This is a genomic window from Bacteroides sp. D2 (assembly GCF_025147085.1).
Lineage (GTDB): Bacteria > Bacteroidota > Bacteroidia > Bacteroidales > Bacteroidaceae > Bacteroides.
The window spans coordinates 4,037,008-4,152,350 of the sequence record NZ_CP102261.1; the positions used below are offsets into that span (position 1 = coordinate 4,037,008).

The 115,343-nt window shown below is 40.6% G+C and carries 80 protein-coding genes and 1 pseudogene (1 of these 81 running past the window's edge); 46 read left to right on the forward strand and 35 right to left on the reverse strand.

All coding sequences use genetic code 11. From position 1 onward, the window contains the following. Positions 1-103, forward strand: the 3' end of a protein-coding gene (gene hisB / locus NQ505_RS14310; protein ID WP_004296905.1) for a bifunctional histidinol-phosphatase/imidazoleglycerol-phosphate dehydratase HisB. 1,022 nt of this gene lie to the left of the window's left edge; the window shows 103 of its 1,125 coding nt (coding positions 1,023-1,125); its start codon lies off the left edge, out of view; it ends in the stop codon at positions 101-103. Positions 104-132: 29 nt separating this feature from the next. Beyond that, entirely contained in the window at positions 133-693 is a 561-nt protein-coding gene (locus tag NQ505_RS14315; RefSeq protein ID WP_032852123.1) for a dual specificity protein phosphatase family protein, read from the forward strand. Between the two features lie 117 nt (positions 694-810). On the opposite strand, the gene NQ505_RS14320 is transcribed toward NQ505_RS14315, so the two are convergent. Continuing rightward, complete coding sequence (locus NQ505_RS14320; RefSeq protein ID WP_004325548.1) at positions 811-2,736, reverse strand: NAD(+) synthase; 1,926 nt, start codon at positions 2,734-2,736, stop codon at positions 811-813. Between the two features lie 646 nt (positions 2,737-3,382). Between NQ505_RS14320 and NQ505_RS14325 the strand changes: the two genes are divergently transcribed. The 12 genes from NQ505_RS14325 to NQ505_RS14380 all read left to right on the forward strand — a co-directional run bounded on the left by NQ505_RS14325 (position 3,383) and on the right by NQ505_RS14380 (position 20,067). Next, positions 3,383-6,316: a SusC/RagA family TonB-linked outer membrane protein gene (locus NQ505_RS14325; protein WP_009000905.1), complete on the forward strand. Its 2,934-nt coding sequence runs from the start codon at positions 3,383-3,385 to the stop codon at positions 6,314-6,316. A gap of 12 nt (positions 6,317-6,328) precedes the next feature. Continuing rightward, positions 6,329-7,849, forward strand: a complete 1,521-nt coding sequence (locus tag NQ505_RS14330; protein WP_004296900.1) for a RagB/SusD family nutrient uptake outer membrane protein — start codon at positions 6,329-6,331, stop codon at positions 7,847-7,849. A gap of 25 nt (positions 7,850-7,874) precedes the next feature. After that, the gene (locus tag NQ505_RS14335) at positions 7,875-8,765 is read left to right on the forward strand and encodes a DUF4984 domain-containing protein (RefSeq protein ID WP_004296899.1); all 891 of its coding nucleotides are present in this window, start codon (positions 7,875-7,877) and stop codon (positions 8,763-8,765) included. A 19-nt stretch (positions 8,766-8,784) separates the two neighbouring features. Next, positions 8,785-10,347, forward strand: coding sequence for a DUF5003 domain-containing protein (locus NQ505_RS14340; protein WP_004296898.1), 1,563 nt, complete (start codon positions 8,785-8,787; stop codon positions 10,345-10,347). A gap of 17 nt (positions 10,348-10,364) precedes the next feature. Further along, on the forward strand, positions 10,365-13,019 hold the full coding sequence (locus tag NQ505_RS14345) for a DUF4458 domain-containing protein (RefSeq protein WP_004296897.1): 2,655 nt from the start codon (positions 10,365-10,367) through the stop codon (positions 13,017-13,019). A gap of 30 nt (positions 13,020-13,049) precedes the next feature. Further along, positions 13,050-14,759, forward strand: coding sequence for a BACON domain-containing protein (locus NQ505_RS14350; protein ID WP_009000907.1), 1,710 nt, complete (start codon positions 13,050-13,052; stop codon positions 14,757-14,759). Between the two features lie 10 nt (positions 14,760-14,769). Further along, positions 14,770-16,839: a S8 family peptidase gene (locus NQ505_RS14355; RefSeq protein ID WP_008648327.1), complete on the forward strand. Its 2,070-nt coding sequence runs from the start codon at positions 14,770-14,772 to the stop codon at positions 16,837-16,839. 8 nt (positions 16,840-16,847) lie between these two features. After that, positions 16,848-17,606: a DUF1573 domain-containing protein gene (locus NQ505_RS14360; RefSeq protein ID WP_004297329.1), complete on the forward strand. Its 759-nt coding sequence runs from the start codon at positions 16,848-16,850 to the stop codon at positions 17,604-17,606. Positions 17,607-17,627: 21 nt separating this feature from the next. Next, positions 17,628-18,122 carry a lipocalin family protein gene (locus tag NQ505_RS14365; RefSeq protein ID WP_224440799.1) on the forward strand — a complete coding sequence of 165 codons (495 nt, stop codon included), beginning with the start codon at positions 17,628-17,630 and terminating at the stop codon, positions 18,120-18,122. 203 nt (positions 18,123-18,325) lie between these two features. Then, positions 18,326-18,754: a Fur family transcriptional regulator gene (locus NQ505_RS14370; RefSeq protein ID WP_004297332.1), complete on the forward strand. Its 429-nt coding sequence runs from the start codon at positions 18,326-18,328 to the stop codon at positions 18,752-18,754. A 22-nt stretch (positions 18,755-18,776) separates the two neighbouring features. Continuing rightward, entirely contained in the window at positions 18,777-19,337 is a 561-nt protein-coding gene (locus tag NQ505_RS14375) for an NADH peroxidase (protein ID WP_004297333.1), read from the forward strand. A 94-nt stretch (positions 19,338-19,431) separates the two neighbouring features. Further along, entirely contained in the window at positions 19,432-20,067 is a 636-nt protein-coding gene (locus NQ505_RS14380) for a SagB/ThcOx family dehydrogenase (RefSeq protein WP_004306006.1), read from the forward strand. A 109-nt stretch (positions 20,068-20,176) separates the two neighbouring features. Here the strand turns inward: NQ505_RS14380 and NQ505_RS14385 are convergent, their stop codons facing one another. Next, complete coding sequence (locus NQ505_RS14385) at positions 20,177-20,641, reverse strand: thioredoxin domain-containing protein (protein WP_004306007.1); 465 nt, start codon at positions 20,639-20,641, stop codon at positions 20,177-20,179. 17 nt (positions 20,642-20,658) lie between these two features. Then, a complete protein-coding gene (trxA, locus tag NQ505_RS14390; protein WP_004306008.1) occupies positions 20,659-20,958 on the reverse strand; it encodes a thioredoxin in 300 nt (99 codons plus the stop codon). 168 nt (positions 20,959-21,126) lie between these two features. Here trxA and NQ505_RS14395 point away from each other — a divergent pair, with 168 nt between their 5' ends. Both NQ505_RS14395 and NQ505_RS14400 read left to right on the forward strand, forming a co-directional pair. Continuing rightward, positions 21,127-22,254, forward strand: coding sequence for a glycosyltransferase family protein (locus NQ505_RS14395; RefSeq protein ID WP_004297338.1), 1,128 nt, complete (start codon positions 21,127-21,129; stop codon positions 22,252-22,254). Beyond that, a complete protein-coding gene (locus tag NQ505_RS14400; protein ID WP_004297339.1) occupies positions 22,251-22,433 on the forward strand; it encodes a type II toxin-antitoxin system HicB family antitoxin in 183 nt (60 codons plus the stop codon). Before NQ505_RS14395 ends, NQ505_RS14400 begins: the two co-directional genes overlap by 4 nt. An 86-nt stretch (positions 22,434-22,519) precedes the next feature. Here NQ505_RS14400 and NQ505_RS14405 read toward each other — a convergent pair whose 3' ends face one another. The 3 genes from NQ505_RS14405 to NQ505_RS14415 are packed head-to-tail and all read right to left on the reverse strand — an operon-like array spanning position 22,520 to position 28,113. Continuing rightward, positions 22,520-24,676, reverse strand: coding sequence for a S46 family peptidase (locus NQ505_RS14405; RefSeq protein ID WP_004325553.1), 2,157 nt, complete (start codon positions 24,674-24,676; stop codon positions 22,520-22,522). Then, positions 24,677-26,836, reverse strand: coding sequence for a S46 family peptidase (locus NQ505_RS14410; RefSeq protein WP_004306012.1), 2,160 nt, complete (start codon positions 26,834-26,836; stop codon positions 24,677-24,679). It abuts the gene before it with no gap. A 32-nt stretch (positions 26,837-26,868) separates the two neighbouring features. Further along, positions 26,869-28,113: an anaerobic sulfatase-maturation protein gene (locus tag NQ505_RS14415; RefSeq protein ID WP_004297342.1), complete on the reverse strand. Its 1,245-nt coding sequence runs from the start codon at positions 28,111-28,113 to the stop codon at positions 26,869-26,871. A gap of 157 nt (positions 28,114-28,270) precedes the next feature. On the opposite strand from NQ505_RS14415, the gene NQ505_RS14420 reads away from it, so the two are divergent. From NQ505_RS14420 to NQ505_RS14430, 3 genes are all read left to right on the forward strand, one after another. Beyond that, on the forward strand, positions 28,271-29,005 hold the full coding sequence (locus tag NQ505_RS14420; RefSeq protein ID WP_004306014.1) for a DUF4369 domain-containing protein: 735 nt from the start codon (positions 28,271-28,273) through the stop codon (positions 29,003-29,005). Positions 29,006-29,047: 42 nt separating this feature from the next. After that, positions 29,048-30,802: a hypothetical protein gene (locus tag NQ505_RS14425; protein WP_032848791.1), complete on the forward strand. Its 1,755-nt coding sequence runs from the start codon at positions 29,048-29,050 to the stop codon at positions 30,800-30,802. A gap of 165 nt (positions 30,803-30,967) precedes the next feature. Then, the gene (locus NQ505_RS14430; protein WP_004306016.1) at positions 30,968-31,444 is read left to right on the forward strand and encodes a hypothetical protein; all 477 of its coding nucleotides are present in this window, start codon (positions 30,968-30,970) and stop codon (positions 31,442-31,444) included. A gap of 98 nt (positions 31,445-31,542) precedes the next feature. Here the strand turns inward: NQ505_RS14430 and NQ505_RS14435 are convergent, their stop codons facing one another. Next, on the reverse strand, positions 31,543-32,301 hold the full coding sequence (locus NQ505_RS14435) for a lysophospholipid acyltransferase family protein (RefSeq protein ID WP_004297350.1): 759 nt from the start codon (positions 32,299-32,301) through the stop codon (positions 31,543-31,545). 120 nt (positions 32,302-32,421) lie between these two features. On the opposite strand from NQ505_RS14435, the gene NQ505_RS14440 reads away from it, so the two are divergent. From NQ505_RS14440 to NQ505_RS26260, 3 genes and pseudogenes are all read left to right on the forward strand, one after another. Continuing rightward, the gene (locus NQ505_RS14440) at positions 32,422-33,675 is read left to right on the forward strand and encodes an exonuclease SbcCD subunit D (protein ID WP_032853869.1); all 1,254 of its coding nucleotides are present in this window, start codon (positions 32,422-32,424) and stop codon (positions 33,673-33,675) included. Next, the gene (locus NQ505_RS14445; protein ID WP_004325556.1) at positions 33,672-36,539 is read left to right on the forward strand and encodes an AAA family ATPase; all 2,868 of its coding nucleotides are present in this window, start codon (positions 33,672-33,674) and stop codon (positions 36,537-36,539) included. The genes NQ505_RS14440 and NQ505_RS14445 overlap by 4 nt, the downstream gene beginning before the upstream one ends. Before the next feature lie 509 nt (positions 36,540-37,048). After that, positions 37,049-37,093, forward strand: a pseudogene (locus NQ505_RS26260) (hypothetical protein); the annotation flags it as partial. Between the two features lie 72 nt (positions 37,094-37,165). Here the strand turns inward: NQ505_RS26260 and NQ505_RS14455 are convergent. From NQ505_RS14455 to NQ505_RS14470, 4 genes are all read right to left on the reverse strand, one after another. Then, on the reverse strand, positions 37,166-37,678 hold the full coding sequence (locus NQ505_RS14455; RefSeq protein WP_004297355.1) for an RNA polymerase sigma factor: 513 nt from the start codon (positions 37,676-37,678) through the stop codon (positions 37,166-37,168). Between the two features lie 68 nt (positions 37,679-37,746). Continuing rightward, complete coding sequence (locus tag NQ505_RS14460; RefSeq protein ID WP_004297356.1) at positions 37,747-38,655, reverse strand: vitamin B12 dependent-methionine synthase activation domain-containing protein; 909 nt, start codon at positions 38,653-38,655, stop codon at positions 37,747-37,749. A gap of 25 nt (positions 38,656-38,680) precedes the next feature. Further along, positions 38,681-40,018, reverse strand: coding sequence for a dihydroorotase (locus NQ505_RS14465; protein ID WP_004325557.1), 1,338 nt, complete (start codon positions 40,016-40,018; stop codon positions 38,681-38,683). Next, positions 40,015-40,758 (reverse strand): polyprenol monophosphomannose synthase, encoded by a 744-nt coding sequence (locus NQ505_RS14470; RefSeq protein WP_004306020.1) that lies wholly within the window; start codon positions 40,756-40,758, stop codon positions 40,015-40,017. Before NQ505_RS14470 ends, NQ505_RS14465 begins: the two co-directional genes overlap by 4 nt. Positions 40,759-40,944: 186 nt before the next feature. On the opposite strand from NQ505_RS14470, the gene mfd reads away from it, so the two are divergent. The 3 genes from mfd to NQ505_RS14485 all read left to right on the forward strand — a co-directional run bounded on the left by mfd (position 40,945) and on the right by NQ505_RS14485 (position 44,914). Next, positions 40,945-44,307: a transcription-repair coupling factor gene (mfd, locus tag NQ505_RS14475; RefSeq protein ID WP_004319506.1), complete on the forward strand. Its 3,363-nt coding sequence runs from the start codon at positions 40,945-40,947 to the stop codon at positions 44,305-44,307. A gap of 110 nt (positions 44,308-44,417) precedes the next feature. Next, a complete protein-coding gene (locus tag NQ505_RS14480; RefSeq protein ID WP_004297361.1) occupies positions 44,418-44,630 on the forward strand; it encodes a hypothetical protein in 213 nt (70 codons plus the stop codon). Next, positions 44,618-44,914: a type II toxin-antitoxin system RelE/ParE family toxin gene (locus tag NQ505_RS14485; RefSeq protein WP_004297362.1), complete on the forward strand. Its 297-nt coding sequence runs from the start codon at positions 44,618-44,620 to the stop codon at positions 44,912-44,914. Before NQ505_RS14480 ends, NQ505_RS14485 begins: the two co-directional genes overlap by 13 nt. A gap of 4 nt (positions 44,915-44,918) precedes the next feature. On the opposite strand, the gene NQ505_RS14490 is transcribed toward NQ505_RS14485, so the two are convergent. From NQ505_RS14490 to NQ505_RS14525, 8 genes are all read right to left on the reverse strand, one after another. Next, a complete protein-coding gene (locus NQ505_RS14490) occupies positions 44,919-46,778 on the reverse strand; it encodes a YgiQ family radical SAM protein (protein ID WP_004325559.1) in 1,860 nt (619 codons plus the stop codon). Positions 46,779-46,884: 106 nt separating this feature from the next. After that, on the reverse strand, positions 46,885-47,109 hold the full coding sequence (locus NQ505_RS14495) for a sulfurtransferase TusA family protein (protein ID WP_004306023.1): 225 nt from the start codon (positions 47,107-47,109) through the stop codon (positions 46,885-46,887). After that, on the reverse strand, positions 47,109-47,426 hold the full coding sequence (locus NQ505_RS14500; protein WP_004325560.1) for a hypothetical protein: 318 nt from the start codon (positions 47,424-47,426) through the stop codon (positions 47,109-47,111). The genes NQ505_RS14495 and NQ505_RS14500 overlap by 1 nt, the downstream gene beginning before the upstream one ends. Before the next feature lie 79 nt (positions 47,427-47,505). Beyond that, entirely contained in the window at positions 47,506-50,415 is a 2,910-nt protein-coding gene (locus tag NQ505_RS14505) for a xanthan lyase (protein ID WP_004325561.1), read from the reverse strand. Between the two features lie 194 nt (positions 50,416-50,609). Further along, positions 50,610-52,601: a glucosamine-6-phosphate deaminase gene (locus NQ505_RS14510; RefSeq protein WP_004297369.1), complete on the reverse strand. Its 1,992-nt coding sequence runs from the start codon at positions 52,599-52,601 to the stop codon at positions 50,610-50,612. Between the two features lie 148 nt (positions 52,602-52,749). Beyond that, on the reverse strand, positions 52,750-53,526 hold the full coding sequence (locus NQ505_RS14515) for an amidohydrolase (protein WP_009000910.1): 777 nt from the start codon (positions 53,524-53,526) through the stop codon (positions 52,750-52,752). 87 nt (positions 53,527-53,613) lie between these two features. Then, positions 53,614-54,168: a 1-acyl-sn-glycerol-3-phosphate acyltransferase gene (locus tag NQ505_RS14520; protein WP_004325563.1), complete on the reverse strand. Its 555-nt coding sequence runs from the start codon at positions 54,166-54,168 to the stop codon at positions 53,614-53,616. Between the two features lie 7 nt (positions 54,169-54,175). Further along, positions 54,176-54,445, reverse strand: coding sequence for a hypothetical protein (locus NQ505_RS14525; RefSeq protein WP_004306027.1), 270 nt, complete (start codon positions 54,443-54,445; stop codon positions 54,176-54,178). 366 nt (positions 54,446-54,811) lie between these two features. On the opposite strand from NQ505_RS14525, the gene NQ505_RS14530 reads away from it, so the two are divergent. Beyond that, the gene (locus NQ505_RS14530; RefSeq protein ID WP_009000911.1) at positions 54,812-56,227 is read left to right on the forward strand and encodes a family 43 glycosylhydrolase; all 1,416 of its coding nucleotides are present in this window, start codon (positions 54,812-54,814) and stop codon (positions 56,225-56,227) included. A gap of 26 nt (positions 56,228-56,253) precedes the next feature. Next, a complete protein-coding gene (locus NQ505_RS14535; RefSeq protein ID WP_009000912.1) occupies positions 56,254-58,338 on the forward strand; it encodes a DUF5695 domain-containing protein in 2,085 nt (694 codons plus the stop codon). Positions 58,339-58,424: 86 nt separating this feature from the next. Here the strand turns inward: NQ505_RS14535 and NQ505_RS14540 are convergent, their stop codons facing one another. The 3 genes from NQ505_RS14540 to NQ505_RS14550 are packed head-to-tail and all read right to left on the reverse strand — an operon-like array spanning position 58,425 to position 63,214. Continuing rightward, entirely contained in the window at positions 58,425-60,182 is a 1,758-nt protein-coding gene (locus tag NQ505_RS14540) for a family 43 glycosylhydrolase (RefSeq protein ID WP_009000913.1), read from the reverse strand. Positions 60,183-60,224: 42 nt separating this feature from the next. Then, entirely contained in the window at positions 60,225-61,706 is a 1,482-nt protein-coding gene (locus NQ505_RS14545; RefSeq protein WP_009000914.1) for a family 43 glycosylhydrolase, read from the reverse strand. 47 nt (positions 61,707-61,753) lie between these two features. Beyond that, positions 61,754-63,214 (reverse strand): sugar-binding protein, encoded by a 1,461-nt coding sequence (locus NQ505_RS14550; RefSeq protein WP_009000915.1) that lies wholly within the window; start codon positions 63,212-63,214, stop codon positions 61,754-61,756. Positions 63,215-63,502: 288 nt separating this feature from the next. Between NQ505_RS14550 and NQ505_RS14555 the strand changes: the two genes are divergently transcribed. The 8 genes from NQ505_RS14555 to NQ505_RS14590 all read left to right on the forward strand — a co-directional run bounded on the left by NQ505_RS14555 (position 63,503) and on the right by NQ505_RS14590 (position 80,949). Continuing rightward, entirely contained in the window at positions 63,503-67,588 is a 4,086-nt protein-coding gene (locus NQ505_RS14555; RefSeq protein WP_009000916.1) for a two-component regulator propeller domain-containing protein, read from the forward strand. 290 nt (positions 67,589-67,878) lie between these two features. Continuing rightward, a complete protein-coding gene (locus tag NQ505_RS14560; RefSeq protein ID WP_009000917.1) occupies positions 67,879-69,165 on the forward strand; it encodes a GLUG motif-containing protein in 1,287 nt (428 codons plus the stop codon). Between the two features lie 9 nt (positions 69,166-69,174). Continuing rightward, positions 69,175-72,024 carry a hypothetical protein gene (locus tag NQ505_RS14565; RefSeq protein WP_232293055.1) on the forward strand — a complete coding sequence of 950 codons (2,850 nt, stop codon included), beginning with the start codon at positions 69,175-69,177 and terminating at the stop codon, positions 72,022-72,024. 196 nt (positions 72,025-72,220) lie between these two features. Continuing rightward, the gene (locus tag NQ505_RS14570) at positions 72,221-75,196 is read left to right on the forward strand and encodes a SusC/RagA family TonB-linked outer membrane protein (protein WP_009000919.1); all 2,976 of its coding nucleotides are present in this window, start codon (positions 72,221-72,223) and stop codon (positions 75,194-75,196) included. Positions 75,197-75,208: 12 nt separating this feature from the next. Continuing rightward, entirely contained in the window at positions 75,209-76,822 is a 1,614-nt protein-coding gene (locus NQ505_RS14575; RefSeq protein ID WP_009000920.1) for a RagB/SusD family nutrient uptake outer membrane protein, read from the forward strand. Positions 76,823-76,834: 12 nt separating this feature from the next. Continuing rightward, positions 76,835-77,701, forward strand: coding sequence for a hypothetical protein (locus NQ505_RS14580; RefSeq protein WP_009000921.1), 867 nt, complete (start codon positions 76,835-76,837; stop codon positions 77,699-77,701). After that, positions 77,691-78,761 (forward strand): DUF5007 domain-containing protein, encoded by a 1,071-nt coding sequence (locus NQ505_RS14585; RefSeq protein WP_004306045.1) that lies wholly within the window; start codon positions 77,691-77,693, stop codon positions 78,759-78,761. Before NQ505_RS14580 ends, NQ505_RS14585 begins: the two co-directional genes overlap by 11 nt. Before the next feature lie 19 nt (positions 78,762-78,780). Beyond that, positions 78,781-80,949 carry a SusC/RagA family TonB-linked outer membrane protein gene (locus NQ505_RS14590; RefSeq protein WP_009000922.1) on the forward strand — a complete coding sequence of 723 codons (2,169 nt, stop codon included), beginning with the start codon at positions 78,781-78,783 and terminating at the stop codon, positions 80,947-80,949. Positions 80,950-80,964: 15 nt separating this feature from the next. Here the strand turns inward: NQ505_RS14590 and NQ505_RS14595 are convergent, their stop codons facing one another. Next, positions 80,965-82,194, reverse strand: coding sequence for an IS4 family transposase (locus tag NQ505_RS14595; protein WP_008997892.1), 1,230 nt, complete (start codon positions 82,192-82,194; stop codon positions 80,965-80,967). 131 nt (positions 82,195-82,325) lie between these two features. Here NQ505_RS14595 and NQ505_RS14600 point away from each other — a divergent pair, with 131 nt between their 5' ends. The 8 genes from NQ505_RS14600 to NQ505_RS14635 all read left to right on the forward strand — a co-directional run bounded on the left by NQ505_RS14600 (position 82,326) and on the right by NQ505_RS14635 (position 94,984). Further along, positions 82,326-83,438, forward strand: a complete 1,113-nt coding sequence (locus NQ505_RS14600; RefSeq protein WP_008999083.1) for a TonB-dependent receptor — start codon at positions 82,326-82,328, stop codon at positions 83,436-83,438. Between the two features lie 19 nt (positions 83,439-83,457). Further along, complete coding sequence (locus NQ505_RS14605) at positions 83,458-84,978, forward strand: RagB/SusD family nutrient uptake outer membrane protein (protein ID WP_004306048.1); 1,521 nt, start codon at positions 83,458-83,460, stop codon at positions 84,976-84,978. 24 nt (positions 84,979-85,002) lie between these two features. Next, positions 85,003-85,803, forward strand: a complete 801-nt coding sequence (locus tag NQ505_RS14610; RefSeq protein WP_008999084.1) for a hypothetical protein — start codon at positions 85,003-85,005, stop codon at positions 85,801-85,803. Beyond that, positions 85,796-87,631 carry a DUF5008 domain-containing protein gene (locus tag NQ505_RS14615; RefSeq protein ID WP_008999085.1) on the forward strand — a complete coding sequence of 612 codons (1,836 nt, stop codon included), beginning with the start codon at positions 85,796-85,798 and terminating at the stop codon, positions 87,629-87,631. Before NQ505_RS14610 ends, NQ505_RS14615 begins: the two co-directional genes overlap by 8 nt. Before the next feature lie 12 nt (positions 87,632-87,643). Continuing rightward, a complete protein-coding gene (locus NQ505_RS14620; protein ID WP_004306053.1) occupies positions 87,644-89,569 on the forward strand; it encodes a hypothetical protein in 1,926 nt (641 codons plus the stop codon). Positions 89,570-89,606: 37 nt separating this feature from the next. Next, positions 89,607-92,042 (forward strand): M60 family peptidase N-terminal accessory domain-containing protein, encoded by a 2,436-nt coding sequence (locus NQ505_RS14625; RefSeq protein WP_008999086.1) that lies wholly within the window; start codon positions 89,607-89,609, stop codon positions 92,040-92,042. Positions 92,043-92,047: 5 nt separating this feature from the next. Next, positions 92,048-94,147, forward strand: coding sequence for an alkaline phosphatase family protein (locus tag NQ505_RS14630; protein ID WP_008999087.1), 2,100 nt, complete (start codon positions 92,048-92,050; stop codon positions 94,145-94,147). A gap of 144 nt (positions 94,148-94,291) precedes the next feature. Beyond that, on the forward strand, positions 94,292-94,984 hold the full coding sequence (locus NQ505_RS14635) for a hypothetical protein (protein ID WP_229086340.1): 693 nt from the start codon (positions 94,292-94,294) through the stop codon (positions 94,982-94,984). A 331-nt stretch (positions 94,985-95,315) separates the two neighbouring features. Here NQ505_RS14635 and NQ505_RS14640 read toward each other — a convergent pair whose 3' ends face one another. After that, positions 95,316-95,954 (reverse strand): HU family DNA-binding protein, encoded by a 639-nt coding sequence (locus NQ505_RS14640; protein WP_008999089.1) that lies wholly within the window; start codon positions 95,952-95,954, stop codon positions 95,316-95,318. 77 nt (positions 95,955-96,031) lie between these two features. Next, on the reverse strand, positions 96,032-97,225 hold the full coding sequence (locus NQ505_RS14645) for an ISAs1-like element ISBaov2 family transposase (protein WP_004296414.1): 1,194 nt from the start codon (positions 97,223-97,225) through the stop codon (positions 96,032-96,034). Between the two features lie 415 nt (positions 97,226-97,640). On the opposite strand from NQ505_RS14645, the gene NQ505_RS14650 reads away from it, so the two are divergent. After that, the gene (locus NQ505_RS14650) at positions 97,641-98,942 is read left to right on the forward strand and encodes a VapE domain-containing protein (RefSeq protein WP_008999092.1); all 1,302 of its coding nucleotides are present in this window, start codon (positions 97,641-97,643) and stop codon (positions 98,940-98,942) included. 186 nt (positions 98,943-99,128) lie between these two features. Then, positions 99,129-100,697, forward strand: a complete 1,569-nt coding sequence (locus tag NQ505_RS14655; protein ID WP_008999093.1) for an ATP-binding protein — start codon at positions 99,129-99,131, stop codon at positions 100,695-100,697. Positions 100,698-100,924: 227 nt separating this feature from the next. Here the strand turns inward: NQ505_RS14655 and NQ505_RS14660 are convergent, their stop codons facing one another. The 3 genes from NQ505_RS14660 to NQ505_RS14670 form a co-directional block, all read right to left on the reverse strand. Beyond that, positions 100,925-103,423 (reverse strand): sugar-binding domain-containing protein, encoded by a 2,499-nt coding sequence (locus tag NQ505_RS14660; protein WP_008999094.1) that lies wholly within the window; start codon positions 103,421-103,423, stop codon positions 100,925-100,927. A 41-nt stretch (positions 103,424-103,464) separates the two neighbouring features. Then, positions 103,465-103,644, reverse strand: a complete 180-nt coding sequence (locus NQ505_RS14665) for a hypothetical protein (protein ID WP_008999095.1) — start codon at positions 103,642-103,644, stop codon at positions 103,465-103,467. A gap of 262 nt (positions 103,645-103,906) precedes the next feature. Next, complete coding sequence (locus NQ505_RS14670; protein ID WP_004293712.1) at positions 103,907-104,632, reverse strand: toxin-antitoxin system YwqK family antitoxin; 726 nt, start codon at positions 104,630-104,632, stop codon at positions 103,907-103,909. A gap of 245 nt (positions 104,633-104,877) precedes the next feature. On the opposite strand from NQ505_RS14670, the gene erm(F) reads away from it, so the two are divergent. After that, complete coding sequence (erm(F), locus tag NQ505_RS14675) at positions 104,878-105,678, forward strand: 23S rRNA (adenine(2058)-N(6))-methyltransferase Erm(F) (RefSeq protein ID WP_004295323.1); 801 nt, start codon at positions 104,878-104,880, stop codon at positions 105,676-105,678. 327 nt (positions 105,679-106,005) lie between these two features. On the opposite strand, the gene NQ505_RS14680 is transcribed toward erm(F), so the two are convergent. From NQ505_RS14680 to NQ505_RS14710, 7 genes are all read right to left on the reverse strand, one after another. Beyond that, positions 106,006-107,226 carry an IS91 family transposase gene (locus NQ505_RS14680; RefSeq protein WP_007662653.1) on the reverse strand — a complete coding sequence of 407 codons (1,221 nt, stop codon included), beginning with the start codon at positions 107,224-107,226 and terminating at the stop codon, positions 106,006-106,008. A gap of 205 nt (positions 107,227-107,431) precedes the next feature. Beyond that, entirely contained in the window at positions 107,432-108,799 is a 1,368-nt protein-coding gene (mobV, locus tag NQ505_RS14685; protein ID WP_008999098.1) for a MobV family relaxase, read from the reverse strand. Between the two features lie 592 nt (positions 108,800-109,391). Beyond that, positions 109,392-109,784, reverse strand: coding sequence for a hypothetical protein (locus NQ505_RS14690; protein WP_004293707.1), 393 nt, complete (start codon positions 109,782-109,784; stop codon positions 109,392-109,394). Positions 109,785-109,801: 17 nt separating this feature from the next. Further along, the gene (locus NQ505_RS14695) at positions 109,802-111,034 is read right to left on the reverse strand and encodes a site-specific integrase (RefSeq protein ID WP_004293706.1); all 1,233 of its coding nucleotides are present in this window, start codon (positions 111,032-111,034) and stop codon (positions 109,802-109,804) included. A gap of 729 nt (positions 111,035-111,763) precedes the next feature. Then, entirely contained in the window at positions 111,764-112,075 is a 312-nt protein-coding gene (locus NQ505_RS14700; protein ID WP_008999100.1) for a hypothetical protein, read from the reverse strand. A gap of 57 nt (positions 112,076-112,132) precedes the next feature. After that, the gene (locus tag NQ505_RS14705; protein WP_008999101.1) at positions 112,133-112,813 is read right to left on the reverse strand and encodes a hypothetical protein; all 681 of its coding nucleotides are present in this window, start codon (positions 112,811-112,813) and stop codon (positions 112,133-112,135) included. 1,057 nt (positions 112,814-113,870) lie between these two features. After that, complete coding sequence (locus NQ505_RS14710; RefSeq protein ID WP_232293005.1) at positions 113,871-115,328, reverse strand: O-antigen ligase family protein; 1,458 nt, start codon at positions 115,326-115,328, stop codon at positions 113,871-113,873. Positions 115,329-115,343 lie beyond the last annotated feature (15 nt).

Consider the following 115,343-nt stretch of genomic DNA (forward strand, 5'->3'; position numbering starts at 1 on the left):
TAAGATAGAAGGAATTTTTAAAGCCCTTGCCCGTGCTTTGAAAATGGCAATTAAAAGAGATATCTATCATTTTGAACTTCCATCTAGTAAGGGTGTGCTTTAATGTTTTTTAGAATCATATCCATATTGCTTATGCAAAAGCAAATCCCACTATGCTTATTGGCGATAGTCTTATCCGTCTCTCTTTTCGGTCAAAATCTGAAAGCGGATAAGATTATTCTGTCTGATAGTGATTTGACAAATTTGTATCAAATAGATTCGGGCGTATATCGTTCGGAGCAACCTTCAAAAGAGGGCTTTAAAGCTTTAGAAAAGTATGGTATTGGAGAAGTACTTAATCTACGAAACAGACATAGTGATGATGACGAAGCAAAAGGAACAAGTATAAAACTTCACCGGGTAAAAACTAAAGCACATTCGATTAGTGAAAAGCAATTGATACAGGCATTACGCATTATTAAAAATCGTAAAGCGCCTATTGTTTTCCATTGTCACCACGGCTCTGACCGTACAGGGGCTGTTTGTGCGTTTTATCGTATCATTTTTCAGAATGTTTCAAAAGAAGATGCAATCCATGAAATGACTGAAGGAGGCTATGGCTTTCATCGAATTTATAAGAATATTATTAGAAGAATCAAGGAAGCAAATGTGGAGCAAATAAGAAAAGAAGTAATGGAAGGTGGAGAGTTATAATATGCCATATCTTTACCATCGCTCTGTCACAGCTGTGCCACCGTATTGTCACAACCATGCCATCATGCTGGCACAGTTGTGCCAATGCGGTGGCACAAGCCTATTGATAGGACGTCCTTACAAGGCCTCTATTTCTTTAAGCCACATGGCTGAACTGGCATCGCTCGGCATTCTCCAATCTCCTCTCGGGCTGATAGAAATACTTCCTACTTTAGGACCGTCCGGCAAGCAAGAACGCTTGAACTGTTGATTAAAGAAACGACGGAAGAAGGTAGAAAGCCATTTCTTGATGGTTTTTTCATCATACATATCTTTGAATGCAATATTTGCCAGATAGAATATCTTGGAAGGCCGGAAACCGAAACGTAAGAAATAATATAGGAAGAAGTCATGTAGTTCATAAGGACCCACCAAATCTTCTGTTTTCTGTTTAATTTCTCCGTTTTCATCTGCCGGAATCAGTTCCGGACTGATGGGAGTATCTACAATATCGAGTAAAGTCGCTTTCGAATTTTCATCCATGCCATTTACTGCCACCCATTGTACCAAGTATTTTACGAGAGTTTTAGGGACACTCGCATTCACTCCATACATGGACATATGATCGCCATTATATGTTGCCCATCCTAGTGCAAGTTCTGATAAATCTCCTGTACCAATAACCATTCCCCAAGTCTGGTTCGCCACATCCATCAATATTTGTGTACGTTCGCGTGCTTGAGAATTTTCGTATGTGACATCGTGTACATTAATATTATGGTCTATATCCTTAAAATGTTGAATGCAAGCATCTTTGATACTGATTTCGCGAATAGAGATACCCAGCGATTTCATTAGATCGATGGCATTATGATAAGTACGGTCGGTCGTTCCGAATCCTGGCATCGTAATGCCGAGAATATCCTTTCTGGACAATCCCAACTTATCAAAAGTCTTCACACATACAAGTAATGCCAATGTTGAATCCAACCCGCCAGAGATACCGATTACAGCAGTTTTAGCTCCTGTATGGATAAGCCTTTGTGCCAATCCCGCTACCTGTATGGAGAACACTTCTTCACAATGCTCATTTAGCTCTATTCCTTGCGGTACAAAAGGATGAGAATTAAACTTCCGGGTTAAGGTTAGCTCTTTGCTGTTGACAAATTCAGTCGCAATAGAAACCGCCTTTTTATCCCCTAAGTTTGCTTGATTAGCTGCAAAGGTTGTATTTATCCTGCGTTCTGCCCGGATACGTTCCACATCAATTTCGCTGATAATCAGCTGTTCTTTCATGCTGAAACGTTCGCTGTGTGCAAGCAGTGAACCGTTTTCATAAATGAACCCGTTACCGGCAAATACTACATCGGTAGTAGATTCTCCAAAGCCACAAGACGAGAATACATATCCGGCAATACAACGTGCAGATTGTTGGCTGATGAGAGAACAAAGATAATTATTCTTTCCAATACCTTCATTATCAGCAGACATATTGAAAAGAATTTCTGCACCTTGCAGTGCTAATGAAGAACTCGGAGGTATAGTAGACCAAAGGTCCTCGCATATCTCGATGCCAAAAGTCGTATCTGAAGTCTCAAAAAGCAGATTAGAACCTATCGGAACGATTTGTCCACAGAGACGTACATTATTTGTTGTCAACTGAAGCGCCGAGGTAAACCAACGTTGTTCGTAGAATTCTTTATAATTCGGGAGATAGGTTTTAGCGGTAACTCCTAACACTTTTCCTTTTTGAATCACTGCAGCTGCATTAATCACTGTCGAGTTGACCACCACAGGCATGCCAACAATAGAAATAATGTCTAATTGGCGGGTGTTATTCAGGATTTGCATCAGTCCCATTTCTGCTTCTTCCAGTAAAAGTTGTTGTCCGAATAAGTCACCGCAAGTATATCCGGTAATACTCATTTCCGGAAAAATAATGATCTGCACTCCTTTTCCTTCGGCTACTGCAATCAGACTTTCTATCTTCTCTACATTGAATTTGCAGTCGGCCACTTTTACGTGTGGCACAGCTGCGGCTACTTTTACAAATCCGTAGTTCATCTTATACCTTATTTATATATAATGGGTGCAAAAATAGGAAATAGTTTTGAATAATTATCTTTTCTGTGTTGAATCCTCTCAATAAGCTATTTGGTATGAGTTACGATATTGTTGTTTAAACAATTAAAACAGCTATTAAAATGAACGTTAATATTTAATTATCCTTGAAATATACTATGGATTTACTTCTTTAATGGACTATATGTACTTAAATATGTAGCAAAAAGACATTAGTGGAAATATGGTATAAAATATGCGACATATAGTTTCATTTATTTAAATATAATATATATCTTTGTAGACAAAATAAAACGATATTGAAGTACACCTAAACAGAACAAGTGATATTAGTGTTTAATTTATAACTTAAGAGAGCAGATGGTCAAACCTTTAATTCACACAGCAACAACACGAAAAGTCTATTTGGATATTTGGCGCAATATTAAGAATTTGCCAAGTTAGTCTATTCCTATTCTATATTTATAGATAATAATAGCCTATCCCGGGTCGGTGCAGAATATGCTTAAAACCGATTTTGGGGGAAGGGGTGTATTGTTATTTCCTACGCAAAGATAAGCGTATTCCTCATTGTAGATAAATCTATAAAAATAAATCAATTTCATTAATTTTAATTCAAGTATCAAAGATGAGAAAATCAATTCTCTTGTTTGTACTCTTTACTCTGACAAGTATCCCCCTGTTGCTTTTTGCGCAGGGTGGATATCAGGTAACGGGACACATTATTTCGGCGGAAGATAATCAGCCGATGATTGGTGTGTCTGTTCTGGAGAAGGGTACAACAAACGGAGTAATTACCGATATCAATGGTAATTACAGTATCACAGTGACGAAGTCTCCTGCTACTTTGCAGTTCTCTTATGTCGGTATGAAAACGATAGATAAGCAGGTGACTGCTTCTACTCGTATAAATTTGACAATGGAAAACGATGCACAGATGGTGGAAGAAGTGGTAGTTGTCGCGTATGGTGTACGTAAGAAAGGAACAATCGCAGGTTCTGTATCTACGGTAAAAGCTGAAAAGATGGAAGATGTTCCTGCTCCGAGTTTCGACCAGGCACTGCAAGGACAGGCGCCAGGATTAATGGTGCTTTCTGATTCTGGTGAACCCAGTAAGGCAGCCACTTTTCGTATTCGCGGAACAAATTCAATTAATTCGGGAAAAGATCCTCTTTTTATATTGGATGGAGTAGCTATTTCAAGTTCGGATTTCAATACAATTAGTCCTAATGATATTGAAAGTATTTCAGTATTAAAAGATGCTTCTTCTACTTCTATTTATGGGGCACGTGCTTCCAATGGTGTGGTCGTTATTACATCCAAGCGCGGGCGTATGGGGGAAGCGGCTAAGGTTACTTTCCGTACACAGCTCGGATTTTCTCAACTAGCCTCAAAAGATTGGGATCAGATGAATACGGATGAACGCATTCAATTTGAGAAAGAAGTTGGACTGGATAAAGGACAAGATTATGAAAAGTTGAGTAAGACAAATATCAACTGGCTGGATAAAGTGTACAATGATACTGCCCCTTTGCAGAATTACGAGTTATCTGTAAACGGAGGCACGGAGAAATTGAATTATTATGTTTCAGGAAGTTATTACGATCAAGATGGCATTGCAGTAGGGTCTACATTCGAACGTGTCGGTTTTCGCGCCAATGTAGAGGCAAAAGCTAATAAATGGTTGAAGATAGGAACAAATTCAATGTTTGCCTATCAGGAAGTTGAACAGAGTGATGATGGAGAGTATGCGTTATGGGCTCCTATTTCCGCGTCTTTTTTTATGTTGCCTTACTGGAACCCTTATAAGGAAGATGGAAGTCTGGCACTTCAGGATGACGGGAGTTGGAAGGGAACGACAGAAAATCCGTTGGCATGGATGGCAAATAATCCGTTGTCGAATAAGAAATACAAACTTTTATCCACTTTTTATGCCGAGGTTACTCCGGTAAAGAATCTGACAATCCGTTCACAGCTAAGTGCTGATTATGGTCATACTACCTCTTTTTATCAAAGTTTCCCCAGTTACAAGCCAAATAATAATTATGGAGGTGCGCAGCGTAGCTCGTTTGATATGCTTAACCTGATGATTACAAATACGGCAAACTACCGTTTTATGTTGAATGATGTTCATTCATTCAATTTTATGGTTGGTCAGGAAGGTGAAAACTATCATTATGAAGGTTTCCAGTTAACTACTCGGGGACAGACAAATGATATTTTGACAAACTTAGCTTCAGGCTCAACTGCTTCATCATGGTCAGATCCTGTCACAGAATATTCTTTTCTCTCTTTCTTTGCCCGGGGCGAATACAATTATGATGACCGTTACTATGCTGATTTCTCGATTCGTGGGGATGGATCTTCACGTTTTGGTACCGATAACCATTGGGGAGCTTTCTGGTCAGTCGGTTTTATGTGGAACCTTCGTAAGGAGAAGTTCATGCAAAAATATGATTGGCTTACTAATGCGCAAATTGCGGTTAATACAGGTACATCCGGTAATTCTTCTATTAATAACTATGAGCATCTGGCTTTAGTTTCCGGTGGATATAAGTATGATAACGAATCAGGTATTGCAATTTCCCAGTTAGGAAATGAAGAATTGAGTTGGGAGTCTACATGGGCTACTAATGTGGCGTTGCATTTAGGTTTTATTGATCGTATCAATTTGGATGTGGAGTTTTATAATAAGAAAACGACCAATATGTTGATGGCGGTTCCTATTTCTTATACATCTACCGGTTTTGGGACCCGTTGGGATAATGTGGGAGCCATGCGGAATCGTGGTGTAGAAATTAATGTCGGCGCAGATGTACTCCGCATCAAAGACTTTAAATGGAATGTGAATGCCAATGTATCCTATAATAAAAATGAAATAACCGAGCTCTATAATGGGGTGACAGAATATGTAGCTTCCGATACCGGTAGAATGGTTGCGGTAGGTCATCCGTTAGGAGAATTTTATCTGAACCGTTATGCGGGAGTTAATCCGATTAATGGAGATGCTTTATGGTATACCAAAGACGGTGAAATTACTATGGAATATAATGAAAGCGACAAGGTGATGCTGGGCAAAACACATGAAGCTCCCTGGCAAGGTGGTTTTGGTACTACACTTTCCTGGAAGGGATTTTCACTTTCCGCACAGTTCACATGGGTGGCTGATCGCTGGATGCTTAATAACGACAGAGTCTTTCAGGAGAGTAACGGACTGTTCAGTGCCTATAACCAGTCAAAACGTATGCTTTACGACCGATGGAAAAAACCGGGAGATGTGACTGATATTCCCCGTTATGGAGTAACTCCCCAACTGGATTCACGATTCCTTGAAGATGCATCTTTCCTGCGTCTAAAGAATTTGATGCTCAGCTATACGTTCCCACAGAAATGGTTGAAGCGGACTAGCTTTTTGAATAGTGCCCGTATTTATGCGCAGGGACAGAATTTGTTGACATTTACAAATTTCACGGGTATGGATCCGGAGTCTACGTCCAATGTGTACAAGGCCCAATATCCGATGTCACGTCAGTTCACATTCGGACTGGAAGTTTCATTCTAAAATAAATCAGTGATGATAAGAAAAATAAAATTATATATAGCTTTGGTTGCGGTATTGCTTTCGGCATCTTCCTGTCTTGACAAATATCCGCAAGATGCTATTCCGCAAGATGATGCTATTAAGACAGTGAGCGATGTGCGTCAAGCTTTGATCGGTATTTATGCGCAGTTTAAAAACAGCAGCCTATATAGCGGTTACTTGACCTTGTTACCTGATATTCAGACAGATCAGGTTTACGCTGTTAAAGGATATACGAATGTCTATGGTGATGTATGGCGTAATGAGATATTAGCTATCAATAAACAGGTGGAATATGTGTATGGTGGTTTGTATGCCGTTATCGGACGTTGTAATTTCGTTCTTGATAACATGGCTGCCGTAGAAGCGGCTACTTCCGATGACGAACAACTGGATAAGTTGGATAACTACAAGGGACATATTTATTTTGCCCGTGCGCTGGCTTATTCGGAACTGCTGAAGTGTTTCTGTAAAGCTTATGACAGTGATGAAGAGGCTGCCAATGAACTGGGAGTTGTATTACAGTCCAGTTACGTTAATCCGGGACCTGTAAAACGTGCTTCTTTAAAAGATTCCTATCAGTTTGTTTTGGATGATTTGGCTAAAGCTGCTGAATATCTGGCTGCGGATGATGATGATACTGCGGTTATCTATAATTCTGCATATTTCACGGTTGGTACAGTCAATGCTTTGTATGCTCGTATGTACCTGTATATGCAGAAGTGGGAGAAGGCCGTTGAGTATGCCACTAAAGTGATAGATAGTAAGAAGTATGCATTAGCTGATGCTACAAAGAACAGTTATTCGGTTACTTACAATGATTTTGCGTATATGTGGCAGTATGATAATTCTACTGAAATCATCTGGAAAGTAATGTTTGAGGTAAATTCCTATGGAGGCGCATTGGGTACCGTATTCCTCAATTATGATTATACATCTTATAAACCGGATTATGTACCGGCTAAATGGGTATTGGATGCCTATGCTAATGCTGATTTACGCTACAATGCCTATTTTGGTTCGGTAACAACCGGCTTCTCCCATGCGTTAACCTGGCCGCTTTTGATCAAATATATGGGTAATCAGGATTTTATAAGCCAAAGAGTATTATGTGTTTCCATGCCGAAGCCGTTTCGGTTGGCAGAGCAATATTTAATTCGTGCAGAGGCTTATTGCCGGATGGGAACAGCTTATTATGGAAAAGCCGGAATTGATATTTCTACTTTACGTATGGCTCGTTATTCTTCCTACGGTGGTTCTACCACACTAACAGAAGAGAACTGGTTTAAGACTGTCAGTGAAGAACGTATGAAAGAACTCTTTATGGAAGGTTTCCGCCTTAATGACTTGAAACGTTGGCATGAGGGATTTGAACGTAAAGAACAAACCTCGACTGTCTCTCCGGGCAATACGCTGAAGTTAGAGAAAGACGATCCGCGTTTTGTATGGCCTATCCCGCAACATGAGTTGGATGCTCCAGGTGTGGATTTAATGCCTAATGAAAGCAATAAATAATGTATAAAGATAATATAGAGAAACAATGAAACTATTAATAACAGGGATCGTAGCACTGATAACGCTGGCTGTCGGATTCTGGGGATGTAATGATCTCTCCCGAACGACTTACAGCGGTTCCGACTACGTGATGTTCTCCGATACATTATCTATGTATCCGGTGCAGGACAGCGAGAAATGGTTTGAAATTCCGGTAGTAGCTACAAATATATGCGATTATGACCGTTCTTTTGGCGTAGAAGTAGACGATAAGGCTAGTAATGCAATTGAAAAAAAGCAATATGTGGTTGAATCAAATACGGTAACCATTAAAGCAGGGGAACGGGTAGCAAAGTTTCGGATGAAGGGTATTTATGAGAACATTGATAAAACGGATTCTTTGTCGGTTACGTTCAATTTGCTTGCCAAAGATGAAAATGTATGGGATTTGTACGGTACCCGTACTCGTGTTCAAATGCAAAAAGCATGTCCTTTCGAACTTAGTACATTTGAAGGCTATTGTCTATTGACTTCCTCTTTCTTTAGTGCATATATGACGAATACGGAACATCGGTTATTACAAGCGGAAAGAGACAAGACTGAAGATAATACTATAATATTACATGATTTCTTCTATAAGAATTATGATCTTAAAATTAAGTATGATCCTTCCGATCCGTTGAAACCATTTGTAGAGTTTGATGATCAAATTATAGGTAGTACGGCAGAAGCCTTCGGAACCATTTACGGTAATGGAAAGCTGATGTGTACTCAGCCTGTTGCGTACGATTCTTATTATAATGTATGCCAGAAATTTGTATTCTTATATAGCACTATTTATGTGGTGGGTAAAGGTACGGTAGGTACTTATGTGAATATTCTGGAGTGGATTAGTGATGAAGAAGCGGAGCAGTATAAAAAAGAGGAAGGACTCTAAACTATAATCGGAAATAAATATGAAAGATATAATAAAATATTATTTGCAATTGATTGTGTTGATGTTCTGTCTCTTCACGTCTGCTTGTAGTGATGATGATGAGACTGTAACACCTGTGTTTCCGGATTTGCAGAAAATAGAATGTGCAGTCGGAGATACCAAGACACTGACTTTTGAAGCTACTGATAACTGGATATTGATTTCGTCGTCGTTGTGGTGCTATTTTGAACAAGATGGTGAACAGACCTTCACTTGTTCAGGTGGTGTTGGCGAACAGACTGTCACCATTCATATTAGTGATGATGCTACGGAACTGATGAAATCCTATAAGGCGGAGTTGACAATGACGATGGCGGGAAGTCGGCAGGTAATAGCAGAAGTGACACGTCCGTCTACAGGTTATGAGTTGCATGCATTCGATGCTGAACAAACTATAGAATATACAGCGGAAAATCCTTATGTGCAAGATTATGGTGGTAAAGCATACTTTTGGGTTAGCTCAAACGCTGATTGGATTGTAGAAAGTTCGGAGAGCTTAGATTTAAGTAAAACGAATATTTCTGGAGAAGCAGGTAATAATGTGAAAATTACTCCGCTTTTGAAACAAGGTACTGAAAATCGTAAAACAGCTTGGACACAGGAACTTATTTTTAAGAATAGGAAAGGGGAAGTAATTTCAAAATTACCGGTTCATTACGATGGAATTCCTGCCGATAAAATAGAATTTAGCAATGATAATATTTATTCGAATAAGATTAAAGCTTCTGTAGATGGCGAATCATATACATTTAAGAATCAGTCTTATGAGGCTGAAGGAGTACCTTTAACAGTCATCGCCAGAAATGATGAGTATACTTATGTTTGTGTAGAATATACATCAACTATGGGACCAGAGACAGGTTGGAATGAAGAATGGAGTTTTAAGTTACTTACAGGCTTTAAAAATTGGTTGTGGATAGAGGATGATAGTGAAGGGAATTTGATGATCGCAGCAAAAAGTAATGATGGTGCTTCTCGTAGCGCATATTTGATGGTATTTCCAAATTTGGTATATGCTGAAGTCGAAAATGATTTTGAAAATAAAGTATTTTCGAAGGAAGGCATTGTAGGAGAATATAGTAATTATATTGGAGCACTTATAGAACAAGATGCATTTGTTGCTACTTCAGGACTTTCAATTATGGACTCATATACATTTAGACCGTTATATGATGGTGCTGGAAATGCAATACAGGCAGAACCCTATGCTGGCGAAATGACAGAGAATGAATTGATTGAAAAGTATGGTACTTCTAATGTTTATACAGTCTATTCGTTCACTTTAGGAATGTCTTATACTCAAATATTTGTTTTACCTAATGGATATACTGGATCTAACTTGCAAGCTACTACTATATTGAACGGAAAAAATACTGCATGGTCTGGAATTAGCTTAGAACCAGGACAGAATTCATCTGGACAAATGGGAATCAATATTTATGGTATGAATTCAGAAGCAAATGGAGATGAAATGTGTATAACGATTAAGAATGGAACAGAGCCATATGCTGTATTATTAATTGAGACACGCTATAGTGACTGATAGAGAAATATATTAATATGAAAACGAAGATATTATTTATAAGAATGTTTGTCCTTTCCTGTATGCTGTTTACTTTAGGGTTTACAGTAGGAAGTTGCTCTGACGACGACGATGCTGTACTTCAGGCAGGATATGGATATGCTCAGTTCAAACTCTATAAGAGCTGTTTGGCAGAAACGAAAGTGACACGTGCTAGTACGAATGAACTGAACTATTTGCGTGATGCGCAAAAAATGAAGATTGTGCTCATCAACCAGGAAGACGGTACTGAAGTTGTGCAGACTGTAGGTCTTGAGGCAATGGGAGACGATAGTGAATTTGGTCTGCGAAGTGAAAAACTTCAGTTGATGGCAGGTACTTATCAGATTGTCGGGTTCTATCTATATAAGGCAGATGGGACTACACAGGATTTGAAACAAATTCTTTCCGGAGAACCGGATGAAAAGACGATTATTACTGTAATCAATGGCGGATTAGCTGTACAAGATATACATGTGAAAGTAGTTAAGCGGGGTATGGTGAAATTTACTGTGACCAAGAATTTTCTACCATCCACTCGTGCTGCATTAGGAGAGGATTATCTTTTCTCTGATATCAAGTATATTAATGTAACAGTGCAGGAGCAATTTACGAAAAAAGATACGACTTTTTCTAATGTTGCCGTAGAATATACAGAGAAACTGGATGGCAATGGAACGAAAATTTCCGTAGCCGTCAGTGATTCAATTTTTCGACTTTCTGCGGGTAAGTATAAAGTCAAGAATTATACGACTATAAAGAAGAATAAAGGTTCTTTGGAATATGGAGAGGTGAATGGGGCTGATTTTGAAGTTTCGGATAATGTGACTACAGAAGTTAAGATTCCGGTTAATTTCAGCAAAACTACTGGTAGTATCAAAGATTATCTTGTTTTGAAAGAAATTTGGGAAGCCTTGGGAGGTCCGGCAATACCTGAAAAGAACCAAAAAGGATGGCGTTATTCAGGTGTTACATATCCTTTAGGAACTAACTGGAACTTTGATAAGGATATTGATTTATGGGGCGATCAACCAGGTGTCGAATTGGATGCCAAAGGACGTGTCGTGGGACTTTCTATCGGAGCATTTGCTCCTGAAGGCGATATTCCCGAATCCTTAGGAGACTTGACGGAACTTAGAACTCTGTCATTAGGTAACCATTCCGATCAGGTAGGTGATAATATCATTGAGGAAACAATGGGACTTGAACTGACGGAAGCGCAGAAGAATTCTGTACGGAGCGATTTCTATAATAAGTTTGTAAAGAATGATATTGCATTGTACTTTTCTGAACCTATACAAGCTGCCTTGAAATGGCAGAAAGAGGGAATACCTACAACTTTCTCACCATCTGTTGTAAACGATAAGGCGAGTCGTCCTTCTTTAAAAGATGTACCGGCTAACCGATTGACCAATGGAATACATAAAATTCCAGTTACCATTGGAAATCTAAAGAACTTGCAATACTTATATATTGCCAACGGTAAATTTGAGGGATTTGAAGAAGGGACTGATCTTGGCAAATTGGAAAACTTGACAGACCTTGAAATTTACAATTGTCCGTCTATGAAGAAACTTCCGGAAGAGCTGCAACAATTACCCAACCTTCAATCATTCAATTTAGCGAGCAATCCGAATTTGGGAGATTTTCATGAGGATTTAGGTGAGTTTGTGGCTAGCGAAAATATAAGCAAAACGTTACAGATCTTCTATTTAACTTTCAATAACCTGACTGTTTTACCGGATATGTCGATGGTGAAAAAACTAGGTAAACTGGATTGTGCGTACAACAAAATTAAAACGATTGAGAAAGCATTTGGTAGAGATGTGAACTTGGTGCAATTATCAATGGACCATAATCTGATTGAAGAATTGCCACGTGATGAAAACGGTAGCTTCTGTGGATATGCCGATGTGGAGTCATTCTCTTTTGCTTATAATAAATTGAAAAAGTTCCCGAATATATTTAGCTCACAATCTGTATATGTTATGTCTTCGGTTAATTTTTCATTCAATGAGATAGATGGATTTGAAGGTGAAGAAGACGGCACATTCAAGGGCGTGAATGCCAATACGATTGCCATAGGCGGTAATAAACTGAAGAAATTCCCGACTATACTATTCAAAACCAATTCACAAGTGTCTGCTTTAGGATTGAATGGTAACGGTATAGAAGAGATTCCGAAGGGTACATTTAGTGCTTCAAAATATTCGTATATGATGAAAACGCTTGACTTGACTTATAATAAGCTGTCAAAGTTACCGGATGATTTTAATGGTAGAAATATGCCTTTCCTTTATGGAGTGGATGTAAGTAACAATCGTTTTACGGAAGTTCCTACCGGACCGATGGATGCAGCTACATTAACAGTGTATGCTGTCCGTAGTCAGCGCGATGAGAATGGTAACCGTTTGTTAAGAAAATGGCCGTCTAATATATCTTTATGTCCAAGTTTGCGACAGTTCTGCATAGGTGGAAATGATTTGCGAAAGATTACTGATACGATTTCATCGTATATTATAGTCTTTGAGATAAAGGATAATCCGAATATCTCTCTTAATCTTTCCAATGTCTGCAATATGATTAAGGCGGGAGCATATCTACTTATTTATGACCCGGAGCAGGATATTCGCGGATGTGATTATGTGAAATAAGAAACGGATAAATAATAAAAAAGAATCTATATGAAACCATTGTTTAAAATATATTTATACCTCTTTGCAGGTTTGCTCTTTATTGCAGCTTGTAATGATTCGGATGAAGAGGGGATTACTGGTTTCACCATTGATACCCAAGAAGTCACATTAGGTGCTATAGGAGGAATGGAGCCGGTTAAAGTGGCTTCAGGCACCAAATGGGTAGCAAAGGTAAACCAACCTTGGGTGAAGGTGATGCCTGCTAACGGTGTAGGAAGTACTAATTGCGAAATTGTAGTAGATTCTACACTTTCTAATGATGTGCGGCACGCTGTCGTGACATTTGTGCCGGAAGGACAACCGAAACAGGAATTGAAGATACATCAGACCGGATATGGAAAAATGATCGGACTGGATAAATATGAAGTCGAAGTTGCCAACATGGCCAACGATGATAAAAGGTATTTTGATATATCCGTGACTACGAATGTAAAGTTCAAAGTGGAGTATTCACAGGCGATAGGATCTTGGGTTACTACTAATAATAGAACACCTGATGTTTCTTTGGATTATGGAGCTCGTCCCCGTACTCTTAAAATGCGATTCAAATGGGACATGAATACTGACCCGCAAGAGAGAATAGCTTCTATAAAATTCCTTCCGGTAAACGCGGAAGATGAATTGGAAAAAGAAGTGACATTGACTGTAAAGCAGGAAGCTGCACCTGAAATAACAGATGATAGACGAGGTGATTCTATTGCTATTGTCATTGCAAGTACAAAGATGCGCTCAATGATGAATTGGGATGCCAGCGAACGTCTTGACTACTGGTTAGGGGTGACAGTTTGGGAAAGAACAGATAAAGACGTAACACCCGAAAAAATTGGACGTGTACGTTCTGTTGAATTCAGATTGCTGAATACAAAAGAAGTGTTGCCTGTTGAAATCGGTAAAATTAAGTATCTGGAGACATTGGTTATCTATGGCAATACGAACACTAGTTTACTTCCTTCTCCTTATCGTATAGGAAATGCATTGGCTGAATTAAAGTATCTGAAAAATCTGACAATAAGTGCATTGGGCATTACAACTATTGATAAAAATGAATTAAAAGAACCTTGCAAGGTTTTAAGGACTTTGGATGTAAGCGGCAATAATTTTACGAGTATTCCGTATGATTTGACTCCTACTAATTATCCGGAACTACTTAACTTAAGTTTAACGGGGAATCGTCGATATAGTTCAATTACTGATTTGAGTACTGAAACGCGCGACAATCCAGGGTTACGTATAGATGCTTCTTCTTCTTCATTTAAGAATTTATTGAAGTGGGAAAAGCTGAAATCTTTATCATTATCTTATAATTTGATTTATGGTAAACTCCCAACATTTATTAATAGCTATAATGGTAGTCCTGAATATGGTGTATCTACTTACACAGATGAGGATATCCAGCAAAACGATACATTAATGAGTGCCAGCGAGGAGGTGAAAGCAAAACTAAAAACAATTCCGAATATTCTGCCTAATGCCGAACATTTCTCTATTAACTTGAATTTCTTGACTGGTGATGATTTGCCGGATTGGTTACTCTATCATCCACGTTTTGCGCGTTTTGATCCATTTACCTTGATTTATACGCAAGATTCAGGTAAAGATAAGAGTGGCAATATTCCTGGTTTTAAGAATGAACCGTCAAATTTGGAATGGTTCTATGAACGTTATCCGAAAGCCAGACCTACATTAACAGATAATTGATTTTTTGATTATGAAAAGAATATATTTAATTCTAATAGCCGCTGTAGCGATCACTTTTGCATCTTGTTCCGATCAGGATATGGATGCTGTGAAACCTGATACAGGACAGGGAGCTCCTATCATAGATTTACCCGAAGGAGCTACTCAGGGTAAAATTTTGGTAAAATTTAAACCGGAAGCGGCATCCTTTTTGGATGCTGCTACTACCCGCTCTATCGGAGGTGCTTTGACCCGTTCGGGAATTTCGGATATGGATGCAGTTCTGCAGCGAATCGGTATTTCTGAACTGGAACGTATTTTTCCGGTGGACAGTCGTACGGAAGAACGTACTCGCAAAGCGGGATTGAATCTTTGGTATATTATCCATTTTGCTGAAGATACGGATTTGGAGCAGGTAGCCAAGGACTTGTCACAAGTGGCGGATGTAGCAAAAGTCCAGTTCACTCGTGCTATTCAGCGTTCTTATGATCCGAATGTACGGGCAACTGTGCTCACCAAGCAGGCAATGACCCGTGTGGTGCATACAACTCGTGCTGTGAATACCGATGCGAACGATCCTTTTTTTAATCTACAATGGGGATGTAAGAATGATGGTTCTATTCTTCAGAATGGAGAAAAAAATGATAAAGGAGATAATGTAGTACCTGCTGTAATGGGTGTTGATGTAAATTGTGGGGAAGCCTGGAAGCTTTGTACGGGTAATCCTTCCATTGTTGTTGCTGTGCTTGATGAAGGTGTGATGTACGACCATCCTGACTTGGAAGGAAATATATGGGTGAATGAGGATGAAACATTTGCTTCAAAGGAAGATGCTGATGGAAATGGTTATGCCGGTGACCGCTATGGCTACAACTTCACAGATGATAAAGGCTATATCTCTTATGACGACCCGAATGATACCGGACATGGGACTCATGTGGCCGGGATTATCAGTGCAGTGAGGAATAATGGTGAAGGTATTAGTGGCATTGCAGGAGGGGATAAAGCCAATAATAGAGGTGGTGTAAAAATCATGAGTTGTCAGGTCTTTTCCGGTTCTAAAGGATGTGACTTGTATCAGGAAGCGAAAGCTGTGAAATATGCAGCAGATAACGGTGCCGTTATTTTGCAGTGTAGTTGGGGATATAATTCGGGGCTTTCCAATCCTATTAGTGGGTATACCCCGGGGTTTACTTCTGATAAAGATTGGGTCGATGCTGCTCCGTTGGAAAAAGAAGCCTTCGATTATTTTCTTCATAATGCCGGTTCGCCAAACGATGTCATAGACGGAGGTATCATTGTATTTGCCGCAGGTAATGAATATGCAGCTATGGCCGGATATCCGGGAGCTTATCCTGATTATATATCTGTAGCCGCTTTGGCTGCCGACGGGACTCCTTCCTGTTACTCCAACTATGCGATGGGCGTTTCTATTGCAGCTCCGGGTGGTGACAGTGATTATCATCAGAGCTCGAAAGGAAAAATATATTCCACATTACCTCCTTCTGCCAATGAAGATGGTGGGGAAAATTCTCATTACGGATATATGGAAGGAACATCGCAGGCTTGTCCACATATTTCGGGAGTAGCGGCATTGGGACTTTCTTATGCAGCTGAATTACATCGTCATTTCCGTGCAGATGAATTCCGTAAAATGATATTGGAGTCTGTCAATCCGGTGGAACCCTATTTTAAAGAAACGAAAGTTTATTGGTACACAAATGCTTCGTTCGGACAAATAGCTGCCGGACAAATGGAGCCTGCCGCTTATGCGGGCAATATGGGAACAGGGTTGATTGATGCCTATAAGCTGTTGAAAGCAGTTGAAGGAGGTGGTGTGGAGATGACTGTACCTAATATGTATGTGGCCGTCGAAGCTACAAGTAAAATCAATTATTCCCGTTATTTCAAAAATGGAGAGAATATGACCTTTACCTGTACAGTTGATGATAACTCAATTGCTACCCTTACGACAGAGAACAACATTACTTTCACTTTGAAAGGCTTGAAAGTTGGTTCTACAAAAGCTACAGTCAAGGCGAGTGACGGCACCAAGCAAGATTTTTTCATCACTGTTCGTAAGAACGATAGTTGGATGTAAACTCTATTATGAAACGATATCTTGCCGAAACCATCGAACTTGGGCTGTTCCTTCTTATTTACCTGTTTCCTGTGCATAGCTTTGCGCAGGAAACAGTCGAACAAGTCTTGCAGTTTGAACATACAGTAATGAATATAGGAACTTTATCAGAAGACGATGATCCGGCAATGTATCATTTTAAATATCATAATGTAAGCAAGAAGCCTATATACCTTTCCAAGTTAACTACTTCCTGTGGTTGTACGGTAGCCAAATATGATAAAAAGGTAGTGCAACCGGGAGAGCAGGGAGAAATCATATTGGTCTTTCATCCAATGGATCAGGCTGGTGATTTGTATAGGGAAGCGTTTGTTTATACCGATCTTTCGAAGGAGCATCCTACAGCTAAGTTGGCACTCGTCGGTAAGGTATTGCCTACCGCTGACCGATGGAGGGACTATCCTGTATATATAGGGAACACATTACGGCTGAAAAGAAAGGATTGGCAAGTCAGGATACTTTCCCGAGAAGGGAGGCAAGTGGAAAGATTTGTATGCGTTAATACAGGGAAACAGCCTTTGAGGTTATCAGCCTTGTTGTTACCGGAATACATTCACTTCCATACAGAACCGGAAATTATTTCTCCGGGAATAGAAGCTGATATGGTTCTTTCTATTGATAAGGGCTTACTACCTCAAAAGAATGAAATTACATTTCATTTTATGTTGGATGGTATTCCTGTCCGGCCTTGCGAAAGGAGAATACAGGTGAAACTATTGTTACAATAATAATTATTATAAAATATGTATATGAAAAATATATTCAAAATGATGTTACTGCTCACTATGGCATTATTTATGTCATGTGGAGACGACGATGAAGTGAAGCTTCCTGATACGAAGGATGTAAATTATGCGAATATTGCAGGGACTTGGCGATTGAGTGAATGGAATGGAGAAAAGATAGACGGTGATACACGATACTATTATATCAAGTTTGACCGGAAAGAGAAAGACGGAAAACGTTCTTATACCATTTATACAAACCTCAACAGTGCTACGTCCCAGCAAATTCCCGGCTCCTTTACTCTGAATAAAGAGGAGGATTACGGAGATGTTATTAGCGGTACTTATTATTACCAGCTTGATACGGACGATGAATGGGAATATTCATATATCGTTTCGGGGTTAACTGATATTTCAATGGTATGGACTGCTAAAGAGGATATGGGGGAAATAAAAGTTTATACTCGATGTGAGGATATACCATCAGATATCTTAACCGGAACACGAACTTCATTCTAATCTTGATACTTTTAGTATCTTTTATAATAAAACCGTTTAAGTCAGTTTCTTGCACTTAAACGGTTTTGTTTTTGTATTAATCTTCAGTAGTACAGATTATATATAAAAAAACGAAGATTTATTTGGAAATAATATTGAAACTCTTTATCTTTGCATTGAATTTATAATTGTAATGAATACAACTTTGAAAGAAAGGGAAGATAATGAAGCCATACGATCGATTATTAGAACATAATATCAAGCCGTCCATGCAGCGTATCGCTATCATGGAATATCTGATGGATAATCCGATTCATCCATCAGCTGATGATATATATACTGCACTATCTCCCTCGATGCCGACACTTTCAAAAACTACGGTTTATAATACATTGAAATTGTTTTCGGAGCAAGGAGCAGCCTTGATGCTTACAATTGATGAGAAGAATACGAACTTTGACGCAGATACTTCCGTACATTCTCATTTTTTGTGCAAGCGTTGTGGACACATTTATGATCTGAAATGCCCGGAAGCCATAAAGAAAGTGGAGAATATAGACATGGATGGTCACCAGGTATCAGAAGTTCATTATTATTATAAAGGTATTTGCAAGAATTGCTTAAGTAAAGATAAAGAAACACGTATTGACTAATTAATTTAAAATTGAGAAGAAAATGAAAAAATTTAGATGTACTGTATGCGGTTACGTTCATGAAGGTGACGCAGCTCCTGAAAAATGCCCATTGTGTAAAGCTCCTGCCAGCAAATTCGTAGAAGTTGTTGAGGTAGAAGGTGGCGCATTGTCTTTTGCTGACGAACACGTTATTGGTGTGGCAAAAGGTTGTGACGAAGAAATGATTAAGGACCTGAACAATCACTTCATGGGAGAATGTACTGAAGTTGGTATGTATTTGGCTATGAGCCGTCAGGCAGACCGTGAAGGTTATCCTGAAGTAGCTGAAGCTTTCAAACGTTACGCTTGGGAAGAAGCTGAACATGCTGCTAAGTTTGCGGAATTGTTGGGCGACTGCGTATGGGATACTAAAACGAACCTGCAGAAACGTAAAGATGCTGAACAAGGTGCATGCGAAGACAAAAAACGTATCGCAACTCGTGCTAAAGCTCTGAATCTGGATGCTATCCATGACACTGTACACGAAATGTGCAAAGACGAAGCTCGTCACGGTAAAGGTTTTGAAGGATTGTACAACCGTTATTTCGGTGATAAGAAATAATTAAGCCTAATAAACTCTTAAAAGGTCTGTATTCTGCAACGAATACAGACCTTTTTTATTTATATTTGTCTATCAATTTTTAAATACCACAGTTATGAGAAAAGTACAACTATTGTTAGTTTGTTTAATGCTTTCGGTGGCTGCTTTTGCTGCTGACAAAGTGATTAAATTGCCGAAGCCTAATTTAAACCGTACCGGTGCGGTGATGAAGGCATTGTCTGAACGACATTCAACTCGCGAGTATGCTTCTAAATCATTGAGTCTGTCGGATCTGTCTGATTTGTTATGGGCTGCTAATGGGATAAACCGTAAGGAATCCGGAATGAGAACAGCTCCGTCGGCGTTGAATAAGCAGGATGTGGATGTATATGTAGTATTACCTGAAGGAAGTTATCTGTATGATGCTAAAAATCATCAGTTGACTCTGGTTGCTGAAGGAGATCATCGTGGAGCAGTAGCCGGTGGACAGGCATTTGTGAAAACAGCTCCGGTGTCCTTGGTGTTAATCAGTGATCTTTCCAGATTTGGAGATGCGAAGAGTGCACGCAGCCAGTTGATGGGGGCTATGGATTCCGGCATCGTTTCTCAAAATATTTCAATATTCTGTTCCGCTGCTAACATAGCAACAGTGCCACGCGCTTCGATGGACAATGAACAATTGAAGAAAGTTTTGAAATTGAAAGATAGCCAAATGCCAATGATGAATCATCCTGTGGGATACTTCAAATAAGGATTGGCAAGATATACAAAAGAGTGACGGTATCCTGCAAGGATACCGTCACTCTTTTCCTATTATAGCGTTACTATCCCGACCGGATAGCGTCACTATATTTTCTTCTTTACTTCAAGAGAAATTCATCAATCGCTTTTTTGTAAGTTGCCTTGTCAGCAGCTCCACGGAAAAGCTGTGGATCTCCTTTCATGGGAATGAATACAAACAATGGAATACTTGTTGCATTAAATAAAGCTGCCAGTTCTTTTTGTTTATCTACATTGACTTTGTAGATGACAATTTTTCCGGCATATTCCTTTGCCAATTCTTTCATGATAGGAGCTGTCTGGCGACATGGTCCGCACCAATCTGCATATAAGTCGATGATGGCGGGCTTATTACCTTTATAATTCCACTCCTTTGATTTCTCATAATCGAAGACGTCTTTCAGAAACATTTCTTTGTCCATTACGACGACTTCACCGTTACCTGTTACCTCTTTTTTACCTTGATTAGTTTCCCTACTGTCATTGAATGCGTATACAATTACGCTTGCCATGACGAGGGCTACCATTACTAATACTTTCTTCATTCGTTATTATTATCTTTTTATGTATAATGCTTCTCGATAACCCCTTGCAGTTCGCTACTATGGATTACGCCGGAATGTCTCCAGACAGCCTCTCCATTCTTGAACAGTATAAAGGTCGGTACAGCTTGTATGCGATATTTAGTAGCCAGGTCTTCATGCTGGTCAACGTCTATCTTTGCAATACGTGCTTTATCTCCCACAATAAGTTTTAGTTCTTCTAAAACCGGTTTCATTGCTTTGCAAGGTCCACACCATTCTGCAAAGAAATCAACTAAAACGGGCACTGGTGACTGTATTAAATCTTCAAATTTTTCCATAATCTTTTCTTTCTTAGAGTTAAAAAGCAGTCTTTGAAGACCGCAAATATAATTTCTATTTTATTATATAACGAGAAAAAGCTGATTTTGTTCATGAAATAGTAATCATAGAGTCATCATCTTGTAATGTGAAAGAGGGAATTTTGCGTATCTAAAAATAATGGAACTATGAAATTTTTATTTATTGTTCAAGGTGAGGGGAGAGGGCATTTTACACAGGCAATCACTCTCGAAGAAATGTTATTGCGCAATGGGCATGAAGTAGTGGAAGTCTTAGTCGGGAAAAGCTCGACACGTACTTTGCCGGGATTTTTCAATCGGAGTATTCATGCACCGGTGAAGCGATTCATTAGTCCGAACTTTCTGCCTACGGCAGATAATAAACGGGCGAACCTGACGAAAAGCTTTGCATACAATTTATTAAGATTACCGGAGTATCTTCGTAGCATGTATTATATAAATCAGCGGATCAGGGAGACAGGGGCGGAAGTTGTCATCAACTTCTACGAGCTTTTAACCGGACTTACCTATGCACTCTTCCGTCCCTCCGTTCCGTATATTTGTGTTGGGCATCAGTATCTGTTTTTACATCGTGATTTCGAGTTTCCGGATAAAAATTCGTGCCAGTTATGGATGCTGCGTTTCTTTACCCGGATGACCGCTCTAAGATCTTCGAAGAAACTGGCTTTGTCTTTCCTGGAAATGGAACAGGATGATATGAATCAAATAGTGACCGTTCCTCCATTGATTCGTCAGGAAGTGACCGCTATCCGTCCGGAAAAGGGTGATTATATTCATGGATATATGGTTAATTCCGGGTTTGCTGATAGCGTGGAGAGTTTTCATGCGAAACATCCGGAAGTTCCTTTAACTTTTTTCTGGGATAGATCGGATGCTGAAGAGGTGACACGGATTGACGAAACATTGAGTTTCCATCAAATAGATGATGTGAAGTTTCTTAATGCTATGGCGGGTTGTAAGGCTTATGCCAGTACGGCAGGCTTCGAGTCTATTTGCGAAGCAATGTATCTTGGAAAACCTGTATTAATGGTTCCGGCACATATTGAACAAGACTGCAATGCCTATGATGCAATGAAAGCGGGGGCAGGAATAATCAGTGATTCCTTTGATTTGCAGCCGTTGCTTCGTTTTGCAGGAGAATATACTCCGAACCGTCATTTCGTTTATTGGGTTCGTAGCTGTGAACGTCGGATGATCCGTGAACTGGAGAAACTGGCAGCTTCACATTCAGAAATAACTTCAATACCAACATTCACTAATTATTTACCAATATGAAACTAAACAGAACGGATTATGTGCTTGAACGCGCATCAGATGGTGGCTACTATGCCTGGTTGACTGTAAATATGCAATGTAATGCTTATGGGGAATCTCCTGAAGAAGCAGTTCAGAATTTACAGAATATAATGAATGAGATGATTGACGAGATGTATATGGTGGAAGAGTTTATATAAATTGAAAATAGAGAATTAAAAATTGAGAAATAAAAGTTATGCCATCTGGCATTATATTTCTCAATTTTTAATTCTCAACTCTCAACTTACTCAATGCTAAGTTCGTCGATGATATGAGAGGCTCCTGCGTATTTATCGATGATAAACAAGGTATAGCGGATGTCAACACAAGCGGCTCGCTGCGATGAAGGACGGAAAGCAATGTCTCCTGTTAAGCCTTCAAAGTTGCGGTCGAAAGCAGTTCCAACCAACTGACCTTTGCTGTTAAATACCGGACTACCGGAGTTTCCTCCTGTATTGTCGGTGTTTACGATAAAGCAGACAGGCATTTCACCGTTTTTGCCATAACGTCCATAATCCTGGGATTTATATAACTCTTTTAGCTTTTGAGGCACTACGAATTCCCAGTTTCCCTGATCTTCTTTTTCCATCACACCTTTGAGGGTGGTATGAGCATCATATACCACACCGTCAGCCGGTTCATAAGAAAGTACCTGGCCGTATGTCAATCGTAAAGTAGAGTTCGCATCCGGATAAATCGGCGTTCCTTTTTCCTGTCTCATGTCCATCATGCCTTTCACCCATACTTTATGAGCTGCGTCATAGTTCTGATTGGCTTCTTTCATGGCAATGGCTGTTTTCAGAATTCCGTCGGTAACAGAATATTTGAATAATACCATCCAGTCATATCCTATTTTATACAAACTTGGTTTCTTGATAAACTTCTCAAAGTTTTTAGGATTGCCGAAAATGGAATGTTCGAAACAGGCATCAACGAAGGCGTCAATACTTCCCTTGAAACGAGAATTGATGATTTCGAAGATGTTGATTCGTTGTTCTGCAGGAATGTAGTTGGCATAAGTCTTCAGCATTTCTTTCGCTACCATCCGTTCCACGTCGGGGAAAGGGACAGAAGCAAAATACTTATCACCTTCTTTCTTCAGTTTTAGTTTTGCTTCTTTTATCTGCTCTTTATCTTTCGATTTCAGAGCGGTAACCAATTCTGTCGTGGAAGGGATACGCATAAAATCAAGGGCGGTGACCAATGCTTCATTGATAGCCTGCTGATGATATAGCGCATCGCGTCGGTGAGATACAATAGAGCGAATCTCATCAAAGGCTTTCTGATACGAATCATCTCCCTTCTCACGGCCGCGGGCTAATAGTTCTTCTTGCTGTGCACGTTTGGTATCCAGTACATTGAGGCGTATCAGTCCTTCATTCATGCCGATTGCATTTTTCCAATAATTGGCCGAAGAAGCATATTTGCTTGCATAATGAATACGCACTGCCGGATCTTTCAGCATTTGCTCCATAAGTACTTTCTGACGGGCTCCGCGTACATGCTGGCGCATGAAATTGGTCGTTTGCATCCGTTCTTCCACTTCGTCGGCAATCATATACCGCCAGTTACGTCCGGGGAATCCCATGACAAAGGTGAAATCTCCTTCCTGAACTCCGGCGAGGCTGATCTTCAGATGTTTTTTCACTTGCAGAGGAACGTTGTCTTTAGAATATTCTGCCGGTTTTCCATTCTTGTCCGCGTAAATACGGAAGAGAGAAAAGTCGCCTGTGTGACGAGGCCACATCCAGTTGTCGGTATCAGCTCCGAATTTACCGATGGAAGAAGGAGGAGCCCCTACCATACGAATATCACTGTATACTGTTTTGATGAACAGATAATATTTGTTTCCTCCATAAAAAGCCTTGAGCTCCAACTTTGTTGCAGGAGTTATTTCTATATTCTCGGCTTTGGCAAAACGTTCTGCTACGTTGCCAAGATAACTTGGAGATAGATAATTAACACCATCCGGGTCCGGATCTTTTTTCAGTTGTTCGTTGACGTAATCCGTCACATCGAGAATCCGGTCGATAAAAGTGACGGTCAATCCCGGAGTAGGGAGTTCCGCATCACGGTTCATAGCCCAGAAACCATCTGTCAGATAGTCATGTTCTACATTACTATGTTGCTGGATAGCTCCATAACCACAGTGATGGTTAGTCAGTACCAGTCCTTCGGAAGAGATAACTTCTCCCGTACATCCTCCTCCGAAGTGTACAACAGCGTCTTTTAGAGAAAGGCCATTTGCGTTGTATACTTCCTCTATCGGAATTTCGAGGCCAAGTTCGCGCATGGCAACAGCGTTCTGTGCTTTCAGATCGGTTAGCATCCACATGCCTTCGTCGGCGTGGATGCTAAGAGTTGCCAGTGAAAATAGGACAAATAGGATTTGTTTTCTCATTTATTCTACGATTGTCATTTCATTGATTAGGTGTCCGCAGTTTCCTAACTTTTCCAAAATGAACAGGACATAACGGATATCCAGGTTAATACAACGTTGCAGGTTGTTGTCGAAGTTGATGTCACCGCTTAATGATTCCCAGTTGCCATCAAAAGCGCAACCGATCAGTTCTCCGTTTTCATTCAGTACCGGGCTGCCGGAGTTACCACCGGTGATGTCGTTGGTTGACAGGAAGCAGACAGGCATATCACCATTTGGCAAAGCATAACGGCCATAATCTTTCTTTTCGATGAGTTCTTTCAGTTTGGCAGGTACAACGAATTCACGGTCTTCCGGATTTTCTTTTTCAAGAATACCTTTGGTGGTCGTATAGTAGTTGTAGTGTACACCGTCTTTCGGATCATAAGGTTTCACGTTACCATAGGTCAGACGAATGGTAAAGTTTGCATCCGGATAAGAAGGTACAGGCAACTTCATTTCCCCCAGACCACGGATATAAGTTTTGTGCAGCAAAGCTAGTTCCTGATCCATATCCTTGAGCTGGGAAGCCAGTGTATCCATCAAGTCGTATTTAGACTGGCAGTATTGTAGTGCCAGATCATTGTCAATCGCTTTCACTGAAGGCTTCTTTGTAAACTTCTCGAAGTTTGCCCGGTTGGCAAAAATAGAGTTGTCATACATATCATCAACGAATTTGTTATAATCGCCTTTATATTTCTGCTCAATAACCTTATAAATAGAAGGACGTTGGTTTGCCGGAATCATTTCAGCATATAAGGGGAACAAGGCTTTCGCTACCTTGCGGTCTACTTCATGATCGTAATCTTTGTTATGGATGCTTTCGTAAGTGCTTTCCAAGGCTTTCATGCGTGCTTCGATTACAGAATCGTTTTTCTCAAGTAATGCTTCGCGTGTTTTAGTCAACATCACATTGCCAAATTCGATAGCTCCGAAGAAAGTCTCTCTCAAACAGGTGTACTGATAGTTGAGAGGAGTTGTCTTAGCTACCAGGTCATCAATGTTCTTCACTACCGCTGCATATTCAGCATTGTTTTGTGCTTTTGCAAACTCTGCGAATTTGGCTTCTTGTGCAGCTTTTGTTCCCAATACATCATTATCGATGATGGCCTTATTCATGCCGATGGAGTTTTTCCAATAGTTGCTGGAACCTGCATATTTGTTAGCATACTGAATACGGATTTTGTCACTGGCATTCATTACCTCTTTCAGGACAGCCAAACGTGCACCACGAATACGGATACGTGGATCGTTTTCCGATTCCATACGTTCTTTTACTTCTGATACAGTCAGGTAGCGGCTCGTACTTCCGGGGAATCCCATAATCATTGCATAATCTCCTTCTTTCAATCCTTTGATAGAGATAGACAAATGTTTCTTGGTTTTCAGTGGGACGTTGCTCTCGCTGTATTCTGCCGGTTCACCATTTGCATCTGCATAAATACGGAACATGGAAAAGTCGCCGGTATGACGCGGCCACATCCAGTTGTCTGTTTCACCACCAAACTTACCGATAGAAGAGGGTGGAGCGGCTACCATACGTACATCCGGATATATTTTCTTATAGAAAAGATAGAATTTATTTCCGGCATAGAACGGAAGAGCTTGCGGAACAATTCCCTTTTTGTCTGCCAGGTCACTTTTAAAATAAAGATCATGAGCCAGCTTTTGAAGGAATATATTGCTGAATGATTCGGATTCGGTGATTTCTTTCGCCGCAATCTTGGCATTGACAATATCCGTAATATCTTCGATACGTTCGATAAATGTGAATTGCAATCCCGGAGTAGGGAGTTCTTTGTCTCTGGAAGTAGCCCAGAAACCATCAGTCAGATAATCGTGCTCAACACTACTATGTTGCTGGATGGAGGCGTAGCCACAATGGTGATTGGTCAGAATCAAACCTTCGGGTGAGATAATTTCTCCGGTACATCCGCCTCCGAATATACCTACGGCATCTTTAAGAGAAATTCCATTCGGATTATATAGGTCCTGTGCTTCCAGTTTTAATCCTTGTTTTTTCATCATGTCTATGGAGTGTTGCTGTTGCATCAGTTGCAATAGCCACATACCCTCATCCGCTTTAACGGAACATACAAAAAGCGCAGCCAGCGCTAATAGATAAAGTCTTAGTCTGTTCATTATTTAATGATAAAATTAAAATATATGATTGGTTAGTATTCAATTTTCAAATCTCCGTTCTTCAGTGCTTCCATGATATTAGCAGGCGGACGTTGATTCATCAGTTCGTTTTTCATAAAGTCCATATAAGGAGCTACATGCTTAAAGAACTGGTAATAGCCTTTGCATAAGTAATTCAATCCCGGTTCGCCTTCTGCCGTTTGGCTGAAACGATTTTTCGGGCATTCTCCGTTGCAGGCAAACAGGAACTCACATTCCTTGCATTGAGTAGGGAGAGACTGATATTTCATGTTCCCGAAATTGTGCTGACGCTCGCTATGCATCATTTCCACCAGAGTTTTACTATAAATGTTACCTAATTTATATTCGGGAAATACAAAATGGTCGCATGAATAAACATCTCCGTTGAATTCCATCACGCCGGCATGACCGCAGGTCTTTGCCATTGTGCATATACCAGGCTGTTCGCCCATCCAGTTCGCCAAAGTCGAATCGAATATTTGTACATAGTACTTGCCTACATCTTCTTTCACCCATTCGTCGAAAAGAGCACAAAGGAAGTTGCCCCATTGCTCCGGAGTGATCGAAAAATCGGCAAGGGTTCCGGCTTTATTTTCTGCAAGAGAAGCGAGGTGACGACCGTCCTCATGTGAGAGAATACGTTCAACGATAGGAGCGAACTGGATATACTGACAACCGATTTCTTTGAAGAAACGATAAAAGTCTAGTGGATAGTCGGCATTGAAGTCATTAATAACTGCCATCGCATTCCATTCCACCCCATGTTTTTTCAAAAGATTGATGCCTTGCATCACTTTCACAAAAGAGGGTTTTCCCATTTTATTTTTGCGATACTCGTCATGAAACTCCTGGGGACCATCGATAGAGACTCCTACCAGCCAATTATTTTCACGGAAGAACTCGCACCATTCGTCGGTGAGCATGGTTCCGTTGGTTTGGATGCAGTTGTCGATCGTTCGTCCGCGGGCATACTTTTTTTGTAGTTCCATCGCCTTTTTATAGAAGGAGAGCGGTCGCATCAGCGTTTCTCCTCCGTGCCAGGTGAAAAGCACCTGCGGCATGGTTTGTGAGTTAATGTACTCGTCGATAAATTTTTCCAGAAGTTCATCGCTCATTACGTGTTTCAGATTGTCTTTGTATAGGTTGGCCTTTTCCAAATAATAGCAATAATCGCATGCTAGATTACATACGGCACCTACAGGCTTTACCATTACATAAAGCGGTTTGGCAAAAGGGGCAAATGTTGATGTTTTCATGACTGCAAAATTAGATAAACTAAATGAAAAAAATAGCCTTACACCTATGTTTATAAGGATTATTAAAGAAAAGAGTCTTACAAGATTTAAATATTGATAAAATGTTTCTTTGAATTCTGAATCAGTTGTACCTTTGTACCCAGAATTTAATGAATAGATGAACGTGAATAAAATTTTGCCTTTTTTGCTTTTGCTTCCGTTTTTGGCTTCCTGCACCAGTAAGTACAAGATTGAAGGAACCTCTTCAGTGAATAGTCTGGATGGAAAGATGTTGTATCTTAAGTCCCTTCGTGATGGAGAGTGGGTGAAGCTGGATTCAGCTGAAGTAGTGCATGGTCTGTTCTCAATGAAAGGGAAAATAGATTCCGTACAGATGGTGACACTTTATATGGATGAAGAAAGCATTATGCCGATTGTGCTGGAAAGTGGGAAGATAACAGTAACCATTAGCAACACGGACCTCAAGGCAGTCGGAACATCTTTAAATAATGCACTGTATGAGTTTATCAGCAAAAGAAACCAATTGGAAGAAAGCATTGGTGAACTGGAGCAGAAGGAAACCCGTATGGTACTGGATGGAGGCGATCTGGATGAGATTCACGGTCAGTTGGTGGTGGAAGGAGACTCACTGATGAAAGCGATGAATCAGTATGTGAAAACGTTCATCTCCGATAATTACGAAAATGTGCTGGGACCCAGTGTGTTTATGATGCTCTGCAGCTCTTTGCCCTATCCCATTATGACTCCGCAGATTGATGATATAATCAAGGATGCTCCTTATTCTTTTAAAGATAATAAACTGGTTAGAGAGTTCCTGTCTAAAGCAAGAGAAAACATGAAGTTGATAGAAGAACATCAACGATTGGAACAAAATGCTTCAACAAATAAGTAATACTTGAGTTTTTTGTGTATTTTTGCACAAAACTCAAGTAAAGTGAAAACGACTACTGTTTCGGTATACGCCGCTTTCTTTTTTATTTTAGTCTTATCGGTTTCTTGTCATAGAGATTCGGAGGCCCCCGATGCGGCATTCCAGAGGATTGAAATGTGCATGGAATCTCTTCCGGATACAGCTCTGTATCTATTAAAGTCAATACCTCATATTGAAAAATTGCGTGGAAAGTTGCAGGCGGATTATGCACTTTTATTGACGCAGGCGATGGATCAGAACTATGTGAAGTTTACTTCTGACTCATTGATTGCACTGGCGCTGAATTACTATACTGTAGAGCATGGTGACTCAGTTACGCGTGCTAAAGCACAGTATTATTATGGAAGAGTGCTGCGTGAATTGGGCAAAGATGAAGAGGCTTTGACGTTTTTATCTTCGGCAAAAGAAATGTTCGGGAATATTCAATGTTGTAAGATGTTTGCAATGGCTACTGATGAGATAGGGATGATTAACCGGAAAAAGAAATTGTATCAGGAGTCGTTGAAGAATTTTCGGGAGTCATATACGATCTATGAAGAGTTGAAAGATTCTTTGAGTCTTGTCAGAGCCGGGCAAAATATAGGCCGGGCTTATTTGTTTCAGAATAAATGGGATAGCTGCTATTTCTATTATACTTACGCTTTAGAACTAGCCAGGGAAAAGCAATATCCGTCTGAAGTTTCCATTTTACATGAGTTGGGGATACTGTACCGTTCCATGGGAGAACTGAAAAAGTCAGAACGCTATTTTCTTGCTGCTTATGAAAAAGAAACGGATGAAGAAAGGAAATACGTGGAGTGTATGTCTCTCGGCTATTTGTATATACAGATGGGCGATGTAGAGAATGCCCGGAAATATTTTAAGATGAGTATCAATTCTTCTAAAGAATATACCCGTATTGATGCATATAACAATTTATACTTTCTTGAAAAAGATATTGATAATTTTGAAGAAGCGATTATCTACCATGAAAAAGCGGACTCTATCGTGAATGTATTGGATGAAGTCGATTCGCAGGAGTTGATAACAGAACTGCAAAAGCAATACGAGAACGAGAAACTCCGGAATGATAATCTACAACTGAAAGTGGACCGTACAGTTTTTATATTTTGCGGTACGGTTATTTTCCTGATTGTGGCCTTCTATATGTGTTATTACTACTACAAAAGTAAAAATCACAGGAAGAAGATTGCCGAAATCGAATCCCAGATTAGAGATAATGAAGAGGAGATAAAGCGATATCAGCAGGAGATGGAAGAAATCCAGGAGTTGAAAGATCAAGTACTGGAAGAGAACCGCATACTGGAAGAAAATCGAATGAAGGTGGGCGAGTTGAATGGAAAGATTGTACTTCTAAGTATGCAGAACAAAAACTTATCGGGACTATTGAAAGAACTGGGAGGAGAATTAACTGTCGGACCCTCTTCTGAACAGTACATATCCGCTTTTCGTCTGCTGCTTGCTATCAAAGAGGGAACATTAAGAGGTAAATTGTCTAATGGAGAACGCTATAAATTGTTTAGCCTGTTTGATTTACTCTATTCTAATTACGTTACCCGGTTGCTTGACAAAACTCCTTTATTAACTAAACATGATCTTGAGATCTGTTGCTTTCTTAAATTTGGACTGACCAATGAAGAACTGGCGCGTATTTTTCAGACCTCTTCCGATTCTGTTACCAAAGCAAAAGGAAGGCTGAAAGGTCGATTAGGCATTTCTCCACAAGAAGATTTGAATGTGTTTTTAAGGGATTTTTGATAAATAAAAAATGAATTGTCCGGGTCATTAATAGAACGCTAATCTGTATTTGATTGAAATGTAAGTGTTTACGAAAAATCAGGCGCACTGATTTTGTCCGGGTGACTTTTTTTGTGTTTTCGGATGCATGCTGTACTTTTGACACAACAAAAACCAAATAGCTATATGAAAAATCCTAATGAATTATCTGCCGCCTCTTCTTTGAGAGGTGACGAATTGCAGTTAATAGAACAAAAAGCCAGCATTGTTGTCGGAATAGCAAATTCTCGCACCAGGTTACGGATAGGAATTCTATTAAGTAAATATTCAGAGTATCAGGTGGATTATATATCCTCCGAGAGTGAGATCGGTAAACTGATTGAAGAAGCCGACTTGATTATTGGTGCAGGGATTACCGCTTACGAAGGGGTATTGCGCCGAAAGCCGGTGATTGTAGTGGGTGATTATGGCTTGGGAGGTCTGGTTACTCCGGATACATTCCGCAAGCATTATAACAATCGGTTTAGAGGGAAGATTAATGGTGTCAGAAATGAATCTTTCTCATTAGAGAATTTAGAAAAGGAAATTTATAAAAGTTTTAATTTGACTTTTCAAGAATTACAAATGATGTCAAACCAAACTATAACCTTGCAAAACATCTAAATATCTGAATTTCTTAATTTAATAGTTTGATGCATAAAACTGGTTAGGAATATGGGGGTGCGTGAGCATCCCCATATTTATATAAGATTATGTACTGACTATCGGTCTTGATCTTCGTTTTTCACCATTCCCTTGTATTGTTCCGGCAGGGCGCTTTCAACCGCAGCGTAGGCCTCTGCCATGGTTGCCTTGATATTTTCCATTCCTTTCCCTTTGGGAGGAATAGGCTCGTGAATAGTCAGAATCATGCGATGACGGTGTATCCATTTGCCTGTGCGTGGCAGAATCTCGAATGAGCCGTCAATGGTGACGGGTACAACCGCCAACTGTAAATCATCAGCCAACTGGAAAGCGCCTTTCTTAAAGTATCCCATGTGTCCTGTAAATGTACGCGCTCCTTCAGGAAAGACTACGAGAGAAACCCCATCTTTCAATGAGTCTTTTGCCTGCCGGATTGTTTCCAATACTTTTTTAGGACCAGATCTGTCTACAAAGATATGTCCTGCACTTTCACAGGCTTTTCCTACAAACGGCAGTTTGCGCAGGCTTTTTTTCATCATCCACTTAAAGTTTCTTCCGATGAAGCCGTAAATAAGGAAAATATCAAATGAACCCTGATGGTTAGGGACGAAAATATAGGAAGTCTTGTCATGCAACTTTTCACGTCCCTCAATCTTCACGGGAATCAATAGAAACAGACAAATTAATTGTGACCAAATCTTCCCCGGATAATATCCCCAGATGTGGGCTCCTCCCAAGAGAGAACCTACAATAGTGACGATTGCCGTGAGGATGGTCAACACTAATAAAATAGGCAAAGCGATGCAAATCTGATAAATATAATACAGTATCTTCATAGGGTTGGATTTTTATCCTGCAAATATACATGATTATTGGTAAAAAAGAGAGGCAGATGTGATATAATCTTTTTGATTGTGTTATTTTTGCCTCTTGTTATTAGAGATAGTTACAAAATTATGATACGTATATTACATACTGCCGACTGGCATCTGGGACAAACCTTTTTTGGTTATGATCGCACGGAAGAACATGGAGTATTCCTGAATTGGCTGGCAGAAGAAATTCGTCAGAAAGAGATTGATGCATTGATTATAGCCGGAGATGTTTTTGATGTTTCCAACCCTTCCGCAGCATCCCAAAGCATGTATTATCAGTTTATTTATCGGGTGACAGCAGAGAATCCGTATTTGCAGATTGTCATTGTTGCCGGCAACCATGATTCGGCAGCACGCCTGGAGGCTCCTTTGCCTCTGTTGCAAGCTATGCGGACGGAAGTCAGAGGGGTAGTTCGCAAGCTCGAAGGCGGAGAAATCGATTATGACCATTTGACTGTGGAACTGAAGAACCGGAGAGGGGAAGTGGAATTGCTTTGCATGGCAGTTCCTTTTCTGCGTCAGGGAGATTATCCGGCCGTGCAAACGGAAGGCAATCCGTATGCGGAGGGAGTTCGCGAACTTTATGCACAACTTTTGCAAAGGCTATGGAAGCGAAGGACGGAGAATCAGGCGATTCTTGCCATCGGTCATTTGCAGGCTACAGGATCGGAAATTGCAGAGAAGGATTATAGCGAGCGTACCGTGATTGGTGGGCTGGAGTGCGTATCTCCGGAAACTTTTTCCGAACAGATAGCTTATACGGCATTGGGACATATACATAAAGCGCAGCGAGTGTCCGGAAGAGAGAATGTGCGGTATGCCGGAAGTCCCATTCCGATGTCTTTTGCCGAGAAACATTATCATCATGGAGTCGTGATGGTGACTTTCGACGGAGGTTGTGCGGTGGACATTGAACGGTTGGAATGCCCGAAATTAATACCTTTGTTGAGTGTCCCGAACGGAGAACCTGTTTCACCGGAAGCCGTCTTGGAAGCCTTGAAGGAACTACCCGAGACAGAAGCCGTAGCCCCATATCTGGAAGTAAAGGTATTGTTGGAGGAACCGGAACCCATTCTTCGGCAGGAGATTGAAGATGCACTGGCAGATAAAAACTATCGGTTGGCGCGTATTGTTTCTACCTATCGCACTGAAACTGGAAATACGACGAAAGAAAATGAAAACTGGAAGAGGGGGTTGCAGGAAATGTCTCCCTTGCAGATTGCACAGTCTGCCTTTGAGAAGATTTATCAGGTGGAAATGCCTGTAGAACTGACAGGTTTGTTTGAAGAGGCCTATTTGGCTGCTACCCGTAAAGAAGAGGAGGAAGAAGAATGAAAATACTAGCTATACGATTGAAGAATCTGACCTCGATAGAAGGAACGGTAGAAGTGGATTTTATGGCAGAACCATTACATTCTGCAGGTATCTTTGCCATTTCAGGACCTACCGGTGCAGGTAAGTCTACTTTATTAGATGCCTTATGCCTGGCATTGTATGATAAGGCTCCCCGCTTTGCAACTTCAGTGGAAAATGTGAACCTGGCAGATGTGGGAGACAATCAGATTAATCAGTCTGATGTTAGAAATTTGCTGCGTCGGGGGACAAGTGACGGTTATGCGGAAGTCGATTTTTTAGGTATTGACGGACGGCGTTACCGTTCTCGTTGGTCGGTGAGGCGGACAAGAAACAAGATAAACGGTTCTTTGCAGCCACAAACGCTGGAAGTGAAAGAACTGGATACGGAGAAAGAATTTCAAGGTACCAAGAAAGAGTTGTTGATTCAGTTGGTGGAGTTGGTTGGCCTGACGTATGAACAGTTCACCCGTACAGTATTATTGGCACAAAATGATTTTGCTACATTTCTGAAATCAAAAGGGGCGGCAAAAGCAGAATTACTGGAGAAGTTGACAGGAACCGGCGTGTATTCCCGGATTTCTCAAGAGGTCTATGCCCGGAATAAGGCGGCACAAGAGGAGGTGACCTTGATTCAGAATCGAATGAATGTGATCGAATTGATGCCGGAAGAAGAGCTGCTTGCTCTGCAAAAAGAGAAAGAACTATCAATTGAAAAGCGCGCGGCAGGGATTAAACTGCTGGCAGAACAGAATGAACAACTGAATGTGGTTCGTTCATTAAAAATACAGGAAGAACTTTGGAAGAAAAAGCAGCAGGAAGAACAGGAGGAACAGGCCAGGGAGAAAGTATTGCAGGGTGCATTGGCTTCCCAAGAGGAAGGATTGGTGCATTTTAAGGCACAATGGGAGGCCATACAGCCAGACTTGAAGAAAGCACGTCAATTGGATGTACAGATACAGTCTCAACAAAGCAGCTATATACAGTCGCAGCAGATTTTACAAGCGGCTAACAGGCAGGTGGCGGAGCAGGAACAAAAAATGCGAGTGGCTGCGGAACAATTACAGGTGTCTTATTCTTCTCTGAACCGCTTATTAAGCCATGTAGGGATAGAAGAAGCACTGCAACTTGAACAGGTGGAAGAGATTCTACGGCAAGAAGAAAGTAAACTGGCTGCCGCTACCAGTACGAATGAGGAACGTTTGTTGCGCTTAAATTCTTTCGGATATCCGTTATTGGCCGAAGAACAGGTGAAGTTGCAAAAAGAGTTGACTCGTCAGCAGAATATCCGGCAATTAACGGAAACGCAGACGAAAGCAAAGACGGAAATAGAAAGACTGGAGAAAGAAGTGGCCAATTGTCTGAAACAATTGACGGAGCAAGAAACCGCATTGAAAGTTACTCAACGTCTTTACGAAAATGCACGTATGGCAGTGGGAAAAGACGTGAAAGCATTGCGCCGGCAATTACAGGAAGGGGAGGCTTGTCCGGTTTGCGGTAGCACAGCGCATCCTTATCATCAGGAACAGGAGGTGGTAGATACTCTTTTCCGGAGTATAGAGCAGGAGTATAATGTAGCATCAACCAACTATCAGCAGATGAATAACCGGAGCATTGCTCTGCAACGTGATTTGGCGCATCAAAAAACGGTGGACGGACAGATCGCGGAACAGTTGGCAGCATTATATAAAGCAGGGATTGAAGCCGGAAACGAAGAGCAAATACAACGTCGTTTGGCGGAACTGGCAATACGTATTTTGGAATATCGCAATCTTTATGCAGAATGGCAGCGCAGCGATGAAGAAATTAAAAAGATGCGTGCACATTGTGAAGCCCTCCGTGAGAATGTTTCTCTCTGTCGTTTGGCTATGCAGAAAGTATCGTCTGCCAAAGAACAGCTGGTAATCTTACAGAATGCTGCTTCGGCCGAACTAAAGAGATTTGAAGTGATAGAGAAAGCGCTGAATGTGCTTCGTCAGGAACGTTCTCAGCTATTGAAAGGAAAAAGCGCGGATGAAGCGGAAGCTGCCGTAGCAAAAAGAGAGAAAGAACTGAATCTCGCTTTGGAGAAAGCACGTAAAGAAGTAGAGGCGGTACACAACCGGCTTTCCGGTTTGCAAGGAGAGATGAAGCAAATTGCACTGGCTATAGGAGAGTTGCAAGAACAGTATAAAAAGATAGAGTCTCCCGAACTGCTTCCTGAAATAATAAAGAAGCAACAGGAAGAAAACCTGAATATAGAACGTGCCCTTTCTACTATGGAAGCCTGCCTGCTACAACAAGCAAAGAATAAACTGACTGTGGAACAGATTGCGAAGGAACTGGCAGAGAAACAAACTGTTGCCGAACGTTGGGCAAAATTGAATAAACTGATTGGCAGTGCGGATGGAGCGAAATTTAAAGTGATTGCTCAAAGTTATACTTTGAATTTGTTGCTGCTTCATGCCAATCAACATTTATCCTATCTCTCTAAACGCTATAAGCTGCAACAGGTACCCGATACGTTGGCACTTCAGGTAATAGATTGCGATATGTGTGATGAAATACGGACCGTGTACTCTCTTTCAGGAGGTGAATCGTTCCTGATTTCTTTGGCACTGGCTTTAGGTTTGTCTTCCTTGTCAAGTAATAATCTGAAAGTTGAATCTCTTTTTATTGATGAAGGTTTCGGTTCTTTGGATGCGGAAAGTTTGCGTACAGCGATGGAAGCATTGGAACAATTACAGATGCAGGGGCGGAAAATAGGAGTAATCTCTCATGTGCAGGAGATGAGTGAACGGATTTCTGTTCAGGTGCAGGTACATAAGAAAGTGAATGGAAAAAGTGTGCTTACCGTGGTGGGGTAAGCACACTCCTTACTACTTAGTATGAATTATTCAGGTTGGATTCTTTTACATTAATTCGTTCAGTTCGCTTAAATTCTTTTTGATTTCGTGGATACGATTTAAGAACTTCTTGCGGTAAATCCATAAGATCAATCCCAGTCCTCCGCCCCATAACAGGATGAAGAAAGCAATCATGCCCATTCCATATTGCCACACTTGCCAGTAGATAAATGAAAGTATAGCCAGGACTAGGAGAAAGGCAATAGCAATCAATCGTTCCCTGATGGTCCATCGATGGATACGGTTCACGCGGCTGATTACTTCTACCAAAGGCATCTCGTCTATTTGTGTCCGTTGGAGGAAACGGGTGGTGACGATATCCCAGCAAAGGGCAGGAATCCATGCGAAAATGATAATGATATAGATCGGGTTCAATCTGTTATGTAACAGTACCTCCGCTAAAAATAAGATCAGTATCGGCAGAGAAATCAGAATAAGCTTGATGTTCAGTCTGGCAATGGCATGGATACCTTTGTCCGCATGCCTTATCAGCTTTTCAAGCTCTTCTTCTTTGATGAACTCTTTGTCTTTCAAGTGTTCATCCAGGGCATTCCAAGATTTTTTCAGTTCTTCCAGTTCCATATATCTTATTCCTCCTTTTTCATTCTTTTAAGTTTGTCTTTGATGCGACTTAGTTTGGTCGCTACATTGGTAACCGTCAGTCCGGTGATTTCTGCTATTTCCTCGTAACTTTTGTCTTCGAGATAAAGCAGGATAATTGATTTGTCGAGTTGTCCCAGTTGGTTAATCATCTGATAAAGCTGTTTCAACATTTCGTTGATCGGGTCGTGTGCTTCTATGGCCCAGTCGGTATCTCTGGTGAGGCTGACTATTTCTGGCACATTCTTTTCTTTACGATAGAAGCTGATACAGGTGTTGAGGGCAATACGGTAAATCCAGGTGGAAACCTTACATTCTTTTCTGAATTTGGGATAGGCTTTCCAAAGGTTCAATACCACATCCTGATACAGATCATTGAGAGGAGCATTGGGATTGGCATACAGATAGCATACCTTGTAGATCACCCGTTCATATTCGCGGATCACCGACAAAAACTCTTGTTCAATAGGGGCGCTAACCTCTGCTGTTTGTTCTCTCATGGAATCTATGATTACTTTTCTGGTTAGTTAGTCGTGAGAAAAGGAGAAAAATCACAGGGGAATAAGGACTATTGGAGATTAGCTGCCAGAAACTTACACATTTCTTCGATACTTTTTCCCCGACGGCGGGCATAATCTTCCAATTGGTCTTCTCCAATCTTTCCGACGGAGAAGTATTCGGAAGCCGGATGTGAAAACATAAGTCCGCAAACAGAAGCGTGCGGGTACATAGCTCCGTTTTCGGTCAGCGAAATGCCTATCTGCTTCATGTCCAACAGTTCATCCAACAGGAAGTTGACGGATTGATCCGGTAAAGACGGGTAACCGACAGCAGGGCGAATGCCTTGATACTTTTCGACCAGTAAGTCCGCTATGCCTAAATTCTCGTCTTTGGCATATCCCCACGCTTCTTTGCGCACATATTCATGCATCTTTTCTGTTGCTGCTTCTGCCAGTCGGTCGGAGAGGGTTTGGACAAGCAGGTGTTTATAAGGGTCCTGTTCGTACAATCCTTCCATGTCCGCATCAATGGAAGAGGCAAAAGCACCGATGGTATCCGGGATGCCGGAAGAGATCGGGCGGATAAAGTCACTGAGACAAAGAAAAGGACTACCGTCTCTTTTCGGCGTTTGCTGGCGCAGTAAAGGAAAAGTGATGAACCGGTCTTTTTCTTTCTCAATAATCAGGTTATCCCCGTCAGAGTTTGCCTTGCAAAGCTTGAAGATGGTCTTTACTTCATAATCCCGGTCAAGCAGATCGAGCATCCGGTTGGCCTCTTTGAATAGCTGCATTGCTTCGGAAGCTTTATTACGTTCTTCTTCCGGGAAAGTTGTCAGCCACGAAGCACGGCAGGCATCACATCCGTGAATGTTGGCGATGGCTGCAAAACGTGGCTGGAACCCCCATGCATGGAAAAAGTAAATCCAGTTGATGTAGGGAGTGACTGTATGTATTTTATAAGATAAAATGGTACTCATAGGCTTGTTGAAGGCGAGCTGCTGTTTATCTGAATCTTAATTCCTGTCCGCGATAAGTCTCGTCTATTTCTCCGTTGTTATATAACAGATGTCCGTTTACAAATGTTTTCTCTACTTTCCAGTCGAATGTGTGTCCCTCTAATGGGCTCCATTTACATTTGCTTAGAATACAATCGGTTGTTACAGTCCATTCGCTTCCGGGACGGACTAATACCAGGTCAGCCTGATAGCCTTTGCGAATGAATCCTCTGTTTTGTATCTCATACATCTGCGCAGGAGCATGAGCCATCTTTTCTACTACTTTTTCGATAGTAAACACTCCTTTTTCTGTCAACTCCAACATGCTGACGAGTGAGAACTGAATCATCGGCATTCCGGACATTGCTTTTAAGGCACCGCCTTCTTTTTCGCTAAGTAAATGTGGGGCATGATCTGTGGCAATAGCATCAATCAAACCGCTATTGACAGCCTCTCGCAAAGCTTTCCGGTCTTGCGCTGTCTTAATGGCAGGGTTGCATTTGATGCGGGCACCCAGTGTCTGATAGTCCTCTTCCGTAAAGAGCAGATGAGAAACACAGGCTTCTGCCGTGATCTTTTTTTGTACCAAAGGTACATTAGAAAACAGGCTCAACTCTTTAGCTGTGGAAATATGCATGATGTGCAGGCGGGCGTTTGTCTCACGTGCCAACTGCACTGCCAGTTCGGATGAACGATAGCAAGCTTCTTCCGAACGAAGGAGCGGATGAAGAGCCAAAGGTACGTCGTCTCCGTATTCTTTCTTATATTTATCCGTGTTTTCTTTGATAATTCCCTGATCTTCGCAATGAGCAGCGATGAGCAGATCGGTTCCACCGAATATATTACGCAGACTGGCCATCCGGTCTACCAGCATATTGCCGGTGCTTGAACCCATAAATAACTTCACTCCACAAACCCGGTGTTTATCCAGTTGTGCAAACTGGGTATAGTTATTATTCGTTGCTCCGAAATAGCAGGAATAGTTGACTGCTGACTTTTCACCCAACAGAACAAATTTTTCCTCCAAAGCCTCCAATGTGGTAGTTTGCGGATTGGTATTGGGCATATCCATGATAGAGGTGACACCTCCTGCTGCCGCAGCACGACTTTCTGTGGTGATATCTGCCTTATGAGTCAGTCCGGGATCGCGGAAATGCACATGTTCGTCGATGGCACCCGGCAAAAGATAACACCCGGTTGCGTCTATTATCTCGTCGCAGGGGGCAGTTGCGTTTTCTTCACCAACCAATATTTCGGCTATCTTTTCATTCTCGATTACTACTGAACCCAGAACTTTTCTTCCTTCGTTGATAACAACGGCGTTTTGAATCAGTGTACGTTTCATTTCTTTTGTGGGAATTTATGGAACCAACTATTTACTTTTAATTTTATCACACCAAATATGGCTTCTCCAAAGATGCTGCTATTCATTTTAGAAGTCCCTAATTCACGATTAATAAAGATAACGGGAACCTCGATAATTTTGAAACCACACTTATAAGCAGTGAATTTCATTTCAATCTGAAAGGCATATCCTTTGAAGCGAATATGATCTAAATCGATTGTTTCCAACACCTGGCGGCGGTAGCAAACAAATCCGGCAGTGGTGTCATGTACAGGTATTCCGGTGATAAACCGCACATATTTAGAGGCAAAGTATGACATCAATACCCGTCCCATCGGCCAATTCACTACATTCACTCCGCTGACATAACGGGAACCGATGGATACATCTCCTCCTTGTTCCGAACAAGCCTGATACAAACGGGGTAAATCATTCGGATTATGACTGAAGTCTGCATCCATTTCAAAAATATACTCGTATGCGTGTTCCAGTGCCCATTTAAATCCGGTAATGTAGGCAGTACCCAGTCCCAGTTTTCCTTTACGTTCTATCATAAAAAGCTGTTCGGGAAATTCTTGTTGCAGTTTTCTTACGATGGCTGCCGTTCCGTCCGGAGAGCCGTCTTCTATGACCAGAATATGGAATACTTGGGGAAGGCCGAAAACGGCACGGATGATATTTTCTATGTTCTCCCGTTCATTATAGGTGGGGATAATTACAATGCTATCCGATGTCTGCATATAGATACTATAAAATTTAGAAACAAAAGTAGTTCTTTTTCCTTTAGTTATAGCTGAACTAAGGAAAATTTAACGTGTTTCATGCCCCATTCGGAATAAGACGGCAGATACCTTATTATAATACTTCTGTTCTTTGGGTGTATACTCCCAATCTTTTTTGTAATTTTGCGGGGAAATTTTATAGGTATGACAATAACTGAGTTGCAACAACAATATGCTGCCCATCCCAATATGGCAGTAATGAAGCGCTTGTTGAAGGACACTTCCGTTCAGACTGTTTTTTGCGGAGGACTGTGTGCATCCGCCGCTTCTCTTTTTTCTTCTGTACTGGTGCAAGAGGGTGGTTGCCCGTTTGTATTTATTTTAGGTGATCTTGAAGAAGCCGGATATTTCTATCACGACTTGACGCAGATATTGGGTACGGAAAGAGTATTGTTCTTTCCATCTTCATTCCGTCGCTCCATCAAGTATGGACAAAAAGATGCGGCCAATGAGATTTTGCGTACAGAAGTACTTAGCCGCTTGCAAAAGGGGGAAGAGGGATTATGTATCGTTACGTACCCGGATGCATTGGCGGAGAAAGTGGTGTCGCGCAAGGAATTGAGTAATAAAACGCTGAAGCTGAATGTAGGAGAGAAAGTGGATACCACTTTCATCACCGATGTGTTGCATAGTTATGGTTTTGAATATGTAGACTACGTATATGAGCCGGGACAATATGCTGTTCGCGGTAGTATTATCGACGTTTTCTCTTTTGCTTCGGAATATCCTTATCGCATCGATTTCTTTGGTGATGAAGTGGAAAGTGTTCGTACCTTTGAAGTGGAGTCTCAATTATCCCGTGAGAAGAAAGATGGAGTGTCTATCGTTCCCGATTTGGCGGTGACAGGAGATGTAACGACTTCTTTTCTGGATTTTATCCCGAAAGAGACTACCTTGGCGATGCGCGATTTTCTTTGGTTGCGCGAGCGAATCCAGGTGGTACACGATGAGGCGCTGACTCCACAGGCAATAGCCGTTCAGGAGGCCGAAGAGAATGGTGGCATTACATTGGAAGGGAAATTGATAGACGGCAGCGAGTTTACTGTACGGGCACTCGATTTCCGCCGGTTGGAATTTGGTAATAAACCGACCGGAACGCCCAATGCCAGCGTTACTTTCAATACATCTGCCCAGCCTATCTTTCATAAGAATTTCGATCTGGTAGCTTCTTCTTTTAAGGATTATCTGGAAAAAGGCTATTCGCTTTATATCTGCAGTGACAGCATGAAGCAAACAGATCGTATCAAAGCTATTTTTGAAGATCGGGGTGATAAGATTAATTTTACTCCCGTAGAACGTACCATTCACGAAGGTTTTGTAGATAACACACTGCGGCTCTGTATCTTCACAGACCATCAGTTGTTTGATCGTTTTCATAAATATAATCTGAAAAGTGATAAAGCCCGTTCGGGAAAAGTGGCACTATCCTTGAAAGAACTGAATCAGTTCACTCCGGGAGACTATGTGGTGCATACGGATCATGGTATCGGACGTTTTTCCGGCTTGGTACGTATTCCGAATGGTGACACTACGCAAGAGGTTTTGAAACTGGTGTTTCAAAATGAAGATGTGGTGTTCGTCTCTATTCATTCCCTGCATAAGGTTTCCAAATATAAAGGTAAAGAAGGAGAGGCTCCCCGGCTTAACAAATTAGGTACAGGTGCATGGGAGAAACTGAAAGAACGTACGAAGAGTAAAATCAAGGACATTGCCCGCGATTTGATAAAATTGTATTCGCAGCGTCGTCAGGAAAAAGGTTTCTCTTACAGTCCCGATAGTTTCTTGCAGCGTGAGCTGGAAGCATCCTTTATTTATGAAGATACACCGGATCAGAGTAAGGCGACGATTGATGTCAAGGCGGATATGGAAAGTGACCGTCCGATGGATCGTCTGGTCTGCGGAGATGTAGGATTTGGAAAAACAGAAGTTGCGATTCGTGCGGCTTTCAAAGCCGTTGCCGATAATAAACAAGTAGCCGTTCTGGTTCCGACAACAGTACTTGCTTACCAGCATTTTCAGACTTTCCGTGAACGTCTGAAAGGCTTGCCGTGTCGGGTGGAATATTTAAGCCGCGCACGTACTGCCGCACAGACCAAAGCTGTATTGAAGGGATTGAAAGATGGAGATGTCGGTATTCTGATAGGTACCCACCGTATCTTGGGAAAAGATGTCCAGTTTAAAGACTTGGGATTGTTGATTGTGGACGAAGAACAGAAATTCGGTGTCTCTGTCAAAGAAAAGCTGCGCCAGTTGAAAGTGAATGTGGATACACTGACTATGACTGCTACTCCAATTCCCCGTACCCTTCAATTTTCATTGATGGGTGCACGCGACTTGAGTGTGATTTCTACTCCGCCACCCAACCGCTATCCGATTCAGACCGAAGTGCATACTTTTAATGAAGAAGTGATAACGGATGCCATCAATTTTGAGATGAGCCGCAACGGTCAAGTCTTCTTTGTCAATAACCGGATTGCGAACTTGCCGGAATTGAAAGCGATGATCGAACGTCATATCCCGGATTGCCGTGTAGCGATTGGACATGGACAGATGGAACCGACAGAGCTGGAGAAGATTATTCTGGATTTTGTCAACTACGACTATGATGTACTCTTGGCAACTACAATCATCGAAAGTGGTATTGATATTCCGAATGCCAACACTATCATTATCAATCAGGCGCAAAACTTTGGATTGAGTGATCTCCATCAGATGCGTGGACGGGTAGGACGTAGTAATAAAAAAGCTTTTTGTTATCTGCTGGCTCCTCCGTTAGGTAGTTTGACAGCCGAAGGAAGGCGACGTCTTCAAGCAATTGAAAACTTTAGTGATTTGGGAAGTGGCATTCATATCGCCATGCAGGATTTGGATATTCGTGGAGCCGGAAATCTGCTTGGAGCCGAACAAAGCGGATTTGTTGCCGATTTGGGATATGAGACATATCAGAAAATTCTTACTGAAGCTGTCCATGAGTTAAAGACAGACGAGTTTGCAGAACTGTATGCGGATGAAATCAAGGGCGAAGGACAAATTAGTGGAGAAGAGTTTGTAGACGAGTGTCAGGTAGAAAGCGACCTCGAACTATTGTTGCCTGCCAACTACGTAACAGGCAGCAGCGAACGTATGTTGCTCTATCGCGAACTGGATGGACTGACATTGGACAAAGATGTGGAAGCTTTCCGTGCTCGTCTGGAAGACCGCTTCGGACCGGTTCCCCGGGAAACGGAAGAACTACTCCGTATTGTGCCTCTACGCCGTCTTGCAGCCCGTTTGGGTGCAGAGAAAATCTTCCTGAAAGGTGGGCGGATGACCTTGTTTTTTGTTTCCAATCCGGATAGTCCGTTCTATCAAAGTAAGGCTTTTGGTAAAGTGATAGACTATATGATGAAATATACTCGTCGTTGTGATTTGCGTGAACAGAACGGCAGACGGAGTATGCTGATTAAGGATGTTACTAATGTGGAAACGGCGGTCAGTGTGTTGCAGGAGATTGTGGCTTTGCAATGATAAGTGGACTCTGATAATTGGTGTTTTTTAATGAGATTCAAAAGAATAAGTTTGTTTTATTACATAAGTCTGTTTATCTTTGAACTCATAATAATTTAGGTATTACAGATATGGCTGCAAAATATGAACCACAGGAAAATGAGATGCCGGAACAGGTTAATGAACCGATAGCTGCTTATCAAAGGACAGCTTCTGATATGAGTCTTTATATCCCTACGGAATATGAAAGAGAGATTATCATGCGTTCGGAAAAGGATTATGAAGAAGGTCGGTTGTATACTCAAGAAGAGGTCGATAAGCAGGTGAAACAATGGCTAGATTAAAGATTGTGTGGACAGAAACTGCTACAATTGTTTTGCGGCGGATTTTGACTTTCTATCGTGTAAGAAACGGAAATTCCAAATATAGTCGTTCTATCTATACAATGATAAACGATGTTCTGAAGTTAGTTGCCAAATATCCATATATATACAAAGCTACTTCTGTGCCTAATATACGTGTTTTTCATTGTGATTACTTTAAGGTATATTATAGAGTGCTTGAAGAATATATTCTTGTGGAAGCTATTTTTGATACTCGCCAAGATCCTGATAAAGCCCCTTTTTAAGAATTTATCTTTTCTTTCCGTATAACTTGTCTATCAAATCTGAACGTCCGATACGTCTCAACTCATTGATGATGTTTTTTCGTTCTTCCGGTTTGTACCAGAAAAAGAATTGGCGTTGTGCAAGTTTCTCCCGTTGGGTTTTGGCACTGAATATCGGTTCTAGCGTGTATGGATGGAATCCGCTATACCAGGCTTCGGTAGCCACTGTCATCGGAGTAGGAGTGAAGTCCTGCACTTGTTCCAGGTGGAAGTCCAGACGTTTGGTGATAACGGCAAGTTCCGCCATGTCTTCTTCATTGCATCCGGGATGCGAAGAGATAAAATACGGAATCAGTTGTTGACGCAGATTTTCTTCCCGGTTAATGCGGTCGAATATCTTTTTGAATGTTTCAAATTGCTCAAAAGAAGGTTTGCGCATTATAGATAATACCCGGTCACTGGTATGCTCCGGAGCCACTTTTAACCGGCCACTCACATGATTGACTATCAATTCACGGGTATATTCGGCAGTGCTACGGTTGGTAGTTTCATCTTTGCTTTGATGAAGTAACAGGTCATAGCGTACACCGCTACCGATAAACGATTTTTTGATTCCGGGCAAGGTATCCACGGCATGGTAAATATCCAGTAAAGGGCGGTGATCGGTATTCAAATTCGGACAAACTTTCGGGTGAATACATGACGGTCGTTTGCATTTTTTGCAAATAGCTTCATCTTTCCCTTTCATCTGATACATATTAGCGGAAGGACCTCCCAAATCACTTAAATATCCCTTGAAATCGGGTAACTGAATAACTTCTTTTACCTCTTTCAGTATAGACTCTTTGCTTCGGCTGACAATAAACTTTCCCTGATGGGCGGAAATGGTACAGAATGCACAGCCGCCGAAACATCCCCGGTGAATGTTGATGGAAAATTTAATCATATCGTATGCCGGAATCCGTTTCCCTTTGTATTTTGGATGAGGCAGGCGGGTATATGGTAAATCAAACGAATGATCGAGGTCTTTCTGGCTCATTGGAGGATAGGGAGGATTGACTACGACTATCTTATTCCCTACTGCTTGTGTGATTCGTGAAGCCGAATATTTGTTGGATTCTTCTTCGATATGTCGGAAGTTACTAGCCTGTTTCTTTTTATCTGCCAAACATTCTTCGTGTGAATAAAGTTGAAGGTCATCTTCGGCAGATGTCCATTCTGTTGCACGACAAAGATAGGCTGTCTGGGGCACAGATCCGATAATTGTTCTAAATTTGCTGCTTGTCAGTACAGGTTCTTCAGTGGTGAGCAGGCTTTTCATATTTTTCACCAGGTCTGCAAGAGGCTTTTCTCCCATTCCGTAGATGAGCAGATCTGCTCCGCTGTCGCACAAAATACTCTTTTGCACTTTGTCCTGCCAATAATCGTAATGACTCAATCGCCTTAAGCTAGCTTCGATTCCTCCAATGACTACCGGAACATCCGGAAAAAGTTTCTTTAGTATCTGGCTGTAAACTGTAGAAGGATAGTCCGGGCGCATATCCGGTCGGCCGTCCGGAGTATAAGCATCTTCACTGCGTAGGCGTTTGTTGGCGGTATATTTATTAACCATTGAGTCCATGCATCCGCCGGAGATACCGAAGAATAGCCGTGGACGTCCCAACTTCTTGAAGTCGCGCAGGTCGTCACGCCAGTTAGGTTGGGGAACGATGGCTATTTTCAAACCTTCCGCTTCGAGAATGCGTCCGATAACGGCAGCACCAAAAGAAGGATGATCCACATAAGCGTCAGCACTGAATAGAACGACATCCAATTCATTCCATCCGCGAAGTTCAACTTCTTTTTTGGTAGTGGGTAACCAGTCGGTCAATCGATATTCTTTCATGCTGCAAAGATACGGATAATAAAAAACATCCCAATGATTTTTTTATTCATTGAGATGTTTAACTTCAATCATCAGGATGTTTTCTTCCAATCATTGGAGTGTTTTCTTAAAACTTCCCGTTGATTGTGAACTGTAATGTCATTTGTTCTCCGTCATAGATTTCACGGAAGCCGATACCTTGCTCGGACAGATATTCCTTTAGATCCTGAAACGCATCAGCATGGTTCATGATAATCTCTATTGTTTCACCCGGAGAGGCAGTGCACATCGCTTTTATTGCAGGAATCAGCGGACTGTATGCTGTTATTCCGCAGGTATCTACCGTAATCATTATTCCTCCTCTTCTTCCGCTTCCGGACTGGAGAGCCAGGTAAGATAAAGCTTGATGAGCTGTTGCAAGCCGAATGCCTTCATATTATTGTGATAAATCACGTCGATACAAAGGTCCAGCAAGTCTTTACTGTCTTCCTCCTGACTGGCGATAAGGGAGCGGATATTTAGTTTCAACTTATCCAGAACTGCTTCATCTATAATACCGGTACTGTCGATAAGATGACGGAACAGAGCATATTTTTCAATCGTTCTCAAGTTTTCATTAGATACTTCTATGCTGCGTGTACCGCTGGGATTTGCTTGTATAGTATACATTGTTTTTTAGTTTTAAAGGTTATTATAGTAGCAAAGATAGAATTTAAAATGAGAAACGAATTAAAAAAAAGGATATTTTTTATTTTTGAGTAAAGAATCCCAAGATGCCTGCCATAATGGTTGCCCGGTCTGCTTCGGACTGGATACTTTCAAAAGGAAAGCCCAATACAAAAGTACGGTAGTTTCCTTTGTAGGCAATACCTGCACTCTGATTGCCGGGTGCATACGTAAATACGGGGAAGGCAGTATCTACGGGAACAATACAATCGGCAGCAGGTACAGCATAACTGCTTTCATTAGGCAGACGTGGGATTGTAATAGTACGGCCCAATCCTTTAATCTGATTCGAACTCTTATCTGTCAGGCTACCTTGATAACCATATTTCAGTATTTTCTCTGTAAACTCCCGGTTTCCTTGTGTTCCACTCATATCACTTCCTACATAAGCACCACTGACAAACAGGTTACCTCCCGCTTGGCAATAACTGGTCATAATCCGTTGCATAGCCGAAGAGAATGTCTTGTAATATGCTTTATTTGCAGGATCTTCTTTTTCCAGTCCCAAAATATAATCTACCACCGGATAATCTTCTAATGTAACCAATCCGTTCTCTACTGCTTCGTCGCTGCATGATACGAAACTATATTTTCCGGCTGCCTGAATTGCTTTTCCGTGAATAAAAGGATAGTCGAACGTGTTTCCTGCAATTTTCATTCCTTCTAATTCGTTTCCGCTATGTCCCAGACTTCCTTTTCCTTCTTTACCGGCTTGTGTACGGTCGAAGCCGGTTTGTGCTCCGCAAAATGAAATATTCGATATATACGGAACGCCGGGATCTTGCATTAGATCGAATCCAGCTTTATCAGAAGTGTTAACGACCGCCGGACCGCTGATTCTGTCAAAGCCATTGATGATGATTACTTTTCCCTGTTCACGTTTGGCTTTATAGGCAGAAAGGATTTCAGAAGGAAAACTTTCCCCACCCCGGTTTACAGCAGTTACTTTGAATGAATAAACAAGTCCCGGTTCTATCTTAACGGTGTGGGACGTTTTGCTGACTAAAGTGCCATTGTCAAAACCTCCATAACCGATGCGGGTATATACAATGTATTCCCGTGGTCGTGCAGTCGGTTCTTGCGGATCGTCTTCGCCTTTCCATGAAAGTTCTAATATATTCTTTTTCTTTCCGAATTGAATGGCGAAATTGCTCACAGGCAGAGGCTGAACAATGTATTCTTTATCGTGCTGGTTGGTAATGAACTGCAAAATACCTTTGTAAATAGCACGCCCCACTGTAAACTTGAAGTTCGGATCATGTCCTAACTGCATATCTGCGAAGTTCTGGTGGGAGAGTAATTCAATAATCGTAGAAGGTGTAGCCGGAAGACGTGTTTCGCTATAATTCCGGTTCCACATGCTGCGGCGTGTCCACGGCAAGCTGTAGCTTGAATAAATATCTTTCTGAATCTGTGTCAGCAGAATGTCTGCCAGATCACGTGAGGCATACCGGTCTGTTCCTGCATTCAGTTTGCCATTATTGAAATCGGTGGTGTAAATGCCGAGTGATCCGATCAGTTCGTCTGTTTTGCTACATCCGGCGTCACTGTGCAATGCCATCGTCATTTCCAAAGGTACGCCCAGACCCGACTGTTGTGGGTTATAGACGGAACTGCCCGATAAATAATTGATAACGTTAGAGCGTGTGTTGATATCGTCTGTATAGTCGTTTTCACCTTTTCGTCCGGCATATACTTCGTATGGCATTCCCGCCCATTGAGCAGAGTAGCGTGCTCCTTCCAAGTAACGCGGTAGCCCGCTGATTTTTCCTCCACGGGCAATGTTTCCCATTCCCCCTCCAAAACGTACTGCATCGGCGCATACAACCCCATGTTCGCTGCTCTCGTTACTAAGTACCACCATGCCGTAGTCGTTGCTCCCTTTATCGAATTCAAAAGTTCCGAGGTAAACCCATGTGCCTCCACCTATTTTCTGATTAACTTTAAATTCGGTTACTCCTCCGTTATGGAATACCAGATATTTGGCGTCGCTTACACTGTTGGGCAATGTTTGGTAGGAAACATAAACTGCATACTTGCCTGTTGCCGGTAGAGTAGGCACCCATTCGGCAAATACCTGGTCTTTATTCTTCTTTTTCTTTCTCTCTGTCGGAATAAAACGACAGGTTCCGTCAGTGAAAGGATTTTCTCCATCTTTATAGATTGTTTTCTTCTGAGCAAATCCTCTTACCGGAGCATTTGCCCAATTAATCTTTTTACCCCCCATTTCCAAATAAAGGGAAGCATTGGGGGTATCATTATCTACAATGATTTCATTCTTTTGTGTATCTCGTTCGCGGGGAGTATAGACAATCGCTCCTGCATTTTCCAGCATTGGAATTACATAAGGAAGGACAAAAGATTGAGTGAACATGTCTTCTGTGGTGCAGAATAATCGGGGACGTTGCCATCCCCATTCGTTTTTATCATTTTTGAAATAGTTGCCGTGGCTTTGCCAGATTGCAATGTGGCGGTCTTGTAGTCCGCGTGAGATTTCATTAGGACGTGAAGTGTTTTTCACCCAGGGAGCTCCTCTATAATCTACATTTAAGGATAACCGCTCCTTATCCTTTTTCTTATTCCGGTAGAAATTAGGTACCAAATCTTCAATGGGTTTCCCATCCGCATAAATGGTGAGTTGGTAATAATGAACGGGACCCGGAAGCAATTCTTTAACTTGATTATAAATGTTTTCTACAGTTTCCGGACGGAAAGGCTGGTAGGCGAAACTCTCCGATGCATAGATTGCAATCGTCTTACGGTCGTAATTAATATCGAAGCTATTCAGTTTAGGAGTGCTGATTTTGGCTGTTGCGGTATATTGGTTGAAGTAATCCGTCAGCCGCTCTTTTACATTTCTTTCAATATCCTGCGCAAAAAGAAAAGTTGCACAGAATGCAAGGCCTAGAAAAAATACTATTATTTTCTTCATACTTGTTGCTTTTTTGCTAAACGCAGATTATCACGGATTATCGCAGATTGTTTTATTCTATTTTTCTTTGCGAAAATCTGCGTTAATCCGCGTTTAATTCTCCCCGCAAAAATAAACAAAAAAGAGCGAGAAGTATCGAAACTTCCCACTCTTCTTTCATTGTTTTATATTCTCTTAATTAAGAATGATTACTCTTATAATGGAACATATTCTACAAATGCTTCCATTGCTTCGTAAGAAGCCAATCCCAATTGGTCGTACAAAGTAGCTGTACCACGGTTACGATCCTCGCTACGTTGCCAGAACAAACGTTCGTCGTTACCCAGGAACGGAGCACTTTCCATTTGCGACTGATGTTTCAGGATAGAGTTACGTTTTGCACGAAGTTCTTCCGGACTGATAGGCACTGCCATTTCAATATTCTCGATTTCCCATTCAGCCCACGCACCACGGTACATCCAGATACGACAGTCTTTTAGCCATTTGGCACCTTCTTCTTTTTCAAGATCGACAGCAGCAAATACAGCGTCTGTACATACACGGTGAGTTCCATGTGGGTCGGCTAAGTCACCAGCAACAAAAATCTGGTGAGGTTTTATTTCACGGAGCAAGTTGCGTACAATTTCTACGTCTGCTTCACTGATTGGGTTTTTCTGAATCTTACCTGTTTCATAGAATGGCAGATCGAGGAAGTGGCAACGTTCCAGCGGTATATTATTATAAGTACAAGCTGTACGGGCTTCACCACGACGAATCAGACCTTTGATAGTCAGAATATCACGACTGTCCATATCACCGTCTTTCTTCTCCTTCAGGAAATTGCGTATTTCTATATATTTTTCATTGATAACCAAATCTTCGCTATTATTGAAGAGCTGATTGAATCCATTGATAAAATGCATGAAACGAACTACTTCTTCGTCACCTACGGCGATATTACCGGAAGTTTCGTAAGCTACGTGTACTTCGTGCTTTTGTTCTACCAAACGGCGAAGCGTACCACCCATTGAAATAACATCATCATCCGGATGCGGAGAGAAGATGACCACACGTTTCGGATACGGTTTTGCGCGTTCCGGACGATAGGTATCATCAGCATTAGGCTTACCGCCCGGCCATCCGGTAATAGTGTGCTGCAAATCATTGAAGATTTTGATATTTACATTGTACGCAGAACCGTAAAGTGCCAGAAGTTCACTCAAACCGTTTTCGTTATAGTCTTTATTTGTCAACTTCAAAATCGGTTTGCCGGTCAACTGACACAACCAAACGATTGCACTGCGGATTAATTTATCATTCCATTCGCAAGAAGTGACTAACCATGGACGTTGGATACGTGTCAGGTTCATAGCGGCTGAAAGATCAAGAGCTACATGTGCATTATTGTGAGTTTGCAGATAAGAAGCAGGAATTGTGTCAGTGATCGGACCTTCCACACACTCTTTAATCATAGCTGCTTTGTTTTCACCCCATGCAAGCAGATAAACTTTCTTTGCGCCAAGAATAGTAGCTACTCCCATTGTAATGGAGCTGATCGGCGTATTATCCAGCGTTCCGAAAATCTTGGATGCCTCGTTTCGTGATGCATTATCTAACAAAATCAGACGAGTGGTAGAATTCAGTCGGGAACCCGGTTCGTTGAACGCAATGTTACCTACACGACCAATCCCTAACAAAGCAATATCAATACCTCCGAAGCTTTCAATGCGTTGTTCATACAGACGGCAATATTCGAAGATGGTATCTTTGGCAATGCTTCCATCGGGAGTGAATATATTCTGCTTGTCAATGTCGATGTGATCCAGCAGCATACTCTTCAAAGCATTGAAGTTACTGTTGATTGCATCGGGAGACAACGGATAATACTCATACATATTAAATACGATCACATTGCGGAAGCTAAGTCCCTCTTCCTTATGCATACGGATAAGCTCGGTATATACGTGGCTGGGTGAATCTCCTCCAGGAAGAGCCAATACACAGAAACGTCCTGCCTTTTGTTTTTCGCGGATGGTTTGTGCTATTTCGCGCGCAATATAGTTAGCACCTTCTTCTACGGATTCGTAGATGTCCGTAGGGATTTTCTCGAGTCTTGTCAAGACTGATTTTTCAAATGCATTCTCCGGTCTGTAGTATCTGGGGGAGACCCGGTGGAGACTGATTTGAGAACTAAGATTTGTTTTCATAAAGTTGTTAATTAAGTTATGTAAGATTAGCGTCCTTACGACTGTATTTTCACGACAAAGATACAAAAGAAGTCTATATAATTAACTACCGAGTTCTAGGTATTGTTGCTACATGAATCTGTTTTTAACATTTGTTATTTGGCAAATGTTATAGATGGAATTCGTCTGCATCTTTCCATACCGGGAACTGCTCTCTGAATTGGTGGAGAGCAGTGAGATTTACACTGACAGTCGTTATTCCTTCCTTTCCATCTGGAAATGAGCCGATTTCTTCTCCGAAAGCGGAGTAGACTTTACTTCCTCCATTATATGAAAGTTGGTACCCGTCTGTACCTACTCTGTTGACACCGCATACATAGCATTGATTTTCTAAAGCGCGTGCCCGGAGTAGAGTATCCCAAACCAGACGGCGGGGGATAGGCCAGTTGGCTACATATATTAAAAGGTCGTACTCGTTGCCTACGTTTCGGCTCCATACAGGGAAACGAAGGTCATAGCAAACCAGCAGGCAGATATTCCATCCGTGATAGGGGATGATGAGTCGTTTATCACCGGCCGAAAAATGTTCGGCTTCCCGTCCCATACGAAACAGATGTCGTTTGTCATAATAGAACTCTTCTCCTTCCGGTGTCAGAAAGAACGCACGGTTATAAAACTGTTCGTTCTCTGTTGCTATATAGCTTCCGCAAATGGCTAGCTGGAATTTGGCGGCCCATTGTTTGAGTGTTGTAATGGTTTCCCCGGAATTTGGCTCTGCCAGTATTTTACTCTGCATACTGAATCCGGTAGAAAACATCTCCGGTAAAACAACAATCTCCGTTATTCCACGAAGACTTTGCAGCTTTTCGTGGAGCAAACGGAGATTTTCTTGTTTATTTTCCCAAACAATATCGGTTTGTATGATAGAAATACGGATAGACTCCATGATAACTAAGTATTAAGTAATAAGTATTAAGTATTAAGCCGTGCGGATAAGTATATCAAAAGCTACGATTAATACCTAATACTTAAATCATATTTCTCCAAGAGCAAAATTCTCCGGATGTTTTCCTTTGAAATCCTTGAAGTAAAGTTTGATTTCTCTCATGTCCTTATTAATATCTCCTGACGGCATGATAGCTTTCGTTGCCGAAATCGTTTTCTTGCTGTAATCAATACCAATCAGAACGATCGGAACCTGGGCTTTCAAGGCTATAAAATAAAAGCCTTTTTTCCAGTTTGGATTCGCTTTACGGGTTCCTTCGGGAGTGATAGCCAAATTAAACTTTTTATATTCGGCAAAATTATGAACCATCTGATCTACTAGCGAAGTTTTTCGACTGCGGTCGACGGGAATTCCGCCAACTGCTTTGAAAAAAAATCCAAGCGGAAAGAAAAACCATTCTTTTTTCATCATGAAACTTGTCTTACGGCCTATAGCACCATAAAATAGTTTTCCAATAAATAAATCAAGGTTTGTTGTGTGTGGAGCGGCACATATCACGCATTTATCATAATTAGGCACCGTAACGTTTGTCTTCCACCCTAACAGGCGGTAATAGATAAAGCTATAAATTGCTTTTTTCATTCTGTTTTTAGTTCAATTTCCCTATAGCTTCAATAATCTCGTTTACCTTTGCATTAAAATCAGCACGGAATTTCTTATAAAAACCTTTCACGTTGCCCGGTTCTGTGTGGCTGATGCGAGTGACAAACTCATCCTGCATCTTCAGTACCTCTGCCATCAGTTCATCTGCTTTCACCTTGTCTGTGCCAGGGATGAACATACTGTTGATTAAACACTCGGTGAATAATTCTCCTGCGATATAGTTTACGTTCTTTTTGAGTTCTCTTCTACTTGCCATAATCTTTACATTTAATGGTGAATAATAAAAAATACTTGCGGTAAAGATAGGCACTTTCTTTGATTTGGGCGAATTATACAAGGAAAAAATAAAATAAGGGAGTTTTTAATATCTTTTTTATATGTATATAATGTGGTATTAAATCAAAGTATGGGATATATGATATGAATTAAAATTAAACGTTATTGAATGGAATATGTCCTGATATTATAAAATGGCATGAAAATGTGGAGAACTTTATTTATTTCTATTCCTTTTTGACAGATTATTGAACCTTTGGAATAGATAAAAGGAGTAATTTTACGGTATTCTTAATCTAGGTAATAAGCAGACAAATTTTTATCTAAATAAATTAAAGGGAAGACAATGAATTTAAGTTTTTTGATGGAGAAGAGGCATTCCTATTTTATATCTATGATATTGCTTTGGACGTCTTTTAGTTTGGTGAGTCAGAGCAGTTGTGCGCAAAATCAGGAGAAAATAATATGTAATGGTATTCCTTGGTTTGATGATCAGGGAAAAATTGTAAATGCTCATGGAGCATGTATTGTGGAAGATGCCGGACGGTATTATTTATTCGGGGAATACCGTTCGGATGAAACGAATTCTTTTGTTGGTTTTAGTTGCTATTCGTCCGACGATTTATCTAATTGGAAATTTGAACGTATCGTGCTTCCAATACAAAAAGAGGGATTGTTAGGTCCTAATAGGATTGGTGAACGTGTGAAGGTCATGAAGTGCCCTTCTACTGGAGAATATGTGATGTATATGCATACCGATGATACGAAATACTGTGATCCTTGTATCGGGTATGCCACTAGTAAAACTATTAATGGTGAGTACATATTCCAAGGACCTTTTAAAATAGGGAATGAACCTATCCGAATGTGGAATATGGGAACTTTTCAGGATACCGATGGGACAGGCTATTTGCTGATTCATGAAGGAGATATCTATCGTCTTAGCGAGGATTATCATTCTGCAGAAAAAAGACTCGTGAAGAATATGGCGCCTGGTGGCGAGTCGCCTGCCATGTTTAAAAAGGAGGGCATTTATTATTTTTTGTTTTCAAATAAGACAAGTTGGGAAAAGAATGATAATTATTATTTCACAGCTCCGGCAGTGGGCGGTCCGTGGAAGAAGGGTGGTTTGTTTGTCCCTGAAGGTAAATTAACGTATAATTCACAGACTACTTTTGTCTTTCCTTTGACACAAGGAAAAGATACAATTCCAATGTTTATGGGAGATCGCTGGTCCTTTCCTCATCAGGCTTCAGCTGCCACTTATGTCTGGATGCCTATGCAAGCGGATAAGGGAAAACTTTCCATACCAGAATATTGGCAGGCATGGGATATAAAAACATTATCACAGGTGGATGCACTGGATAATGGCCAAATATTATCTCTCCGGAAAACACGATCTGAAGCAGGATGGGAAAGGAGAGGGGAACAGTTGTGCTCAAACTTGAAAAATAGTGTATTGAACATTCCTTTTAAAGGTACGCAGGCAGCTATAATAGGAGAAGCCAATTCTCATGGTGGATATGCAAAGGTGAGTGTACTTAATAGAAAAGGTAAAACCCTTTATTCGTCATTAATTGATTTTTATAGTAAATATCCGGAGTCAGCTATCCGAATCGTGACTCCAAGTTTTGCTAAAGGAAAATATATTTTGAGAATTGAGGTTACAGGAATTTCACCAGTGTGGACGGACAAGACAAAAGCTCGATATGGTAGTGACGATTGTCTGGTTACATTGGATAAAATAGTTGTTTTTGAATAATATATTAATCATAGTGGAAAAACAAAATGGAAAAAGTAAAGAAGATGTTACCTAAGTTTTGTGGCTTTCTGTTTTTCGGAATGATGGGTACATTTGTTTCGGCACAGAAAATTAGTTATCAGGTGAATTCTCAAACAGGAGCCTTGCAAACATTAAGTATTGCGAATGACCCACAGAAGATGAACTGGCTGGTAGCTACTGACGGAAGTCAATATCGGTGGGTCAAGGAGAATTATGGATGGGGATTGGGATATGCAACCCAAGTAAAAGGAAATCGGAAAGAAAAAGTATCTTGGGAAGTCCCTGTTGAAATAAAGCAAGAAGGAAACGAGGTCGTTTATATGGCAGGTGACATACGTATATGTGTGAAAAGAAAAATGGTAGGTGATGAGCTTGTAGAAGAATATACTTTTCGGAATCAGGGAGAGGATGAGGTGGTACTTGTTGATATAGGCGTCTATACACCATTTAATGATAATTATCCCGGTTCGCGTACATGTATAAATGCCCGCACTAATACCCATATTTGGGAGGGAGAAAATGCCGCCTACATAAATGCTCTTCGAATGGGAGGCTATGCGCCGCACCTGGGGTTAGTGTTGACGAAGGGGGCAGTTAAAAGTTATGAGATATGGGAGCGTGGCAGAGATAAAGGCAATTCTCATACAAGAGGGATTATAACTCTGAATTTGCCGGATTTGCAGTTGATGCCCGGGAAAGAATATTCGATATCTTGGTGTTTATTTGCTCATAAAGGTATAGACGATTTTCGTCAGAAACTGTTAGAAAAGGGAAGTGTATTTGTTTCTTGTAATAAATATGTGTTTGAAAAAGGGGAGAAGGCATTTATAGAGTTGGCCGCTGAAAACTCCATTCAGAAATGTGTATTAAAAAAACAGGATATTCATATTCCGATGAAAAAGCGAGGTAACTTGTGGATAGCAGAAGTTAAGATGGAGCAATTAGGAGAGAATCGTTTTGATATTTTTTATGGGGAGGGGAAACAAACGCACGTAACTTGCTTGGTTATCGATAATGTGGACAGCTTGATAAAAAAACGGGTTGACTTCATTTGTGACCATCAGCAGATGAAAGAGTCAAATACACGTAAAGATGCTTTCATGGTTTATGATAACGAAAAGAATGAAATATATTTGAATAATACTCGCAACTGTAATCCTGTCGATCGGGATGAGGGTGCCGAACGTGTTGGAATGGGAGTCTTGTTGGCTAAATATTATCAATTGCATCCTGATGATCATATAAAAACAGCTTTGTTGAAATATGCAAAATTTCTACGTAATAGATTGCAGGAAAGTGATTACAAGACATTTTCTTCTGTCGATCGTAAGGGAAGAAATAGAGCATATAACTATGCATGGGTAGCGGATTTTTATTTTCAAATGTACAAAATCACAGGAGACAAGCAATATGCAGTAGATGGCTATATGACTTTACGGTCTATGTTTCGTCAGTTCGGGCATGGTTTTTATGCTATAGGGATTCCTGTGCATTTAGGGTTGCAAACATTGAAAGCTGCCGATATGGATGTTGAATATGAAACTCTGAAGAATGATTATATACAGGTTGGAGATACTTTTGTGAAAAACGGACTGAATTATCCGGCAAGTGAGGTTAATTATGAACAAGCAATTGTAGCTCCCTCAATTATTTTCTTGTTACAGCTTTATCTGGAAACGGGAATTCAAAAATATTTGGATGGAGCTAAACAGCAGATGCCGGCATTGGAAGCGTTTAATGGGAATCAACCAAGTTATCATCTGAATGAAATTGCAATCCGGCATTGGGATGGTTACTGGTTTGGAAAACGGGAGATGTGGGGAGATACCTTTCCTCATTATTGGAGTACATTAACAGGAGCTGCTTTTTATCTGTATGCACAATGTGTCGGAGACAATACTTATAAAAGACGTGCTGAAAATATCGTAAGAAACAATCTTTGCCTGTTCTTTGAAGATGGTAAGGCCTCTTGTGCTTATATCTATCCTAATAAAGTAAACGGCGTAAAGGCCGGATTTTATGATCCTTATGCTAATGATCAGGATTGGGCATTAGTTTACTATTTACTGGTGAATAAAGATATTTATTAGTCAGCGATAGCACGTTTTCTAGATAACAATAAAGCCGGTTAATGTTTGAAGTTAACCGGCTTTATTGTGACTTTATTGATTACTTGTTATTCTGGAGTTCCAAAAGCTGCAAATTCATAAATGCCGTCAGCCCACATTGCAGAATTTCCTTTATGTATATTGACAACGCCATAGATACGCAGACGTAAATATCTATAAGCTGTAGGGTCTTCTACATTCAGAATCAGAAATCCCACTTGCCAATTTGTTCTGCCGTCTACAAGCATTTTATAGCTTTTGCCATCTGGACTTCCTTCAATTGTATATTTATAGGCCGCTTCAGAACCATTGACTAATCTTGTGGAAAGATTTATTTCTGAAATTCTAGCTTTTTTCTGCATGTCTATAGTAAACATGTAAGGTGTACCTATGGTAGCATTTGAACTTTTTTGGAAGTAAGTGGAGGAGTCTAAACTTGCTCCATCGGTAATACAGTCGGCTTTGACTCCTTTTGCTCCAGATACAGCAGATGTAACAGGAACATTTAATGTCAAATTCTTACCATTTTGTACAGGGATAATTCCATAATCGTCGTTGAATTCCAAATATCTGTAATAATCCATGGAAGCATACCCTTTATTAAATGCAGCAATAGAGATTCTGGGGAAGTTACCGTCCGGAGTTTTATATTTCCGTTGTGCCCCCCAATGATAGCTCCATACTCCATAAGTTGTTCCTACTTTACTAATTCTGTTGAATTGTGCATCAAAGGTAGTATTATTACCAATTTCTCTCATAGGTGTCCATTCACCTGCCAAGTCTGTTGTTGAGGTATACATCGTTTGACTTGGGTACCATCCGGAAGCCTTTGAACTGAAGAAGTAGTATTCTCCATCTTTCTTGATGATTGCAGGAGTTTCTCTATGTAATCCTTTGCATATTGTGTTGACTAATTCGACAGGTTTGGTCCAAGAAGCATCCAATTTATATATATTTATATCACTGTTTGTGTTAGTGGCAGAAAGGAGATATGCCGTATTATCATCATCAATAAAAAGCGATTGGTCTCTTGAATCATGTCCTAATGGACGTTCCATAGTACCTACTTCAAGTTTACCTTTAGGGGTAATTTGCGCTAGATAGATTTTAGCTGCTGTGTATCCATTTTCATCTTCATAATGCGAAGATAATACAACTTTTCCTGTCTTTGGATTATATCGGAACGCATTACCTTCCATTTTAACATTCGGATAAAAGACCAACTCTCTAGGAGTACTCCAACTTCCATTTAATCCTGTTTTAGAGTAACTTTCAGTGACTAGCCATCCTTTGAGTTGTTGTCCATCAACAGTCTTCTCCGTATTTTCTATTTTATAGGAAAAATAAAGATCATTGATTTTCATTCCTTGTGGTTTGTTACCGGAGGATTCTTTTGTGATGTATTTGCCATTCAGGTTGTCGTAAACTTTACTTTCACCGGTAGGGATAAAAGTGGTAGCTTGTTGAGAAATGGAAGTCGCAACTTTTTGTCCGTTATAAAAAGCTTCTACATGGTAAGTAAAAGTTTTGTTGACCATTAGATTGTAATCATCGTATGTGTTACCTTTAGCTTCTCCAATCAGGTTATTGTCCCGGTATATTTTGTAGAGGTCAGCATCTTTTCGTTGCATCCAGTTTAACTTGACATTGTTGACTTCATTGCTGCCTGCTAGTTTGAAAACGGTAGTTGTGACTGCCCAACTACTTACTGTCTCCATACTGATCTCTCGGGATTGAAAAGCGAAAGAAGGAACAGTTGACAGATTGGGCAGACATATAAAAATGAATAAGAGGTAGATCTTTATTCGTTGCTTTTTTATATTCATAATCTAATTAATTTAATTAATTGTTTGAAATATGTCTGGAAGTTATTGGGCTCCCATTAGTTTCAAATTATTAGTCCTGTAAGTTGCAGCGAAAATGTCTGCTTCTTTATATTGGTATTTATCTGAATCGAAATATACAGCAAAATCCTGCATAAGTTTTTTAGAATATTCTGTAAGGTATAAACTTGTTCCATCGAATGTATTTGAACCGGAAACAGTAATATATTTCTTGTCTTTTGCATTCTGTATCTGATAATAACCGTCTTCTAGCAAGTTAAATATCCAACATTGAGCATCATTCTGTTTTTCCGGATTTAAACGCAGGGTTCCGAACAATGATTCTAAGAATTTTCCAGTTTTAATGTCTTTTAGTTTATATCCATTAGGAATATCAGTTTTAATAAACTCCAAACTTAAATTAATGGTATCATTGTCATCTGCTATACTAAAACCATTAATCGGTTTTGATACCAAACGGTCTGAGTTTTTCTCCAATAGTGAATAAATATTACCGTTTATGATCTTTTCAGCTCTTTTATAACGGTACATTTTATCAAAGATACTTAAATCCCATTGGTTATACCACTTCACTACTGGATATCCTGAACGCATACTGATCGGCAACCATACATGGTGGGATTTCTCTACATTTTTGGAATTCCAGCGATCTCCCATATAGATATATGCATTTGTTTTATTGTTCACTTTAAAAACATAGCAGCTTTGTGAATTATAAGTTACTTGTTTTAGTTTGTCTACTGCAAAGTTGCGACCGGTAGTCCATTCATTTAAAATACTAGTAGTATATGCTGTTTTTCCTGGATTAGGAGCCCAGCCAGTACAACCCGAGAACAACCCATAATAGTAATCACCAACTTTAAAAATAGCTGGTGCCTCGTATTTTAGCCCTTTCAATATTTTGGTTTCAGTAGGGGTGGGTTCTAAATAATCATCTCTCAATAAAGAAACATTCATGTTGGTGTTCATGTCTGTTGAACAGAAATGGTAGGCATCTCCGTTTGTATCTACAAAAAGAGTTTGATCACGTGATTCGTTTTTGTTGGGACGAAAAGTTTTATATAGTATATAGGGACCTTCTATCCTGTCACTTGTTGCCACACAGACTCTTGCAGCTCCATATCCATCACCACTTTCCCAATGAGTCCACATGACCCACTTTTTTGTTTTAGGGTTATAAATAACCTTGGGACGTTCAAATAAGCGTCCATGCGATATGTCATTCATGTCTTCTTTAGGTTCTCCTTTTGTTTTTAAAGACAACCCTAGCCGCTTCCAATTATATAAATCTTTAGACTGATAGCAACTTACCCCATTAGAAACAAAGCCTGTGCGATCTTCTCCAAACCAGTAATAAAATCCATTTTCAAATACTACACAACCGCCATGTGCGTTGATTTGTTCTCCGTTTATATCATTCCACAAAACACCCGGACTAATCTGAGTGTTTTGTGAAAAAGCAGAAATAACAGAAAACATAAAGTATATAAATAGAATATGTCTCATAATTTTGCTATTTATTCTTCTATATTTTAATATATCTTTTGGCAATGTTATTCAGATGGAAGATTAATTGTTATAGTAGGTTGCATGGGGGCATAGGCACCGGATTCATCAATAGTGAAGTATTCTATATCTGCAGTGTTATCCACGAAACCAAATTTAGGTGTATAGTTACATGATACTCCTGTTAATTTAGCGTTGTCAACTCGGATTGCACCGATGTCATTACCCCATTTACCACGTCCTACAGTGAAGGATATGCGTAGCTGTTTACAATCTGCAGAAGTTGTATAGTCCATAGAGTACATTTCCCAATTATCACTGGCTATTTCTGTAACGACTTTTTTTTCTTTATTTTGTGCTTCTTCAATGATCATTTTGCCAGTCAGTGTACCTGCTTTTTTGGCAATGCCACCTTTGAGTAAGGCAGATAATGTATAAGTTTCATTAGGGGCAACGTCTACAACCTGCATGAGAATTCCATCACTCCAGCCAGCGGCCCATTTATAAGGTTTTATTTCGAAGATATGATTATCAATATCTTGCATATTGTCTATCTCTTCCGGCTTGATATATTGTTCAGAATTCCATCGGTCACCTATTACAACATCCCATCCTTCAACAGCTGTTACTAGTTTGCTTTCCGGATTTGTGTCAAATTCCCCTTCAAAGTCGGGATTTTTCAATAGATTTTCTACAGCTTCTCCAATTCCCGATGCAAAGTATGGCTGGGGAGCATAGTCGATAATACGAACAGAGTCAATTGGCATACCGTCTCTGTAAATAAAAGCGCGGTTATCAGGAGTTACTGCAATACGATAAGTGTGTGCCTCTCCGTCATTGTTATAGAATTTGCCTAGTCCACCTTCTTTTCCTGTAGTGGCGGGGTTGGAAATATTTTTTTTGTATGCATTATATAATCCGACTTCAGTAGAAGTTATATATGCCTTAAATCCATAACCTTTTTCATTGACAAAGTAAGGATAGAAACATTTTTCCGGTTCATCAGTTTTTACTCTAAATTCAAGGGTGTATCCTTTGGAACTGGGAGTGAACGTTTTGTTGAAGTCGGAATCATTTCCACCTTTGTAAATGGGCGATTTTGAGATGGCTTTAGCAGGAAGTGCAGTGCCATATCCTTTTACTTTCAAATAAGAACGATAATCTCCATTTCGTAGTACTATTTTGCCTTCTGTTAGTATTTTGGAACTATTTAAAGTTACGGTTACTTTTTGTTTACCGCTATTGGCAGGTATCACAGATGGAGATACAGTAAACCCGTTTGGCGCAGTAATTTTTATTTCTTTATTTGTGAGTGATTCAGAATTTATAAAGAAATGTTCAGATTTGTTTGTTCCATTGATAATCATTAGTGGTAAATGAGCATCTTCTGTTACTTTTGGGGCTTCTTCTTTTTTCTCATCTTCCGGTATTGTAGCGTAAGCAGTTGTTATACTACTAGTCAACAATGTCATTGATAAGAACATGATTTTTACATACTTTCTTTTCATGATACTGAATGTTTTATAGTTTAATATTAATAATTGATTTTATGAGCGTATTATTCTTTTGCAAAATTGCGGAAACTATTTATAATAAGAGTTCTTGAATTAATCAAATACGTCTAATTTTGAATTATTAGTTTTTAGTTGTGGTTACAGGGGTATAAAAATCATTCAGAAGGTCTGAAAATCATTCAAGAATGTTTTTTTATGGCGGCTTTGCTTTATTTTATAGTTAAATAGCTTGCTTTAAAATGGATTTTCATTTATTATTGTGCTGAATTTATAATATAAGCTATGAAAATAAACAGAACTACTATCATATTTGTGCTTTTTATAATGAATATAATAGGTCCTATTACGGCACAAGAATTCTCCGTAGAGATACTTCCATTGAGTAAACAGTTGCCTTCTAATTCTGTTCAGAGGGTATTTCAAGATCGTGAAGGTTTCATGTGGTTTGGTACTCGTGAAGGCTTATCCCGCTATGATGGCTATCGGATCTTGACTTTTCGGTCTGGAAAAACGACTCCGGATTTATTGACTGATAATCAGATTACATGTATTACAGATTCTTGGGAACGTATATTGATTGGTACTAAAAAAGGGCTGAATATACTGAATAAGAAAACTTATGAAATTAGTCATATTGATAATGAAGAGTTGAAAGATCAGGAAATTCGTTCGATATTGTTTGATTCAAAGGGATATATATGGGTAGGAACTTATGTGGCATTATATCGTTGTTCCAGTGATTTTTCTTCTTGTAAAAGGTATGATAGTTCTTTGCCCGTAACAAGTGTAAATTCCATTTATGAGGATGCTGATAAGAATATTTGGGTTACTTTTTGGAGAAAGGGAATATTCCGCTATGATCGGATAAAAGATACTTTTGTAAAATATCCGGCGCTTGGTAAGGAGAATAATCCATTCAGTGTTTTTCAAGATGACAAGAAGCAGCATTGGATAGGTACATGGGGAGAAGGACTTTATAAGTTTTATCCGGAGGAGAGCGATGAGCAAGTTTATATGCCGGTAGAAAGTGTAAAAGAGGGTGAATTGCCAGAAAATGGTACTTTTTTCAGTATTCAGCAAGATAAAAAATATGGATATCTATGGTTAGTTAGTTCTCGGGGACTTTATGTTGTTCGCAAGCGAGTTGATAATTTAGTGGAAACGATTGATATTAGCGACATTTCGTCTAAATTGAATAACATTTTCAGTGAAATATGCTTGGATAAATCGGGTAATTTGTGGATCGCTTCTTTTAATGAGGGAGTAGCCTATATTAATTTGGATAAACCGATTATTCAGAATTATCCGATGCCATCTATAAAGAAGACAACAGGGCTTACTACCAATATTCAAGCTATTTATAATGATAATGATGGGGATATTTGGATTAATCAGAATCGTTTAGGATTAGGAATCTATAAAAAAGATAGTAATAAAATTATCTGGTATAGAGATATACCAGATTTGAGAGGCTTATCTGGTATCGAAACTATTGGCTGCATCGGGTATTCTTCTTCAAATGACCAAATTTTGGTGGGACCATCCTACCAGCCATTTATCTATATTTTAAAGAAAGAGAATGGACAGGTTAAACTTGTTTCGCCGATAAATTTGCAGCAATATATAAAAGGTGCCAGTAATAATCCGCAATTTTTTTATGAAGACAAGAAGCTTAATGTTTGGGTTATAACATCATTGGGACTGTTTGTGAAGCCTGCTGGTGATTATAATACGCTAAAAGAAACAGGTTTTCTTCAGAGAGAAATAACAGGACTGGCAGAAGATAATTTGGGGCATATATGGGTAAGTACCAGACGTAATGGAGTTTTCTGTTTGACTGTTTCTGATGATTTTCAGATTAGAAAAGAGAATGTTGTAAAATTTGATGTGGAATCAGGACTGCTAATAAGTGATAATATTGAAGATTTATGTACGGACAACGAAGGAAGGGTATGGATGGGAAGTCAGGAAGGCTATGTGTTTTTGTACAATCAAAAGTCTAAAACAGTTGAAGATTATTCGGATGTATTTACTACTTTAACTGAAGGTGTTCAGGATATGATGATGGATAAAACCGGACATCTTTGGATTTCTACTAATAAAAGAATTATAGAATATGATCCTAAAACAGGGGGACAGATAAACTATCAGGCCGGACAGGACATCGTTGTAAATTCCTTTACAAAACACTCTTGTTTTGAAAGTCAGGCAGGAGAAATGTTTTATGGAGGAAATAGGGGGATTGCTGTATTTATGCCTTATAAACGCCTGGCTGATAAACCGGAGAAAATACGAACTCATATTGTGGATGTTAAAATGGGAGATGAATCATTATTAACAGGAAATCTCAATGAACGTTTTAATTTGCTTAAAAGAACCTTGAAACTACACGCCGAAGATCAAAATATAGAGATTGATTTTTCTTCCTTAAATTATAGTTTTCCGACAAAAATCCAGTATGCCTATAAAATGGAAGGAGTAGATAAAGACTGGGTGTATATTAAAGATGGACGCCAATTCGCCTATTATAACCGGCTTCCTAAAGGAAAGCATACCTTTTGTGTGAAAGCAACGGATATAAATGGGTTGTGGAGTAGCCTTGTGACAAAAGTGCAGGTGGACAAGGAACCTGCTTTTTACGAGACTTGGTGGGCTTATGTAATTTATGTAATGCTCATTCTATTAGTCTGCTATTCTTTTTATTATAGAACAAAACGAAGAATGCAATTACGTCATGAATTAAGTGTTGCTCAAATAGAAAAGGAAAAGTCGGAGGAACTTGTTCAGGTAAAATTGCGCTATTTTACAAACATCTCCCATGATCTTCTCACACCATTGACTATTGTTACTTGTTTGATTGATGATGCAGAAATCACTTATAAAAATAAGATTCCGCAGTTTGACATGATTCGTACCAATGTGAATCGTTTAAAAAGATTGTTGCAGCAAATACTTGATTTCCGTAAAGTGGAGAGTGGAAATATGAAACTGAAGGTGACTTCAGGAGATATTGTATCTCTGATTCGTGATGTATGTGATTCCAACTTTATGCCTTTGATTCAGAAGAAGAAACTGACTTTTACTTTTGAATCACCAGAAGAAACAATACAGGCATATTTTGACGTAGATAAGATTGATAAAGTTGTTTTTAATCTTTTATCTAATGCTTATAAATATACAGGAGAGGGGGGAGAAATAAAGGTTGCATTATCGGTTTTTCTACAGAACGGTCATACTTATCTATCTATAATAGTCAGTGACACAGGTAAAGGAATCGCTTCGGAAGATATTGATAAGATATTTACTCGATTTTATACCAATCAACATTGGGTGTCGAGTGAAACTAATGGTATAGGTCTTTCACTTACAAAGGAATTATTAGAACTGCATCATGGAACAATAAGTGTGGAAAGTGAAGTAGGCAGAGGTTCTTCATTTACTGTAATTATTCCTATTGATAAGGAAAGCTATACAGAGGCAGAGATAAATGTGGAATCATCGCAGGAACTGAAAAGGGAGAGCGGAATTGGTACAGTGAATGCTGAAAATAATATATTGGATTGGAAGCAGTTGGAAGAGGGAGACATAAATACTACGATTAGTGATATTCGCCTTTTATTGGTAGAAGATAATGAAGAATTACTATATTTGATGAGGCGTATCTTATCCAAGCATTATTATGTGCTGACAGCTAAAAATGGAATAGAAGCTTTAGAAGTGATGAAAGAATATGAAGCTGATATTATTGTAAGTGACGTTATGATGCCTGAAATGGATGGCTTGGAATTGTGTCGTGTCGTTAAGGGTAATCTGGATACAAGCCATATACCTATTATTTTATTGACAGCTAAAAATAGTGCGGAAGACCGTATTGAATGTTATAATGCCGGAGCTAATGCATATATCTCCAAGCCCTTTGAATTGAAGGTGCTTGAAGCTCGTATTGATAATTTTCTGGCAGAGAAGAAGAGCAAACAGGAAGAATTCCGTTCAGATGCTGAAGATATAAACTTTAATTTGTTGGATGCAACTGATATTGATAAGGAATTTTTAAAGAAAGTGACAGATGTCATACAGGAAAATCTATCATCGTCCACATTTGATGTAGTTCAGCTGGCAGATGCTTTAGCTATGTCTAAGTCTTCTCTTTATCGTAAGACAAAGGCGATAATAGGTTTGTCTCCGGTTGAGTTTATTCGGAATGTCCGCTTGAAACAAGGAGTGAAGATGTTGAAAAATAAATCGATTTCTGTATCAGAAGTAGCATATATTTGTGGGTTTTCTAATCCTAAGTATTTCTCAACATGTTTTAAAGAAGAATTTGGTATAACTCCTAAAGAGTTTCAAAAATCAGATATTAGTCAGTGAGTAAATTTTAATCATATTAATTTGATCTATGCTTTATCATGAATATCAACTGTGTTTTTTATGGTTGATATTCATGATACTTTATAGACGTATATATCTATATTGGAGTAGAGATTGGTTGATTTCCAAACTTTATGAGTGTATTTTTGAACTAATTGAGATAAGTTGAATAAGTTTTCTATAATTGCTCCAATTTCAAACCCATTTGGTTGATTTTTGTACTCCAAATTTCTTAAAAAGTATGAATTTTGTCTCCTGATATATGAGTATTAATTTTTAATTCTGTGCAAATGGAAAAGCGTTTTTTTCTATTGAATATATGCTGGGCTTTCATTTCTATATTGAATGCAACTCAACATCGACAGGCGGAAAATCCATTAGTTATTTCTACAGCTGAAGATTTGAAAGCTTTTGCCAAGTCTGTGAATAGTGGAAATTCTTATCAGGGGAAAGTGGTAAAGTTGTCAGCTGATATTTGGCTGAATGATACAGTGGGGTGGCAAAAGTGGAATCGACAGACAAAAATGAAGTCGTGGACTCCGATCGGCATACCTAGAGCTCCTTTCGAAGGTACTTTTGATGGAGACGGACACTTTATTGCAGGATTATTTGCAAAAACTGGTTCTGAAACGTTTTCCCAAGGGCTTTTCGGATTCTTGAAAAGAGCGACTGTAAAGAATGTCCATATACGATTTTCTCATTTTATTTCTTATGACTATGTTGGTGCTCTTGCTGGTTATATTTCCTACAATACGCAGATACATAACTGTTCTAATGAGGGGACTATAGAGGCTGAACGCAACTTTTCCGGTGGACTTGTTGGGTTTTCTTCCGGGCAAAATCGTATAATTAGTTGTAGCAATTATGGTAGAGTATATGGTCATCGTTGTGTAGGAGGAATTGTCGGCTATTTTGAAGGTGGATCTGTTTATAATACTTTCAATAGGGGGGAAATTATAGGGCGTTATGAGCATGTAGGGGGGATTATTGGTGAATTTTCGGAGCCTTATCAAAAAACGGTCAAAGAGACAGGGCTTAAAGAATTGCCAAATGATACCGTGGCTAATTGTTATAATACGGGACGAATAATAGCAAGAGATGTGGCGGGTGGTATCGCTGGTCATGTAAATTTGCATCCTATTGAGATAACGACTTGGAAAGTTGTATTTGCTAATAATTATAACACAGGACAGATTCGTACTACTTATCCACCTGTTACGGATGGGTTGGTAGGGGTATATGCTTATTTTGCAATATCCGAGACTCAGGTTATCCCAACTATCGACCGGATTAACCGCGATGGAGGGCCTTGTTTTTGGAGTGAAGAATCATGCAGGGTAAAAGATATAAAGAAACCTCGTTTCGAAAGTGAAAAAATACGTTCTGAATCTTGGAATAAGATCATGTACGGAGTTATGAAGATACCGGAGTCTTTTAGGTATTTCACTGACAATGAGATGAAACAGCAGTCTTTTGTAGATTTGCTGAATAAATGGGTTGATAAAAAAGACATATTTTCCCGTTGGAGTTTAGATAAAGAAGGAGTGAACAAAGGATTCCCTGTATTTTGTAATTAAACGTGAGTCATGAAAAAAGTTTATATTTTAATGATATTGTTTTCATTTGTCTCTGGCATCGCAAATTGTTATGCACAGATAGGCAAGTTTGATAAGGATTCCCTGATGAATCGTTTTGTTTATCAATTAGGTGTTTTTCCACAGGAGAAAGTCTATTTGCATACGGATAAAGGGACTTACATGGCGGGCGATACGCTCTGGTTTCGTTCTTATATTGTCGATGCTACTTTACATAAGCCGTTGCAAAATAAATATATATTCGTAGAACTGGTTAATCCGCTGGATTCAATAGTGTCACAAGTATTGGTACGTCCGGGCGAAAATATTTATCAGGGGTATTTGCCATTGTCCCGTGAACTCGTTGACGGTGATTATACTTTACGTGCATATTCGAGATACATGTTAAAGAATGGAAGCGAATGTATATTCAGACGACCGATAAGAATTGTTACCGTTGCGTGGAACAAAGTAGGAATGAGAGCTCTTTCCCGTCCCGCCGGGAAGTCGGAGTCACTAAGCTTGTCTTTTACAACAGGTGGTAAGCCGATGCAACTTCAACGTGCGGAAATGTCTTTGAAAGATAAGTCGGATATTGCTTTGAAACTGTCCGAGGCGAAAGATGGTTTTAATGTAGAGTGGGGGAAGAACGACTGGAAAGGGAATGCATCGTGGCTATTATCGGTGAGAGATTCGGAAAATAACGTGTACCGTCGTTTTTTACCCATGGCTACCCGTAATGAAGAATATGACGTAACATTTTATCCGGAAGGTGGATATTTATTGAATGGTCTGGAATGTCGTGTCGCTTTCAAAGCAATGGGGCGGACAGGGAATGCGGCTACTATATCTTTGGATGTAGTAGATGAAGCTGGTGAAATTATAACTTCCACCCGTACACTTCATGAAGGAATGGGGACATTTATGTTGACCCCGGAGATTGGTAAAACATATTTGGTGAAATGTACTGATGAATTCGGTCGCAACAGAGAATTTAAGTTGCCGCCAGTCAATGCCAAAGCTCTACATGGCTTGCGTGTCGATGCACTGCGTGATAATTTCAGGGTATCATTACTATCTGTTGCGGAGTCACCCTCTGAACCTCTATATCTGGTGGCTCACGTTCGTGGAGCCATTATCTTCTCTGAAGAATGGAAAGAACCACAAAAAAAATACTTGCTACCCAAGCAATATTTTCCTGCAGGAGTGGTTCAATTCTTGTTGTTGAACCAGAATGGACAAGCATTAAGCGAACGTCTGGCTTTTTCTGACTCTTACACCCCTGCAATATGCGATTTAACAGTTAATGGGCCGATCACAAAAAAACGGGAATCAATATCAGTAAATGCCAGTTTGCAAGATATCAATCAGCGGCCCTTGAAAGGAGTTTACTCTGTATCAGTAGTAGATGGCAAGTTCGCCTCTGTAGACTCCTGTTATAATATTCTTTCCCATTTGTTACTTGCTTCCGAATTGAAAGGGAACATTCAGTCACCGGGATTTTATTTCAAAAAAGAAAGTACCTCTGCGCGAAGTTGCCTTGATTTACTGATGTTGACTCAAGGCTGGAGAAGATATGATCTGACTGCGATTATTCAGGGAAAATATAAAATTCCAGTGTTAGAAAAGCATACGGAAATGGCCATTCAGGGGCGTACACTAGCTGCTGGAGGATTACTTTCGAAATCAAATAACGAACATTTGGTTACAATTGCCGGAACGGGTAACCTGAAAGGATTCAAAAGGGTCACTTCTACTGATAAAGATGGATATTTCTGTTTTGACAGCATAGCCTATGTCGATGGGAGTGGATTTCATATTGACGCCATGCAATTGAATGCAAAACGTACTGAAGCTATTGAACTTTTCGAATCTGATTATTCTAAAGATATGCCACTTTATCCGCAAACACTGTTGGAGGATGATTCTGTACGAAGTGTTCAAAGGGAAGATGTGGAGATGATAACCCGTTTGGATAACCTGCATTTTCTACTTCAAGATGTTATTGTAAGAGCTCCAATGTGGGGAAGTCGTGATTATCGTATGTTTACTGACAGGGAAGTAGTGCGTTACAAAGATATACGTACATTGTTGAAAAATCAAGGGTTAACCATCTCCACTTTGGCTGAAGAGCCGGAAGAGACGCAGTTAAGAGTAAATGCGGATAAGACACTGGCCGTCAGAGATACTGCTATGCTGTCAGGAGATGAGTATGATGCCGTAGAAAGTGTCTCTTCCCGTGATTCACAAGTGGAAGATATGATTTATTATGGAGATCAGCGGATATTGTTATTTGTTGATGATAACTATTGCAAACCAGACATTTTAGTGAATTGGATCACCCCCGGTGATATAGAAAGTATGGTTCTGGTGAAAGATGTAGATCGTTTTCGTGCAAATACATTATTGCGAGGCACATTGAAATGGAGTGAGAAGTTTTATCTCGACAGAGGATATGATTTGTGTCATGCCTATTGCCGCATTCCATTGAGTCGTGAAAAAATTGCGGTTCTCAATGTGACAACGAAAGATGGATTCGATTCTCGTTGTCTGGGATGGTGGTCAAGATATTATTTGAATACCCGGCAAAGGAATCATAGGAATACGACTTTTTATCCTTTAGGTTATCAGGCCCCGGTAGAATTTTATTCACCGAAATATGATACTGCTGCTAAGAAGGATAATGAGATTCCTGATTTACGAACCACTCTCTATTGGAATCCTAAGCTTGTGACGGATGAACGTGGAAATACTTCTTTCTCATTCTACACTTCCGATCAGCCGGGAAATTATTTTGTTTGTATAGAGGGTATTTCTGAAGATGGAGAATTGATTCATGTTGTAAAAGTCCTGATGCCGTGAATGATTTTTATACCTTTTCTGAATGATTTTTGGGAACAGAGTAAATAATGAGAGGATTGGTTCAATTTTGAACCTTTCTGAATGAATTTAGGACCTTGTTTGACTAAAAAATGCAGTGATTTGCAGTATGAATATCTTATTCAAATAAATTAAATGTTAATTAATTATTTCTATAATCTTTAAAATCTGAAAGCTGATGAAAAATGCAATAATTCGTACGTTTGCTATTGTTGCTTTGTTGGGATTTGGAAGTGAAATGAAAGCAGTTCGAAGTAGTGAAGCTTTCTATTTTTCAAATGACAGTATTTCGCCGGATGAAAATATCGGGCAATTATCGGAAAGGGAAGATTCTATTCGTAAGTCGATGGAAGAGGCTGTAATTTATAAGTTGAAAGACACGCTGGATTTATGGAACTTGTCGCGTTCACCTTATATATCTGTACAGCAATATTTGAAAGGTTCCGTACCTGGAGTGTATGTACAGGAAACTACAGGTGAACCGGGCAGTATGCAGAATATGTTGTTTCGGGGAGTATCGACTCCGATATTTTCAAAAGGAGATGTCGCTTCTACACAACCAGTTGTTTTTCTCAATGGGATTCCGCTGTTGATGAATGATGCTTTTGTTTATAATGTTAAATCAACAGAAGTGAACCCTATAGGTACAGCTACTAACATTCTGTCGGGTTTGAATCTGGATAATGTAGCCTCCATTGAAGTTGTAAAGGATGCTGCGCAGTTGGCTAAGTTAGGACCATTAGCGGCCAATGGTGCTATTTTGATCAATCTGAAAGACGGATTTTATGGTGGTAAGAATATGTTTATTCGTGCTAATGGTGGTGTCGCTATTCCTCCATCCAATGTGAAGATGACAAATGCCGCTAATGAGCATGCCTTTCGTATGCAGTTTGCTGATTATTGTGCAACTGGTGCTCAACGTGCTGCCTATCTGGAGAAAATGCCTGCATGGATGAAAGATGTTCGTGACATGAATTTTTTTGGAGAACCGGAGTGGGCGGACGATTACTATAGCATGTCCCCACTTTATAACTTTAGTGCTTCTATGGGAAGTGGAGGAAGTTCAGCCAATTATATATTTATGATGGGCTATACCGGAAGTAATGGAGTAGCGGATGAAACAAGTTTTGATAAACTTACGGCAAGTTTTGCATTAAATATGAAGTTGATTGATCAACTAGGGATGTCCTGTCTGATTAATGCTTCACGTTTGTCACGCAATGGAAACCGGAATCTTCGCGATCGTTATGCGGAGATTGAATATTTGCCGGATTTGACTACTCCTCTTTCTCCTGTTGCTTCTGTCTATCATTCTTATCTTGATCTTTACGAGGAATATAAGAAGAATGACAATCTGAACAATTTGTTGAATGGTTACCTGGCTATGAATTATAACTGGAATGGCTTGTTTGTAGACACCCGTTTGTTGCTGGATTACAATACGAATGTGCGTCATGTGTTCTGGCCGATGAATCTGATGGAATCTGTCAATTACGTATCCAATTATTCAGGATACAATCGACGCCTCATCTGGCAGTCGTCTGCAGATTATAAATTCAATTTAGGGCATAAACATTTTTTTAATCTGGGAGCCCAGGCTATTATAATGAAAAGCGTGCAACATTATAACTACACACAAGGTTATGATGGTAAAGACGATACAAAACCTACTACTAGTGGTGGTGGATTCCTCTATATGAAACGTTATGTAGACAAGATGACCCATAATATGGTGAGTACTTTGTTTTCTGTTGATTATAAGTATAAAAATCTTTTAGATGCACAAGTTGTCTTACGTGGAGATGGATCGTCCAATGTGCAGAAAGACAGCCGTTGGTTATTTACTCCTGCAGTTAGTGCTGGCCTGAACCTGAAGAACTTATTTTTGGTTGATACGGATTGGGTTTCTGACTGGTCATTGCGTGGATCATGGGCTAGAATAGGTCGTTATCAGGATAATAATAGGTTTGCGGCAGGTCCGCAATATACGGGAGAAGAATTGACCGGTTTCGGGCAACCGGTTATGTCTTCCTATTATGGATACGCTTCGGTAGCTCGTCCCTACAATACCGGTTGGGTAGGTTATGGGCTCGGATGGCCTTATTCGGACAAATGGAATGTAGGGTTGAACTCTGTATTCTTTAATAATCGTCTATCTTTGAGCATAGAATACTATAATAATACGGACTGTGATTTGATAACGGCCATTCCGGTGAAACAGGAATATGGATACAAATATAAGTATGCCAATGGGATGAAAGTCCGCAATTCGGGAGTAGAAATCACGCTTTCGGGTAAACCTTTCAATGCTCCCGGTAAATTTTCATGGGATGCATCATTTTCACTGGCTTATAATAAAAATGAGTTGTTGCAGTTGCCCGAAAACTTGAACGAATTAGTTGTTGGAAACCGTAAGTTGAAAGTCGGACATTCTATTGATCAATTCTGGTTGTATCAAAATGAGGGAGTTTATGCTGGTGACGCTGAAGTTCCCGAGGTGAACGGTAAAAAGCTTTCTATGAGCTCAATTCCGTTTGCAAAGAACGATCCGAAGTGGAAGGACCAGAATGGAGATAACGTAATTAATGATGATGACCGTGTACTGAAAGGACATACATTGCCGCCTGTCACCGGAAACTTCATCAACAATTTCAAATTTGGACGTTTTGATTTGGGAGTCAACCTTTTCTTTGCGTTGGGGCACGATGCTATCAATTACCGTTCCTCTCAACGTTATAATTTCCTGGCATTGGAGAATACTCCGTCTTTAGAGAGTCTGCGTGAAATATTTTTCTGGCAGACTACCAACGACAAGAACAGCTATCCACTTTACAATCAGATGAGCGGCCTGATGCCATATCGTGCCGAGCAAGATCTATTTCTGGAGAAGCTTTCTTATTTGAAACTTCGTTCTTTAACGCTTGGTTATACATTACCGCTTGGCAAGAAAGCATACAAGGGTGAAGGAAAAAAGAAGGAGATGAGTAAGAAAAAACTGACTGATATTTATTTATATGTCACAGGCAGTAACTTATTCACTTTGACCGGATTTAGTGGTGATGATCCTGAACTGATAGATGTTGACGGTTATTATCGTGGCTATGGACAGCCGTTATCCCGTTCAGTAATTCTCGGAGTTAAATTTAATTTTTAATCTAATACATTTATGAGATATATGAATCAGATATTGTGTTTCAAAAGAATGATAAAACCGTTGGCATTGGCAGCTGTTTTATTCTATTCTTCTTGCAGCGATTTGTTGGAGAATGACAATGCATTCTTTCATGTCTCTACACAGGAACAGCAGTGGAATTCGTTGACCGATACCCGTTCCGCTCTGTTTGGTATCTATGGCTTGATGCGTACCGCTTTGGGTGAAAACAATGGCTTTTGGGCGGCAGGTGATTTGCGCTTGGGAGACTTCACGGTGCGTATGCGTGACGATTTACAAGCCATCCGTGACAACCGGCTGGATGCACCGTATGATAATATTCGGCAGATTTCTAACTGGAACCGTTTTTATAAGGTAGTCAATGCAGCTAGCGTGTTTATCGAGAATGCAGGAAAAGTATTGGAGAAAGATAATGCATATTCAGAGACAAATTATATTTATGATATGTCTCAAGCCCGTGCATTGCGTGCATTAGCATACTTTTATATGGTACAGATGTGGGGAGATGTCCCCTTGATTACTCAATCTTATGATAACGGAACATTTCCGGAAGTGTCACGTACCGATAAAGAAATAGTTTTGAATTATGTTGAAAAAGAACTTTTAGCAGTCTCTCAACTATTGCCTGAATTACTCGGATCTTCATCAGACAAATATTATGACGGAGATGCAAATACATGGCGGGGGTTACTTATAAATCGTTATTCTGTATATGCCATGTTGGCTCATGTGACAGCTTGGAAAGGTAATTATATTGATGCCGAAGCCTACTCCGGACAAATACTGAACAAATTACCATCTTTCATTAAGAATGGTACAACAACTCCCTATACAACAACGGAAAACCTGGTCAGCGCGACAGGTATGTTTAGTAGTAAATACAGTAACGATTTCAGTGTTACCCGTCTGGTTGCTTTTGGTTATAGCTATGTGAACAGTGATAAAGGAGATGTGAATGAAACCGGAACTGACGGACATTTGGAGTCATGGACATTAGCCGAACCGATTATCAGAAAACAATTGCCTGACATTTATCTTTCTAAAGATACATTGGAAAAAGTCTTCATGAATAAATTCACGACTGATAATCGTTATGGAGTGGATGCATTGTCCAATCCTGTTCAATATTTTGACGGTTATATTACCGGCATAAATTATCAGTATCCACTTTTCACAAAGATGAAAGTAGTACGTGACGGTGAAGATAAAACTAATGATTTGGGAGTCTTTAGTTCATATATCGTCTGGTCTCGTTTAGAAGATATGTTGTTGATGCATGCAGAAGCACTGGCAGTCCTGAATCGTCCGGAAGATGCATTGGTTGATTTGAATACACTTCGTGGAGTGCGTAATCTGCGTAGTCTGTCTTATGCTAAAGATTTGCAAGGTAATGTAAAAAACTTGCTGAAGGAAATCTTTCAGGAACGTCGCAGGGAGTTGATGGGAGAAGGACACTATTGGTTTGACCGTGTTCGCGAAGCCCGCTTGGTGGGTGATGACCGTACAATGGTTGAACTGGTGAATAATGGTGGAATTTATTGGCCTGTGGCTGGCGAAGTATTACGGCATAATACCGCTATCACACAGAATGAATATTGGAAACGCTAAAAACAAGATACTATGAATAAGAAGTTATTGGCTATTGCTTGTAGCTGGGGAGCTTTATTGCTTTCATCATGTATGGACACATCTGTGGTGGAGTCCGATATGTCGGAGATACCATCTCAAGGCATTACTTACTATGATGGTACCATTTATGAATATCTGGAGAATGGTGATCATAGTTTGGGAGTCACTTATGATTCCTTACTCTATTTATTGGATTGTTCCGGTGAAGGGAGTTCAGTTCCCTTGAAGTTCCAGGAACTGAAAACCTGTTTGCAGGATGAAGAGGGGGAATACACCTTGATGGCAGTTCCTGACTCTTGTATCAGACTTGCTTTAAAAATGTTGAATAACTATCGGAGATTGAATAATCTAGTTATTGATGCGAAAGATATTCCGGCAGATGCTCCGGAAAGCGAGAAGTATGCAGCAGGTGAATTGACATTGGAGAAACTGTTGAATTATCGCAAAGAAATAGAACATACGGATGCGCAGACACAGAAGCCAAAGATCGATATTTATGAGTATAAAGCCCCGTTGGATACTATGCTATGTCGTTATATGACAGCTGGCTTGTATGACACCGAGAAATTGTCGCGCGTGACCTCAGCCGAAGGAACAATCATACAAGGTCTGTATTCTTATCGAATGAATTTGAGTTACCGGAGATTGCCAGCCAGTGGATATATGGGTGCCGGTCCGCAGGATATTACTTTTTACGATATGCGCAACACCTTGAATATGACTTATTGGGAGTCTACTAAGGTAATGTGGACGGATGTTCAAACCAAAAATGGTGTTATTCATGTACTTTTTCCGCAACATGAGTTCGGATTCGGAAATTTTATTCACTATTTTAGAAATGTAGGCCATGAAGAATAGAAGAGAAATATGTGACAAATTAGGTAAAAGCGGCTTATTGTGCGCTATGTTATTGGTGAATGCAGGTTGTGTGGATAAATATTTACCGGATGAAAAAGATGCTTTCGACCGTAACGTTGCTTATACGCGTACCACGTTCGATCCGGTTATGGGACATATCGTATTCTATACGGATATATGTAATGTTGCCAATTCCACTTTGCCGTTGACATTTGAGATTACGGATATGATGCATAACGACGGATCGCCGGCACCCGAATTAGAAGAATTCTATCCCGTACGTGTATGGAAGAAACCCTATTTAGGTACAGAGAAATCCATTGACGAGATCAATGCTAAGCGAGGAATTGAATATCGTCGTCTTTTCGATGTGCGCAAAAATAGCGGTGAGATTGTAATGTGGGGTGAAGCTAATTCCGGTATCTTGCGTTGTCAACCCGATTCCGGTTATGTATTCAATATGAATATATCTAATTCCGGTGGATATAAAGTAGTGAAAAGAATGCGTCTAATGCCCAAACGCGAAGTAGATTTCGAACCATCTATTTATGATTCACAGACAGGACTGGCCATTGCCGAATATGTTTCACCGGAAACATCCAGAATGCGCTATGAACAGAATAGTTCTTCATTCTCTTATACTATTGAACCGGAAGATATTCATGTCTATTTTCGTGAAAACAAGGACAAACAGGATGGTGCCACTTCTTTGTCTATTTCCTTCTATGATCCGTCTTGGAATGTTATTGATCCGCGTCGTTTCAATGAAACCAATTGGGGGGGACTTTTTCAGGCCGGTTTCTTGAAAGGGAAGATAGGGCCGAAAGAAGTTGTGTATGATATGGCTTATCCACTTCCCCTGTTTAACGGACAGACAAAATATACCGATTCAAAAGGGGAGAAGGCCAGTGTAAAGTTTGCTACAAGTTGGTTCTCAAAGTATGGTTATCGGAATACCGGTTATTTTGTGTTTGACTTTGCTATCTATAAAGAAGCGCATTGGGAGATGTTGATACATTTTGCTAAAGGAATGCCTCAGTTAGGAGAGATTAAAGATTAATCTTAAATGTAATATAGAAATGAAAAATCGATATATTTTACTATTGTTTACATTGTTTTTCGTGGTCACAGGTTCTGTGGCGCAGGATGGAGCAGTGATAGTCAGCGGGACAGTTTATGACAAAGCCGGGAATAACGAGACTTTTCCGGGTGTGAATATCATCTGCCGGGATGCCAAAACACAAAAAAGAATCCGGGGGACAGCTTCCGATTTGGAAGGAGGATTTTCCATTAAGGTTCCTGTCGGTTCAGAGCTGGTATTTACTTATGTCTCTTATAAACCTACTATTTATAAAGTAAAGAAGTCTGTTTCCGGTATTAGTATCTTTCTGGAAGAAAATATCAACGAAGTTCAGGAAACGGTCATTGTGGGGCAACGTAGAGTCAGCAAAGCTAACCTGACTGCATCTGCTACAGTAATCGATGCGAAAGAACTGGCGGATACCCCTGTACCTAACATCATGAACTTGTTACAAGGGCGTGTAGCTGGTATGGATATCCAGATGAATAATGGTTTGCCGGGAGCATCAGGTACATATAATATTCGAGGTGTTTCGGATATTTCTCTTGTAGGGAATAATGATAGCGGGTGGGATCTTGCTTCTTCCGCTCCACTTTTTGTGGTGGACGGTATTCCGCAGACAGATGTAGAGGACTACAATGCCGAGGGATTGATTTCCGGATCAGGGGTAAGTCCGATCTCTAATATTCCTGTAGAAGATATTGCCAATATCCAGATTTTGAAAGATGCTGCCGCTACTTCATTGTATGGTTCGGCCGGTGCCTATGGAGTTATTCTTATCGAAACTAAAAAAGGAGATTCTCCCAAGCCTCGTGTGACTTATTCGGGCAATTTTACCATCTCCACTCCGCCCAGTCTGCGTGAAGTGGCAATCGGTAATGCGGAGCGGAATCTGCTAAAATGGCAGATATTGAATAACGATACCTCCCAATTGTATCACGGATATCAGGATATAATGTTCATGCCTGCCGTTTCTGACAGTCTAAATCCATATTTTAATAATAATACGGACTGGCAAGATCAATTTTATCGGGTTACGTACAATCAGTCTCATAACATAAGTTTCTCGGGTGGTGATAATTTGTTCAACTATAAAGTGAACGGTAATTATTATACAGAGAAAGGTATTGTGAAGAATACAGACTTTAACCGTTATGCCCTTACAGGAAACATGAATTATACATCTCCCAATTCGAAATTCACAATTGGTGTCGATATGAAAGTCGGATTTACCGACAATAGTACAGGTAGTGGAAATGCAGTCTCACAGTCCGGTGTAGCGAGTGGTGCCAGTGCTTCTTCCCTATTACCGCCACCCTCTCTCTACTCGGCTTCCGTAGCGGCTTTGCAGGTGTTCGGCGTCGAGAATTCAACCGTGAAATCCAATTATTCCGCTACGGTGAATTTAGGTTATGCCTTGCCATTTGATATCAAATGGAGAGGAACGTTCAATTACTCCTATAACTCTACCGACCAGGAAAAATTCACACCTGCTATCTTGAGCGACAGCAAGTATTCTGCCATTGCTTATAATTACAATAGTAATGAATCGAAAGTGTATATCGATACCCATGTCTCACGTACTTTTGATTTAAAATATGTCATGCTGGGGCTGACAACCGGTATCCGTTATAATTCACGGACATCAACAGGCAACAGTATCACATATACAGGCCTCCCCAACGATTACATTATCGGTCCGGTAGGTCATGGTAAATCGGAAGGTAGTGCTACTGTTAGTCAGAATCAGAGTACTTTTTCTTTTATGTTCGCTCCGAATTTCAAAATTAAAACTAAAGATTCATTTAAAGCAGGTGGAGACAAATATATTTTCGACCCTACAATAAGTCCGGAGCTAAGTTCCGTATATGGCACTCGTACGAAGTGGAACATAAATCCAAGTTTGGGATTCCGTTGGAATATCGGCTATGAAAGTTTTATGGACCGGTTTACCTGGCTTGATAATATGAGTTTCCGTCTGACGTGGGGACAGGTTGTCAAATACAAGGCTACCCGCTACGATGTGTTCGGTACTTATGATATAGATCCGGGAAACACTTACAATGGCGAATCATATATTCCGATTTATTGCTGTCCGATAAAACTTAGCAAAGGTATAATATGCATAGCTCGGCTACTGATTTTCAGTGGTCGAGTTTCTTTTTAGGCTAACGCAAGGCCCTTAATCGAAAAGTGATGTCTGATGAGGTGACTCGGATGCGGCTTCCAGGATGCTTTCCCAGTCTCTTTCGGGATGATTGAATAGGCTGTAAAAGTCCACATAGTACATCAAGGTTATCCTGACCATTGTTGCCAGTCCCGAGAAGCTCCATGATCGAGTCAGCCCTTTCTGCATGACCATTAGTAATAGGTTGGCGATCAAGGTCACCCATATTTGTATCTTAATGGCATTTGCACTTTCGCCATAAAAGTATTTCAGTGGGAAGTTTTGCTTCATCTGCTTGAACAGCAGCTCGATTTCCCATCGTTTGTGGTAAATGGCGATTATTTCAGAAGGGTCTGACTCTCTGTCGTTGGTAAGCAGGGATATGAGCTTGTGCTTCTCTTCATCGGCATACGTTATTACACATGCCTGGTGATTGATAGTTTCTCCATTCTTAAGCTGTTTGGTGAAAGTCACCTGCTGTATACGTACCTCCATAAGCCCCTTAGGAGTTTGATACATAGTATCACTCAAGACACTGTATTTCAATCCCTTCTTCATCTTGGTTACATAAATAACTCCTCTTTGGGTCATTTGCTCAAACTTCTGGTAGTCTATATAGGCACGGTCCATAGCCATTATGTCACCTTTGTTCAAGGTTGAAGGCTTTAGCATGAATGAGTCGTTGGTAGCCGCAGAGGTGAACCTAATGTCGGAAGGTACACCTTCGTTAGCATGAATGACGGTGTGAACTTTTATGCCACCTTTCTTCTTTCCGGTCTTGGGATGCCGCCCTACGCCTTTGAAAAGCAGGTTGGAGAATAAGGTGATGGTGGTGGAATCTATGATCTGCAGCCGTTTCATCCATTTGGGCTCTTTGTGACTTCGGCTGTCCGAAGAAAGGTGATTACGGTAAGTGGCGTACAAATCCCGGTATATGGACTCAAACACGGATTCCGGACGTCTCTTGTTGGCATCCGCCAAAGTGCTCCGGGATGTCATCACCGAGATACCCAGGTGACATAATTTGCGTGCCTCTGCCTGTAAAGAGGCTGTTATCTCACGCAAGGAGTCGAAACGCATGATTACAGCATAGAGCATCACAACCAGATGCGTCCACCCGTCAAAACGCTTCACATACCGTTCTCCGCCGTTCGAACGACTGTGATTTAGAACTTTTGACTTATCAAGCAATTTTATTACCTGACAATAGAGCGGCTGTCCGCTAAAATGTGTACTTTTACCCATGGTTATTTAAACTTGTGTCGTAACAGCTAAAGTAACCATTTAGGGCTGACTCCTGCAAATGGAATCAGCCCTAATTTTTAATCAGAAATAAGTTTTACCGGACAGCAATAATTCCGATTGATTATAAAAGATTGCCTAACATAAATCTGGATCCTGTTACTACCACTACTTGGAACTTCGGTTATGATATGTCTATATTCAACAACCGTTTGAGTGCGAATATTGATGCTTATTACCGTCAAGTGGATAATCAGTTGAGTGATATTGAGCTGCCTAACCATGCAGGATTTGAAAAAGTGAGGAGTACGGAAGTGAGTCTGGTCAATTACGGTCTGGAGGTATCTTTGCGAGGAAAACCATTATCAGTGCAGAGCAAATGGAATTTGTTGATCGGATTGAACTTTGCACTAAACAGAGATGTGATTACCAAGTTGCCGAATGAGGCCCGTCAGATTTTGAATAGTGACGCATGGGTAGCCAATCGTTTGGGTGGAAATACTACTTCGATGTTGCTCTATATTAATAAAGGTGTATATGCCACAGACGAAGACGTTCCGGTAGATCCGGCTACAGGCAAGCGCCTAAGGTTAGGGGGGAAGAATACGGATGAAGCATATTTCAAGGCCGGAGATCCTATCTGGGTAGATGTGAATGGCGATTATGTTATTGATGACAAAGACCGTGTAGTGGCAGCAAATGCCCGTCCAAAGGTAACCGGTGGACTGTTCTTCAATCTCTCTTATAAAGAATTTTCGATGCATGTAAATACATCTTTTGTCTTTAAACGCGATATTATTAATTCTGTGCTGGCAAAATCTTTTAAAGCATACGATGATCCGGTACGGAAGTCTATTGAAAGTTTGAGGAAAGATGCGTCTTTATCTCCGATTGAAAAATATAATTTTTGGACAGAAAACAACCGTTACAATGCGATTTATCCCAATCCGTACAACTATCATCACAATAAGGTGATTGATCCGTTCAGAGAAGCACAGACTCTCTTTTTGGAAGAAGGTTCTTATTTCAAACTGAATACAGTGTCGCTGTCTTATCGCTTTCCGAAACGGTGGCTTGACTTTTTCCGGGTAAGAGGGGTTACGTTGAAAGCTTCGGTCAACAATATTTGGACATTCTCCAATTATTCAGGTATCAGTCCCGAAAGTGTGAATGGTTTGGGACGTGACACGTCGGGTGGCTATCCTAACAGTCGCACATGGACAATGGGTGTGGTATTGAGTTTATAATCTTTTAAATATGAGAATTATGCTGAAATATATATCAATAGGATTATTGTTAATCTTTACATCCACTTTTTGCGGATGCAATCTGGATACCGATGATGAAGATAAGATGCCGGGTGATAAATTCTGGGAATCTGCTGCTAACGCAGAGGCATTTATGTTGAGTGTTTATCAAAATTTGCGTAAGGCAACTACAGATAATGGATTTTTTCTTTATGCCGGTGATGTACGCTGTGCTCCAATCACGGGACAGAATACAAATAACTATCTTTATCTGATTCAGAATGATATGAAAAATTATAAAGCGAAGAAAGATAGTAAAGAAGAGGGAACCTCCTCTGATTTTGGCGCTATCTATAACTGGCAGAATATGTATAAAGTAGTGCAGAGTGCCAATATTATGATTGAGGAGGTTGCCAATGTGAAGGAACTGTCAGCCGTAGAAGTGGAACGTTATCGGGCGGAATGTAAATTCTTGCGTAATCTGGCTTATTTCTTTATGGTGCGTATTTTTGGTGATGTACCCTATTATACGGAGGCTTATGCAGCTGCTCCACTGCCACGAATGGACAAGACAGTAGTTTTGAAAACTTGTTTGGCAGATTTACAGACTGTATTGGATAATGACCCTGATAAGGGTATTTTACCGTGGCGGAATGGAAGTGGCAGCCTACGTGCCAACCGGGGAGCGGTATTGACACTAATGATGCACATGAATATGTGGCTGGCATTTTTCGACGAAAACAATGCGGTAACTTATTATAATGAGGTGAGGCGTTTGGCTGAAACGGATTCTTGGATAGATAGTAGTATCTATTCCTTGCAGTCAATGAGCCAAATGTCAGAAGTGTTTCAAGGAGAAAGCAATGAAGGTTTGTTTGAGATTGCACAGAATGTCACTATGGGTGAGATATTTAAAACAGATCACATGTGGTGTACAAAAGTGGTATATAAAATACGGAATCGTACAGAACCGGAGTTCAAGTATAGCGAAGTCTTTTTGAAGCAACTCTATCCGGAGGAGACTGCTGATATGCGCAAAGAGTCCTGGTTTAATTATCTATATCTTGATGATGATGATTATGTGGGTACTGCACGAAGATTGGAGATTATAAAATTGTTGAACGCCGATACTAACGGAAATAGCACGATTCCCAATGCCGGTAATTACATTGTATTCCGTTTGGCTGACGCTATCTTGCTTTATGCTGAAGCGTTGAACAATCTGGGTGAAAGTAACGATGCCTTGCGTGAAGTTAACCGCATCAGACAGCGGGCGGGTGCTCCTGATTTTACAGATGCAGATAATCTGGATGCTTCTATTTATTGGGAGCGTGTACGTGAATTGATGGGCGAAGGACAGTATTTTTACGATCTGGTGCGTACACAGAAGATCTGCGATACTGATTTTGCAGTCTTTGCGGATGAAAGCGGGCATCGTGAAAAAAAGGCCGACCTTAAACAAGGTTCCTGGACCTGGCCTATCTATAAGAAAGCACTGGATAATAATCCGTATATGACAAAGAATCTATATTGGGAATAACTTGAAACAGAATAGTATATTATCATGAAAAATAATAGTAGAAAACTAATTTTTGGAATATGTGCATTCCTGCTGGCGACTCTGTCACTTGGTAGTTGCAATAGCGACGATTATTTGGTAGACGGCGGAACGAGTAATCCTTATTTTGACGGGAATGTGATGCAATATCTGGAGTCGCGCCCCGATTTATTCAAAGACTTGGTAAAAGTCATCAAATTGACTAAATGGGAAGATATCCTGACCAATGAAGAAGTGACCTTTTTTGCTCCGACGGATTTTACCATCGCCAAGAGTGTGGAACGAATGAACTATTATCTTTACAATTATCAGGGGATGGATAAGATAACGGAACTTTCTCAAGTGAAACCGGCTGTGTGGGAAGATCTTATCGGAATGTATGTCATGGAAGGAAAGTACAGATTGAATGATATCGCTCAGATAGATACGGCGGCAGTAAGTGCGTTTCCCGGACAGACTAATTTTACCTACGACCGCAGTTACAAGATGACGATGGGGGTATGTTACGGAGACGCTAGCGGTATAAAATATGCAGGATACAGGCAAGTCATGTATGCTTATCAGGATTTTGGTTATCCGGAGTATGCGTATGTGTCGTCCTGCAATATCGAACCGACAAATGGCATTGTACATGTTCTTCGACTGGACCATTATCTGGGATTCTCCATATCTGGTCTATTATGGCGTGCGCTTGAGGCAGGAGTTGATTACCCGAAGAAAGGAGGCGGCAATAGCGGTCTCATAAAAACAGTTGTCCGGGAAGAAGAATTTAAAGATATGTATATAAAAGAGAAGAACGATGAATAAGATAGATTGTTATAATAGTTGGTTGTGTAAGGCAGCGAGCATGGTCTGTCTGGCGGTCTGTGTGTTAGCCTTGGCGGGATGTAATGAGGATGAAGCAAATTCGATCAAGGAAGACCCGTATGCCGGTGGTCGTGCTCCTTTAGCGGTCAAGTTATTGTCGGAAAAGCCATCTCCGGAGTCTGCCGGACCGAGAGAAAAAGTTATTTTTAAGGCATCCGGTCTGGCTGAATATTGCCATCCGGAAGAAGGTACTTTTGATTTTGACTTTTATATATCTGACGAGAAATGTAAGATAGAAAGTGCTACGGATTCTACATTGACCATTGTAGTTCCGGAAGCTGTGAGTTCAGGAACCACTTATCTTGTTTTGGAAAATCAGATATTTTATGGTCCTTATTTTAGCATACTGGGTAGTGTATCCATAGATGAGGGTTTTGAATATTATAAAACAGGTCCTTATAATGGATTGATTTATTCTTGCGTTCCATGGTGTGGAAATACAGAATTGACCAGCGAATTTTATTTATGTGGCGATTTTAGGCAGGAGAAAACTAAACCCTATGGTGGAATTGCCATGATTAATAATGAAAAGGGATTAATAAAATACGGTACTGCCGATAAAATCAAGATAGGACGTGGAATTGCGACAGGTTCGTTTTATGATGAAAATACGGATGAATTTTATTATCCCGAGGTAGATGGTATGAATTATTGGAAAGCGGACAAAGAGTCACCAAGAGCTTTGATTTATGGAGCATTTCGGGAATACGAGACTTATAGTGCCTCGTTGGGGGGCTTTGAATTTAAGAATATTCTTTTGGCGAATAATGACCTTACTATAAAGACAGAAACCAAGAAATTTTCTGATTACACTGGAAAAACCTATGATATATCTGTACCGGCATTTGTTGGTGGAACCATGATGTCGGAAAAAATAATCCGCGCTTTCAGTACCTCTGATGGAAAAATAATAGCTATAGGGAATTTCACGGTTCATCGGATGACAGATTATGACAATACCACTTGTGATGCCAATAAGCGACTGTTGGCAGCTGAAATATTAACTCCGGCGCGTTCAGTGATGAGAATGGACGAAATCGGACAGCTTGATAAGACATATCGCCGGAGCCTGCAGAATGAGGAAGAATCATTGCCGGGAACAACGGGAGAAATAAAAGATGCTTGTATGTTGAGTGACGAATCTCTCATTATAGTCGGAGCATTTACTTCCTTTGATGGAAAGCCAGTCTGGAATATTGTGAAACTTGATAAGAACGGACAGGTGGACGATGCATTTCAGAGTGTTGTAGGCGGAGCTAACGGAGACATAAATAGAATCACTTGTACATCTTTTAAAGATGAAAACGGGATGGAACAGGAACGTATTGTGCTTGTCGGTAGTTTCACTACATTCAACGGACAGCCGGCGCAAGGAATGGTAATTCTGGATGCGGAGGGAAATCCGGACCCAGGTTTTGTCCTGAAAGAATTGGAAGGCGGAATTTTGAATTTTGCGAAGATTGTAGATTTGAATGCAAATGGTGAAACAGCTATGCCCCATGTTGTCATTTCCGGAACATTTACCAAGTATGATGGTATCACACGACAGGGATTCTTAATACTGGATATGAAAGGAGATGCTATACAGCGTTTCAATGTACCCGGAAGATTTTATGGTCAATTATATGACGCGCAGTATTCTTTAACTTCGGACAATGTTAACGGACTTTTGCTCACAGGGGATTTTAGTTCTTTTGATGGTAAGAGAATGAATAATATCGTGATGCTTAAAGTAGATTTAGCTGAAAATACAAACAATGAACCTTAAATGAATAAATGTATGAAAGTAAATAACTACAAAAGAATAACGAATCTTGCCGGTACATGTTTTCTGGGGATATTACTCCTTTTAGTGACTGCCTGCAATGAGGTAATGGAAGATTCGTTGAGATATGATTATCCGGCATCCGGTTCCAACTATGAATCGGGACATGTGCTGCTGGTGGTAATGGATGGTGCAGCCGGTAGAGCAGTACAGGCGGCGCGAAATGCATATAAAGCTCCTAACCTGAAATCCATGATTGCTCATGCCTTGTATACAGATTATGGGTTAGCGGATGGAAGTAACAACATTGCCGGTGGAGAAATGACGAATGCGCGTGGTTGGGCCAATTTGATGATAGGCAACACTACGCATGACATAAAGACGGAGGATGACCTGATAGCCGGAACTGACAATTTCATTTCACGTCTGGTTGAGGAAAATAGTCTTGTCAGTATGTATGCGGTGGATGAAAAATTCAGGCAAACTTTTGCGGTCAAGGGAATGACAGCTCCTGAAGTGAATACGGATGAGGCAGTAAAAAACGGAGTATTAGAAGAATTAAAACTGCCTGATACGTCAGATTTAATTGTTGCGGAATTTGGTGGGGTACGCGAAGCAGCCGGTGGAGAGTTCTATAATGAGAACGGCACCCCTACAGAGGCGGTTGTAAATGCTATCGGTGTATTGGATAATTACATTGGTGAAATGTGGAGTGCGCTGAAAGAACGTCCCGGTTATGAAAATGAGAACTGGTTGATCATTGTCACGTCCAACTATGGAGGAGACGTGCAGATGGTAGAAGGAAAGGAGTTCGCAGACCATTATGCGGATGTATCGCGCAATACATTCACCTTGATGTACAATGAACGTCTGGTCTCACAGATACAGGCAGCTCCGGGGAATACGGCCCTTTCTTATTCTTTTTCTACACCTGCTTGGTCCTATGATTATAGAAATCCGAATCCCAATCGTTATGCGGAATCGGCACGGTTAGGAAATACAGAAATGGGTGAATTTTATTTTAATGATAAAAATGAAATAGAACCTGTTACCATTCAGTTTTTTTTAAGTTCAAGTGTCTATAATTCTCGAAAATATGTGATTCTTTCTAAGAGTTCTAATATGGACGAAAAAACCAAAGTTGGTAATGGCTGGTTTTTTCATTTTAATGCGGATACCAATAATAGACGTATTTGTTTCGGATTTGGTGGAAAAAGATGGCTCATACAAACTAAAGATGAGAACAATCTGGATTGGAGTCAATGGCATGTTCTTACTTTGACATTGGAGCCGAACCCTGATCCTAAAAAGCCGGCAAATACATTGTTGACTATTTATATAGACGGAGAATTAAATAATCAGTTGAGCTACAAGAATAGTGAGATCGTTAATGGTTATACCCAGAATAAATCTTTTCCTTCTACGGATGCGCCATTGCGTATAGGAGGAACGGAAAATAGAGATTCGCAAAATTCACAACAAAATACAAAAAACCAGCAATTCAGCAATTACATTTATGTTACAAATTTACAGATATATGATGTCGCTATTCCCAAAGAAGATGTCGCCTTGTATGCAGGTAAAAATCAGTTGCATTTATTGAAGGATTCCTATAAATACTGGGATAATCTGAAAGGATATTGGCCATGTGACCTCGAGGATGATCAGATGGAACCTACATTGAAGAACTACGCAAAAGACAATGGTGAGGATGCTACGGATGATTTTGTGATTGATCGTGGTGCTGCTGATGTATGGCTATCGGGCAGTAGTTTATCGCCCGCCATCCATCCCATTCCTGAATCGGACAAGACGTTTTATGTCAAGACATTCAATACAGTGGACGTTCCGCGTCAGATATTTGTGTGGCTCGGGAAGAATGTCCGTTGGGACTGGGCTATGGAGGGCAAAGCATGGAAATTTGCTTATGAAGAATTTTAAAATGGAAACAATTGAAATGCTTTAAATTTTGGTAGATATGAAAGATAAAATAGTATATATTCTCCTGGCCGTATGGGGCGTATGGGGAGCAACAGCATGTGAAGACAAAGACTTCGAACAGATTATCTCTGCAACGGATGATTATACTTCTGCGACAGGAGGTGACTATTATGAAGGAGGAGGTATTGACGTCAGTCTTTATGACAAAGCGCGTATTTTCCCCGGCTTGGTAGACACTCTGACGGAAAAGCGGGTGGATGAGCAGGTAGTAAATATAGATATGGCTTATCGTTCGGCAAAAGCGGTCAACGTCAATTTAGCAATGACTTCTCCGGCTATTTACAGCACGGGGCTTTATGCAGGTGCAGGCGAGAAAATAACAGTGATGTTGGATGATGATGTGAAAGGACTAACTGTACAGATCGGTATCCATTCGCGTGACTTATCTTCGTTGGTAGGGAGTAGCTATTTGGAACGTGATCCTAAGGTTGTGACTTCAATGGCTTTGTTCAAGGGAAAAAATGAAATTCGTAATCCTTATGGCGGGTATATCTGGATCAAACGTTCAGGCGACGCCAGCGATACTGGTATCGTACCTCTAAAAGTGCAGGGAGCTTATCTTGCTCCCGACTATGTGGTTGGAGAAACTGAAGCTGCTGAATGGGGAGAGAAAATAAAGACAACAACTGTTCCATGGATTGAATTGAGAGGAAAGCAAATCGCGTTTTCAGTTCCTGTTAAGTATATGAAATTGAAGCTGCAATCGGAGGGACAGAGTTTTGTAACCCGATTGGAACAATCACTTGAATTATGGGATGATTGGGTATTGTGTTACAATGAATTTTATGGACTGGATGACGCTGAATCGGAAACATTTCCCAAACCGGATTTCCCGGTCAGAGTGGTTATGGATGCACATCTGGTTACGGAACGTTATTCCTATTACAGCAATACGAATCTCGAATTGCTTCAAACGGAAGAGTTGATTGATATGATAGCCGATCCGGAACAGGTTAAAGCAGGTGCCTTGAATACTTCTCACGTAGTAGGATGGATGTCTTTAGGATTGTTTGTTCAAACCTATTGGCCTACTCCAGCTCCGAATTCTTTTAAAGATATGTATAGCTTGATGCCCAATTTCTATTTCTTATATAAACATGGCTGGTGGGGGAATCAGCAGGATGCAAAACTTTTTGCATATAAATTATTTGGTAGAGATCAAAAAGTGATAAATACGACTCAATATAATCTGAATGCAGACGAATTTGAAAACTTGGTCTCATGGGCAAAAGCGGATAGTTGCAAGATATATAGTGATGAAGCTAAAAGGCCTAGTAAATCAGGGAACGACTATTGGCCGGCGGCATTGACTTTCTATTCAGCCATATTAAGTTATAAGCAGGAAGATACGGGTAAAGATGGTTGGAAGTATTTTGCTTATCTCAATCGTTTTCTTAGCAATGAGGGGCAGAATGTGTCAATTTTTAATCGTTTGAGTATGTCGGAGGCAATGTTGACATGCTTGAGTCATTATTTTGAGCGTGACTTTACTCCGTTATTCGATCGTTATGGAATTGAAATCTCTGATAAAATGCGGGCAGAAGCACTTCAGTATAAAGCTGTGGAAAAACGTATTTGGGAGCATAATCCGTTGAAAGGTAATGATACTTCGGATTTTGATGGAAAAGTGTTCTATACGAAGTCGGGAAAAACTCCTTTCCGTCATTTACGGTCAGAGTGGACGGCAGTGGCGTATTCCGGAACCGGAGAAGATTTGAAGGCATCCAACTACGGTTATGTTTACGAGAGCAGAGCTATAAAATATAATACCCCTTTCAACCTGTTCGATGGAGATAGAAGCACGTTATGGCAATCTTATTCTGATCTTTATGAGGAATATACGGATGAAAACGGAGATAAACATTATCCATATAAGATTGATAATCTGTATTATAATGCGAAGGCTCCCGATCTTCCTTATACTATCGTCATACAGCCCGGTGAAAGTCGGAGTATAGATCTGGATGGTGTATACATGGCGTTTGGATTTACTGAAGTAAACGGTATTTATAATAGTGATGTGAAAGATTATGATAAATATGCTTTCAGACCGCAACATATTATAGTAGAAGTAACAAGTACCCCGTTGGAGTATAATGATGTGGATACGATTTATACCAATATACAACAAGTTCAATGGAAACAAGTTTTTGATTCTGACCGTGATCCTAAGGGTACTCCTTCACAGCAATTCTGGCCTGATCGTAGTAATTTATTCTATATTGAACTGGATCAGAAAGCGACTAATGTTACAGGAATTCGGTTGACTATGGACAGAGAGAGTCATATAGCGAAAGATCGTCCGGCTAATTTCCCTGCAGATGAAAAACCGAATCGTCCGGAATTTACCAATAAATATTTGAACAGGATACAGAAAATCGCTGAATTTGGTACTTTTTATTTTAATGAATGAAAAATATGAGAACACAAAAAATTATGAAATGGAGTTTTCTGGCAGTAATGTTGCTGGGGAATATATCGATATCGTGTACAAAATACGATACGCCCGATTTTGTAGAAGAGACCGGGGGAGTGTCGGGCAATTTGTCAGTCAAGAAAAATGTTCTTTGGATAAATCTGGAAGGAGCAGGGGGAGGCGACTTGGTTAAGAATGCTTTTCCGGACGATGGAGTGGTAAAAGGATTATTACCCCGCAGCCGCTATGCATGGAATGGCTTGGAATCGGAGCATATAGACGATACCTATACTCCTACTGCTGAAAACGCAATAGCCTGTGCCTCGATGCTAACAGGGAATATACCAATGCGTCACGGCATAGCGGATGAAACATATTTGTCGGAGGTTTACTTCGATCCAGATTATGATGAAAGTATGAAAGCATATCCCGGTTTTTTCCAATATATTGTAGATTATGACAAATCGATGAAGACGTTGGCTGTGACTCCCTGGAAGACACAGAATCAGGAACTGTTGGAGAAAGCCGGTACTACTGTAACCACGACATCCGACGAAGAAACTCTGAATACGGTTTTGCAGCAGATTGATAATGAAAATAATCGCGTTATCTATCTATCCTTTCGCGATGTGTTGGATGCAGCGAAGAGTGGAGGAGGCTGGAAGGATTCCAATACTCAATATATAAATGCTATGCATAAGATGGATGGCTATATTGGTCAGCTTCTCGAAGCTATCCGGGCACGACCTGAATATTATTATGAAGACTGGCTGATAATGATTACTTCCAATCATGGTGGCACTGCTGACGGACGATATGGAGGAATGTCTCTTGAGGAGAGGAACATGTTCGGGATCTTTTATTATGAACATTTCTCCAAAGGGAAAGAGATGAATCCCGGATTAGTAGAAGATGTCCTATGTTTCGATCAGTCTTTTCAGGGGGTTGTAATAGATTCCATCGAACCGACACCGGATAAGAAAGGTATTGAAACGATGCGGCAGATTTATTCACTGGATTCATTGGACAGCGGAATGACGGTGGAGATCATTATGGCAGCCCGGCCTTCAATCGGTCGGAGTTATGTGCCTGGTGATCAAAATGGAAAAAATCTTTTTGGAAAGCGTAGGTGGAACATGTCACTTACCCATACTTATGCATCTGCTTTGGGAAGTTTCTATGGTAAAAATGACGGGACGGACGGACAAAGAACCGCTGCTTTTCTTAATCCGATGATTCATACCTATACTTCAACTGTGAAATTGTATGATACGGAAGCACATATACAGAAGGACTGGGTAGATGAGGTTATAGATCAATGGGGGAATGTAACCGAAGGATATAACAAAATGACACCTAAACGGAAAGGAAAGGTTGCTGTTTATAGTTATTATGATGGCCTGAAGAAAACAACCAAGAGTACGGATGCTGATTTAGACTGGAGTATTGCCGATTACGTAGACAATACTAACCTGACTCTTTATGGTGATATGAGTAATTTATGCCGCTATATTCTCGAACTCCGAATTTGGAACAAAGAATTATCACCGGCTGAAGTGAAGCAATACAGTAATAAGTTGAAATTATCTCCGAGTGATCCTATGTATGGAAACCTAATAGGTTATTGGCAATTTTATAAAGGAGAAGACGGGCAATACTTGAAAGATGACTCGATAGTAGTGAATCAAATCAAACAGGTCAAGAAGAGAGTAAAGGTTGGTGATCGGGAAGAAGAACAGTTCTTAGATACGGAGGGACTCCGATTACGTAAGAAATTTACGGCTTCTAACAATAAGTCTTATTATACTTATGTTGAGAAAGAAGATCTAAAATATCAGACTCTGACAAATACGTTATACCAAACGATAGAATCTGAAGGCAGAATGATGGAAAGTGTGTTGCCGGTACCGACAGTTTTGCAATGGCTGGATATCAGTTTTCCTTTGGAAACTACTCGCGAAACAGGGGCTAACGCCTTCAAAACGTCCAAATTGGATGGTGTAGCATATCCTTGGGATGGGGAAAATAATAGAGCTGTATGGCGTGGTATGTTTCTGGGTGATTATACAGTTGATCTGGAATGGCGGGAATACGAAAAATAAAGTGGTAGCTCACAAAAGAAATCACTCTTGAGTTTTAATTAAAATCATTCAACCCTCGATTTTCTTTTTATATCTTCTTATAGGGATTTATATAAAGAAAACCGAGGGTTGTTGCTTTTGGCAGAATAAAATCTAGTAGAAGATATGAAGACAAAAATTAAAATGCTTTTATGTATGTTTGTTGGCATGTTCGGATATTGCATGCTAACATTTGCTCAACCCTCTTTAGAAGAACAAAAAGTGAAAATTGAGCGTTGGAAAAGAGAGTTTAAATCTCTGGAAAGACAGTATGCGCAAAATCATGTTTTGCATAATGGGGGCGGGCTTGTTGCTAAGCTCTCTAAAAAAAATCATTCCCGTGAACTTGCCCGATGGAGAGCTCTGTATGAAAAAAAGGCGGCAGATAGGAAATTGGCGAAAGCAGAGTGGTTAAGATTGAAAGCTATTATTGTGACCACTACTGATAGTGTGGAAAAGGAGAGATTGATGAGTTTAGAGCATGATTGGCTCTACGTATACCAAACATTCAATGGTAATTGCCGTACTGCTCTAACTTTTATGGCAAAGTTAGATACTGATCGGATTTTAGCGGCAGATGAACAAACTCTCCGAATAGCTAAACGACTGAAAGTACAGGAAAAGATATTTCCTAAGGGGCAGGAGAAAAAGATGAAGGCTGTACAGTGTGAGATAAGAGATAAATACATGAAACCTTTATATCAGAAAATGGCTCTTGTTCCGGATTCCGTTTCCGAAAGGGATGTCCAAATAGATTCCTTACACCTGATCCATAGAGCTTTGATATATTATAAGAAATCTTCTTTGCTTGATGACTAAAGTTAATCCATAGAGATACAGTAAAAAAAGCTGCCCTTCACCTTTTCTCTGCTACTCCTTATGGATGGGGGAGAACGGGTGAAGGGAAGAGAGGTTCACCCGTTCTTTCATTCAAATAACTTAGCAGGATTGATACTTAGAAAATCTTCTACTTTCATACTTCCCTCTCCAATCACTATTTTATAATCGTTTGATATTGAGTTCTTTTATACATTTTGTTCTGATTTACTCAATGCATTGAGTTATTTTACTCAATATATTATTGGTTTTTACTCAATGACATTTGCAAATATAAATAATTTATTGTTTGGGGCATTACCTTTATATATTCTTATTCTTTGTATTTCACAGCTACTGAAACCCTGTAATTACCTGGAACGGGTGTATAAATGGGTTGGTGGGTAGTTCCTTTGTTTTGCAACTTCTTTTCTGCGATTAGTCTTTTAATATGGCGGTATGCAGTAATTTGCGTCATTCCGCAAAGATATTGGAAGTCTTTTCGGGTGATAAGTTGGTTTTCCGAAAAATACTTTGTCAATTCCATATCTATCTCTACTTCGGAAAGTCCGGCAGAATGTGGCCTGTATTTCGAACGGTGGAATTCCATATCGGAAAGTTCGGCTTTCAGTTCTTTGTCTGCTTTGAATTTGATTGCTTTCAGTTTAACTTTATGCACTCGCTTATCTTTAGGATCCCGTATTTCTTCTTCGCAGGAAAGAGTTACTTGTAGATATCCCAATCCGTCGATATGCACCTTTTTCCCTTCTTTAAGGCACTGTGCCACTTCGTATTTCAGTTCTTCCAAAGTTGCTGTCACATCAGACGGGCTTAATGAACAGCGATCGTGAATCCGGTAAACCAGTTTTTTCGTATTTACTGTTTCATAACTAATCGGACGCGCATGATATCTTACCTTGTTTTTCTTCTCCTTCGGCATCGGAGTCTTATATAGTTCAAATTGTACTGCCATAGTCTTTCTTTTTTCTTTAGATGTTTGTAGATTATCTTCTTGATGTTTCTTAATTTTCTTCTTGCAGGGAAAACGCATTATAAATCATGTAAAATAAGTTCCCATAAGAATTCATTATCCCACCCTGCTATTAATCTTTTTCTATTGATTGGTATCTCTCTTTTGTTGTTTCTTAATGTAGCCAATGCAATTTTCGCCAGTACGGAGAAGTTTAATGCTGATATATTTCTTCTTCTGGTATTATCTTCATGGAAATTGACATCTAGCTGCCAATGTAGATTATTCTCAATTTCCCAGTGTTCTCTACTATTTTTAAGTATCTTCTGCGCATCAGGTTCCAAGGAAGATATAAAACATCTTTTTTCCACTGTAGTGCCTTTGTTTGTATTTCTGGTATTCTCTATATATCCGAAAGACTGTATATTTTTCCACTTCTTTCTAATATCTGCTCCCAGAAAACCAGGATCGTTGCAGCAATAGCAGATTCTCGACTCATTCCTGCCATGTCCTTCTTCATGCGTCTCATATTTGTCAAATCGTACTGTTGTACCTTTTGATACAATACTTTCTGTTACTGACAGTACTATTTCCTTTAATTTCGGTTGATTATCTTTCACTATAAAAATGTAGTCACCTTCTCCCTTTATGACTTTCTCTGCAATTGTACGCTGGCATCCTAAAGCGTCAATTGTAATAATACAATCTTTTATACACAACATATCTAATAATTCAGGAATGACAACTATCTCATTTTCCTTTTCTTGTGTACATAACTGTCCAAGGGAGATTCCCAGTTCTGTTGCAAATGCACTGATGACATGCAATTTGTACTTTCCCGTATTCGAATCAGGAAGCACTCCTTGTTTACGATGACGCTTGTCCTGTTCGGATTCATAGGCTCCTCGTATGGTTTTACCATCAATGGCTATATGCCCCGAATAACATTTGAGAATGCTTTGGACCCATTGCCTATAAGATTCTTCAAATTTTAAAGGATCTAATGCCGAGAAAAAGCGATTAAATGTATCATGGGAAGGGATACCATTAAAATTGGAAAGCTTGGCTGCAAAAAAAGATTCTTTACTTTTACCAAAGTCTTCTATTGAATTCCAAGTATCAGCGCCACATATAACAGCAGAAATTGCAATAAGAACAATGGTACTGGCCTGATGTTTTTTACAACGGTCTATCCGGTTATCTATCAATATTAATGAATCAGCAAATTCATGTAGGTTGCTGATCTCAATCTTTCTTTTAGTTTCTTGCTTCATTTTAATTGTGATTTATAATCACGTAAATGTACTCAAATAATATTGTAAATGAAAGATAAATATCTTATTAATAAGATGAAAAGACAATATTGGTGTAAGATAAATGTATAAAAGATTAAGGAAAGAGTATAATGCGTTTTCCCTGTTTCTTCTTGATATCTGTTATTTATCATCGTTGTGATAAGTACTTATCATTAGCATGATATATGCATATCATTACTGTGATAAGATATTATCATTATTGTGATAAACTATAAATGTCCGCACCAAAGATAAGGTTTAATTAGGAGATAAACAAGAAATAATAAGGTAAAACGCCAAGTTCATTTTTATAAAAATGAAGGGATTAAAAAGTTGTAAATCCCATATTCCGGATATTATATTCGCATCCATTAAATACTAAAAACGAAATTTTATGGACAAGAAAAGTGTGCTGCTTTCATTATGGCAGAAGTTTGTAAACCGCTTTTATAAAAGCGGAGAGTGTGAAGGATTAATGGAAGACGTATCAAAGTCTTCGGTTAGTTGTTATGAAGAGCTTAAAGAGAGAAAGGAGATAAAAGAGAGGGATTCGCTTTCTAAAACGAAACAGTTGACTGAAAGTGTAGACCTTTTCTTGAAATCTCATTATGATTTTCGTTATAATGTTCTGACGGAAGAAACTGAATTTCGTTTGTTGGAACGGATGAACGAGGGATTTCGGCCTGTCAATCAACGTGTGTTGAATACTATCTGTCTGGAAGCGCATGAGGCCGGTATTGGGTGCTGGGATCGTGATTTGTCGCGGTGTATTTATTCCACCCGCATAGCAGAATATCATCCTTTCAGGCTGTATCTGGATGAATTGCCGGAATGGGATGGCATAGACCGTGTGTCCGCATTGGCTCGACGGGTTTCGGAAAGCCCGTTGTGGGAAAAAGGATTTCGCATTTGGATGTTGGGGATGACGGCACAATGGATGGGGGTAATGGGAGATCATGCGAATAGTGTAGCTCCCTTGCTTATTAGTACAGAACAGGGATATTTTAAATCTACTTTTTGTAAGTCTTTACTCCCTCCTGTACTTCGCCGTTATTATATGGATAAGGTAGATTTAACAAGTCAGGGGAATGTGGAACGTAGACTGGCGGAGATGGGACTTCTCAATTTGGATGAATTTGACAAGTTTTCTCCTGCAAAAATGCCTTTGTTGAAGAATCTGATGCAAATGGCTTCATTGAGTTTGTGCAAAGCTTATCAGAAGAACTATCGTGCCTTACCGCGAATAGCTTCTTTTATCGGAACATCCAATCGAAAGGACTTGCTGACAGACCCAACAGGCAGCCGAAGGTTTATGTGCGTGGAACTGGAACACCCCATCGATTGTGAGGCGATTGATCATGAACAGATCTATACACAATTAAAAGCTGAAATTTTATCAGGTAAACGCTATTGGTTTACAAAAGAAGAAGAACGGGAGCTGCAAGAGAATAATATGAAATTTTACCGTCAAGGGCCAGTGGAAGATGTGTTGCGTGCTTGTTATCGGTCGGCGGAAAGAAGAGAGGAGTGTGATCTTCTTTCTGCGGCTGATATATTTCAATGTTTAAAAAGGAGGAATCCTGCAGCTATGCGTGGTGCAAATCCGGCAAGTTTGGCGCAAATATTGATAGCGGTGGGGATAGAACGTAAGCATACTAAGTTTGGAAATGTGTATCGGGTAGTAAAAATTGGGTAAGAGAGAACCGGTTTGGGTGATGCCTTGAGTGACGGCTTGGGTGAAGGGGGAGACCTTCACCCGCTTTAGCCTATGGATAGGGTTCTGTAGCGAAAAGGTGAAGGGCTTATAAAAATTACTTGGAATGTGAGAATGTCACTCGAAAATAATGTTTATCTTTGAATAATTATTAAATGAAGAATAACTATGGATAGTGTGATACGCAAATTTCCTATTGGTATACAGAATTTCGAGAGTTTGATAAACGACGGTTATGTATATGTAGACAAGACAGCGTTGGTGTATAGGATGGCGACTACCGGTCGTTATTATTTCCTTAGCCGTCCCCGCCGTTTCGGGAAGAGTCTGCTGTTATCTACCATTGAAGCTTATTTGAGCGGAAAGAAAGAACTCTTCAAAGGGCTTGCCATTGAGAAGCTGGAACAGAAATGGGAAGAACATCCTATCCTGCATCTGGATCTGAATACGGAGAACTACAAAGAACCGGATAGCTTGCGAAGACGGCTGGACAGTACTCTTTCTTATTGGGAGCAACTTTATGGTACAAGGGCGGTGGAGACTTCTTTGCCGTTGCGCTTTGAAGGGATTGTAAGACGTGCTTGCGAGAAAACAGGGCATCGTGTGGTTATCTTGGTGGACGAATACGATAAGCCTATGCTGCAGGCTATCGGTAACGAGACATTACAGGCGGAATATCGTAATCTGTTGAAAGCTTTTTATTCCGTACTCAAGTCGCAGGATAGATATATAAAGCTGGCTTTCCTAACCGGTGTGACGAAATTCGGCAAGGTGAGCGTATTCAGTGATTTGAACAATCTGAATGATATATCGATGGACTATCGTTACATGGATATTTGCGGCATTACGGATAAGGAACTTCATGAAAACTTTGATGGCGATGTGGCATTATTGGGTGAAAGGAACGGCTTGACGAAAGAGGAATGTTACGTCAAGTTGAAAGAACAGTATGACGGTTATCATTTCGATTATGATACCGTAGGACTTTACAATCCATTCAGTATCTTTAATACGTTGTCTAAGCTGAAGTTCTCCGATTATTGGTTTGAGACAGGTACTCCGTCTTTCTTGGTTTATCTGCTGAAACATTCCAACTATAGGTTGGATAGGATTACCGAGGAGCAGGTTTCGGGTGATTTACTGAATAGTATAGACTCTATGTCGCGCAATCCCATTCCTGTTATTTACCAAAGCGGATATTTGACAATAAAAGGATATGATAAAGAGTTTGGTATTTATCGATTAGGCTTTCCAAATAAGGAAGTTGAGAATGGTTTTATTAAGTATTTGTTACCTTTTTATACGCCTGTGACAGAACAGGAATCCAGTTTTATTATTACCAGCTTTGTTATGGATATACGTCAAGGTAATGTGGATAGTTTCATGCAGCGTCTGCAATCCATGTTTGCCGATACCGACTATAAGATAGTGGGGAAGATGGAGCTTTATTTTCAGAATGCGATGTACTTGGTATTTAAGATGATGGGATTTTATACCGATGTGGAACGTACTACCAGCAATGGTCGTATCGATGTTGTGCTGCAAACCAAAGACTATATCTATGTGATGGAACTGAAATTGGATGGTAGCACTGACGAGGCTTTATGTCAAATAGAGGAAAAAGGGTATGCTTTGCCTTTCGCCAAGGATTCTCGTAAATTATATAAGATCGGTGTGAACTTTTCTTCCGAGACACGTGGAATTGTGGAATGGAAAATAGTGGAAGATAATTCTTAAGATGCCAAGTGCTATTGATTTCGAATAGCCGCATACACTAATCTTTGACAGTTTAGGTATGCGGCTTACTTATATGTTGGAAGATAGACCTTATGTACTAAAAAGAAGATCCTGAAGCTGATAGAAGGAGTCACTGATATGGGAGATGTCATTCACGAAGTGAGGAGAATTGAGATAAAGTAAATATTTTATAGTAGGCGATAGCGGGTTGTGAAGGAGAATTTTTGCTATTTTCCGGATAGAGTGATTTCGGCAGCTTCCAATCCTTCTGAAATAGCTTTTAATGTGGACATCCCTTTGGTTCCGTCGTTTTGCAATACGACAAGGCATTTACCGTAAAATGCTTTCCGTTTGTTGTTTTTGAAACGTTCCATTGAGTATGGGGAACCGTTGTCTACGCCTGCAATAGAGGTGTTTCCGCTGACTTCAAAGCGCACAAGATTATCGGCATTCGGGCAGAGTGTTCCGGCTTTATCCAGTATTTCTACTGTGACGAAACTCAAATCTTTTCCATCGGCTTTTATCGTGCGGCGGTCGGCTGTCAGGCGGATTTGCGCGGGTTCTCCGGCAGTACGGATTTCTTGTTCGAGTACCATCTGACCGTTTTTGCGGGAAATTGCTTTTATGGTTCCCGGTTCATACTTCACGCGCCAAGAGAGATGATACTCATTCTCTCCTTTCCTTTTTATGCCTTGCGATTTGCCGTTAACCAGCAGTTCCACTTCATCGGCGTTGTTGTAGTAAACCCATATATCGATCTCTTGTCCCTTCTCCCAGTTCCAGTGTGGGAACAAATGGAGAACCTTTTTATTTGTCCACTCCGATTGATACATGTAGTATACATCTTTGGGAAATCCCGCCAGGTCGATGATGCCGAAGTAGGAACTGCGGGCGGGATATTCGTAGGGTGTGGGTTCTCCGATATAGTCAAAACCGGTCCAGACGTAGTATCCGGGGATGTGGTCCATTGTTTTCACCATATCCCAGCTTTTTTCGTGGGTGCTGCCCCAAGGCACATGGCAATTGTCGTAGGCGGAACATTCTTTTAGCGGACTGTCGAATTTAGCTTTCTCGGCATGAGGGCGGATGAAAATGGAATCCGATGGCATTTCGTAATATCCGCGTGTCATCAGTCCGGAAGTGGATTCGGTAATCAACAGCTTTCGTCCGGGGTATTTTTCGTTGAATTTCTCCCAGTTGTGGTTGTTGTAGTTAAAACCGATCAGATCCGGTGCCGGCGATTGGATTAACAGGTTGCACGGTTCGGTTTCGTTGTTTGCAGTAGAGATGGGGCGTGTCGGGTCCAACTTTCGCACGATCTCCGTCAAACGTGTAGTTAATAAGGTATAGGGGTGCTTGTCGCTTTGCTCTTTCACCTTTTCGGGAGTAAGTCCCAACTTAAATAATTGGTTGGCATATTCTACGCTTAGCGTGTCGCCAAAACTATCCGACCATTGTTCCCATATCTCGTTGCCGATGCTCCATGTAAATATGGAGGGATGGTTACGGTCGCGAAGTATAAAATCGGTCAGGTCACGTTCGTACCATTCTAGGAAATCATTGCTGTAATCATATTTCGATTTGGTTTTGCGCCACATATCAAACACTTCATCCTGTACGATAAAACCCATGCGGTCGCACAGTTCCAACAGTTCGGGTGTTGGTGGATTGTGCGCCGTGCGGATACCGTTGCATCCCATCTCTTTGAGGATTTCCAGTTGACGCTCCAGTGCGCGGTAATTAACGGTAGCACCCAGGCATCCCAGGTCGTGATGCAGGCACACGCCCTTTATTTTCATGGATCTACCATTGAGTGAAAAGCCCTTCTCCGCATCGAAGGTAAATGTGCGTACACCGGTGGTTGTGTAATAGGTATCGGTAAGTTTGCCGTCCACTCTTAATTCTGTTTTTACCTGATACAGATAGGGCGTTTCGGGCGACCATAGCCGCGGGTTGTCCAAGGCAATGGTTTGCCGACAGACACCCGTATGTTCCGAAGATACACGTAGTGTTTCTACCGCTTTACGTATGGATTTGTTTTGCGCATCCAACAAAGTGGTACTGATTTCTACATCACAGGGATCGGTATTTTCGTTTTTAACGGTTGTGTTTATGACAATGTCGGCCTGTGTGGCTGTTACTTTAGGCGTTGTTACATACGTTCCCCACAGGTCAACGTGTACCGAGTTTAGTACGGTGAGCCACACGTTACGATAAATTCCGCTTCCCGAATACCAGCGTGAGTTGGGTTGCCTGCTGTTGTCCGCTTTTACGGCAATTACATTGGGCTCGCCGAATTTGATGTAGGGCGTGAGGTCGTAACGGAACGAAATATATCCGTATGGACGTTTACCCACCAATTGGCCGTTGATATATACTTCGGAGTGCATATACACGCCGTCGAAATCGATGCATATCTTCTTGCCTGCCAGTTTCTTACCTATGGTAAAGGTTTTGCGGTACCATCCTGTGCCGCCGGGCAATGCTCCTCCGCTAAATCCAGAAGGGTTCTTTTCGCTGAAATCTCCTCCGATCGACCAGTCGTGGGGAAGGTTCAGGGTTTTCCATGCTGCGTCGTCCAGTTGGGGCGATGAGGCATCGGGCATTTCTCCCAAATGGAATCTCCAGCCGTCATTAAACTCGGTTCTACGCTCTTTCTCCTGTACTGTCGCCTGGCAGGCGCTAAGAAACAGGCAAACAAATAATAACAGATATATTCTATTCATATTGATCTTTTTTGTTTTATAAATCTATTTCCGTAGAGTGATTATCGTATAAGAATAACGTGGAAATGTATATCAAACCATGCTTTATCGTCGGCAAAGAGGCGGGGTACGGTGGCGATCTGTTCGCCGGCATTGACTTTGAGCTGTACAGGTTGGCTACGGAGGGTACTACTTGCCATGGTTGCACAGACCAATAGAAGGGATACAATTCTTTTTTTCATGGATAAGTAATATTTAAAGCAAATATTTATCTTTCATCATTGTTTATTTTAGATTTTTCTCGGTTTGACTTAACCGATTGAGAAATAAACTTTTAGCGAATTATTTGAGAAATAGAAGTAACGATTTAGCAACTGTGCGAATTTCAGCGTTTTGCGTTGCTATGCTGTCAAATAACTCTTTCATTTGCAAATATAACATCTTTTTCCGAAAGTACGAACTTTCGGTGGCAATTTTATAAAATCAACTTGCGAAAAAAGAAAATCATTCATCCCATTCATGGGTTGTGTCATCGGTGGCGTTGTACTGTTTCCAACGTCCCGATTTCTCGCCGTCGGTGTATTGCCCCTCGATGGTTATATAGGGTTTTCCGTCCCGTGTCGATTCCACACGATAAAAGCCGTCAAGTTTTCCGTTACGGTAGTGTCGTGTAGTCCTGCTGCGAAGCGTGCGCCCATCCTCGAATATTTCCCATTCCTCACCCTCTTTTTTGCCGTCTATATAATGAGATTCAAAAATCTGCTCACCCGTCTTGCTGTCAAAGCGGCGTTCCCGTCCGCTCTCCACACTCTGCCTATACTCCTTTTCGATTTCTATTTTGCCGTTACGAAAATAGGTCTTTACAGTTCCGTCTATCTTGCCTTGCTGCATGGGTGTTTCTTTTCGGGGAGTAACGCCATCTTGGTAATACTCCGTGAATATGCCGTTGCGCTTTCCTTTGGCATATATGCCCGATTCACGCAGTACCCCATCACGATAGCGGAGATAATCACCGTTTATTATGCCGTCGGAAAGTTTAACACGCTCCTCGTCAAGCCCTCGTATAATGCGATATTCTCCCTGCAACGGCTGTTTACTGCCTTTTTCATAATAGACCGTGCGCCGTGCGTTATCCGTTATAGTCTGTAAATCGTCCCATTTTACTATTTGTTGTGCGGAAGCCGTGCCACACAATAGCAAAAAGAGGTATAGTGTTAATATTCTATTCATTGTATTTTTGCTTTTCGAGGTTGATAACGGTTCTCAGCTATACGCAGGCAGGGATTTTAACCACTGAACTTCCTACGAAGAACTGAACTTTAAATTTACCACTTAACTGTCCTACGAAGCACGAAACCCCTGCTTGCGTATAGGTGATGTTATGCGGTCGGTTTTCATTTTCTCTTCTTTCTCGTTAATTTCTGCTGCAAAGTTACTAAATTTGCAGTCAAGTATTCACCTGTAAGAAGTTACTAATGACAAAAAAGAAATTGCCCGTTCGTTTTACGGGTCAGCACTTTACTATTGATAAAGTGCTAATAAAAGATGCAATAAGACAAGCAAATATAAGTAATCAGGATACGGTTTTAGATATTGGGGCAGGCAAGGGGTTTCTTACTGTTCATTTATTAAAAATCGCCAACAATGTTGTTGCTATTGAAAACGACACAGCTTTGGTTGAACATTTACGAAAATTATTTTCTGATGCCCGAAATGTTCAAGTTGTCGGTTGTGATTTTAGGAATTTTGCAGTTCCGAAATTTCCTTTCAAAGTGGTGTCAAATATTCCTTATGGCATTACTTCCGATATTTTCAAAATCCTGATGTTTGAGAGTCTTGGAAATTTTCTGGGAGGTTCCATTGTCCTTCAGTTAGAACCTACACAAAAGTTATTTTCGAGGAAGCTTTACAATCCATATACCGTTTTCTATCATACTTTTTTTGATTTGAAACTTGTCTATGAGGTAGGTCCTGAAAGTTTCTTTCCACCGCCAACTGTCAAATCAGCCCTGTTAAACATTAAAAGAAAACAGTTATTTTTTGATTTTAAGTTTAAAGCCAAATACTTAGCATTTATTTCCTGTCTGTTAGAGAAACCTGATTTATCTGTAAAAACAGCTTTAAAGTCGATTTTCAGGAAAAGTCAGGTCAGGTCAATTTCGGAAAAATTCGGTTTAAACCTTAATGCTCAAATTGTTTGTTTGTCTCCAAGTCAATGGGTAAACTGTTTTTTGGAAATGCTGGAAGTTGTCCCTGAAAAATTTCATCCTTCGTAGTTCAAAGTCGGGTGGTTGTCAAGATGATTTTTCTGGTTTGGTGTCGTCTTTTAAGCTGCCGCATAATGTTTAGAGGATAGCCGACCGTTTAGGGCGGTTCATCCTCATGTTCGAGACAATTTTTATTTCCTTTATTACATACTATATAGAACTTCAATTTTTGACTGCTGTTTCCGGCAGAAAGAGGTGTGAAGTTCATGCCCGCACCCCGTTCGTTTCATTACTGCTCTTATCCGTATTTCATTCATTTTTCAGTTCTCCTTTCTTTCTTTTCATGGGATTTCACTGTTCTTGTTCACGGCAGGACATAGCTATCCCATGTTGCTGTCATGCCGCTTTTTTCCGGTGTATGTCGCAATGCTCCAGTATTACCGTGTATGTCATGCCGCCACCCGTTACCGTGGTATGGCTGTAAACTCTCGTCCGTCCGCAACGTTCGCAGAAGTACGGGTTTTCATATCCGCTTTCTGCCTGTTGCAACTCAGCTTCCTCTATCTCGCTTTCATCCCGTCCGAAGTATTCTTCCGGCAGGCTGCCTTTATTGGAATAGAAGCCGTAGTACCTCACGATGCGGAAATAGCGCAGTGGAACGTGTTGCAGCAGCCGGGGGAAGAACTCCCGGTAGTGCAGTGTCAGTTCCTTTTCAACCGGGTTCCTCCTGTCGGGTGAGTTTTTGTAATCACGGTAACGGAATGAAATGTTTTCGCCGTCCATTGCCGTAATCTTGTACTCGCTCAGACACGCCCGTTTGGAATACCTGCCCACATATTGTATCACCTGTTCCGGCATCTGTATGGGCTGCTCCAAATGTACAATCCAGTCCTTTTTGTTCACCACCTTTTTGATGAAGCCCATAAACTCCATGCGGTCGTGGAAATCATGCTCCAACCTGCCCGCATCGAACAACCCTATCAGGGCGTGTTCAAACTTGTAGCGGAATACCTTACAGATAGAGGGGATATGCACGTAGTCATGTTCGGGGATGACTATCTTACCGTCGTTATCTATGCCGCCCCATGACATAATCATGTGCGTGTGTACATGGAGCTGTTTCGTTTCCCCGTAGGTATGCAGTACGGCAATCACTCCGGTTTTCAAGCCGAACTTGTGCATCATCCAGTCTTTCAGCGTTTCAGCCGAAGTACGCATCAGTATATTCAGCATTTCTTTCCTGTTGCGCTTCACCAAGTCCAGCAGGATATGCGGCAAGGTCATCACCACATGGCGGTGCGGCACCCGCAGCATCTTTTCTTTCATGCGTGCCGCCCATTTCAGCGTGTCACGCCAGCCGCATGACGGGCAAAAACGGTGTTTGCAACTATGGCTGATTTCCCGTACTTCCCCACAATCGGGACAAACGTATGTGTCTATCCCCAAAGTGGTTGTGCGACATACACGGATAGCGTTCACCGCCTTGTACTGTTCGGGGGTGATGTACTCCGCCGGGTGCTGTGCGTATTCATCCCACCACCGATTGAAGAAATCGGACAAGCGGTACTTCTTTTCTTTGCAACCGTCTGTATATATGTCGTTTAGCACTTCTTTCATAGCTCGCACACAAATCCTTTTTTACTCTATTTCAACATCTAATCTTTTGATTATTAGTTGTTTATTGTCTTGAACATTGTGCTAACAGCGAAATCGGCTGTTATTTTCTTCAAGTATATCACCTTGCGAACAAATATAAAAAAAGTGCAGTACACCACGAACAGCGTACCGCACTTTTTTCGGCAAATCGGGCAGGATTTAACATTTATAGCTTGAATCCCTTGCCTTTCCTTTGCGGTTGTATAGGTCGGCGTATGTTCTGCCTTAACTTCTCGAACTGTTCCTTGAACCACTCGGCAATGGGCTTTCGGTCGATGGCAAGAACCAATTTAGTCCCGTCCGTGGGGTCTTTCAGCACTTGGAAACCTGCCCTTTCGGTCGTGAATTTCCGTCCGTGTTCCTCCGAGTAGAGTTCCCCTGCATACTCCAACGGCTTTCCCTTGACGAGCGTTGCGGTCTGCCTTTCATCGAACCCGACAAGGCGGCAGAGGTTTTCGATACGGAGCATTTCACGGAAATAGGGAAACCATGCTGCCGCCCTTGCGATTACCGTTTTCAGAAACGATATTTCCTGCTTGTGCCTTGTGTCCTTGTCGGCTATCTCCCTGCCGTGCTTTTGCTGCATTTCCCGTATCTCCCTGCTGTGGTCTGCCTGCATGGTCTGTATCCTATCTTGCAGGGCTTCGATGGTTTCCTCGTGGTCGGCTACCTCCTTATGCAGGGCGGTGTTCTCCCTTTCCAGCGTCTTGACCTTGTTACTGCCGAAAAGAGAACCGACGCTCTCGGCGATGTTGGCGGCTGCGGTGGTTGCCGCCCCTTTCAGCTTCTCGGTCTGTATTTCTTTTTTCGCCCGTCTTAGTTCCTCCTGTGCCGTTTCTTTCTGCTGCTGCAAATCCACCACTTCCGCTTTGAGGTCGTCGGAGAGTTTCTGTATATCCCGATAATACTGCTGCGTGGACTTGTGGCGAGCTTTCGAGCCGTCTATGCCCCTTTGCAGCCCGTATTTCGCCATCGCCACGGCATAGGTATCTTGGTAGGACTTCAATTTCAGCCGTGTCATAATATCGTCTGCGCACAGCCTCACGGTGTCGGTCGGCTTCTTGCGGTATCGCTTCTTCGTCTGTTCCTCCCTTTTCCTGCGCTTGCGCTCTCCCTTGACGATGGGGACGAGTGTAACGTGTATGTGCGGCGTTTCCTCGTCCCTGTGCAGGTGAGCCGCCACGATGTTCTCCTTTCCGAACGTGTCGGCGAAGTATTTCAGATTGTCGGCGCACCACTCGTCCAAACGCCCCTCTTCCTCTATCCGCTTCATGTCCTCGTGCGTTCCCGATACGTTGATGCGGATTGCCCGTACTTGGTTGCTTCCGATTTTGCGTGTCAGCCCCGCTTCTTCTAATCTCTGCTGTATAGCCGCCGAACGGTCTTTTATCCCGTCGGGGTATTCGATAAGCCTGCGGTTTAGGTGCGTGCGTGTGGGGTCGGCGTTCTTCGGTATGATGAAACGCTCGATATGTGCGGTCGTTCCGCTGTCGCTGCCGTGCGCCTTTTCCATGTGTAAAACTACGAAACCCATATATTTTTCCTTTCTTCCTTGACTTGTGAAACAATGATTTTTCGTATCTTCGGGGCGGCAAATGCCGTCCCCGATGGGGTGTGCAGAGGGGCTTACCCCTTGCCTTATTGGGGAATTTTCAGCGATACGTAGTATTGCGGCTCGGAAAATTCCCTAATAAGCTACGGTATTTTCTCCGTAAATACCCTGCGGCGTGCCGTCTGCCTGCCCGTCTGCCTTTCGGCTATGGCTGTCCCTGCCGCCTGCTTGCCCGTAACCCCACCTTATTTTTTTCCTTTCGGTCGGTGGGTGGCGGGGCGGTCGTTTCCGTTTTCAAAGGCTCTTTTGCACGGGGCGGTCGGATACAAGGTTTTCCCGATAAATACGCTCGCAGCGAAGCGAGAGGAAGATTTATTGGGAAACGGCGCAGCCGCCTGACCTTTTAGCCGACGTAAAGCCCCGTGCTTGCTTTGCCTTTGTAAACGAAAACGATTGCTCCGCTTTCCTCTGAAAAGAGAAATAGACCCTGCAATATATATCACCATAGTGATAGGTTTGCATGTTTGCATGCTGGTATGCTGGTACGTTTGCATGTTGGTATGTTGGTATATCATCATGCTTTCCAACGGCTGTTGGGCTTGCCGTCCGAAACAACCGACACGAATACCGTCGTTTTCTCTTTTCGCCCGTGTATAATCCTCTCTAATAATGCCCTGCGGACTTTCGCCGCCCCGAACGATTCGACACGGAAAGCGAGGGCGGCTATCGTTTCGAGGTTGTAAACCTCCGCGCTGTATTTGTCCGATAGGCGGATAATGTGCTTTATGTCATATATAGATAAAACTCCGCTTTTGCAGAGTGCCTTTATCCCTGCCCTAACCGTCGGGGCGATAACCCCGAACAGTTCGCAGATTTCCCGCTCGGTCATGGCGGTTGCGCCTATATCGCTCGGCAGGGAGATATTGCCCTGCCCGTCCATCGTGATAATGTTCCTTTCTTCTTTCATCGGTATTCTGTTCTTAATTAGATGGCTCGGCAGATATTCTTCTCCATATCTTCCAACTTGTGCGACAAGGTTTCCATGTCTTGGCTTATCTTCTGGGCGGTGATTTTGGCGTAAATTTGGGTGGTCTTTATGTTCGTGTGCCCCAAAAGGCGGCTCACCGTTTCGATGGGTACGCCGTGCGACAGAAGTACGGTCGTGGCGTTCGTGTGGCGTGCGACATGGTAGGTCAAGCGTACCTTGAAGCCGCATTGTCTGCCTATATCTTTGAGTATCTTGTTACAACTGCCGTTGTTCGGAACGGGGAAAACATGACCGTCCCTTGCCAGCCCCTTGTACTTCTCGATGATACGCTTGGGAACGTCCAAAAGGCGGATGTTCGATTCGGTGTTGGTCTTCTTTCTTCGGGTGATTATCCACAGGTTGCCGTCGAAGAATGTTTGCAGGCGGTCGGCGGTGAGGTTCTTCACGTCCGAATACGCCAAACCCGTGAAAACAGAAAAGACGAACAAGTCCCGTACAAGCTCGTGGGTGGCGTTCTTCATCGGTGCGTTCATGAGCGTCTGTATCTCCGTTTGGGTGAGGTAGCCCCTGTCCACGCTTTCGGGAGAGTTGATATATCCCGCAAAGGGATTAAAGGGCAAACGCCCGTCGTTCCTCGCTATGGAAACGATGTGTTTCAACACAATCATGTAGCCCCACACGGTATTGGTGCGGCATTTCTTCTCCGTGCGCAGAAAATACTCGAAGTCGTTGATGAACGTGAGGTTGAGTTCCTTTAATGGAATATCCTCACGCTTGTAGGTATGGGGCAGGAACTCCCGAATATGGTTGCAGACCGTCCGATAACGGGTAAATGTACCCTGCGCCCTGCTGTGCCCGACTTTCTTCTCGAACTCGGCGTTGTGCTGCTCGAACAGCTTCAGCAAAGTTTCCTGCTTGACGCCGATACCGAGATAGGCGTCTTTGAGTTTGGCGGCGGTAACATAACCGTCCGTCTGCATTAACTCTTGATAGCGGCGGTTTACTTCCACACGGATTTTATCTACCGCAAGGTTGATTCTCTGCGCTTCGACGCTCTTGCCCGAAGCACGGTTGTTCTTCACGTCCCACAGCCGTGGGGGAACGTCCATCTTGCAACTGAACTGTTTAATCTCGCCGTCCACCGTGATACGGCACATTAAAGGCAGGTTGCCGTTCGGCTTCTCGCTGCCTTTCTTCACGTAAAATAATACCTTGAATGTACTACGCATAACTCACTCCTTTTTTTGGTTACAAAATTAGTTATTAGTGAGTTACCGACTGCTATGCAAAATTACGCAAATCGCAGAAACAGAACCATTTAGCAAGAAATTCACACCCGTTACGGGGGTAATGAGGTGGTAACTGAACTTCTGCGCTGTTTGGCTTCGAGGTGGTATTTCGTTGGCTCTGTCCCATAGAAAAACAAAGCGTAACGAACGCTGTATCAGCTAATTCGCTACGTTTTACCCAAATTTACTTTTTCGCTATGTGTTTATTTTAATTTTATCTGAAATAATTTCCCACGCAATACAAACGCTACGACATAGAACGGCATGAAGTAAAGCATTGAATAAATAAATTTACCTATAGGAAACGCATTGTTATCACATATATACAGATCATACGTAGTGGTTGTCACAAATGCAAAGACACCAAAATGTATCAGAGTTTGGAGAGAAACTGATAAAATTGTAATTATCAAAACTGCTTGTTTGCTAAAATCACGGGAACTGCATATCCATAGATAAAGATATAGCCATATAATAAGTAATACATTGCCAATTACATATATATTCCAATATAAGGGTGGATGAATAGCATTATTTACATTATTAAGAGATTCAATCCAATCTACAATTATACAGAATAGATAATTCAAAATTGGCAAGAGTCGCCATAGGGTCTTATATATAAGTGTTTTACTCATTGAATTTCTGAATTTAAATTTGTTAGTTTATTTATTTTAAAGGAATCTCTTTTGACTTCTCATAGGCTTTATGCCATATCGTATCTTTATCTAGCTTTGAATCGTCATCATTCTTTTCTCCAAATAGGTTCAATAACTTTTGGATATCATCCTCCCCTTCGTCTTTTTTAGACTCAAGAGAGATTTTTCCATAAACAATGGAAAATCCTAATTCATGAAGTTCTTTCAAAAATTGTTTTTTAGAGGCCACACTTTCTATTTGTTTGCTGTTCTTACAGCTAACCAGAAATACCAGGAAAGCAGAAGTGATAACTATTTTTCCTAATAAAGAATGTCTTTTCATTTTCTTTCTTTTTTAATTTCTACTTTTTATATTATTAAAATCTATCTTCATTTTATATCAGAGTTTAAGAGAAAAGGTTTTGGTAAAAGTTTCTCCATGATATTCATGTCTTTCGTCGTAATATTGTAATGTACCGCTGCAACTCCCTATCAGTTCATTCGTCTCTTTTAAGAACGAGAAATGAAGATTACCGAGAAAACGGCTGAACGCCAAAGGAGAAGAGGTTTCATATTTTATGATGTATACCTCTTTGTTCAGTGAATTATATATGTACCAAACTATACATTCCAAATATACAGTCTTTTTTTGTACACTTTGATATATTATGGCCTTTTGCTTACAATACCGAATATGTTCATCTATCTGAATAGTTTCCTCATTTCGCCAATTGAGTGTTGTATCAGTACGTGGTATTAACTGCACAACGAACAATTCACCTTTATGTTTCGCATATTTTCCTGCTTCTATAGAATCGCAAATAACCCTTATGTCATCATAAAGCTTCTGTCGTTTTTCTTTAGATATAGTTTCATTCAAAAAAGAATAATTTATCTTGTATATTTTACTCATTGTCATCCACAATTGGTATTCTTCTGGCGTTGTTTTAGTTTTTATCCATTCCGGTACGGAATGTAAAGGTGCAAAAGAGTCTCTTTGTATGTTTGCCTCTTGGGCTACAGTATTTACAGATATATTTACTATTATAGTAATAAGTATATATTTAAAAAATAGTCTCATATTTAAAAATATTATGGTCTCTATTAGCGGGACGGTTAAAGCAATTATTTTAAAATTCGATGATCAAGTCTACAATTTGGCATTATAAAGCTCATTCTATTTCTTCTTCATATCTATACCCCCTTTTCTTTCAATTAATTCGTTTTATCACGATATATAATCACACTGTAAATCCGGCAGGATTGTCAAAACTACCCGTTACTTTATAGGTATTGGAGATAGGATACGAGATATCGCAAAATTGCAATATCCCGTATTTAGCCTGAAGAATACACAGAATGATAATATTCACATTCAGATCCTTGACATTACAGATACATTTTTACCTGTCAACAATAAATAAGAAAGACAAAGTCTAGTTATCCTCAATCTCGCAAATACAAGTAGTCGTTTAGGAAAGATTGGGCTGTCAGTCAAGAGACCTGAATTAATGAATATCGCTCCCATACATAACCCCGAGAACAGAGTTAATGTGAGATATTTCAGATTCTTCATAGCTTTTGGTTCATTATTTATTTGCTTTCAAATAAGTTAGATAGATGTAACATCCTAACACACCTATATAACTGGTTGCTAGAATACAAAACATCCATAAAATGACCATTCCTATAGGAACACGATTTTTTCTTAACAGAAAAAATCCCCAAAATAACGGGAGTATCCAAACGCCCGATAATAAAGTGATATTCACTAGCCAATATACCATACTAATAACTATATTTAGTTACACATATAAATTGCAGCAAAACGAAAGTCTATATTAAAAACATTTTATATTACATGTGAATAATGAAGATTTTCTTACAGATGCACATACATATGATATGCAATTCAAATTATTAAAGTTACAATTGATTATCTTCTTACTTACCTCCTTTCTTCCTTTTATTTCATCCAACTCCTGCAAAACCGCAGGGTGTGGGCTTTTACATCGCACAGTTTGAACAGGTTCTCTTGCGATCGTTCAATGTTCACCCATTCTTGTGCTACTCCGAGTTTCAACTCATAATCGATTAGCTCTTTTAATATACTCTTCCGATTTGAATTGTTGATCAATTCATTCGTAATACTTTTCCTTTCGTATATTATCTTGTTGTTTTTTGTGTTGCAAATACAAACGCATTTCTCTTTTAATAGCTCTGACAATATCTGAGTCTACCTTCACCGGCTTCTCTATAATGAGATGTGCCAGTCTGTTTGCTTCCTTTTCATTTTTCATTTTTTTATAAACATATTGCAATCTATAAAGCGGAACGAATCGTACGGGACACATCGTCACGGCTTTCTCCAGATAGTGCCTGGCCTTTTCATATTGTTCTAAGCCGATCAGTGCTTCAGCCTGCAACAGTTCCAAATCATAATCCGCCCAATACTTTCGGCAGGCAGAAACCGTTTTCAGACAATCATCATAACGCTTGGCAACGCAAAGCTCGGCGGCATAGTTGTACAAGAAGTAAGGTTCTTTACCTAAAATCGCCAACAGACGTTGATAATGTGGAAGCATACTGTATGTTTGTCCACGGAGTGACAAACGTGATATTCTTTTCCATTCCATTTCAGCCTTTATTCTGTTTCCGACAGTAAAAAGCAGAAAAGCACTTGCGACCAGCAAACAGATCGCAATGGCTTTCTTCATCATGTTCATTTGTGAGAAACGAAGATTTCCGTAACCTTTCCCTATTAACACGCCAATGCCCAATACAGTAATAATCCAAGGAAAAGGATACGTGAAGGGATAAGAAAATGAGGAAAAAACAGCGACCGATACTAAAGCCAACAAAGAAACATATCCTTCCTGTGATGGATGCCGTCTATAACAATAGACTAAGAATATCGCCAAAGCCAGCAAGCATCCCCAACCTATTACTCCAAACTGTACGCCGATAGAAAGAAATTCATTGAACGGATGCTTCACATTATCCGCTAACATGGTAAACTGACTGTTCGGATGCTCTTCGAAATACTTTGCCTGATAGTCCATATAGTGAGATTCGAATGCTCCGATGCCGTGTCCTGTAATAGGTTTGTCTTTTATCATTTCCCATGTACACTTCCATATCAGTAGTCGCCCGTCTGCAGAATCTTTTTTCCATTGATAGATGGCATTGAAAAGAAGGATGGCACTGGCAAGTAAAAGCATCAGACTGAAACAAAATCCTATAATAGCTTTTCTTCCATGAAGCTTTTTCACATTGTAATAAACGAAATGAACAATTGAGACAATAGCAATACAAAGTAATCCTGTGCGGGATTCGGACATCAAAATACCGATGGAGATAATAAGCATTGCAAACCAACCGCTCCATCGTATACTTTTAGTATTTGTGTCAAGTAAGAAATAGACCGTGAAAGGTAGTCCTGCACACAAACTTCCTGCAAATCCGGCGGGATTGTCGAAACTACCGGTTACTTTGTATGTGGCAGAGGAAGGGGGTAAGATATTGCAAAATTGCAAGATTCCATATCCAGCCTGAAGAACACATAATATGAGAATCATTGCATTTAGCATTTTCATATTGCAGACATATTT

What these genes read in the sequence shown, in the direction of transcription:
- NQ505_RS14625 (WP_008999086.1), top strand. Translation starts at nt 89,607, where the DNA reads ATGAAAGATAAAATAGTATATATTCTCCTGGCCGTATGGGGCGTATGG.
- NQ505_RS14360 (WP_004297329.1), top strand. Translation starts at nt 16,848, where the DNA reads ATGAAACGATATCTTGCCGAAACCATCGAACTTGGGCTGTTCCTTCTT.
- NQ505_RS14350 (WP_009000907.1), top strand. Translation starts at nt 13,050, where the DNA reads ATGAAACCATTGTTTAAAATATATTTATACCTCTTTGCAGGTTTGCTC.
- mfd (WP_004319506.1), top strand. Translation starts at nt 40,945, where the DNA reads ATGACAATAACTGAGTTGCAACAACAATATGCTGCCCATCCCAATATG.
- NQ505_RS14375 (WP_004297333.1), top strand. Translation starts at nt 18,777, where the DNA reads ATGAAAAAATTTAGATGTACTGTATGCGGTTACGTTCATGAAGGTGAC.
- NQ505_RS14610 (WP_008999084.1), top strand. Translation starts at nt 85,003, where the DNA reads ATGAAAAATAATAGTAGAAAACTAATTTTTGGAATATGTGCATTCCTG.
- NQ505_RS14555 (WP_009000916.1), top strand. Translation starts at nt 63,503, where the DNA reads ATGAAAATAAACAGAACTACTATCATATTTGTGCTTTTTATAATGAAT.
- NQ505_RS14330 (WP_004296900.1), top strand. Translation starts at nt 6,329, where the DNA reads ATGATAAGAAAAATAAAATTATATATAGCTTTGGTTGCGGTATTGCTT.
- NQ505_RS14635 (WP_229086340.1), top strand. Translation starts at nt 94,292, where the DNA reads ATGAAGACAAAAATTAAAATGCTTTTATGTATGTTTGTTGGCATGTTC.
- NQ505_RS14435 (WP_004297350.1), bottom strand. Translation starts at nt 32,301, where the DNA reads ATGAAGATACTGTATTATATTTATCAGATTTGCATCGCTTTGCCTATT.
- NQ505_RS14580 (WP_009000921.1), top strand. Translation starts at nt 76,835, where the DNA reads ATGAATAAGAAGTTATTGGCTATTGCTTGTAGCTGGGGAGCTTTATTG.
- NQ505_RS14705 (WP_008999101.1), bottom strand. Translation starts at nt 112,813, where the DNA reads ATGAGACTATTTTTTAAATATATACTTATTACTATAATAGTAAATATA.
- NQ505_RS14490 (WP_004325559.1), bottom strand. Translation starts at nt 46,778, where the DNA reads ATGAAAGAATATCGATTGACCGACTGGTTACCCACTACCAAAAAAGAA.
- NQ505_RS14500 (WP_004325560.1), bottom strand. Translation starts at nt 47,426, where the DNA reads ATGTATACTATACAAGCAAATCCCAGCGGTACACGCAGCATAGAAGTA.
- NQ505_RS14325 (WP_009000905.1), top strand. Translation starts at nt 3,383, where the DNA reads ATGAGAAAATCAATTCTCTTGTTTGTACTCTTTACTCTGACAAGTATC.
- NQ505_RS14590 (WP_009000922.1), top strand. Translation starts at nt 78,781, where the DNA reads ATGAAAAATCGATATATTTTACTATTGTTTACATTGTTTTTCGTGGTC.
- NQ505_RS14540 (WP_009000913.1), bottom strand. Translation starts at nt 60,182, where the DNA reads ATGAATATAAAAAAGCAACGAATAAAGATCTACCTCTTATTCATTTTT.
- NQ505_RS14585 (WP_004306045.1), top strand. Translation starts at nt 77,691, where the DNA reads ATGAAGAATAGAAGAGAAATATGTGACAAATTAGGTAAAAGCGGCTTA.
- NQ505_RS14380 (WP_004306006.1), top strand. Translation starts at nt 19,432, where the DNA reads ATGAGAAAAGTACAACTATTGTTAGTTTGTTTAATGCTTTCGGTGGCT.
- NQ505_RS14630 (WP_008999087.1), top strand. Translation starts at nt 92,048, where the DNA reads ATGAGAACACAAAAAATTATGAAATGGAGTTTTCTGGCAGTAATGTTG.
- NQ505_RS14655 (WP_008999093.1), top strand. Translation starts at nt 99,129, where the DNA reads ATGGATAGTGTGATACGCAAATTTCCTATTGGTATACAGAATTTCGAG.
- NQ505_RS14560 (WP_009000917.1), top strand. Translation starts at nt 67,879, where the DNA reads ATGGAAAAGCGTTTTTTTCTATTGAATATATGCTGGGCTTTCATTTCT.
- NQ505_RS14420 (WP_004306014.1), top strand. Translation starts at nt 28,271, where the DNA reads ATGAACGTGAATAAAATTTTGCCTTTTTTGCTTTTGCTTCCGTTTTTG.
- NQ505_RS14410 (WP_004306012.1), bottom strand. Translation starts at nt 26,836, where the DNA reads ATGAACAGACTAAGACTTTATCTATTAGCGCTGGCTGCGCTTTTTGTA.
- NQ505_RS14650 (WP_008999092.1), top strand. Translation starts at nt 97,641, where the DNA reads ATGGACAAGAAAAGTGTGCTGCTTTCATTATGGCAGAAGTTTGTAAAC.
- NQ505_RS14520 (WP_004325563.1), bottom strand. Translation starts at nt 54,168, where the DNA reads ATGAAAAAAGCAATTTATAGCTTTATCTATTACCGCCTGTTAGGGTGG.
- NQ505_RS14615 (WP_008999085.1), top strand. Translation starts at nt 85,796, where the DNA reads ATGAATAAGATAGATTGTTATAATAGTTGGTTGTGTAAGGCAGCGAGC.
- NQ505_RS14605 (WP_004306048.1), top strand. Translation starts at nt 83,458, where the DNA reads ATGCTGAAATATATATCAATAGGATTATTGTTAATCTTTACATCCACT.
- NQ505_RS14385 (WP_004306007.1), bottom strand. Translation starts at nt 20,641, where the DNA reads ATGAAGAAAGTATTAGTAATGGTAGCCCTCGTCATGGCAAGCGTAATT.
- NQ505_RS14370 (WP_004297332.1), top strand. Translation starts at nt 18,326, where the DNA reads ATGAAGCCATACGATCGATTATTAGAACATAATATCAAGCCGTCCATG.
- NQ505_RS14345 (WP_004296897.1), top strand. Translation starts at nt 10,365, where the DNA reads ATGAAAACGAAGATATTATTTATAAGAATGTTTGTCCTTTCCTGTATG.
- NQ505_RS14670 (WP_004293712.1), bottom strand. Translation starts at nt 104,632, where the DNA reads ATGAATAGAATATTAACACTATACCTCTTTTTGCTATTGTGTGGCACG.
- NQ505_RS14595 (WP_008997892.1), bottom strand. Translation starts at nt 82,194, where the DNA reads ATGGGTAAAAGTACACATTTTAGCGGACAGCCGCTCTATTGTCAGGTA.
- NQ505_RS14430 (WP_004306016.1), top strand. Translation starts at nt 30,968, where the DNA reads ATGAAAAATCCTAATGAATTATCTGCCGCCTCTTCTTTGAGAGGTGAC.
- NQ505_RS14320 (WP_004325548.1), bottom strand. Translation starts at nt 2,736, where the DNA reads ATGAACTACGGATTTGTAAAAGTAGCCGCAGCTGTGCCACACGTAAAA.
- NQ505_RS14355 (WP_008648327.1), top strand. Translation starts at nt 14,770, where the DNA reads ATGAAAAGAATATATTTAATTCTAATAGCCGCTGTAGCGATCACTTTT.
- NQ505_RS14645 (WP_004296414.1), bottom strand. Translation starts at nt 97,225, where the DNA reads ATGAAGCAAGAAACTAAAAGAAAGATTGAGATCAGCAACCTACATGAA.
- NQ505_RS14545 (WP_009000914.1), bottom strand. Translation starts at nt 61,706, where the DNA reads ATGAGACATATTCTATTTATATACTTTATGTTTTCTGTTATTTCTGCT.
- NQ505_RS14315 (WP_032852123.1), top strand. Translation starts at nt 133, where the DNA reads ATGCAAAAGCAAATCCCACTATGCTTATTGGCGATAGTCTTATCCGTC.
- NQ505_RS14575 (WP_009000920.1), top strand. Translation starts at nt 75,209, where the DNA reads ATGAGATATATGAATCAGATATTGTGTTTCAAAAGAATGATAAAACCG.
- NQ505_RS14505 (WP_004325561.1), bottom strand. Translation starts at nt 50,415, where the DNA reads ATGAAGAAAATAATAGTATTTTTTCTAGGCCTTGCATTCTGTGCAACT.
- NQ505_RS14665 (WP_008999095.1), bottom strand. Translation starts at nt 103,644, where the DNA reads ATGAAAAAAAGAATTGTATCCCTTCTATTGGTCTGTGCAACCATGGCA.
- NQ505_RS14415 (WP_004297342.1), bottom strand. Translation starts at nt 28,113, where the DNA reads ATGAAAACATCAACATTTGCCCCTTTTGCCAAACCGCTTTATGTAATG.
- NQ505_RS14395 (WP_004297338.1), top strand. Translation starts at nt 21,127, where the DNA reads ATGAAATTTTTATTTATTGTTCAAGGTGAGGGGAGAGGGCATTTTACA.
- NQ505_RS14405 (WP_004325553.1), bottom strand. Translation starts at nt 24,676, where the DNA reads ATGAGAAAACAAATCCTATTTGTCCTATTTTCACTGGCAACTCTTAGC.
- NQ505_RS14455 (WP_004297355.1), bottom strand. Translation starts at nt 37,678, where the DNA reads ATGAGAGAACAAACAGCAGAGGTTAGCGCCCCTATTGAACAAGAGTTT.
- NQ505_RS14440 (WP_032853869.1), top strand. Translation starts at nt 32,422, where the DNA reads ATGATACGTATATTACATACTGCCGACTGGCATCTGGGACAAACCTTT.
- NQ505_RS14640 (WP_008999089.1), bottom strand. Translation starts at nt 95,954, where the DNA reads ATGGCAGTACAATTTGAACTATATAAGACTCCGATGCCGAAGGAGAAG.
- NQ505_RS14400 (WP_004297339.1), top strand. Translation starts at nt 22,251, where the DNA reads ATGAAACTAAACAGAACGGATTATGTGCTTGAACGCGCATCAGATGGT.
- NQ505_RS14470 (WP_004306020.1), bottom strand. Translation starts at nt 40,758, where the DNA reads ATGCAGACATCGGATAGCATTGTAATTATCCCCACCTATAATGAACGG.
- NQ505_RS14510 (WP_004297369.1), bottom strand. Translation starts at nt 52,601, where the DNA reads ATGAAAACAAATCTTAGTTCTCAAATCAGTCTCCACCGGGTCTCCCCC.
- NQ505_RS14335 (WP_004296899.1), top strand. Translation starts at nt 7,875, where the DNA reads ATGAAACTATTAATAACAGGGATCGTAGCACTGATAACGCTGGCTGTC.
- NQ505_RS14515 (WP_009000910.1), bottom strand. Translation starts at nt 53,526, where the DNA reads ATGGAGTCTATCCGTATTTCTATCATACAAACCGATATTGTTTGGGAA.
- NQ505_RS14525 (WP_004306027.1), bottom strand. Translation starts at nt 54,445, where the DNA reads ATGGCAAGTAGAAGAGAACTCAAAAAGAACGTAAACTATATCGCAGGA.
- NQ505_RS14570 (WP_009000919.1), top strand. Translation starts at nt 72,221, where the DNA reads ATGAAAAATGCAATAATTCGTACGTTTGCTATTGTTGCTTTGTTGGGA.
- NQ505_RS14550 (WP_009000915.1), bottom strand. Translation starts at nt 63,214, where the DNA reads ATGAAAAGAAAGTATGTAAAAATCATGTTCTTATCAATGACATTGTTG.
- NQ505_RS14695 (WP_004293706.1), bottom strand. Translation starts at nt 111,034, where the DNA reads ATGCGTAGTACATTCAAGGTATTATTTTACGTGAAGAAAGGCAGCGAG.
- NQ505_RS14365 (WP_224440799.1), top strand. Translation starts at nt 17,628, where the DNA reads ATGAAAAATATATTCAAAATGATGTTACTGCTCACTATGGCATTATTT.
- trxA (WP_004306008.1), bottom strand. Translation starts at nt 20,958, where the DNA reads ATGGAAAAATTTGAAGATTTAATACAGTCACCAGTGCCCGTTTTAGTT.
- NQ505_RS14710 (WP_232293005.1), bottom strand. Translation starts at nt 115,328, where the DNA reads ATGAAAATGCTAAATGCAATGATTCTCATATTATGTGTTCTTCAGGCT.
- NQ505_RS14535 (WP_009000912.1), top strand. Translation starts at nt 56,254, where the DNA reads ATGGAAAAAGTAAAGAAGATGTTACCTAAGTTTTGTGGCTTTCTGTTT.
- NQ505_RS14620 (WP_004306053.1), top strand. Translation starts at nt 87,644, where the DNA reads ATGAAAGTAAATAACTACAAAAGAATAACGAATCTTGCCGGTACATGT.
- NQ505_RS14565 (WP_232293055.1), top strand. Translation starts at nt 69,175, where the DNA reads ATGAAAAAAGTTTATATTTTAATGATATTGTTTTCATTTGTCTCTGGC.
- NQ505_RS14445 (WP_004325556.1), top strand. Translation starts at nt 33,672, where the DNA reads ATGAAAATACTAGCTATACGATTGAAGAATCTGACCTCGATAGAAGGA.
- NQ505_RS14680 (WP_007662653.1), bottom strand. Translation starts at nt 107,226, where the DNA reads ATGAAAGAAGTGCTAAACGACATATATACAGACGGTTGCAAAGAAAAG.
- NQ505_RS14465 (WP_004325557.1), bottom strand. Translation starts at nt 40,018, where the DNA reads ATGAAACGTACACTGATTCAAAACGCCGTTGTTATCAACGAAGGAAGA.
- NQ505_RS14700 (WP_008999100.1), bottom strand. Translation starts at nt 112,075, where the DNA reads ATGAAAAGACATTCTTTATTAGGAAAAATAGTTATCACTTCTGCTTTC.
- NQ505_RS14530 (WP_009000911.1), top strand. Translation starts at nt 54,812, where the DNA reads ATGAATTTAAGTTTTTTGATGGAGAAGAGGCATTCCTATTTTATATCT.
- mobV (WP_008999098.1), bottom strand. Translation starts at nt 108,799, where the DNA reads ATGGGTTTCGTAGTTTTACACATGGAAAAGGCGCACGGCAGCGACAGC.
- NQ505_RS14460 (WP_004297356.1), bottom strand. Translation starts at nt 38,655, where the DNA reads ATGAGTACCATTTTATCTTATAAAATACATACAGTCACTCCCTACATC.
- NQ505_RS14690 (WP_004293707.1), bottom strand. Translation starts at nt 109,784, where the DNA reads ATGAAAGAAGAAAGGAACATTATCACGATGGACGGGCAGGGCAATATC.
- NQ505_RS14480 (WP_004297361.1), top strand. Translation starts at nt 44,418, where the DNA reads ATGGCTGCAAAATATGAACCACAGGAAAATGAGATGCCGGAACAGGTT.
- NQ505_RS14495 (WP_004306023.1), bottom strand. Translation starts at nt 47,109, where the DNA reads ATGATTACGGTAGATACCTGCGGAATAACAGCATACAGTCCGCTGATT.
- NQ505_RS14660 (WP_008999094.1), bottom strand. Translation starts at nt 103,423, where the DNA reads ATGAATAGAATATATCTGTTATTATTTGTTTGCCTGTTTCTTAGCGCC.
- NQ505_RS14485 (WP_004297362.1), top strand. Translation starts at nt 44,618, where the DNA reads ATGGCTAGATTAAAGATTGTGTGGACAGAAACTGCTACAATTGTTTTG.
- NQ505_RS14340 (WP_004296898.1), top strand. Translation starts at nt 8,785, where the DNA reads ATGAAAGATATAATAAAATATTATTTGCAATTGATTGTGTTGATGTTC.